Below are 115,343 nucleotides of genomic sequence, written 5' to 3' on the forward strand. Positions count from 1 at the left end.
CGCCAGCAGCAGGGCGGTCGGGTCGTCGCGGCGCAGGCCGTAGCCGTGCATGATGAGGGTGATCAGCGGCAGCGCCACGCCCAGCGGCACCAGGATGATGTGGGAGGCCAGGGTGAAGGCCATGAGCGATCTGGCCGGCAGCGTCTGCGGCGGCGCGTCCACCAACAGCTGCATCGTGGGGTGCATGCGTGCCTCTCCCGGGAGCCGACGCGGGTGAGCGGGGTCAGTTCTCGGCGGCGGATCCGGGAAGCAGGACCACGCCCTCGGGTGCGATCTCGGGGGAGCTCACGACGTACCGCCTCCTCGACTGCCGGCGCCGCTCCGCCGGGCCGGGGCCCGGGAGCGTTACCGGCGTCACACAATCACCACGGGCTCGGTGCGGCGATGAGGGGCGGTCCGGCGTTACGCCGCCTGGTCCAGGAACTTCGCTCTGTCGGACGTCGCCCGGTCGGACTGCGGCCGACGCTTCGCCTGGTCGGACGTCGGTCGACGCTTCGCCCGGTCGGACTTCGGTCGACGCTTCGCAGGGTCGGACCTCGGTCGACGTGAGTCGGCGGTGTCGGCGCGGCCGGTGTGGTCCGCGACCTCAGCGCAGCCGGTCCAGCAGGTGGTCGCCGACGCGCAGGGCGTTCGCGATGGCTGTCAGGGACGGGTTGACCGCCCCGATGCTCGGGAAGAAGCTCGTGTCGACCACGTACAGGTTGTCGAGGTCGTGCGCCTTGCAGTTGACGTCCAGGGCCGAGGAGGCCGGATCGTCGCCGAACCGCACGGTGCCGGCCTGGTGGGCCGTGGCGCCGATCGGCATGCCCTTGTGCAGGTAGATGCTGTGGGGCAGCAGATGGTGCTCGTGCATGCCCAGATGGCCCAGCATGCGCTGGAGCCTGTGCCGCAGGCGCTCCAGCCCCGCGATGTTGTTGGACTCGTCGAGGGCCAGGTGGACGCGACCGTCGTCGTCCAGGGTGACGCGGTTGTCGGGGAGCGGCAGGTCCTCCCCGCACAGCCAGAAGTCGACGGCGTGGTGGGCCAGGACCTCGAAGGGCATGTCCGGGGTCACCGCTCCGGCCCAGCGCGGGGCCTCACCGTGGATCTGCTCGGCGTCCGACTTGCCGAGCATCTGGATCCCGCCGAGCGGGTAGTCCCAGTCGTCGGCGCCGAGGTACCAGTCGTGCAGGGCGAGGGTCTTCTGGAACCTGGTGTCGTTGGGCTCCTTCGAAACGGCCATCAGGGCCAGGTTGTTGTGGCGCATGTAGAACCGACCGACCACGTCCGAGCTGTTCGCCAGGCCCCGGGGATGGTGCTCGTTCGCCGAGGCGAGGAGGAGGACGGCCGAGTTGACCGCGCCGCAGGCGACGACCACGATGTCGGCCGCGTACCGGGCCTCCTCGTCCCCCGCGAGCCGGGCCACGACCGTGCTGACGCCGCGGCCCGCCGGATCGGTCTCGAGCCTGGTCACCCGGGCGTTCGTGATCATCTCCACGTTGGGGTGCCGCAGCGCCGGTTCCACGCAGATCACCTGGGCGTCGGACTTGCCGCGCACCAGACAGGGGAAGCCGTCCACCCGGTCGCAGCGGATGCAGACGCTTGAGTGGGTCGCCCGGCCCTCGCCGTCCTGGGTCAGATCGACCCCGATGGGCAGGTGGAAGGGGTGCAGGCCCCGCTTCTCCAGGTCGTCGCTCAACTGCTGGATGCGCGACTCGTGTTCCACCGGCGGGTACGCGTACTGCTCGCCGGCCGGGCCCTCCCAGGGATCCTCGCCGTGCCGGCCGTGCACCCGGTACAGGTGTTCCGCCTGGGTGTAGTACGGCTCCAGATCCTCGTACCGGATCGGCCAGGCGGGGGAGACCCCGTCGTGGTGCGTCAGTTCGCCGAAGTCCTCGGGCCGCAGTCGGAACAGGGCGGCCCCATAGAACTTGGTGTTGCCGCCGACGTAGTAGTTGACCTCGGGCGGGAACTCCTTGCCGTGCTTGTCGAACCAGAACTCCGGGGCCCGGTACCTGCCCTTGACGAACACGGCGGTGGAATCCCAGTTGTCCCGCTCGCGCGGGAGGTAGTCGCCGCGTTCGAGGATCAGCACCCGTTTCCCGGAAGGCGCCAGCCGGTGCGCGAGCGTCCCTCCGCCCGCTCCGGTACCGATGATGATGACGTCGTAGTGGGGGGCGTCGCCCACGGCGACCACCGTCCTCGGGTTCGCGGTCCCGCGTCCCCGCCGGGACCTGTCAGGCCGGTCTCCCCCCTTCGAACATAGACGCCCCGCGCCGGAGCGGCACCCGGGAGAGAGAGCCCCCTGCCGCCCCGCTCAGAGCACGGCGACGGGATTCACCGGAGAGCCGGTGGCCGCCGGCAGCCGCAACGGCGCGACCACGCACAGGAAGTGCCAGCGGCCCAGCTGTTCGCACGCCGGCGCCAGTTCCTCGAAGTCCAGGTAGTCCAGGAGATGGAGACCCATGGCGTGCATCGCCAGCACGTGGACGGGAAACGCGACCTCCGCCACCAGGCTCGGAGCCGTGTCGTTGTTGCCGTCCGAGCCCAGCACGGCGACGCGCCGCTCGGCGAGGAATCCCAACGCCGCCGGATGGATGCCGGCCCGGGCCCGCGCCACCTCCCAGGCACCGGTCTCCCGACGCCGACGGCGGTGTCCGACGCGCACGAACAGCAGGTCTCCCGGCCCGGCCCGGACCCCCTGAGCGGCCTCCGCGGCCGTGAGGTCGTCGGCCGTCACATGGTCGCCGGGTTCGAGCCAGGGGACCCCGCGCAGCCGCGGGATGTCCAGCAGTACGCCGCGGCCGACGATCCCGTCGCGCACCACGTCGACCGTGAGCGCACGGGCGCCGTCCGGCGTCACCGTGCTCGCCGGTACGCCGCCATAGAGCTCGCCGTCGAAGACGACGTGGCACAACGCGTCGAGATGGGTGTGCGCGTCACCGTGCACGTTCATGGCGAACCGGTCGAGCGCGAAGTGCAACCCGGGCGCTTCGGGGTCCTGGTGGACCGTCCCCGTCATCCGGTGCGTCGCGGGCTCCGGGTCGTCCGGCCCCGGCCGGGTCTCGATGGGCGCGGCCAGCGACACGGTCCGCCCACACCGCACCCCCGCGGCGGCCGCCACCACACGCTCGGGGGTCAGATGGACCAGGGCTCCACGGCGCAGGTCTCCCTCGCCCCGCCCGCTCCGAGCCTGGTCACACAGCCGCCGGTACAGAGACCGAAAGTCCTCCTCGGACAGGGGCGGCTCCGCCGCCTGACGCTGCGCCGACGGCCGCGGGCGCGACATCACGACCCCCACCCGCCCACGCCCGCCCCGCCGCCCACACCTGCTCCGCCCCGCTCGACCGGTCCGCGGTGCTCACCCGCTCCGCCCCGGTCCGCCGGTGCGCGGTGCTCACCCGCTCCGCCCCGGTCCGCCGGTCCGCGGTGCTCACCCGGTCTGACCCGGTCCGCCGGTCCGCCGTGCTCACCCGGTCTGACCGGCGCCGCCGGTCCGGCTCCGCTCGTACGCTCCGTCACGCCGGCGTCCTCCTCGTCCGCCGAAGGGCACTGGCACCAGTCTCCGCTGGCACGGTTTGGCACGCATTCCGGGTGTCGGGCCCCGCGCGCAATCCGCGCCATGCCACCGCGCTGATCGAAGGCCGCCTTCTCCGGCCACGGCCGCACGGCCGGCCTGGCACGCGGCTGCCGACGGGACGGCCGCGCGGGCTCGCCCAGCCGCTGCTTCGACCGCGCCCCACGAGCTTCCTTACTGATCAGTGGCTCAATCCGCTCCTTATGCGGTGAGGCGGACCGATGGCCTATAGCGTGAGGTGACGACCAAGTCGAGGAATGCGAGTCGGTGGACGTTCATACCGATACCATCCAGCCCGGCGAGACGTCCTCTTCAGTGCAGACCGCAGCCGACACCACCGAGGGCTCGTTTACGCCGAAGAAGACCACAGTGTCGATCACCGGGGTCGTTCGTACACCGCAGTAAGTGCGGAGCCGGCTGTGCAGCCGGACTGCTACCGGACTGGGCCGGCCAGCGTCTCGATCGGGCCCAGGCCCCATGGATTGGGCTTGCGGGTGAGGCTCGCCAGTTCCTCGGGTGGTTCACTCCCGTCCCTGACGATCGTCACGTAGGTCTTGGCCTGCTGCAGGCTCATCCGTGGGGCCTGCTTGCGCAGGTGCCGCATGGCGGCGGCGGTCCCGACGGAGTCCGCGAGGTGGCGGATGTCCGCGGCGAGGGGGTCGGGCATCTTGATGCCCTTGACCTGCCGGAGGTAGTCCTCCTCCCAGTCATCGGTCCAGTCGGTGCCGGGAACGAAGTGGATGCTCCCGTCCTCCCGGTCGACCAGGTAGGGGCCGCCGAGGAGGTTCCCGCGCAGATCGGGGTTGCGGGCGCCGTTCGCCGACGTCCAGTAGACGAGCCACCCGACCGAACGCTCCTCGACGGCGTAGACAGCCAGCTTCGGGATCAGCCTCGCCCATGCCCAGGTCGGCCGCTCCCGCTCCAGCAAGGACTCGACCAGCTCGATCGCTCGTTCCTGGGAAATCATGCTTCCCATCCTTCACTCCGGGCCAACCGGACTTCAGCGCACCCCGTCATCGATCCGGTGCCGTCCGGCGCGCGGTGCAGGGAAGCCACCATCGCTGCCGAGACTGAGGAGTGCGCAGCGGCCCTCGACGCCCCGCCGGCCGAGTATTGGAGAACTCGCGGCCTTGGTGGAGACGCTGCAAGCGGTAGCCCGCGGCTGGTATCCCGACCTTGTGCCTCGCGCCCCACCTTGTCGCCCGCGCGGAAGCACTCACCGGTATTTCGCCCACCCATCCCGGTGCACTCCGAGGTCCGCCGCCGCGGCCGCCCAGAGGCCGGGAAAACAGAAAAACCCCAGATCAACTGGGGTTCCTGCTGGTGTCCGAGGGGGGCTTGAACTCTCCTCTCGGGCACCAGCTCATTAGTTAGCTGACCTGCAAGAACGTAGCCCTTGAGGCTCCTTGGAGCCTATCGGGGTTGGTCATGCTCACCTGCTGTTTCTGCCCGTTCCTGGCCGCTGTTGGTCATGCGTTGGTCACGTGGCCGAACCCCGTCAGCCCTGATCAGCTCTTCGCAGACTTGGCTACTCGTCGGCCGGTCGGCGGGATCCGGGTTGAGCATGGCGTTGATGAGGGTGCCCAGTACCCCGGGCACCTTCACCGGCCGGTGTGGTCCGTCTACGATGGCTTGACGTTGATCCTTGCGGCTCGCGTCATCGGGGTAGGCGACGTGGCGTAGTCCGGTAGCGCTGATGAAGAGCGAGGCTCCGAGGGCGTAGACGTCCGCTGCCATGCTCGGGGCTGCCGTACCGGTCTCCAGCACGCTGCGCGAGATTTCCGGACTCTCGTAGTGGACGAGACAGCCCCGATAGCTGAAGTCGTATCTGGCGGGCACGCTTCCGCCGTGCGCCAAAGCGAGATCGATAAGCGCTGTTCCCTTGGGGCTGGTGATCAGGTGCGCAGGCTGGACGTCTCCATGTGTCCAACCCATTGAGTGCAAAGAGGCTACGGCTTCCGCGCAGGACAGCGCTTCACCTAGGTCAGGTACGGATGAGGCCCCTTCAGCGCGGTGGGGCTGCCAGAGGTCGTACAGGCTGTCGCCCTGGTGCCAGGGCTGGACGTTCCAGGTGCCGTGTTCCCAGTCGCCATAGCTCACGTCGTCCCTGTTGAGGCGGCGCAAGATCGCGCCTTCGCGCGCGGGGGCCAGGGCCGTCCAGGCGTGCGTTGTGGTCGGGTAGCCGACCTTGACGGCGTAGGTTCTGTGGGCCGAGCGGACTTTCCAAAGCGTGGTTCCGCGCCGGTTCATCACTAACCGCTGAGACAGCGGGTTGAGGGCTTCCAACGCCGAATCGGGCAAGCCGTAGGGCCCGGTGTGAATCATTCTTCTACCTTCCAAACGGTGAAGCCGACCCCCAGGCTGGGAGCCGGCTTCGCTCACGTCGCGGGCGGAGAGTACCGCTGATCAGTCAGCGGCGTTGCGGTAGTCGCGGCCACAGTCCGAATCGCACTGTGCAGCCGAGGCGCCGTCCACGGTCCATAGGTCGTCCAAGACCATGAAGCCCTTCGCTTTCATCGCGTGTGCGGTCGCCGTGACCTCCTCCAGGATCCGGCCGCCCCCGCCTGGACGGGGGTTGTGCTCCAGGAAGCGACCCGCGTACTTCTCGCAGAACTGGCGGTAGTCGGCCGTGTGGAGGATGAACGCGTGAAGCGCGCCGTCCACGTCGTCCGACGGCACCATCTTGACCGTGGCCGTGCCGACGGTCGCTAGGAAGGCGAGCGCCTGATCCGTGGCGCGCTCCGCCTTCTCGCGGTCGTACCCGAAGTGAATCGTGGTGAACTCCGCGACACTATCGAACAGTTCGGAGTCGACCAGGGAACGGCCGACCTTGAGGTCGTTCGCTACTGCTGTCATTGTGTATTCCCTCCCAGTAGGAGCAGTGCACGGCACTTGCTGACCCGCCCCAGCCCTGAGCCACAGGGGCGGAACGGGGTACTGGACCTGCCTGATTGGAGTTCCTCGCCTTGACCTCCAGGCGGGCCATTTGATGACCCGCCCCTACCGGTGTCGCCTTCGGGGGATGACTGGCACGCGGTAGGGGCGGGCGCGGGACCTGGTCCCCGCCGAGTTAGCCGAGGACAGCGGGGCCAGGAGTCTTCTAAGGCCCGAAGATCGAGGCAGGTGGAGACGCCAGGGCGGTCATGTTCAGCCCTGCCGCGAGCCGGGATGGGCCCTCAACAGGCCACTCTCTTTCGTGGGCTGGCGGAAGCCGGCTGTGTCCCAGGGCGTGCCCTTGCCGTTCGGCGGATACAGGGTCACCCGTACCTGCTGAGGGCCCTCCCAGCCCATCATCAGACCCACCTTGCCGGTCACCGTGTCCATCACCGGATCACCGATCATGGGCATGGGGGTGATCGGCGCCGAACGGGAGTCACGGCTCTCGGCCACGTTGATGGCCATGAGCAGCCCCTCAACAAGCCTTTCAGCGAGGAACCGCAGTTCTTCCACCGTCACCTTCGGCTGCTTGAGCAAGTCACGGGCGTGCCCCAGGAGCTGGCTGCACATGAACACGCTCTCGTCTTCCGCCACGCTGTCGATCGCGTCGGTCATGCGGCTGAGTAGGCCGTCCGGGTCGTCAGAGCTCACGATGCCCGTCCGGCCGTGTTCGTCGGGGGGAAGCTGTCGGAGAGTCACCACGACACCTCCGTGGACTCGCAGCCCGCGCACTCGTTGGACCAGAGCCTGCCCCGGCCGCCCACGCGTTCACTGGTCAGCACGTAGGGGCGGACCAAGGCAACGTCTTCTCCGTGGACCATCCACTTCTGCCACACGACGCGCGGGAGGGTGGTCTCGCTGGCCGGGATCTTCGGCGCCTCGTAGGCCGGGGCCATGGCGGGGTGGCGTCGTCGCACCGATGTGCACAGCCTCCCCAGCGCCAATTCGAAGATCAGCACGGTACGTTTGTTCACGTCATCAACTCCGGTTAGTTGGTGGCCACGCCCCCGGACGTTGGCCCGTCGCGGGGGTCTTCACGTGCATGGCCTGAGCTGGGGGCGCCCCACCTTTGGCCTGAACCTGCCGCTGCCCCCCCCCGTGTGGAGCACCACCGGATGGGCATCACGACACTGGGAATCGAACATGGCGTCAGCTTCGGTGACCGGCTGGGCGGTTCCGATGACCAGTATCTGCCCGTAGCTCTACGCTCAACCCCGCCAGGGACTTGATGGATCACAGAGTCAAATGGGGGATACAACCATGCCAGCCCCGAAACCGATTGCCCCACACCAGTCCCGCGCGGCCGAGCTCGGAGCGGCAATCCGCAAGTACCGGGCCGCGAAGAGGTGGACTCAGGCCGAGCTCGGCAAAGCGGTGGCGTTATCGAACACGGCCATCTCAAAGTTCGAAAGCGCCGTCAACATCCCCTGCCGTGACACCGCTCGACGCATGGACGATGCCCTTGGCGCGAACGGACATGTTCGCAGACTCCGCGACCACCTCGATGACAACCCTGACGCAAAGTGGGTCCAGAAGTTCCTTCACGAGCACCTGAACGCTGCGGAGACCCGGCAGATCAGCGGGTTCACGCCCCTTCTGCTTGAGACAGAGGAACACACTCGGCTCGCACTGCAAGCAGGACTGCCGCTGTACGGCGGAAACCTAGATGACAAGGTCATCTATCGAGCGAAGCTGCGCCAGGCGCTACTTCGCCCCGATCCTCCGATGTTCCGCGTGGTACTGGAAGAGGCTGCGTTACACATTGTCACTGGCGGCAAAAGGGTCATGCGGAGCCAGTTGCTCCACCTGATCGAGCGTTCACATGAACCGAAAGTCGACCTTAGGGTGTTGCCGTTCGAAGGCCACGGCGTCTTCAACGAGGTCGGCGACGTGACCATCTGGGATCGGCCGAGCAGACCTCCCGTGGCATTCCGGCCTTCCGGGCGTTCTGGAAAATTCATCACGAAGCGGGAAGCTGTTGCAGATCTCGTGGGCCTCTATGATCACCTCTACCGCATAGCGCTAGACCAAGAGGCATCAAGAAACCTTATTCAGAAGGCTGCTGAGGAGTTGTACCCGTGCGCACGACCCGAATCGACCTGTCCATAGCTGACTGGCGCAAGAGCACCTACAGCACGGGAGGGAACGGCTGCATTGAGATCACTGAGCAGTTTCCCGGAGTCGTTCCTGTCCGTGACAGCAAGAACCCCGAGGGCCCTGCCCTGTTCTTCCCTGAAACTGCGTGGGGCTCGTTCATCAAGGGTGTGAAGGCGGGAGAGTTCCCGATCACCTGACCCTCAAGCAATAAATGCCCCGACCAAATCTGGCCGGGGCATTTTTGTGTTGGTTCGTTAGAGGGATACGAGTCCAGGAACGCGAGTTTCCTACCGTGACTGCCTTCGGGACGCCCCGCTGTGGACCGTCTATGCCACGACCGGGGTACGGCGCAGTGAAGCGCTGGGCATGAAGTGGTCCCTCATTCGATGGGACGAGAGAGCCATTGAGCTGGGCTGGGTCGTGGTGGAGGAGGGCAACGCCCATCGCCTCCGGAAGCTCACCAAGGATGGAGATGCCAACGCTCGCATCTATGTCGATCGGTCCGTGATGAACGTCCGGCGGGCCACAGGACCCGGAGAAGGTGTCGGCGCGGTGGCGCACCCGGCTTCACCTGCCTGAGGACTTCCGTATCCATGACTGGCGACACAGCAAGGTCACGAACGACCTGGAGGCCGGGGAGAACCCCGTAGAGGTCTCTGCGAACGTCCGGCATCACTCGCCGGGCTACACCATGGCCCGGTACGGCCACTCACGTAAGGACGGGGCGCGGAAGCTCGCCGCCTCCGGTGCGGGCCGACTCGGCCTGTCCGCCCTGGTCTAAGGGCAAGATCGCTGGGCCGTTGGTCACGTGGTTGGTCACGCCACTGCCCAGAAAAGCAGAAAACCCCACGTGAAGTGGGGTCTCAGCTGGTGTCCGAGGGGGGACTTGAACCCCCACGCCCGATAAAGGGCACTAGCACCTCAAGCTAGCGCGTCTGCCATTCCGCCACCCGGACCGGTGTCTGTCGTGCGGCCCCTGGCCGCTCCGACGTGGAAAACAATAGCAAACATCCGGGCGTGCTCGATCACGCCGGGGAGGGGGCCGGGACGGGGTGGATGTGGCGGGCGGATGACGGCGGTATTGCCGCCTTGGGCTGGGCGGGCGGGGGAGGGAGGATGGGGGCGGATCCCGCCGCCAGCGGCGCTGACAAGGGGGTCGCGCGGTGGCAGCGAACGACGAGGAGGCAGTGTGAGCGAGTCGATGTCGACCGCGACTGGGAGCGGTGCCGTCAGCGGTGAGGACGAGGTCGTCGATCTCTGCCGTGAGCTGATCCGGATCGACACCAGCAACTACGGGGACCACTCCGGGCCCGGGGAGCGCGCCGCCGCCGAGTACGTGGCCGAGAAGCTGGCCGAGGTGGGGCTGGAGCCGCGGATCTTCGAGTCGCACAAGGGGCGGGCGTCGACGGTGGCGCGGATCGCGGGCGAGGACCCGTCGCGGCCCGCGCTGCTGATCCACGGGCATCTGGACGTGGTGCCGGCGAACGCCCACGACTGGACGCACCACCCGTTCGCCGGGGAGATCGCCGACGACTGCGTCTGGGGGCGTGGCGCGGTCGACATGAAGGACATGGACGCGATGACGCTGGCGGTCGTGCGGGACCGCCTGCGCAGCGGGCGCAGGCCGCCGCGGGACATCGTGCTGGCCTTCCTGGCGGACGAGGAGGCGGGCGGGGTCTACGGGGCGCGGCACCTCGTCGACCGGCACCCCGATCTCTTCGAGGGGGTGACCGAGGCCATCGGCGAGGTCGGCGGTTTCTCGTTCACGGTGAACGAGAAGCTGCGGCTGTATCTGGTGGAAACCGCCCAGAAGGGAATGCACTGGATGCGGCTGACGGTGGACGGCACCGCCGGCCACGGCTCGATGACCAACAAGGACAACGCGATCACCGAGCTGAGCGAGGCGGTCGCGCGGGTGGGCCGGCACAGGTTCCCGGTGCGGGTGACCAAGACCGTGCGGTCCTTCCTCGATGAGCTCTCCGACGCCCTCGGGACCCCGCTGGACCCGGAGAACATGGACGAGACGCTCGCCAAGCTCGGCGGCATCGCGAAGATCATCGGGGCCACGCTGCAGAACACCGCCCAGCCGACCATGCTCGGCGCCGGGTACAAGGTCAACGTCATCCCCGGGCAGGCCACGGCGCACGTGGACGGCAGGTTCCTGCCCGGCTACGAGGAGGAGTTCCTGGCCGACCTGGACCGGCTGCTCGGGCCGCGGGTGCGGCGCGAGGACGTGCACGCGGACAAGGCGCTGGAGACCAGCTTCGACGGGGCGCTGGTGGAGGCCATGCAGACGGCCCTGAAGGCCGAGGACCCGATCGCTCGGGCCGTCCCCTACTGCCTCTCCGGTGGCACCGACGCCAAGTCCTTCGACGACCTCGGCATCCGTTGCTTCGGCTTCGCCCCGCTCAAGCTGCCGCCGGAGCTGGACTTCGCCGGCATGTTCCACGGCGTGGACGAGCGGGTGCCGGTGGAGGGACTCAAGTTCGGAGTACGGGTGCTCGACCGCTTCCTCGATCACTGCTGAGGCCGGAAAGCGGCGCTGAGCCCTGAGAACGAGATCTTCGGCGAATTCACTCTCCGGTTGCCGCATTGCGGCCGGTTCATCGGAAAGAGTGAAGCCCGCGGAGGATTCGTAGCTTGATTACATCGTCCTCGTTATCGGCAGTGCGGCCCGAGGCTGGGCCGCATTGTCAATGAGGAGGAACGATGATCAAGAAGGTTGTCGCCGTCGCGGCCGCCACCGGTGGTCTGGTGATGGCAGGTGCGGGTCTGGCTGCCGCCGACGCGGGCGCCCAGGGCGCCGCGCTGCAGTCCCCCGGTGTCGTTTCCGGCAACGTGATCCAGGCTCCGGTGAACACGCCGGCGAATGTCTGTGGCAACACGATCAACGTGGTCGGGCTGCTGAACCCCGCCATGGGAAACACCTGCATCAACAAGTGACGTTGCGTCACCCTTCTTAGCCGCCACTCAGGGCGGCGTCATCTCGCGCGGTCCCGGAGTGCGCGTCAGCGCCCCGGGGCCGCGCGGCATAGCGCACACGGGCGATCCTGCCCGTGTGGGTTTTCGGCACGACGCAATGCAAGGAATCGCATGCGACAGGTTGCGAAGAAAAGTCTGATGACGGTTGCCGCGGCGGGCAGCGTGCTCGCCGCCAGCGCCGGTTACGCATACGCCACGGGCCCGGGCGGCGCCCATGGCCATGGCGCCGCGGCGAATTCGCCGGGTGTGGCCTCCGGCAATTCCATTCAGGTGCCGGTGAACGCGCCGGTGAACGCCTGTGGCAACACCGTCAATGTGGTCGGTGCGCTCAACCCCGCGTCCGGCAACACCTGTGTCAACCACAGCGGCGGCGGAAGTCACCACGGCGGCTCGCACCAGGGTGGCGGCAGCTCGGCGAAGGGCGGCGCGCACCGCTCTCCCGGAGTCGGCTCCGGCAACCAGGTGCAGGTGCCGGTGAACGCCCCGGTGAACGTCTGTGGCAACACCGTCAACGCCCCAGGGATCGGGAACCCGGCGGCCGGCAACGGCTGCGTCAACAGCGGCGGGCACGGCCATGGGCCGCAGCAGCCGGGCGGACACACCCCGGGCAAGCCGGGGCCGCATTCCCCCGGCAAGCCGGGCCACCCGCGGCCGGAGGAGCCCGGCAAGCCGGGTGAGCCGGGTGAGCCGGGCAAGCCGGGTGAGCCGGGCAAGCCCGGCGGTGACCAGCCGGGCGGCGAGAAGCCCGGTCCCCAGGAGCCGGGCCAGGAGAAGCCGGGGCCGGAGAAGCCGGGTGAGGACAAGCCGGGCGAGGACAAGCCGGGTGAGGACAACCCGGGTCCCGAGGAGAAGCCCGAGGGCCAGAAGCCCGAGGGTCACAAGCCCCCGACGACCGAGGTGAAGGGCGGCGGCCACATCGGCACGCCGGTGGACGACTCGTCCGTCTTCGGCGCGGCCGCCGGCCCCGCCGCGCACATCGCGGGCAAGGACCAGCTGGCGTCCACCGGTGCCGGCCCGCTGGAGATGGTGATCCCGGCAAGCGCGGGGATGCTGCTCGCGGGCGCCGTGCTCTACCGCCGGTCTCGCGCCGGGCAGCACTGAGGGAACGGCCGGCCCGGTCACAATCGAACCGGCCGGCCCGATCCACCGGCCGTCGCCATGAGCGATCGGCCTGATGAGGCGTACGTGGCCTGATTCGTACCGAGCGGGCTCCATACGGGGCCCGCTCTGTACGTGCGCTCTGTGCGCTCTGTGAGCTCTGCGCGGCGCTCTCTGCGCTCTGCGCGCTCTCTGAAGCTCTGCGCGCCAGGTGTGGAAACGCGCGCTCCCGTGGTTCGCGGTGGCGCGGAAGGACACCTCGGCGCGTCGAACGGTGGCGGCGCCCGTCGTACGTCCGGCGGTGCCCGGTCCGTCCGGCACCCGCCGGTCCCGCCGTACGTCGGGTGCCCTCGGCTCTCTGGGCTCCGGCCCGTGACCGCTTATCGGGAGCCGTCGCTCACCAGGTGGCGCGGATCTGGCGGATGATGCGGCGGCGCAGCCGCACTCTGCGGCTCCCGTCGGGATTCAGTCGTAGTCGGTCCAACTCCCAGTGTCCGTACTCGGCATGGTCGGTCAGCAGACGGGTCGTGGCCTTGCGGGAGACTCCCCGCGGCACATACACATCACAGAATTCGTATTCCGGCATCGCAATCTATTGTGCGGGAACTGCCCTGATACGGATAGCGTCTGCACTATGTCTGATGCTGCGCAGCCATCCGCTGCCGAGGTACGCGCCGCCGCTGAGGCCGTGAAAGCCGCTCTGGACCGCCACCTCGACGCCGTCGAACGCCGGTCGGGCGAGGACGACGCGGCCGTCTACGCGGCGTTCAACGACCTGGCGGCGGCAGCCGAGGCGTACGACGAACTGCTCTACGACACCTACGACGAGGTCACCCCGTTCGAGATCCCGGCCGAAGAGGGCATGCCCGCCTACGCCGGACCGGAGGAGCCGACCGCCCTGAGCCTGTTGATCCGCCGGGACTACGCGGTCGTCGAGCCGCAGCGCCTGCTCTCCCAGGCGCGCCGGGTCACCGACCTGGACCCGGACTCCGCGCCTGGGAACGGAACGAACCGCACCGCCGCGGGCGGTGCCGGCGACAGCGTCCATGCCGCTCTCGGAGTGCTCTTCGGCGAGTACGAACCGGATGAGATCGCCACCCGACACAAGGAGTTCGGCCTGGCGGAGGGCGACTCCACCCTGTGGGTGACCGCCGCCGACGAGCTCGCGGAGCCGGGGGAGTGGCTGGAGGCCCCCTTCGACCAGGCCGACCCGCAGCGGCTCGTCTGCCGCTTCGACGTCAGCGAGGTCTTCGACCAGGACCTCGACGATGACGACATCCGAGTCGGCGGGGTCGATGCCGATGTCGAAGACGACGAGGGCGAGGGCGAGGCCGACGACGTCGACGAGGCCGACGGGGACGAGCTGGAAATGCTCCGCCCCGAGAACTGACCCGGCGGCCCGTGGGCCGGACACGCCGCGGGCCGCATCGGCCGGACACGCCTCGGACACAGGCCCGAACCGCACCCTCGCCGGCCGCCCCGGCCTGCTCTGGTCCGTGAGAGGGCGGGTGGTGTGGCGCCGAGGGTCGGGTGGCGTAGCGGTGGTCCGCCGGGAGTGGGCTGTCGTGGGGCGGTCTGGTGGGAGCGGGTCGTGCCGGCGTTGGCCGTCGGGGTCCGGCCCCGGGTGGCTGCGGTTGTGTGGCGCCGCGGGTGGTGCATCCGCTGGCCCGGCCGCCGTTGTGTGGCGTAGCGGTGGCCCGCCGGCGGTGGGCTGTGGTGGGGCGGTCTGGTGGGAGCGGTCGTGCCGGCGTTCGCTGTCGGGGTCCGGCCCTGGGTGGCTGCGGGTGGTGTGGCGCCGCGGGTGGTGCACCCGCTGGCCCGGCCGCCGTTGTGTGGCGTAGCGGTGGCCCGTCGGCAGCGGGCCGTGGTGGGGCGGGGAGTCAGGGCAGTACCGGCGTTCGCCGTCGGGCCCGGTCCGCGCCCCAGGAGGGGCGCGGCGCGGGCCGATCGCCGCACGGCGGAGGGTTGGCAGCGGCCCGAGGTGGGCCGAGGCCGGGTGCTGCCCGGGCCGCCGGGGGGCAGGCCGCATGGGTCCGTCGGCCGTGGCCTGGCTATGTGGGGGGCGAACTGACCGCCGCGGGACGGACGACGCGTCCCGCGGCGGCGCGGGTCAGTCGGCGGTCGGCGCCGCCTGCGCCTCCAGCAACGACCGCAGTCGGGTGGTCCGCTCCTTGGCGGGGATGCGCGCCACCGCGTTCGGCAGCGCGTCGTCCGCGCCGTGCACCACCGACAGATGGCGCTCGCCGCGGCCGAAGGCGGTGTAGACCCAGGCCCGGGTGAGCGCCGCAGTGGCGTCGCCCGGCAGCACGACGACCACGGCCGGCCAGCGCGATCCGGCCGCCTGGTGCGCGGTGACGGCCCACCCGTGCCGCACGGTCTCGGCGACCTGCTCGCGCGGGATGACGACCGCCGCCCCCGCGCAGTCCAGATGGAGACCTTGCGTGTCCGCCGAGGTCACGGTGGCGAGCACCATCCGGCCGGGCGCCGGTACATAGGCCACCCGATCGCCCGGGTCGAAGCCGCCGAACCGGCCCGGGCCCGGGTTCAACCGCTCCTTGAGCGCCGCGTTCAACGCGCGTGTCCCGGCGGCGCCGCCATGGCCGGGGGTGATCACCTGCACCTGCTCCGCCGGCACCCCGATCACCCGCGGCACGGAGTCCGCGACCAACTGCACGGTGCGGTGCACGGCCTCCCCGGCGTCGCGCACCGGCACGATCACGACCTCCTTGTGGGGGGCCTCGACCTGGTTCAGCTCGCCGATGCCGATGCCGGAGACCAGCTCGCCGATCGGGCCGGGGTCCGGGGTGCGGGAGACGACCTGCGGGCAGCAGCGGGCGGCCAGCAGATCGGCGAAGACCCGGCCGGGGCCGGCCGACCACAGCACCCCAGGGTCACCGCTGAGCACCAGGCGGGCGCCGTCCGGCAGCGACTCGACCAGCATCGCCGCCGTCTCGACATCGAGCTGCGGGGCGTCCAACACCACCAGCAGGTCGAGGGCGAGCGCGCCCTCCTCGTCCCGGCCCGGGCCCTCGTGACCCGAGAGCAGCCCGGCGACGGTGACCGCCGCCGTTCCGCTGTCGGCGTCCGGGCCCTCGGGGTCCGCGCCGCCCGCCTCGCCGAGGCCCGCGGCACGCGTGTCGGCCGCACCGGTGGAGCCCGCCGGCCCGGCCGCTGACGGTGCCGCCAGCCGGCGCCGCCCGTCCTCGCTGTGTGTCGCCGCGTACGCCCGAAGGCCCAGCGCCCGCGCGGCGCCGACCAGCGCGGCGGGCTCGGCCCGCGCTGCCTCGCCGCCGCTGTGGGCGACCAGCCCATGGCCGGCCACGGCACGGATCAGCTCGGCGGCCGAGGGGGAGGGCGCCGCGGCGGCGGCGCCTTCCCAGTCCGGCCTCGCCGCAACGTCGCCCCGCGGCTCCGCCGCCGCGCCGTCCTGCTGGTCCGTCGCGCCGACGGCCTGCTCAAAGGTGTTGATCAGCCGGGCGAGACCGTCGGCGAGGCTCTCCTCCGCCAGCGCGTACCGATCCAGGCCGAGCAGGATCCGCACCGGCGGCTCGCTCTCGTCGCCCTCACCGTCCTCGCCCTCACCACGACCGGTGGCCGCCGCGCCCGGCCGGCCGCCGCCGGGCGTCTCCAGCGCGTCCTGGAAGACGAGCACGGCGCCGTCCCCGATCGCCGTGCGCAGCGCCTCCTCCGGGTCCGGCACGGTCTGCCGGGCCAACGCCTCGCGCACGGCGGTGGCCGTCAGCGCGGTGTACCCTTCCAGCGCCGCCCGCTCCAGCAGCCAGGTGATCAGGGCCTGGGAGCGCCGCGCGTCGCCCGGACCGCAGGCGGATCCGAGCAGCGCCCGCGCGAAGCCGTCGGCCTGCTCCGGTCGCATCCCGGGGACGCCCAGGAGCAGCCACGGATCGGCCCGAAGGGCGTCCGCCGCCTGCTCGCCGAGCGCCTCGACCACCGGTCCGGCCAGCTGCGCCGGGGCGCCGCCCGCGGCCAACACCTCGCGTACCCCGGCGGTGTCGGCGAGCGCGGCCGCGGGACGGGACGCGCCCGGCGCCACACCGCCGACGGCCGGGCGGGCCGGGCCGGCGGTGACATCCCGCCGCGCCGCGGCGGGAACGGGTCCGGCGGCGACTCCAGAAGGCGCCTCCTGCCTCGCCTGCGGCGCCCGCGGCGTCGCGGAGGGGGCGGGGGCCGACGCCCGCTCCGTGAAGAACGAAGCCGCCGAGCGCTCGCCGCTCTCCACCGCCCGTACGGCGGCCGCCAACGCCTCCGCGGCGGCGCTCCGCTTCCGGCCGCTCCCGGCCTGCGCCCCTGTGTCCGTGCTCGGCCGTTCCGCCTCACGCGCGGCCCCCGGCGCGCCCGCGACCGGCCGGGCCTCTTCTCCGGCGCCTTCCGCGCGCGCGGCCCCAGTTCCGGTTACGGTCTCGGTCCCGGTCTCCGTGTCAGGCTGCCCCGGCTCCCCTGCGGCGTCCGCGCGAGCCGGCCCCGAGGCGTCCGCGCGCGCGTCCTCGGCGGGCTTCGTGGTGCTGGCGTCGGAGGGCGTGTCGTCGGACTCGGGAGCGGCTTCCGCGCCAGGCGCGCCGGACTCCCCGCCCGCATCCGAGTGAGCCGTTCCCGCGACATCCGCGTCGGCGTACCCCGCGGCCTCCGCGTCGACTTCCCCCGCCCCGGAAGAGCCGGGGGTCCCGGCGGTCTCCCCGCGAGGCTCCGCTTCCCCGGAGGCTCCCGCCGGGGCGGCCGTGGGTGCCTTCCCTGCGGCGTCCGCGGCGGAGTCCCCGGGGGTGTCCGAACCGGCGGGGTGGTCCGCGGGGACGCCGGCCTCGCGGGTGGGTACCCCCTCGGGTGCCTCCTCGGGCGCGGTGGCGGCGTCGCCGGCGAGGCGGTCGGTGCTCACAGGGTGCTCCAGTCCTGATCGGGGTAGCGGTGCACGGGCGCGGAGACGTCGTCGAGCGCCCGGCAGATCTCCTGGGGAAGACTAAGCGCCTCCGCTGACAACGCCGCTCTGAGCTGCTGCGCGTTGCGGGCGCCGACGATGGGCGCGGTGACCCCGGGGCGGTCGCGCACCCAGGCGAGGGCCACCTGGAGCGGGGTGGTGGCGAGGCCGTCGGCCGCGGTGGTCACCGCGTCGACGATGCGGCCGGCCTCCTCGTCCAGATAGGGGGCGACGAAGGCGGCCAGCTGCTCGGAGGCACCGCGCGAGTCGGCCGGTGTCGCGTGCCGGTACTTGCCGGTCAGGACGCCGCGGCCCAGCGGCGAGGAGGGCAGCAGCCCCAGGCCCAGGTCGAGCACGGCGGGGAGCACCTCCCGCTCGATGCCGCGCTGGAGCAGCGAGTACTCCATCTGTGTGCTGGCGAGCCGGGTCTGCGCGCCGGGCGAGGCCAGCTGCCAGGTGGCGGCCTTCGCCAGCTGCCAGCCGGAGAAGTTGGACACGCCGACATAGCGGGCCCGGCCGCTGCTGACCGCGATGTCCAGGGCCTGCAGGGTCTCTTCCAGCGGGGTGGCGGGGTCGAAGGCGTGCAGCTGCCAGAGGTCGACGTGGTCGGTGCCCAGCCGCTCCAACGAGGCGTCGAGGGCTTCCAGCAGGTGGCCGCGCGACGTGTCGAAGCGGCGGTCCGGGTCCGGGACGCTGCCCGCCTTGGTGGCGATCACCAGGTCCCGGCGCGGCACCAGGCCCTCCAGGAGCTGACCCAGCAGGTACTCCGCGGCTCCGTCCGCGTAGACGTCCGCGGTGTCGACCAGCGTGCCTCCCGCCTCCCAGAAGGCCTTGAGCTGCTCGGCCGCGTCGTGTTCGTCCGTGTCCCGCCCCCAGGTGAGGGTGCCGAGCCCGAGCCGGGATACGCGCAGGCCCGTCCGGCCGAGGTGCCTTAGCTCCATGACCGTTGAGGTTACTGGGCGCTCGCACAGCCGTGGTGGCCTGTGGATAACCCGGCGAGACACCCAGTGGGACCCCTGGTGAGACCGGGTGCGACCGGCCCGGTGCCCGGCCTGCGACCGGCCCGGTGCCCGGCCCGCGGTCGGCCTCCGCGGACTGCGGGTGGGCGACCCCTGCCGGATCCGCATGGCGCGCGCTAGAGTCCCGGAAACGGGACGTTACTGATCGGTAAATCGCTGAAGCGGTGAGAGGGAGCGGCATGAAGCTCGGAATCAACCTCGGGTACTGGGGCGCGGGAATGGACGCGGACAACCTCGCGGTCGCCCAGGAGGCGGACCGGCTCGGCTACGACGTCTGCTGGGCCGCCGAGGCCTACGGTTCCGACGCGCCCACGGTGCTGTCCTGGGTGGCCGCCAAGACCGAGCGGATCGACGTCGGCTCCGCGATCTTCCAGATCCCGGCCCGTACGCCCGCGATGACCGCCATGACCGCCGCCACCCTGGACACGCTCTCCGGAGGCCGCTTCCGTCTCGGCCTCGGCGTCTCCGGCCCGCAGGTCTCCGAGGGCTGGTACGGGGTCAAGTTCGACAAGCCGCTGGCCCGCACCCGCGAGTACGTGGAGATCGTCCGCAAGGCGATGTCGCGCGAGCGGCTGACCCACGAGGGCGCGCACTGGACCCTTCCGCTGCCCGACGGCCCGGGCAAGGCGCTCAAGCTCACCGTGCACCCGGTGCGCGAGCACATCCCGCTGTACATCGCCGCCATCGGGCCGAAGAACCTGGAGCAGACCGGCGAGATCGCCGACGGCGCCCTGGTCATCTTCTTCGCCCCCGAGCACGCGGAGGAGACCACGCTCGGCTCGCTCCGCGCGGGCCGCGCCAAGGCCGGGAAGACCCTCGAGGGCTTCGACCTGGTCCCCACCGTGCCGCTGGCCATCGGTGACGACGTGCACGCGCTGGCCGACCACTTCCGCCCGTACACCGCGCTGTACGTGGGCGGCATGGGCAGCGCCAAGCAGAACTTCTACAACAGGCTGGCGCAGCGCATGGGGTACGAGAAGGAGGCGGCCGAGATCCAGGAGAAGTACCTCTCGGGTGACAAGGCCGGGGCCGCCGCCGCCATCCCGCACCAGCTGATCGACTCGACCACGCTGCTCGGCTCGGTCGAGCGGGTCGCCGACCGGATGCAGGCGTACGCCGAGGCCGGTGTCACCACCCTGTCCCTGACGCCGGCCGGCTTCACGCTCGACGAGCGGATCGCGGGCCTGCGCGCGGGCGTGGCGGCGCTGGAGCGCGCCGGGCTGGCGTAACGGCTCACGACCGTACGGACCGCGCACGCGGCGGGCCGCACACGCGCCAGCACATGTGGGGTGCCGGACCCAGGGTGGTCAGGCACCCCACACGCCATGCCGCGGACCTCGCGGCCGTGGTGAGGGCTCGGGGGCCTCCCCGCCACGGCCGTCACGGAGCACAACGCCCCGGACGCCCCGCGGTTACGCCCCCGCACAACCCTCGCCACCTCTCCCGCCGACCGCGCGCCCCATGGGTGTCATTCGTTCGGTCTACTCACGGCACCCACCTGTTGCCCCTTGAGATATCCGGCATTTGACTATTTCTTTGCGGATGTCGTGCACGGAGGTGGCAGCATGTTCTCGGCGAAAAGCCTGTTCCAGGAGATCCTCGACAACGACGAGGCATTCCAGCTCTTCTGTTCCATAGCCGCCAGCGGGGAAGCGCAGGGCGGCTGGGAGAACGGCCGGATCGCGGCGCTGGTACCGGAGAGCCAGCGCGACCTGGCGCCCAAGATCACTCGGCATGGCGCCGACGAGGACAAGCACGGCCGCATCTTCAACGCGCTGCTGCGCAAGCGCGAGCTGGAGCCGGTCGAGGTACCGCGCGAGACCGACTACACCATGCTGCTGGAGACCCACGGCATCGGGCTGGCCCATGACAAGCTGCGCCGCGACGAGCCGCTGACCGAGCGGGACATCGTCACGTACCTCTCGCACAGCCGGGTCACCGAGCAGCGCGCCGCCGACCAGATGGTGATGTTGCGGAAGTCCTTCGGCGACCACCCCGACGTGGGTCGCGCGATCAACATGATCGCCGGCGACGAGGACAACCACCTCGCCTACTGCCACGAGGAGCTGCTGCGGCTGGCGGCCGCCGGACACGGCCGGCTCATCCAGGCCACGCTCCGGGAGACCGCGCTGGCGGAGATCGTGATCTACCGGGACGTCAGCCTCGCCGTGATGGGGCACATGGCCGCCATCCTGCGCTGGCCACGGGCGAAGTCCGCGGTGCTCATGGCGGCCATCCACGCGATGCACCTGGCCGAGCGGGCCGGCGGCTGGCGGCGGATGGTCACCCTCCGGATGCCCGAACGGCGCAACGCGCTGGGCGGCCCGGCGACGACCGCGCCCGAGTACGCCTAGGCCGTGTTTTAGATCGGGGTTCCGGTCCACGCCTCGCGCCGTGATGATCATGGTGTGGGGCGTGGGGATCTTTCTGATGAGCAGTGGTCGGTGCTGGAGTCGTTGCTGCCTGCGGCAGGCGTGAGCCGCAGGTCCGGGAACCGGCGGCGGTTGATGAACGGAATTCGGTGGCGGGTTCGGACGGGTGTTCCGTGGCGTGATCTGCCGCGCGAGTACGGGCCTTGGCAGACCGTGTACGGGCTCTTTCGCCGGTGGCAGCGTGAGGGTGTGTGGGCCCGGATTCTTACCTTGCTGCAGGCGAGGGCTGACGCGGCCGGGCTGATCACGTGGGAGGTGAACGTCGACTCCACGGTCTGCCGGGCCCATCAGCACGCGGCTGGTGCCCGCCGGGACGGGGCCGGGCAGAAGGAGCCCCCGGGAGGGGTCGGGACCGAGCCGGAGGATCACGGGCTGGGCCGGTCGCGGGGCGGGTTCTCCACGAAGATCCATCTGGCCTGCGAGCAGGGGCAGAAGCCGATGTCATTGCTGGTCACGGCAGGTCAGCGGGGTGACAGTCCGCAGTTCGAGCCGGTCCTCGAAGCGATCGCCGTGCCCAAGGTCGGCGGTGGCCGTCCACGGCGCAGGCCGCTGCGGGTGCGTGGTGACAAGGCGTACTCCTCGCGCGCCAACCGTGCTTACCTGCGCAGACGCGGGATCCGCTGCACCATCGCCGAGCCGGCCGACCAGGTCCGCAAGCGCCGCGGCCGGGCCGGTGGCCGAGCGCCGGCCTTCGACCGGGAGGACTACAAGGCCCGCCACGCGGTCGAGTGCGGAATCAGCCGCCTCAAGCAGCACCGGGCTGTCGCGACCCGGTATGACAAGCTCGCCGTCCGGTTCGAGGCGGCCGTCCAGATCGCGGCGATCCACCAGTGGCTGTGAATCAGCGGATGCCCGCACGGCCGTGCCATGCTGATCACGGCCTTGGGCAGCACATCTTCGGGGAGGGCTTCGGTGGCCGCCAGGTACTACTGCGCCGACAGCGAGAACGGCGACCACGTCGACGACCCGTCCGAGGACGCCCTGTTCATGCTGATCGGCGACCTAAACGACTCGGACAACACGTTCATCGTGATCCAGCCCGAACAGGACGACCCTGCCTGGTTTGCCTCTGTCGCCGTCCTGGACGAGGGCGGATACGAGGTCGTCCGCCGCGACACCGCCCGCCGCGAACACGACGTGACCGTCGAGACCAGCACCGACCGTATCGCGGGCGACCTCACCAAGTGGCTGGCCGTCCGCGCTTCCTAAAACACGGCCTAGTCGGCGAGTCCCCGGGAGTGCCCGCGAGCCCTCGGGACGACGGGAGCCTCCAGGACGGACGCGAGCCCCGGGACCACGGGAGCCCCCGGACCACGGGAGCCCTCGGGAGGCCCGGGGTCCTTCTCCGGGCTCTCGGGCTCTCGGGTCCCGAGCTCACGCAGCCTCGCAGCCCGCGGCCCCGTGCGGGGCCGGGAGCACCGTCGAGCGATGGGAGACGGTCGCCCCGGAGCGGGGCGGGCCGGCTACAGCCAGCCGCGCCGCTTGAAGAACCGGTACAGCAGGGCGACGATCGCGACCATGATCAGAACGACCGCCGGATAGCCCCAGGACTCCGTCAACTCGGGCATGTGCTTGAAGTTCATGCCGTAGATCCCGGCGATCATCGTCGGAACCGCGATCATGGCCGCCCAGGCGGAGATCTTCCGCACGTCGTCGTTCTGTCGCACGCCCATCTGGGCGAGGTGGGCGGCGAGGATGTCCGACAGCAGCCGGTCCAGCCCCTCCACATGCTCGTTGGCGCGGGTCAGATGATCGTTGACGTCGCGGAAGAACGGCCGCGAGCCCGTGTGGACGAAGGGCACCCCGGCGCCCGCGAGCCGCGCCATCGGGTCGGTCAGCGGGCCCGCCGCCCGGCGGAACTCGAGCACTTGGCGCTTGAAGGAGTAGATCCGCCCGGCCGTGCGACGGGTGCTGCCGGTCTCCGGGGCGAAGACCTCCGCCTCCAGCTCGTCCAGGTCGATGTGGAGGTCGTCGGCGACCTCCAGATAGTGGTCCACCACCGCGTCCGACACGGCGTACATCACGGCCGTCGGGCCGTGCTTCAGCACCTCGGGGCTGCGCTCCAGCCGCGCCCGCACCGCGCTCAGCGGGTTGGCCTCGCCGTGCCGGACACTCACCACGAAGGAGTCGCCGACGAAGAGCATCAGCTCACCGGCCGTGACCGCGCTGTACCGCTCCTCGTACAGCAGCGGCTTGAGCACGAGGAACAGCGAGTCGTCATAGATCTCCAGCTTGGGCCGCTGGTGGGCGGAGAGCGCGTCCTCCACGGCCAGCGGATGCAGCCCGAACTCGCTGGTGACCCGCGCGAACTCCTCCTCGGTCGGCTCGTACAGGCCGATCCACAGGAAGGCGTTGCCGGCCGCGCGGGCCCGCTCCAGCGCGTCGGAGAAGTCCTCCGGACCCTCGGTGCGGCGCCCGTCCTGATAGATGGCGCAGTCCACGATCACGTCGCGCATTCTTCTCTTCCTGGGGCCGGAGCGCATGGCGAAGGCTCCGTGAGCCCCCGGTCGCCGCGCGGGCGGCCGCTCGTCGCGCCGCGTCCCCGCGCGGAACCCCGGTTGTTGTCGGTGCTGCCTCGCGCGGGCTCGGGCGTCGTCAGCGGTACGCCGCGCGTGCGGTCGTCGCGACCCGTCGCCCCGCGCGGACGGCCGGTCGTCCCCGTCGCGCCCCGCGCGGGGCGCGGTCGTCGCTTGTCGCCCGGCGCGGAGGGTCGGCCGTCCCGGGCCGGTCGACGCGGCCGGTCGCGGGTCTCCCATGCCGCCCCTTCGCGGTACTCCGGCTGGCCGTAGGCTGGCAGGCATGCCCACGCTGATCCTCCTCAGGCACGGCCGGTCCACCGCCAACACCGCGGGGGTGCTCGCGGGATGGACGCCCGGCGTCTCGCTCGACGAGCGCGGCGCGGCCCAGGCGGCGACGCTGCCCGGCCGGCTCGCGGACATCCCGCTGGCGGCCGTCGTCACCAGCCCGCTCCAGCGCTGCCGCGAGACCCTGGTGCCGCTGCTCGCCGCCCGGCCCGAGGTGCCGCTGCACACGGACGAGCGGATCGGGGAGTGCCACTACGGCGACTGGTCGGGCCGCAAGCTCAAGGAACTGGCCGACGACCCGTTGATGGACGTCGTGCAGCGGTACCCGTCCGGCGCCGCGTTCCCGGGCGGCGAGTCGCTCCGGGCCATGCAGGACCGCGCGGTGGCGGCCGTACGGGACTGGAACGCGCGGGTGGAGGCCGAGCACGGCGCCGACGCCGTCTATCTGATGTGCTCGCACGGCGACATCATCAAGTCCTTGGTGGCCGACGCGCTCGGGCTGCACCTCGACCTCTTCCAACGCATCGCCGTCGACCCCTGCTCGATCACCGCGATCCGTTACACGGCGCTGCGACCGTTCCTGGTGCGGCTGGGCGACACCGGCGACCTCGGCGGACTGGCGCCGAGCGCGGCCACGCTGGAGGGGCGGCAGGGTCGCCCGGGGCAGGAGGGACAGGCGACGGTGGGAGGTGGCGCGGGAGCGCCGTGATCTCCCTGCGCAGTAGGGTGGTCGAACACCACGAAACAACGAACACCACCAACCCATCGAACACCACGAACCAAATGGAGCAGGACGTTGTCCCGTCAGGTGTTCCTCTATGACCCGCCGGACCGCTTCGTCGCCGGTACGGTCGGGCTGCCTGGCCGCCGTACCTTTTTCCTGCAGGCGTCCGCGGGTGGCCGGACCACCAGCGTCGCATTGGAGAAGACCCAGGTCGCGGCGCTCGCCGAGCGCATCGACGAGCTGCTGGACGAGGTCCTGCGGCGCACCGGCGGCAATGCCGCCGTCCCCGCCGTCGCGCCGGTCGAATTCACCGACACCGCCCCGCTGGACCTCCCCGTGGAGGAGGAGTTCCGGGTCGGCACCATGGCGCTCGCCTGGGACGGCGAGGAACAGCGCATGATCGTGGAGGCGCAGGCCCTGGTCGAGCTGGAGGCCGAGACCGAGGAAGACCTCGCCGCGGCCGAGGAGCGGCTGCTCCAGGACGAGGTGAACGGGCCCCCTATGCTGCGGGTGCGGCTCACCGGAGTGCAGGCCCGCGCGTTCGCCAAGCGCGCCCTGGAGATCGTCAACGCCGGTCGGCCGCCCTGCCCGCTGTGCAGCCTGCCGCTCGACCCGGAGGGACACGTATGTCCGCGCCAGAACGGATACCGCCGCGGCGCCTGACCGCCCCGGACGATCCACCCGGCGCACCCACCCCGCGCGAGCTGCTCGCGCGGGGCGAGCTGACCGTGCGCGGCCGGGTGACGGACGCCTCCAACGCGGTGCTGTACTGCACGGTCGAGTACCAGGGGCACAGCGCCGCCTGCGTCTACAAGCCGATCGCCGGCGAGCGACCACTGTGGGACTTCCCCGACGGCACCCTCGCTCAGCGCGAGGTCGCGGCCTACGAGATCTCCGAGGCCACCGGCTGGGGCCTGGTGCCGCCGACCGTGCTGCGCGACGGCCCGTACGGGCGGGGCATGTGCCAGCTGTGGATCGAGCCCACCGCCGAGGACGCCACGCCCCCGCTGCTTGCCCTGGTGGAGGGCGAGGAGCCGGACCCGGGGTGGAAGGCCGTCGGCCTCGCCGAGGTGGGAGGAGGCCGCACCGCGCTGCTGGTCCACGCCGACGACGTGCGGCTGCGCAGGCTCGCCGTCCTGGACGCGGTGATCAACAACGGTGACCGCAAGGGCGGCCATCTGCTGCCGGCGGCCGACGGGCAGGTCTACGCGATCGACCACGGGGTCACCTTCAACGCCGACGACAAGCTGCGCACCCTGCTGTGGGGCTGGGCCGGCGAGCCACTGCCGGAGGAGGCGCTGGAGGTGCTGCGGCGGCTCGCCGCGCAACTGGCGGAGGGCGCCGCGCTGGCCCTCCGGCTGGCCGAGCTGATCACGGAGGCGGAGATCGAGGCGCTACGCGCGCGAGTCGCGGAGCTGTTGCGCAGCGGCCTGCACCCGGAGCCGAGCGGCCAGTGGCCGCCCATACCGTGGCCGCCGGTGTGAGAGCGCGCTGAGCGCCCCCTGGAGGCGTCTGAGCGGTGTCGCCACCCCACCGTGCTGGCATATGCACAGCGACCCCGTGTTCCGCAAGACCGCCTCTTCGGCCAACTGCGGCCATCCGGTTCGTATCCGGAACAGGCGTCCGGTTACGCTCATGACATGTATGCCTGGCCCGCTTCTGAGGTTCCCGCCCTGCCCGGCAGTGGCCGCGACCTGAGGATCCACGACACCGCGACCGGAGAGACGATCACCCTCGCCCCCGGTCCCGTCGCCCGTATCTACGTCTGCGGAATCACCCCGTACGACGCCACCCACATGGGGCACGCGGCGACCTACAACGCGTTCGACCTCGTTCAGCGCGTGTGGCTCGACACCAAGCGGCAGGTGCACTACGTCCAGAACGTCACCGACATCGACGACCCGCTGCTGGAGCGGGCCGCGGCCAACGACGACGACTGGACCGCGCTCGCCGAGCGCGAGACCGCCCTGTTCCGCGAGGACATGACCGCGCTGCGGATGCTCCCGCCCCGGCACTACATCGGCGCCGTCGAGGCGATTCCCGGGATCGTCCCGCTGGTGGAGCGACTGCGCGACCTGGGCGCCGCCTACGAGCTCGAAGGCGACACCTACTTCTCGGTCGAGTCCGACCCCGCCTTCGGCGGAGTGTCGCGGCTGGACGCCGCGGCCATGCGGTTGCTCTCCGCCGAGCGCGGTGGCGACCCCGACCGGCCCGGCAAGAAGAACCCGCTCGACCCGATGCTGTGGATGGCCGCCCGACCGGGCGAGCCGAGCTGGGACGGCGCCTCCCTCGGCCCCGGCCGCCCCGGCTGGCACATCGAGTGCGTGGCCATCGCCCTCGACCACCTCGGCATGGGCTTCGACGTCCAGGGCGGTGGCTCGGACCTGGCCTTCCCGCACCACGAGATGGGCGCCTCGCACGCCCAGGTGCTCACCGGCGAACACCCCTTCGCCAAGGCGTACGTACACGCCGGGATGGTCGCCCTCGACGGCGAGAAGATGTCCAAGTCCAAGGGCAACCTCGTCTTCGTCTCCGCGCTGCGCCGCCAGGGCGTGGACCCGGTGGCGATACGGCTCGCGCTGCTCGCCCACCACTACCGCTCCGACTGGGAGTGGACGGACGACGTGCTGACGGAGGCCCAGGCCCGCCTGGACCGCTGGCGCGCCGCCGTGTCGCGGCCCGACGGGCCGTCGGCCGACGCGCTCGTCGAGGAGATCCGCGAGGCGCTCGCCGACGACCTGAACGCCCCAGCCGCGCTCGCCGCGGTCGACCGCTGGGCCGAGACGCAGCGGACCACCGGCGGCACGGACATCGGCGCGCCCGGCCTGGTGTCGCGCGCCGTCGACGCGCTGCTGGGCGTCGCGCTGTAGGCCACACCACCTCCGTACGACATAGGGGGCGCTCCCGCGCGGGGGCGCCCCCTACGCATGCGTGGGTGGGGGCGCCTCAGGGGCCGCTCGGGCGGGTCCCCCTGGGCCGGGCGACCGGGACCGGTCGCCCCGGACCGGTCGGCCGGGGCAGCCGGCTCGGACGGCCTGGGCGGCCTGGGGCCCGTCCGGTGAGTCCGGGCAAACTGCCCGGTGGGTCTGAGCAGCTTCCCCGGTGCGCTTGGGCGGCTCGCCCAGTGGGTCTGGGCGGCCGCCCCGGGGGTCTGGGCGAGAGGCGCGGCCCGCCCGACCTCGCGCCGGCGGGCCGGCCTCCCGGCTCCGTATCCGTGGCCACGGGCCGCCGTCCGCCGGGCCCCATGTCACTCGGATGGCCGCGGCCGTGCCGCGCGGGGCGCGGCCGCTGTGGTGAGCTGGACGGTGCCCCAAGCTGATGCCTGTGCCTGACGACCCGTTCGTCCGCTCGTCGGAAGGAAGCGTCATGGATGACTCCCCGATACGACCGGAACGCCGGCCCGCGCGGTCGCGAGGTGCCCGCGCGGAGTCGGATGGCTCGCCCGCACGGGCGGAGCGTTTCCGAGCGGAGCCCGAGGGGGCGCCCGCGCGGTCGGGACGTTCCCCGGCGGAGCCCGACGGTTCGCCCGCGCGGTCGGGACGTTCCCTCGCCCGCCGTTCGCTGCTCGGCGCCGGGGCGGCCGTGAGCGGGGCCGCGCTCCTCGGGCTGACCAACGGCGTCGAGGGCCGGCGGACCGGTCCCGCCGCGGGGCGGCCGACCGACCTGGCCGATGGGCGATCGCCCCGCACGGAGGAGGAGGCGTGGCCCACCACGCTCCAACTGCCGGACGGCTTCCGGCCGGAGGGGATCGCCATCGGGGGCGGGCCATGGGCCTACTTCGGTTCCATCGGGGACGGCTCGATCTACCGCGTCGACCTCCGCTCGGGAGCCGGCGCCATCATCTCCCAGGGGCCCGGCACCGCCTCGCTCGGCCTCAAACTGGACGGCTGGGGACGGCTGTTCGTCGCCGGACAGCGGACCGGCGAGGCCCGGGTGGTCGACAGCCGCTCCGGCGCCCTGCTGGCCACCTACCGCCTCACCGAGGGCACCAGTTTCGTCAACGACGTCGTCCTCACCCCGAGCGCCGCCTGGTTCACCGACTCCTACCAGCCGGTGCTGTACGGGCTGCCGCTCGGCCGGGACGGTCGGCTGCCCGATCCGGCCGACGTGGTGCGACTGCCCCTGGCAGGGGAGTGGCAGCAGGTGCCCGGGGAAGTGATCAATGCCAACGGGATCGCGCCGACTCCGGACGGCCGCGCGTTGCTGGTCGTCCAGTCCGGTGTCGGGCTGCTCCATCGCGTGAACCCGACGGACGGCGTCGCCGCGCGGGTCGACCTGGGCGCGGCCGCCCCGCTGACCAACGGCGACGGGCTCCTGCTGGAGGGCCGTACGCTCTACGTGGTGCAGAACCGGCAGAACGCCGTCGACGTCTTCCGGCTGGACGCGACCGGCGGGCGGGGCGAGTTCCTCACGCGGATCACCGACCCCCGGTTCGACGTGCCCACGACCGCGGCCGCCTACGGGGACCGGATCTACCTGCCCAACGCGCGCTTCACCACACCGCCCACGCCACAGACGACGTACACCGCGGTCGCCGTCGAGCGCGTGCGCTGAACGCGCACGGGCCGGGCGACATGTGTGCCGCCCGGCCCGCGCGCGAGCGCCGCGCGCTCGATCATGATCTTCCGCTCAGCCCTATCCGCGCCGAGCGGCCCGCTGAGCGGCTTCTGCGCTGTGCGGTCGCCCCGTCGGGCGCCCGCACCCCGCGGCTATGTGCGTCCGCGCGATCAGCCCTTCCCGCCGCCGGCGCCCTCGCCGCCCTCGCCGGAGGAGCCGGTGGAATCCGCGCTGCCGGTAGGGTCCGCGCCGCCGGTGGATCCCGCGGAATCGCCGGAGTCCCCGGCACCGGATCCTTCGGCACCGGAGTCCCCGGAACCCGAGTCACCCGTCGGGCCGGAATCCGTGTCCTCCGCGCGGTCGGCGGAATCCGCCGCACCGCCGGCGGGGGCCGCTCCGCCCGTCTCCTCCGAGGACTCGTCCCGCGCGGACGCCTTCGGCGGCCGGGTGCGCCCGCCGGTGGAGTCGCGCAGATACGGGGCCCCGTCCCGGCCGTCCGCCACGCCGCCCGTCTCGGTGGCGTGGCCGCCCGGCCCGGGCTGGCCGTCCCGGCGCCGCAGATAGCGCTCGAACTCGCGGGCGATGGCCTCGCCCGACGCCTCCGGGAGGTCGGCGGTGTCCCGCGCCTCCTCCAGCGACTGCACGTACTCCGCGACCTCGCTGTCCTCGGCCGCGAGCTGGTCGACGCCGAGCTGCCAGGCCCGGGCGTCCTCCGACAGCTCGCCGAGCGGGATGCGGATGCCGATCAGGTCCTCCAGGCGGTTCAGCAGCGCCAGGGTGGCCTTCGGGTTCGGCGGCTGCGAGACGTAGTGCGGCACGGCCGCCCACAGGCTCACCGCCGGAACGCCGGCGTGCGTGCACGCTTCCTGGAGGATGCCGACGATCCCGGTCGGGCCCTCGTAGCGGGTCTCCTCCAGGTCGAGGCTGCGGGCCAGGTCCGGGTCGGAGGTGACGCCGCTGACGGGCACCGGGCGGGTGTGCGGGGTGTCACCCAGCAGCGCTCCGAGCACCACCACCATCTCCACGCCCAACTCGTGGGCGAAGCCCAGGATCTCGTTGCAGAACGAGCGCCAGCGCATGCTCGGCTCGATGCCCCGGACCAGAACCAGGTCCCGCGGCTTGTCGCCGGTGCCGGCGCGCACCACCGACAACCGGGTCGTCGGCCAGGTGATCTTGCGTACCCCGCCGTCCAGCCACACCGTGGGCCGGTTGACCTGGAAGTCGTAGTAGTCCTCGGCGTCGAGCGCGGCGAAGACCTCGCCCTTCCATTCCCGGTCCAGGTGCCCGACCGCGGTGGAGGCGGCGTCTCCGGCGTCGTTCCAGCCCTCGAAGGCACAGATCATGACCGGGTCGATCAGCTCGGGAACCCCCTCAAGCTCGATCACCCAGCGCCTCCTTCCGGCCGGGGCGTACGCGTGTGTACCACCGCCGGCTGCAGTTCCGTTGCGTGCGACTCAAGCCTACGGCTTCCACCACCCCCCACCGCAGCCCCCGTACAGGAACGGTCACAGATTCATCCGACCTGTCTTCGGCAGAAAACGCGCACACATCGGGGCGTTGCCGCCATCATGGGTCCAGACATCGGATCATCAAGAAAGGTCCGATGTCCTGGCGCCGGGCTCACCCCCGTACCGTCTCGGCACGGCCGCCGGCGTTCGACCGGAGAGGCCATCCCCGAGGATCCACCGCTCAGTTGGAGTGATCGGTCAGGGTGCGTGGCTGTGGGATTCTCACCGGACTCCGGCATGGTCATGCGGCCACGGCGGCGGGCGGCGCCCCGCGGACGTCGTACGGCCCGGCGCGTGCGGGCGCGCGGGCCTCGGGAGCGGTGTCCTGGACCTCGTGGAGCGGTGCCGGCGCACGCCTCGTGGAGCGGGCTGTGGTTGCGGGGCCCGCCGTACGCCGCTGCCGCGAGGCGCGCACGTCGAGCCGCCGGGAGCCGCATGGCGTCGTCGAAGGCCGCGTGACGCCGTCGGGGCCCGCGCGGTGAGCCGTCGGCCCGCCCTGCGAGCCGTCGCCCGCGCGGCGAGTCGTCGGCGCTCACGCGTCAGAGCGTGGCGCGCAGCCACTGTTCGTGGCTGTTGATGTGCACCGTGGCCCAGGACCGCGCGGCCTCCGCGTCCCGGTCCCGTAGCGCGTCCAGGATCGCGCGGTGCTCGCGCAGGGTGCGATCGACCGCGTCCTCGCGCGTCAGTCCGCGCCACACCCGTGCTCGACCGGCCGGCCCCGACAGCCCGTCCAGCAGCGCGCACAGCACGCCGTTGCCGGACGCCCGGACGATGCCGCGATGGAACCGGAGGTCGCAGGCGACCAGCCCGTCCACCGACGGGTCCGGACCGAGCTCCTCCAACTGGGCTTCCAGCGCGTCCAGTTCGGCGTCGCTGATACGGGGACAGGCCAGGGCGGTGGCCGCGGGCTCCAGGATCCTCCGTACGGCCAGGAACTCCAGCGCCGTGTCGTCGCGGTGGAAGTCCACCACGAAGCCCAGCGCCTCCAGCAGTAACTGCGGGTCCAGGCTGGTGACGTAGGTGCCGTCGCCCTGCCGCACATCGAGGATGCGGATCAGCGACAGCGCCCGGACCGCCTCACGCAGCGAGTTGCGGGACAGGCCGAGCTCCGCGGCGAGCTCGCTCTCCTTGGGGAGTCGGTCACCCGGCCGCAGCGCACCGGAGACGATCATGCCCTTGATCTTCTCGATCGCCTCGTCGGTGACCGCCATGGTGGACCTCCCGGCTCAGACATCGGATGTCTGAGCTCATTATGACGCGCCTTCCCCGCGGTAACCCTGCCGCTACGTCGCCAAGTCCCGCTCCCTGGACGCGAGCTGAGCGCCCCGCGCCGCGCGATGTCCTTCTTGGCCGAAAAAACCTCGCCGGACCCCCGCACACCGGTCCGCCCCGATGCGCTCCCCGACGCCCGGCGCCCGGCGCCCGGCGCCCGGCGCCCGACGCCCGGCGCTCAGCGCCGGATGCCGCCGCCGGTCGCGCGGAGTTCGCGGATGAGTGCCCGCACCGCGCGGGTGCGCGCCAGCGCGGGGGTGGTCACATAGCCGACGTCGCGGGTGGGTGGCCGCGGTCCCAGGTCCACCACCTCGATCCCGGCCGGGGCACCCGCCAGCGTCAGCGCGGGGACGATCGCCATACCCATGCCCTGGGCCACCATGGAGAGGACGACGCTGTCGTCCTCGGCGGTGATGGTCGCCGCCGGCAGCCAGTCCTGCTCGGACCACCAGCGGCGGGTGTACGAACCGCAGTTCTCGTCCCAGTCGATCAGCGGCAGTCCGCGCGGTGCCGGGTGTCCCGCCGGATGGGCCAGTGCGTAGCTCTCCTCGAAGAGCGTGCTCACCACCACCCCGGCGGGTGGCTCCACCGTGGCGGAGAGGGTGGCTATCCCGAGGTCCGCGCGACCGTCCGCGACCTCTCCGGCCGTGCCCCGCCCCAGCTCCCGTACGATCCGCAGCTCCGGCGTCAGCCGTGGATGTCGCGCGGTGAGCCGCTCCAGCGCGGGAGGCAGCAGCTGGGCCGCGGCACTGCGGAAGGCCGCGATCCGCAGCGGGCCGCTGAGCTCCGTCTCCTCGGAGCCCGCGGCGGCGGCCCGGGCCTCGGCGCCCATCGCCTCGAACAGCCGCAGGATCTGCCGGGCGTGCGCGACCGCCCGTTCGCCGGCCGGCGTGGGGCGCGCTCCGTGCCGGCCGCGCTCGAAGAGCACCGCACCGATCTTGCGCTCGCAGCCGCGGACGGTGTGGGAGACCGCGGACTGGGTCAGGCCCAGGCTGGCGGCGGCGGCCGAGAAGCCGCGCTCACGGTCGACGGCGACCAGCACGCGCAGCTCCTGGGGAGCGAGATCGGTCATCCCGGCAACTTATCGCGGCCTCGCGCGAGCGCCATCGCGTCCTCGCGCGAGCGTCGTAGCGGCTCCGTACGAGCGCCGTAGTGGCTCCGCGCGAGCACCGTCGCGGGTGCTCGCACGACCTTCCATGAAGAACGCTCATGGAATCGGGCCTTCCATCAACGCGCGCCACTGCCCGAGGCCCCTCCCGGACCCTACGGTGATCGACATGTCCAGCAGAGCACGCGCCGTGCACCAGATCAGCAGGCCCCAGGGCTTCCCCACCGCCGCCGACTTCGCCTTCGTCGACGAGGCACTCCCCACCCCCGAGGAGGGGACCGCGCTGGTGGAGAACCTCTACCTGTCCGTCGACCCCTACCACCGCGAGGCGATGGACGGCCACTGGGAGCTGCACGCGCCCCTGGAAGGTCGCAGCATCGGCCGTGTCCTCGCCTCGCGCGCCGCCGGGCTCTCCGCCGGCGACATCGTCTTCCACCGCGAGGGGTGGCGTACCCACGCGCTCATACGCCCCGACGAGGCGCGCGTGATGCGCCCGGCCCCCGGAGTGCCGCTCAGCGCCTACCTGGGCGTGCTCGGCGGCACCGGTCTGAGCGCCTACGTCGGCCTCGTGGAGATCGCCCGGGTGCGCCCCGGCGACACCGTCTTCATCTCGGCCGCGGCCGGCGGAGTGGGCTCCGCGGCCGGACAGCTCGCCCGGCTGCTGGGCGCCGGCCGGGTCATCGGCAGCGCCGGCTCGGCCGCCAAGGTCAAGCACCTCACCGAAGACCTCGGCTTCGACGCCGCCTTCGACTACCACGACGGCCCCGTCGGCGAACTCCTGCGCCGCGCCGCCCCCGAGGGCATCGACGTCTACCTGGACAACGTCGGCGGCGACCATCTCGAAGGGGCGATCGCCGCCATGCGCGACCACGGGCGCATCGCCTGGTGCGGCGCGGTCGCCCAGTACAACAGCGCCGAACCGCCGCCCGCGCCGCGCAACCTCTTCGACGTGGTCGAGAAGAGCATCCGGCTGCAGGGCTTCCTGGTCCGCGACTACCCCCACCTGCGCGACGAGTTGGAGGCGTTCCTGGTGCCGCACCTCCAGGCCGGACGGGCCGTGCCGGACGAGACGGTGGTGGAGGGCTTCGACAACGTGGTGGACGCGTTCCTGGGGATGCTGCGCGGCGCCAACACCGGCAAGATGATCGTCAAGCTCGGCGAGGTCTGAGCCCGCCCCGCGGCCCGTCCACCGGATGGGCCGGGAGCGGCGGTCCGCCGGGGTGTCAAGCCCCTCGGCGGACCTGTGGAGACGCCCGGATCCCGCCTGTGGATAACGAACCGCCGTTCGGCGGCGTCCGGTACGGTGGCGAGCGTGAGTCAGGAATCACGCCAGGCATCACGACAGGAACTGCACGCCGTCGAGTGGGCCGACGACGGCCTGCTGCTCATCGACCAGACCCTGCTGCCCGACCGCCTGGAGCGGTTGCGGGTCACCGACGTGGACACCCTCGTCGACGCCATCCGGCGCCTGGTGGTGCGCGGCGCGCCGGCGATCGGTGTGGCCGGCGCCTACGGGGTGGCGCTGGCGCTCCGGCAGGCGGAGCGCGCCGGCTGGGACCGCACGGCGCTGCTCGCCGCCATCGCGCGGATCCGCGAGGCCCGACCGACCGCCGTGAACCTGGCGGTCTGCGTCGACCGCGTGCTGCCCCTCCTCGACCAGGGCCCGGACGCGGTGCTGGCGGAGGCGCACGCCGTGCTGCGCGAGGACGAGCAGGCCAACCGCACCATGGCCGGGCACGGCGCGGACTGGCTGGTCAAGCGGGTCGGCGCGCTGCGCCCGCTGCGCCTGCTCACCCACTGCAACACCGGCGCCCTGGCCACGGCCGGCTGGGGCACCGCGCTCGGCGTCATCCGCGAGCTGCACGCGCGCGACCTGGTGGAGGTCGTGTACGCGGACGAGACCCGCCCGCTGCTCCAAGGCTCTCGGCTCACCGCCTGGGAGCTGGCGCACGACGGCATACCGCACTACGTCCAGGCCGACGGCGCCGCCGCGGGCACCATCCTGCGCGGAGAGGTCGACGCGGCCGTCGTCGGCGCCGACCGCGTGGCCGCCAACGGTGACACCGCCAACAAGGTCGGCACCGTCGCCGTCGCCCTGGCCTGCGCCGAGGCGGGCATACCCTTCCTCGTCGCCGCGCCCACCACCACCGTCGACCTGGCCACCGCGAGCGGCGAGGGCATCCATATCGAGCTGCGCGGTGAGGACGAGGTGCTGGAGTGGGGCGGCCTGCGCACCGCCCCCGCCGTCTCGCGCGGCCACAACCCGGCCTTCGACGTCACCCCGGGCCGCCTGGTCACCGCCCTGGTCACCGAGCGCGGGGTGCTGGAGGTGGCGGCAGGCCAGCTCCCCGCCGACCACCTGCACGGGCCGTGACCATCCTGTGCGTGCCGTGACCGGCCGAGGGCACGGATAAGGGGCACCCCCGAGAGGAGCGCCCCTTACCTCTGCTCAGACAGCCGGCGTCAGTTCTTCTTCTCCAGCATGTCCTTGACCTTGGCGCGGACGTCCTCGGTGTCCAGGCCGCGGATGGTCAGCGTGGTGCGGCGGCGCAGCACGTCGTCGACGGTCTCGGCCCACTCGTGGTCCCGGGCGTAGGCGACCTGGGCCCAGATCTCCGGGGCGTCGGGGTGGATCCGCTCGGCGAGCGCCGCGTCCTCGTTGGCCAGCCGGGCGATGTCGAAGGAGAGCGAGCCGTAGTGCGTCGCCAGGTGGCGGGCGGTGTCGGCGGACATCCGCGGACCCGGGGTGCCGCCGTCCATGACCAGGCGGTGCGCCACGGCGTGCGGGTTGGCCAGGCCCGGCAGCGGGGCGTGCTTCGGCAGCTGGGACATCGGCTCCATGTCGTCCACGAGCGGCCGGCCGGGCAGCTGGGCCAGCTTGTTCATGACGGTGCGACCGATGTGGCGGAAGGTGGTCCACTTGCCGCCGGCTATGGAGAGCATCCCGGCCTTGCCCTCGGTGACGACCGTCTCGCGCTTGGCCTTGGCGGTGTCGCCGGGGCCGCCCGGCAGCACCCGGAGGCCGGCGAAGGAGTAGGTGATCAGGTCGCGGGAGAGCTGCTGGTCGCGGATGGAGAACGCGGCCTCGTCGAGGATCTGGGATATGTCCTTGTCGTTGACCGTCAGGTCCGCCGGGTCGCCCTCGTACTCCTCGTCGGTGGTGCCGAGCAGGAGCATGTCCTCCCACGGCAGGGCGAAGGTGATGCGGTACTTGTCGATCGGGGTGGCCAGCGCCGCCTTCCAGGGGGAGGTGCGCTTGAGGACCAGGTGCGCGCCCTTGGAGAGCCGGATGGACGGCGCCGCGTTCGGGTCCTCCATCTTGCGCAGGTGGTCCACCCACGGGCCGGTGGCGTTGAGCACCAGACGGGCGTCGACGCCGAACTCGGTGCCGTCGACGCGGTCCTTGAGCTCCGCGCCGGTGACCCGGCCCTCGGTGAAGCGCAGCCCGGTGACCTCGGCGTGGTTGAGGACGGTGGCGCCGGCCTCGGCCGCCGCGCGGACCGTCATCAGCGCCATGCGGCTGTCGTTCATCTGGCCGTCGCCGTAGACCGCGACCGCCTTGAGGTTGTCGGTGCGCAGCTCCGGCACGTCACGCGCGGCCTTCTCGGGGCTGATGACGTGGCCGACACCGTCGCGGAAGGCGGACAGCGCGGAGTAGGCGAAGACGCCGGCGCCGAGCTTGGTCGCGCCGTGCGGGCCGCCCTTGTAGACCGGCAGGTAGAAGGTGAGCGGGCTGGCCAGGTGCGGGGCCACGTCACGGGAGACCGCGCGGCGCTCGAAGTGGTTCTCGGCGACCAGCTTGACCGCGCCGGTCTGGAGGTAGCGCAGGCCGCCGTGGAGCAGCTTGGAGGAGGCGGAGGAGGTGGCGCCGGCGAAGTCGCCGGCGTCCACCAGAGCGACCCGCAGGCCCGACTGCGCGGCATGCCAGGCGGTGGAGATGCCCAGGATGCCACCGCCGATCACCAGGAGGTCGTACGTCGCGTTGGACAGCCGGTCCCGGGTTTCGGCACGGCCCGGGTTCGAACCGGCAGTCGGGTGCGCTCCGATGGACGGAACGCTCTGCAGGGTGCTCATGAATAACTCCTCGTCAGCTCTCGTCGTCGATCCAGCCCATGGTCCGCTCGACGGCCTTGAGCCAGTTCTTGTACTCGCGGTCGCGGAGGTCCGCGTCCATACGGGGGGTCCACTCGGCTGCCCGGCGCCAGTTGGCGCGCAGCGCGTCGGTGTCCGGCCAGAAGCCGACGGCCAGGCCGGCGGCGTAGGCGGCGCCGAGGCAGGTGGTCTCGGCGACCATCGGGCGCACCACCGGGGCGTCCAGGAAGTCCGAGAGCGTCTGCATCAGCAGGTTGTTGGAGGTCATGCCGCCGTCGACCTTGAGCGCGGTCAGCTCGACGCCGGAGTCCTTGGTCATGGCGTCGGTGATCTCGCGGGTCTGCCAGGCGGTGGCCTCGAGCACGGCGCGCGCGATGTGCGCCTTGGTGACGTACCGGGTCAGACCGGCGATCACACCGCGGGCGTCGGAGCGCCAGTACGGGGCGAACAGACCGGAGAAGGCCGGCACGAAGTACGCGCCTCCGTTGTCCTCGACGGAGGAGGCCAGGGTCTCGATCTCGGCGGCGCTCTTGATGAGGCCCATCTGGTCGCGCATCCACTGCACCAGCGAACCGGTGACGGCGATCGAGCCCTCCAGGGCGTAGACCGGCTTCTCGTCGCCGATCTGGTAGCCGACGGTGGTCAGCAGGCCGCTGTAGGAGTTGATGACCTTCTCGCCGGTGTTCATCAGCATGAAGGTGCCGGTGCCGTAGGTGGACTTGGCCTCGCCCTCGGAGAAGCAGGTCTGGCCGAACAGGGCCGCCTGCTGGTCGCCGAGCGCGGAGGCGACCGCGACGCCGTCCAGGACGCCGCCCTTGACGGTGCCGTACACCTCGGCGGAGGACCGGATCTCCGGCAGCACGGCCGCCGGGATCTCCATCGATTCGAGGATCCGCTCGTCCCACTGCATGGAGTGCAGGTTCATGAGCATGGTGCGGGAGGCGTTGGTGACGTCGGTGACGTGGTGGCCGCCCTCGGCACCGCCGGTGAGGTTCCAGATGACCCAGGAGTCCATGGTGCCGAAGAGGATGTCGCCGGCCTCGGCGCGCTCGCGCAGGCCCTCGACGTTGTCCAGCAGCCAGCGGACCTTGGGGCCGGAGAAGTACGAGGCGAGCGGGAGCCCGGTCTCGCGGCGGAAGCGGTCCTGACCGACGTTGCGGCCCAGCTCCTTGCAGAGCGCGTCGGTGCGGGTGTCCTGCCAGACGATGGCGTTGTGCACCGGCTCGCCGGTGTTCTTGTCCCACAGCAGCGTGGTCTCACGCTGGTTGGTGATGCCGATCGCCTTGACGTCGGCGGAGGTGATGCCGGCCTTCTCGATGGCGCCGGCGACGACCTCCTGGACGTTCTCCCAGATCTCGGTGGCGTTGTGCTCCACCCAGCCCGGCTTCGGGAAGATCTGCTCGTGCTCCTTCTGGTCGACGGAGACGATGCGGCCGTCGCGGTCGAAGACGATGCAGCGGCTGGAGGTGGTGCCCTGGTCGATCGCCGCGATGAACGGGCCGGTGGTGTGCGTGTCGGTCATGGTCTGCTGCTCTCCTGCGGAAGTCTCGGGAAGGGGGCCGGGGGGTTACGCGAACGCCAGCTTGTACAGACCGCCGGCGATGGCGCCGCCGATCAGCGGGCCGACGACGGGGATCCAGGCGTAGCCCCAGTCCGAGCCGCCCTTGTTGGGCAGCGGCAGGAGGGCGTGGACGATGCGCGGGCCCAGGTCACGGGCGGGGTTGATGGCGTACCCGGTGGGGCCGCCCAGGGACAGGCCGATGCCGACCACGGTGAAGGCGACGATCAGGATGCCGGTGCCGGAGAGGGCGAGGCCCTCGGTCAGACCGCTGGTGAGGATCAGCAGGACCAGCACGGCGGTGCCGATGATCTCGGTGGCGAGGTTCTGCACCACGTTGCGGATCTCGGGGCCGGTGGAGAACACGCCGAGCACGGGGCCGGCGGCGGGCTCGGTCTTCCGGTCGACCAGACCGGCGTGGTCGGCCTGCTCCTTGACCAGCTCCGGGTCGGTGAGGTGGGCCTGGAAGTGGCCGTAGTAGGCGAGCCAGGCCAGGGCGGCACCGATCATCGCGCCGAGCATCTGGCCGGCGAAGTAGACGGGGACATCGCCCCACTCGCCCGACTTGATGGCGACGCCGACCGTGACGGCGGGGTTGAGGTGCGCGCCGGAGAGAGGCGCGGAGATGTACGCACCGATGAGTACGGCGAAGCCCCACCCGAAGGTGATGGCGAGCCAGCCGGCCTCGAACGCCTTGGATCGCTTGAGCACGACGGCGGCGACGACGCCTGCGCCGAGCAGGATGAGAACGGCGGTACCGATGGTCTCGCCGATGAAGATGTCGGAGCTGGACACCCGCGACTCCTTTGTCCTTCGTCCAGGGGAAGGCGAACCCCGGCTCGTCCGGAGGTCCGCGCCCTCTCGGTGAGGGCGTTGGTCGGCCCGCGGCGAGTCCACCATAGCGAATATTGTCGTCAGGTGTTCGACAATGCCGACCGATGAACGGCAGTTTTCTTCACCGTGAAGGACGCGTCAAGGGTTCTGGGGCCCAAAACTTCCGAGGAATCCGGGGGTCTAACCCGTGAGTAACCAAGGGGTCTGGAAGCGATAACGAAAGGGCTTCGGAAGGGTCCCGAAAGCGGGTCGCGGACCCGGTCGCGGACCCGGTCGAGGACGGTGCGGGGGAGAGGTCCGGTGGGTGGCCCGGAGCCCTGCGAGACCCGTTCGCCGGGACGGCCCGTCCGGCCGGGCGGCCCGTGCCCTGGGGTGGTTCGTTCGGCGGGGCGGCCGTTCGCCCAGACGGCTCGTTCGGCGGAGCGACTCGTTCGGCGGGACGGCCCGTTCGCCGGGGCGACTCGTTCGGCGGAGCCCGCTCGGTGGAGCGATGGCGTGGCGCGCCGGGAAACGGCGGCGGGGCGGCTTGTCGAGAGGGGGGCCGCTGGGGGCGGCGAGTCGGGGGCGGAGCCGGGATGGCTGGTGGCGCGGGCCCGGGGAGCGCCGGCGGGTCGGCCCCCGCCGCCCGGCGGCCTCAGCGGTGGCCGGCGCCTTCGGCCAGCCTGACAAGCGGCCGGCGCCTTCGGCCAGCCTGAGGAGCGGCCGGCGCCTTCGGCCAGTCTGAGACGCGGTCGGCGCCTTCGGCGCGTCTCAGAAGCGGCTGGCGCCCAGGTCGCGGGAGACCGCGCGGGCGCAGTCGCGCACCGCCGCCACGAGGTCGGAGCGGAGCTCGCCGCCGTCGCAGACCCGCTCCACCGCGCCGGTGATGCCGACCGCGCCGACCGGCATGCGGCGCCGGTCGTGGATGGGGGCGGCGACGGAGGCCACGCCCTCCCAGGTCTCCTCCACGTCCGCGGCCCAGCCGCGGGCACGGGTGAGGTCCAGCAGCTGCTCGAACTCGCGAAGCGCGGTGACGGTGCGCGGGGTGAACGCCTTGCGCTCGACCTCGGCCGCCTCGCTGTGCGCCACCGGGTCGTACGCGGAGAGCACCTTGCCCAGCGCGGTGCTGTGCAGCGGCTGCATCGCGCCGACCTCCAGCACCTGGCGGCTGTCGTCGGGGCGGAAGACGTGGTGCACGATGAGGACGCCCTGCTGGTGCAGGACACCCAGGTAGACGCTCTCCCCGCTGGAGCGGGCGAGGTCGTCCGCCCACACCAGGGCGCGGGCCCGCAGCTCGTGCACGTCGAGGTAGCTGTTGCCCAGTCGCAGCAGCTCGGCGCCGAGCTGGTAGCGGCCCGAGACGGCGTCCTGCTCGACGAAACCCTCCTGCTGCAGGGTGCGCAGGATGCCGTGCGCGGTGCCCTTGGCGAGCCCGAGGGCGGAGGCGATATCGGACAGGCCGAGGCGCCGCTCGCCGCCGGCCAGCAGGCGCAGCATGGCGGCCGCTCGCTCCAGCGACTGGATGGTCCGTGCCATCGCGAAACCTCCCCAAGTGCGGTTCGACAATGCTGAACACTATCGGTCGATGCCGACCTAGGGATACTTGGTGGCGATCAACGGACAGCAGTAAAGGATCATGATCCGGCCACTGCGAGCCGTGTCCGGTCGTCCCTCCGCGACCCTGTCCGCGACGGGTCCCGGTCCGTCCCCGACGCGCCCGGAACCGGTCTTTCCGCGCCTCCGGGGCGGTCGACGGCCACCCTCGGGGCGCCCCCTCGGGCCTCCGTCAGGGGCCTCCGGCCGATTCTTCCGGATGTCCGGTAAACGCCCCTGACCGGGGGGCTGCTCGAACGCCCGTCCGGACGCGGCGCCGGAGCCCCTCAGGTCCGCGCGAGCTCCGCGACGTGCTCTGAAGCCCCCTTGTTGAGCTCCGCGACGTGCCCCGAAGCCCCCTCATCGAGCTCCGCGACGGGGCACGCCGGGCCTCCGCTCGCGCACCCCGACGGACCCACCGGGCGTCCGCGGCGGGCGCCCCGTCCGCCCCATGGGCGCGCATCAGCCATCCCGCGTGCTGGAACGCTCGGGACTGACGCCCCCTTGGCGGCTACTCTGGCCAGGTGCGCCTTCCCGCGGGAAGCCGCAAAGCCGACAGCCGTCGCACTCCAGGGAGCATGCCCATGGCCTCGCATACGCCACCGTCCCCCGCCCGCACCAGCCGCGCCGCCGCACTCCGCGAGGCGCTCGCCACCCGAGTGGTGGTGGCAGACGGAGCGATGGGCACGATGCTCCAGGCCCAGGATCCGAGCCTCGACGACTTCCAGCAGCTCGAAGGCTGCAACGAGATCCTCAACGTCACCCGACCCGACATCGTCCGCTCCGTCCACGAGGCGTACTTCGCCGTCGGTGTCGACTGCGTGGAGACCAACACCTTCGGCGCCAACCTCGCGGCGCTGGGGGAGTACGACATCCCCGAGCGCGTCTACGAGCTCTCCGAGGCCGGCGCGCGCATCGCCCGCGAGGTCGCGGACGAGTACTCCGTCGACGGACAGCAGCGCTGGGTGCTGGGCTCCATCGGCCCCGGCACCAAGCTGCCCACCCTCGGCCACGCGCCCTACGTCGCGCTGCGCGACGCGTACCAGCAGAACGCCGAGGGCATGATCGCCGGCGGCGCCGACGCCCTGCTGGTGGAGACCACCCAGGACCTGCTCCAGACCAAGGCCGCCATCCTCGGCGCCCGCCGCGCCCTGGACGCCCTCGGCGCCGACCTGCCGCTGATCTGCTCGGTGACCGTCGAGACCACCGGCACCATGCTGCTCGGCTCCGAGATCGGCGCGGCGCTGACCGCCCTGGAGCCGCTCGGCATCGACATGATCGGGCTGAACTGCGCCACCGGCCCCGCGGAGATGAGCGAGCACCTGCGCTATCTGGCCCGCCACTCGCGCATCCCGCTGTCCTGCATGCCCAACGCCGGTCTGCCGGTCCTCGGCAAGGACGGCGCGCACTACCCGCTCAGCGCCGGCGAGCTCGCCGACGCCCAGGAGACCTTCGTCCGGGAGTACGGCCTGTCGCTGGTCGGCGGCTGCTGCGGTACGACGCCGGAGCACCTGCGCCAGGTGGTGGAGCGGGTCCGCGACCTGACCCCGACGAAGCGGGAGCCGCGCCCCGAGCCGGGTGCCGCCTCGCTGTACCAGACGATGCCGTTCCGTCAGGACACCGCCTACATGGCGATCGGTGAGCGGACCAACGCCAACGGCTCGAAGAAGTTCCGCGAGGCCATGCTGGAAGGTCGCTGGGACGACTGTGTGGAGATGGCCCGGGACCAGATCCGCGAGGGCGCCCACATGCTCGACCTCTGCGTCGACTACGTCGGCCGGGACGGCGTGGCGGACATGGAGGAGCTCGCCGGGCGCTTCGCCACCGCCTCCACCCTGCCCATCGTGCTGGACTCCACCGAGGTGGACGTCATCCAGGCCGGCCTGGAGAAGCTCGGCGGCCGGGCCGTCATCAACTCCGTCAACTACGAGGACGGCGACGGCCCCGACTCCCGCTTCGCCAAGGTCACCCGGCTGGCCGTCGAGCACGGCGCGGCCCTGATCGCGCTCACCATCGACGAGGACGGCCAGGCCCGCACCGTCGAGCACAAGGTCGCCATCGCCGAGCGGCTCATCACGGACCTCACCACCAACTGGGGCATCCACGAGTCCGACATCCTCATCGACACCCTGACCTTCACCATCTGCACCGGCCAGGAGGAGTCCCGCAAGGACGGCGTCGCCACCATCGAGGCCATCCGCGAGCTCAAGCGCCGCCACCCGGACGTGCAGACCACCCTGGGCCTGTCCAACATCTCCTTCGGCCTCAACCCGGCCGCCCGCATCCTGCTCAACTCCGTCTTCCTCGACGAGTGCGTCAAGGCCGGGCTCGACTCGGCGATCGTGCACGCCTCCAAGATCCTGCCGATCGCCCGCTTCGACGAGGAGCAGGTCACCACCGCCCTCGACCTGATCTACGACCGGCGCTCCGAGGGCTACGACCCGCTGCAGAAGCTGATGGCGCTGTTCGAGGGCGTCAACACCAAGTCACTCAAGGCGTCCAAGGCGGAGGAGCTGCTCGCCCTGCCGCTGGAGGAGCGGCTCAAGCGGCGCATCATCGACGGCGAGCGCAACGGCCTGGAGGCCGACCTCGACGAGGCCCTGGCCTCCCGCCCGGCGCTGGACATCGTCAACGAGACCCTGCTGGACGGCATGAAGGTGGTCGGCGACCTCTTCGGATCCGGCCAGATGCAGCTGCCCTTCGTGCTCCAGTCCGCCGAGGTGATGAAGGCCGCGGTGGCCCATCTGGAGCCGCACATGGAGAAGAGCGCCGACGGCGAAGGAGGGGCGGGCAAGGGCACCATCGTGCTGGCCACCGTCCGCGGCGACGTCCACGACATCGGTAAGAACCTCGTCGACATCATCCTGTCCAACAACGGCTACAACGTGGTCAACCTGGGCATCAAGCAGCCGGTTTCGGCCATTCTGGAGGCGGCGCAGGAGCACCGGGCCGATGTGATCGGCATGTCCGGGCTGCTGGTGAAGTCCACGGTGATCATGAAGGAGAACCTGGAGGAGCTGAACCAGCGCAAGATGGCCGCCGACTACCCGGTCATCCTCGGCGGCGCGGCGCTCACCCGCGCCTACGTCGAGCAGGACCTCCACGAGATCTACGAGGGCGAGGTGCGGTACGCGCGGGACGCCTTCGAGGGGCTGCGGTTGATGGACGCCCTGATCGCGGTGAAACGCGGGGTCCCCGGCGCCACGCTCCCCGAGCTCAAGCAGCGCCGCGTCCCCACGCGGGCGGCGGTCCAGGTGAGCGAGCCGCAGCCGGAGCAGGGGCAGGTGCGTTCCGACGTCGCCGTCGACAACCCGGTGCCCACCCCGCCGTTCTGGGGCACCCGCGTCGTCAAGGGCATCCAGCAGGCCGCCTACGCCTCGTGGCTCGACGAGGGCGCCCTGTTCAAGGGCCAGTGGGGCCTGAAGGAGGCCCGCGCCGGCGACGGCCCGACGTACGCGGAGCTGGTGGAGACCGAGGGCCGGCCGCGGCTCCGCGGCTGGCTGGACAAGCTGCACACCGAGAACCTGCTGGAGGCGGCCGTCGTCTACGGCTACTTCCCCTGCGTGTCCAAGGGCGACGACCTCGTGCTGCTGCACGAGGACGGCAGCGAGCGGACCCGGTTCACCTTCCCGCGGCAGCGCCGCGGTCGCCGGCTCTGCCTGGCCGACTTCTTCCGGCCCGAGGAGTCCGGCGAGACCGACGTGGTGGGGCTCCAGGTGGTCACCGTGGGCTCCCGGATCGGCGAGGCGACCGCCGAGCTGTTCGGCGCCAACGCCTACCGCGACTACCTGGAGCTGCACGGTCTCTCGGTGCAGCTGGCGGAGGCGCTCGCCGAGTACTGGCACGCGCGGGTCCGCGCGGAGCTCGGATTCGGTGGCGAGGACCCCGCCGACGTGACGGACATGTTCGACCTGAAGTACCGCGGCGCCCGCTTCTCCCTGGGTTACGGGGCCTGCCCCGACCTGGAGGACCGGGCGAAGATCGCCGACCTGCTGCAGCCCGAGCGGATCGGCGTGAAGCTCTCGGAGGAGTTCCAGCTGCACCCGGAGCAGTCCACCGACGCGATCGTCATCCACCACCCGGAGGCGAAGTACTTCAACGCGCGGTAGGCGCCGCCGGGGCCGTGGGAAGGCGGGCCGGCGCGTTCCCACGGCAGGCCGGGCGCCGCTCCGGACGGCGCCCCGGACACCGGCCGCACGAGCCGCCTTGGCGGCCTGAGGCGGCGCCGGCGTGGCCCCTCCCCGGCCCCCTGGAAATGCACAGGCATGTCGGGCGGGACCGTCGTAGACTGGACGATCCGGTAGAGGCCGGTCGCCCTCCGTACCTGGGAGGGCGGCCGGCCTTCGCGTCCCTTCGGGACCCGCCCCTCGGGCGCGTCCCCCTACGGAGGTGCATGGTGACCAGCAGCATCCCGGCAGTCGATCGGTACACGGCAGAGAGCTCCGCGCTCCAGGCCGTGCTGTTGGACATGGACGGCACCCTGGTCGACACCGAGGGGATCTGGTGGGACGCGGAGGTCGCGATCTTCGCCGAGCTCGGGCATGACCTGGCCGACGAGCACCGCGAGGTCGTCGTCGGTGGACCGATGACGCGCAGCGCCGCGTATCTGATCGAGGCCACCGGCGCCGACGTCACCCTCGCCGAGCTGACCCACCTGCTGAACACCCGCTTCACCGAGCTGATCGGCGGCACCGTGCCGCTGTTGCCCGGGGCCCGTCGGCTGCTCGGCGAGCTGGTCCGGCACGGCGTGCCGACCGCGCTGGTCTCGGCCTCGCACCGCCGCGTCATCGACCGCATCCTGGCCTCCCTCGGTCCTGAGCACTTCACCCTGACGGTGGCGGGGGACGAGATCCCGCGGACCAAGCCGCACCCGGACCCCTATCTGCTGGCCGCCGCCCGGTTGGGCGCGGACCCCGCGCGGTGCGTGGTCATCGAGGACACCGTGACCGGAGTGGCGGCCGCGGAGGCGGCCGGCTGCCCGGTGGTCGCGGTGCCGTCGGTGGTGGCCATCGAGCCGACCGTCGGGCGCACCGTGGTCAGCTCGCTCGAAGAAGTCGACCTTGCTTTTCTGAGTGGCTTGGTCACGGCAATGCACTGATCGTGTACTGAGCGTGCCATCGGGAATTCGCGGAGTCGAATAGGCCCCGTAATTCCCCGGTTCCGCCTAACCGCGCAAGGTGAGTGATCTTTATCACGGTGTCACCTATCGACACCCCTGCATGATTATGCTGCGCGCCCGTTCTGTGGGGGTTTGGGAAAACCCATGTGTCCGGGTTGGTAATCCCTCGTACGAAACGCTCCGGTGTCCGGATATCGGTCACCAGGCAGTCGTTATCGGGGCGTGATATCGCGCCAACTTCGTTGTGTTCCAGCATGGCTGGCACCGCCGACTAATGTCGTCGCGAGCACGTTGAACGACCCCGCAGGGAGACCCCCGACAATGAAGCGCAAGACGATGGTGCTGCCTGCCGTTGCGGGCCTGCTGGCCTCCGTGCTGACCGCTTGCGCCGGTTCCGACGACGGTGGCTCGGGCGGTGGGACCATCGTGGTGGGGACCACCGACCGCATCGAGGCGACCGCGGACGGCCCGGCTCCGCTGGACCCGGCACAGGCGTACGACGTCGGCTCCTGGGCCGTCATGCACAACGCCTTCCAGACGCTGATGCGGCTGCCCCGCTCCGGCACCGACCCGGTCCCGGACGCCGCCGAGCGCTGCGGCTTCGTCGACCGCCGCAGCGAGCAGTACCGCTGCACGCTGCGCGCCGGGCTGAAGTTCGCCAACGGCCACGAGCTGACCTCCGCCGACGTCAAGTTCTCCCTGGACCGGGTGCGGGCCATCCACCACGAGAACGGCCCGGTGGAGCTGCTCTCCTCCATCGACAAGGTGGAGGCGCCCAGTCCGCGTGAGGTGGTCATCCACCTGTCCACCCCGGACGCCACCTTCCCCTCGAAGCTCACCACCCCGGCCGCCGCCATCGTCGACAGCGAGACCTACGGGAAGAAGTCCCTCTACAAGGGCTTCGCCAGCGCCGGCTCCGGTCCCTACACCATGGAGGCCGAGGACAGCGGCGACCGGGTCACCAAGCTGGTGTTCGAGAAGAACCCGAACTACCAGGGCAAGCTGAACCCGCAGACCGACAAGATCGAGATGCGGTACTTCGACGACGCGGCCGAGATGGAGAAGGCGCTGGCGGACGGCGACATCGATGTCGTCAACCGCGAGTTCGCGCCGGAGCAGATCGAGAAGCTGGAGGCGGGCGAGGTCGACGGCGTCAGGGTCTTCGAATCGTCCGGCCAGGCCATCCGCTACCTCGTCTTCAACACCGAGGCCCCGGCCGTCAAGGAGAAGGCGGTCCGTCAGGCCATCGCGCACGTCGTGAACCGTCAGGCGCTGATGCGCGACGTCTACAAGCGCACCGGCGAGCCGCTCTACTCCCTCATCCCGACCGGCACGACCGCCCACATCAACTCCTTCCACAACGCCTACGGCGACCCGGACGTGGAGAAGGCCGCCCAGATCCTGCGCGCGGCGGGCATCCAGGGCAAGGTGAAGCTCCCGCTCACCTACAGCACCGAGAAGTACGGTCCGGAGACCGCCAAGGAGTTCACGGCGCTCAGCAAGCAGCTCAACGCCAGCGGGCTCTTCACGACCACTCTCAAGGACGTCAAGTGGTCCGACTTCCGCCCGGCCGCCGCCCGGGGTGAGTTCGTGGTCTACGGGATGGGCTGGTTCCCCGACTTCCCGGACCCGGACAACTACATCGCGCCGTTCATCGGCGACAACAACTTCCTCAAGTCGCCGTACCGCAACGCGACGATCGAGGACCGGCTGATCCCCAGCACCCGTCAGGTCGGCCAGCGCGCCATGGCCACCCGCGACTTCCAGCGCATCCAGGACATCATCGCCGACGATGTGCCGGTGCTGCCGCTGTGGCAGGCCAAGCAGTACGTGGCCGCCCGCGAGGACATCACCGGGACCGAATACGCGGTCGACTCCTCGGCCATGCTCCAGCTCTGGGAGCTCGGCCGGGGCACCAAGGACTGACCCGAGGACCACACATCCGACGGGGGCCCCAATGAACCGACATGACTGACATCGAACTGTGAGGAACGTACGCGTGAGAAAGCGTGATCCATGGCTGGCTGCCCCGCTTGGTGCGGGTCTGGCCGCGGCCCTGCTCACCGGTTGCGGAGCCGAGGGATCGGACTCCGCCGGGGGCGGCGACCGCGTCGTCATGGGAATGTCGGATGACGTTCAGGCGACCGACCCGGCGTCCGGTTACGACCCGGGCTCCTGGTTGCTGTTCAACAACGTCTTCCAGTCGCTGATGAGCTTCCCCAAGGGTGGCTCCTCGCCGCAGCCGGAGGCCGCCGAGAAGTGCGGCTTCGGCAGCAACGACAGCACCGTTTACACGTGCACGCTCAGAGACGGCCTGAAGTTCTCCAACGGCAACCCGCTGACCTCGAAGGACGTCAAGTTCTCCTTCGAGCGGACGCTGCGCATCAACGACGAGAACGGCCCGGCGGTGATGCTCGCGGGCATCAAGTCCATCGAGACCCCGGACGAGAAGACCGTCACCTTCAAGCTCCGCACCCCGGACGCCACCTTCCCGCAGAAGATCGCCTCCGGTGCCGGCTCCATCGTCGACCACACCGAGTACGCGGCCGACAAGCTGCGCACCGACAACAAGGCCGTCGGCTCCGGCCCCTACAAGCTGGACTCGTTCGACGAGGACGAGGCGACGTTCTCCGTCAACGGCGACTACCAGGGCCCGGCCGGGGAGGCGCAGAACTCCGGCGTCACGCTGAAGTTCTTCCACGGCAAGCAGGCCGAGCTCAAGTCCGCGGTGACCGACGGCGACGTGGACGTGGCCTACCGTGGTCTGGCGATGAAGGACCTCGCCGAGATCCAGAACGCCAGCGCCGGCAGCAGCAGCTCCGAGGTCAAGGTCGTCGAGGGCAACGGCGCCGAGGTCCAGCACCTGGTCTTCAACCTGAAGCACCCGGTGGCCGGCAAGCTCGGCGTGCGCCAGGCCATCGCCCACCTCGTCGACCGCGGCTCCCTGGTCCGCGACGCCTACAACCGGACCGTCGAGCCGCTGTACTCGATCGTCCCGGCCGGCATCACCGGCCACAACACCGCCTTCTACGACAAGTACGGCGACCAGCCGAACCGTGAGAAGGCGAAGGCGGCGCTGGACTCCGCGGGCATCAACGGCAAGGTCAAGCTGACCCTGTGGGGCACCCCCACCCGTTACGGCCCCGGCGCCCTGACCGGCCTGAAGCTGATAGCCAAGCAGCTCAACTCCAGCGGGCTCTTCGAGGTCGACGTGCGCAGCGCCGACCTGGAGGCCTACGCCAAGGGCATGGAGAAGGGCACCTACGGCGTCTACCTCGTCGGCTGGGTTCCCGACTACCCGGACCCGGACAACTTCGTGCTGCCCTTCTTCGGCAAGGAGAACGTGCTGAAGAACCACTTCTCGTCGGCGGCGATCGACCGGCTCATCCCGGCCACGGCGGCGCAGCCCAGCCGCACCGCCACGATCACCGACTTCGAGAAGATCCAGAACGTGGTCGCCGAGCAGGTGCCGATGCTGCCGCTGTGGCAGGGCAAGCAGTACGCCGTCGCCAGCTCCGAGGTCAACGGCCTCCAGTGGACCCTCGACGCCTCCACGGTCTTCCGTTTCTGGGAGGTCAAGAAGGGCAGCTGACGGACCGGCGAGGACGGCCGGTCCGGCGACGACCGACAGACCGGAAGGGCCGGCGGGGACCATGTCCCGCCGGCCCTTCCGGCTCGACCGCCTCGGTGGGCTACTGCGCGCCGGGGCGCACCAGTCCGCTCTCGTAGGCGTAGACGGCGGCCTGCACCCGGTCGCGCAGCCCCAGCTTGGTCAGCACATGCCCGACGTGCGTCTTCACCGTGGTCTCGCTGACGAAGAGATCCGCGGCGATCTCCGCGTTCGACAGCCCCCGGGCCACCAGCTTGAGCACCTCGACCTCGCGGTCGGTGAGGGTGTGCAGGGTGTCCGGCACCGGCTCCTCGCCGGACGGCAGATGGCCGGCGTACTTGTCCAGCAGCCGCCGGGTGATGCTGGGCGCCAGCATCGCCTCGCCGCCCGCCACCACCCGGATGGCCTGCACCAGCTCATGGGCCGGCGCGTCCTTCAGCAGGAAGCCGCTGGCCCCCGCGCGCAGCGCCTCCACCACGTACTCGTCCAGGTCGAAGGTGGTCAGCACCAGCACCTTGGCCGGGCCGTCGCGCCCCGGGCCGGTGATCTGCCGGGTGGCCTCCACGCCGTCCATCCGCGGCATCCGGATGTCCATCAGCACCACGTCCGGCTGCAGCGCCCGCACCTGGTCCAGGGCCTGCAGCCCGTCCCCGGCCTCGCCGACCACCGCGAGGTCGTGCTCGGCCTCCAGGATCATCCGGAAGCCGGTGCGCAGCAACGGCTGGTCGTCGACAAGCAGGACACGGATCGCCACGGGATCTCTCCTTCGCTAGACCTGCCTCATTCTGCCCGACCCGCCTTCCGGCACCGCCTGCGGCCGACGTCCGTCGGCCTCCCGTCCCGAGCCGAGGCCCGGACCACGGCGGCTGGGGCGGCGCTCAGTCCCGGGCGCGAGCCGGGGCCGGGATGATCGGGAGCGGATACGGCGGGGGAGTGCCGCCGAATTCCGGACAGTGCGCCTGGTGGTCGCACCAGCCGCAGAGCCGGGTCGGCCGCGGACGCCAGTCACCGGTCGTCGTCGCCAGCCGGATCGCCTCCCACAGGGCCAGCAGCTTGCGCTCCACGCCACGCAGATCCGCCTCCCGCGGGTCGTACGTGAGCACGTCACCGCTGCCCAGGTAGACCAGCTGGAGCCGGCGCGGGACCGTGCCGCGCAGCCGCCACAGCACCAGCGCGTAGAACTTCATCTGGAACAGCGCGTCCGAGGCGTACTGCGGCGCGGGAGCCTTGCCCGTCTTGTAGTCGACGATCCGGACCTCGCCCGTCGGGGCGACGTCGACCCGGTCGATGATGCCGCGCAGCCTCAGACCGGACTCCAGCTCGGTCTCGACGAAGAGCTCGCGCTCGGCCGGCTCCAGCCGCGTCGGGTCCTCCAGCGTGAACCACCGCTCGACCAGCCGCTCCGCGTCGGCCAGCCAGCCGGCCAGCCGCTCCGCGTCCTGGCCGCCGGTCTCGTCCGCGAACAGCTCGGCGAGCTCCGGCTTGGCCGCCAGCAGCCGCTCCCACTCGCCGGGGACCAGCGCGCGGGCGCGCGGGGCGGTGCGCTCCGCCGCCGGCGCGTCGAACAGCCGCTCCAGCACCGCATGGACCACCGTCCCCCGGGTGGCGGCCGCGCTCGGCTGCTCCGGAAGCCGGTCGATCACACGGAAGCGGTACAGCAGCGGGCACCGCATGAAGTCCGCGGCCCGCGAGGGCGAGAGCGACGAGGGCGCCTCGGGCCGCTCGGCGGCGGCGCTGGCTGCTGATTCCTGCCCGGCGGCGGGCACGGACGGCGACGCGGAGGGCTCTTCCGCGCTCCCGGTGACGGTTCCCATGCACAAGACCCTACGGCGCCCCACCGACAGTCAGGCGCATACCATCGACGGCAGAGGCGCTCGCACTGCATGATCGTGGGACCGTACCAAAAGGGTGCGAGGGACGTATGGGACGAGGGGACACCGTGGACAACAGCGGGCAGGGGCAGTCCGGCAGCGGGGGCGCCGACCGCACGACCGGGCCCGATGGCGAGCGGCCACAGCGCCCCCGCGAGGCGGGCGGCGGCTTCCTGATGGGTCGCCCGTTCGGCGTCCCGGTCTACGTCGCGCCCAGCTGGTTCCTCGTCGCCGCCCTGATCACCTGGGTCTTCGGCGCCCAGCTGGACCGGGTGCTGCCCGAGCTCGGCGGCGCCCGCTACCTCGTCTCGCTGTTCTTCGCGGTCGCCTTCTACGCCTCCGTGCTGGTCCACGAGCTGGCCCACACCGTCGCCGCGCTGCGCTTCAAGCTGCCGGTGCGCCGCATCCAGCTCCAGTTCTTCGGCGGTGTCTCGGAGATCGAGAAGGAGTCCGAGACGCCCGGCCGGGAGTTCGTGCTCGCCTTCGTCGGCCCGCTGCTCTCCCTGGTCCTCGCCGGGGTCTTCTACGCCGGCATGCAGCTGGTCGAGCCCGACACGGTCCCCGGGGTGCTGCTCGCCGGGCTCATGATCTCCAACCTGATCGTGGCCGCCTTCAACCTGCTGCCCGGGCTGCCGCTGGACGGCGGCCGCATGCTGCGCGCCGTCGTCTGGAAGATCAGCGGCCGGCCGATGACCGGCACCGTCGCCGCCGCGTGGACGGGCCGCGCGCTGGCGGTGGCGGTCCTGGTGGGCCTGCCGCTGCTCAGCCAGGCGGGCGGTCTCGACGAGGAGTCCTCCGGCTTCGGCAGCTTCGACTCGCTCACCGACGCGCTGCTGGCCGCCATCCTCGCCGCGATCATCTGGACCGGCGCCGGCAACAGCCTCCGGATGGCCCGCCTCCGGGAGCGCCTCCCGGACCTGAGGGCCCGCACCCTGACCCGCCGCGCGGTCCCCGTCGCCGCCGACACCCCGCTCTCCGAGGCGCTGCGCCGGGCCAACGAGGCCGGGGCGCGCGCCCTGGTGGTGGTGGACGGACACGGCGTGCCCACCGCCGTGGTGCGCGAGGCCGCCATCGTCGGCATCCCGGAGCACCGCCGCCCCTGGGTCGCGGTCAGCGGCCTCGCCCAGGACCTCAAGGAGGGCATGAAGGTCTCCGCGGAGCTGACCGGCGAGGAGCTCCTGGACACCCTGCGCGCGACCCCCGCCACCGAGTACCTGGTCGTGGAGGAGACCGGCGAGATCTTCGGTGTGCTCTCCACGGCGGACGTGGAGCGGGCCTTCGTCGCGGCGATGGCAAGGCCCCAGCCCGGCACGTGAGCCGCGGGCGCGGCCGGCCGCGTCGGTGGATGGCTGGGTAGCTGCGTGGGTGGCTGCGTGGGCGGGGGGCTGCGTGGGTGGGTGGCTGGGTGGGTGGCTGGCCGGGTGGGTGGGTGGCTGCGTGGGTGGGTCGGGGTCGGTCCGGGGTGCCTTCGGGGCAGCATGATTTACGGGCCTTACCCGTATCGCCGTAGAGCTCCCTCTTCGCCCGCAAATCACGCGTAAGCGCCCCGAAGAACCCCTCCCCGCCCCCTTCCGCCGTCAGCGTCCCCGCCCCCGCCGCGAACCTCCTGGTCCGGCCCCGTGGGGCCCGCCTCACGGCCCCGCGCGTCCTCCGGCCCTGTACGGGCTGGCGAGTGAGCCGAAGGGCGCCGGAACGAGGGGTCGAGTACGGCGGCCCCCTGCCTCACGGCTGCGGACGTACTTCGGCCCCGTACGCACCGGCGAGTGAGCCGAAGGGCGCGCGGCTGCCGAAAGGGAGAGCGCGCGGAGGCCGCGAGGAACGAGCGGTCGAGCACGGTCGACTGTCGGCAGTCGCTTACAGCGCCCGGAGGCGAACCGAGCCTCAAAAAAGAGCGTGAACCGAGCCCCCGCAAAAAGCAGCTAGGCTGTTCACATGTCCGAACCGACCGGTGCCGCCCGCCGTCGCGGGCCCTTTCAGGTCGGGGACCAGGTCCAGCTCACCGACCCCAAGGGACGCCACTACACCTTCACGCTCGAGGCCGGGAAGAATTTCCACACCCACAAGGGTTCCTTCCCCCATGACGAGCTGATCGGTGCTCCCGAGGGCACCGTCGTGCGTACCACGGGAAACGTCGCGTACCTCGCGCTGCGCCCCCTGCTCCCCGACTACGTCCTGTCCATGCCGCGCGGCGCAGCCGTGGTCTACCCCAAGGACGCGGGGCAGATCCTGGCGATGGCCGACATCTTCCCCGGCGCGCGTGTCGTCGAGGCGGGCGTCGGCTCCGGCTCGCTCAGCACCTTCCTGCTGCGCGCCATCGGCGACCAGGGCATGCTGCACTCCTATGAGCGCCGCGCCGACTTCGCCGAGATCGCCAAGGCCAATGTGGAGCGTTACTTCGGCTCTCCGCACCCGGCCTGGCAGCTCACCGTGGGTGACCTTCAGGACAACCTGTCGGACACCGAGGTCGACCGGGTGATCCTGGACATGCTGGCGCCCTGGGAGTGCCTGGAGGTCGTCTCCAAGGCGCTGGTGCCCGGCGGCATCCTGTGCGCCTATGTGGCCACCACGACCCAGATGGCCCGCACCGTCGAGGCGATCCGGGAGCACGGCACCTTCAACGAGCCGAGCGCCTGGGAGACCATGGTGCGCACCTGGCACGTGGAGGGCCTGGCGGTCCGCCCCGACCACCGCATGATCGGCCACACGGGCTTCCTGCTCACCGCCCGCCGGCTCGCGGACGGCGTGGAGCCGCCGCTGCGCCGCCGTCGCCCGGCCAAGGGCGCCTACGGCGAGGACTACGCCGGATGGGGCGCGGGCAAGGACGGCGCGTCCGAGGGGCGTGCCGGGTCCGCCGAGCGCGGCTGACCGACGCACCCGCTTCCAACACGACGACGCGGCCACCGACTTCCCCCGGGGGAGGCGGTGGCCGCGTCCTTTGGCGTGTCCGCGCGGGGTAGCCGAGGTGTCCGCGCGGGGCGGCCGGCGTCTCCGCGTAGGGCGGCCGAAAACCCGTACCCGGTGGTTCCCGCCCGATGTGACATGTGGCACGATGCTGGGCGCCCCCCGACGCCACAGCTCTCACAGGAGTCACCTCGCGTGCAGCCTCTGGCAGGCGCTGATTCGCTCCCGGACCGTCCGGACCTCGCGCACCGCCACTCCCGGCCGGTGCACTGGCTCGCGACCGCGGCCGCCCTGGGCGCCGTGATCGCCGGTGTCGCGGCCCTCCAGCCCTCCGACGCCACCGCGTCCCCCGGTGTGGTCCGTACGGCCTCTCGGCCGGTCCCGGCTCCCGACGCCCGCGCGGCCGCCTATCCGGTGGACTGCGGCCCCGCGCGGCTGGACGTCGTCGACCACGCCTCGGCCGATCTGGACGGCGACGGGCGGCCGGAGACGGTGGCGCTGGTGCGCTGCCACTCCGAGATGGGCACCCCGCCGAGCGGCATCTATGTGCTGGCGCCCGCCGCGGGCGGCGGCAAGGCCGCCAAGCCGCGGGTCGTGGCCACCTTCCTCGATCCCAAGGAGCGGATGAGCGCCGACGACTTCGCGCTCCGGGGCGCCACGGTCTCCGCGACGCTGCGCGGCTACTCCTCGGACCAGGTGCCGCGGTGCTGTCCGGATCTGGAGCGTGGGGTCAACTGGCGCTGGCAGGACGGGCAGTTCGTCCTCAAGCCGCTGCGGGTCGCGGGGAGCGCCTGATCGGTCACCCCCCGTACCCGCTCGGCAACCCTTCGTAACGCGTTCGCTAGTCCACGTCGGGCCCGTAGACCTCGACCTTGTCCGAAACCCGACGCACGTGGATGCAGTCGCCCGGGCACTCCTTGGCGGAGTCGACCACCTCGGTCAGCAGCGGCAGCGGCACCGGCGTCGTGGCACCCTTCTCTTGAAGGAGCTCGTCTTCGGCGCTCTTGACATAGGCGAGTCCGTCGATGTCCAGCTCAAAGACCTCGGGTGCGTACTGCGCGCAGATCCCGTCGCCGGTGCACAGGTCCTGGTCGATCCAGACCTCCAGGGCAGCGCCGTCCCCGAGATCTTCCCCTTGCGCGGTCATGTCGCCTGCCGTTCCCTGCGGACGTGATGTGGACGTGTTTCAACATTGACTAAATGGAGCCAGCCCTGACGGGTGTTGACCGTCCCGACGATACAACCGGTCGCTTTCCGATGTTGTTGGGTGGGTATCCACCTGGCGGGAGGACGTGCGCAAGGGTGAAGATCGGACACACTGCGACCGGGTTTGTGATCTAGGGGTTTCAACCCGCACCGGCCCAGGTAGGGTCTGGAAGCGTCCAGCTCCCAATGGAGGAGGTGAGGACCGTGGCAGCCCACGACGACGACATCAACCGCGGCATCCGGCCGGGGCGGGGGTCTGACGACCCAGCCGGCCAGGTTGCCTACCTAGAGCAGGAAATCGCCGTCCTGCGACGCAAGCTCGCCGACTCTCCGCGTCACACGAGGATTCTCGAAGAGCGGATCGTCGAGCTGCAGACCAACCTGGCGGGCGTGTCCGCACAGAACGAGCGGCTCGCCAACACCCTCCGTGAGGCCCGGGACCAGATCGTGGCCCTCAAGGAGGAGGTCGACCGGCTCGCGCAGCCGCCGGCCGGCTTCGGGGTGTTTCTGCAGGCCAACGAGGACGGCACGGCGGACATCTTCACCGGAGGCCGGAAGCTCCGGGTCAACGTCAGTCCCAGCGTCGAGCTCGACGAGCTCCGGCGTGGCCAGGAGGTCATGCTCAACGAGGCGCTCAACGTGGTCCAGGCCATGGCCTTCGAGCGCGCCGGGGACATCGTCACCCTCAAGGAGATCCTGGAGGACGGCGAGCGGGCCCTGGTGATCGGGCACACCGACGAGGAGCGCGTGGTGCGGCTCGCCGAGCCGCTGCTGGACATCACCGTCCGCCCTGGTGACGCCCTGCTGCTGGAACCCCGCTCCGGTTACGTCTACGAGGTCGTGCCGAAGAGCGAGGTCGAGGAGCTCGTCCTCGAAGAGGTCCCGGACATCGACTACACGAAGATCGGCGGCCTGGGGAACCAGATCGAGCTGATCCGGGACGCGGTCGAGCTTCCGTACCTCTACCCCGACCTCTTCAAGGAGCACGAACTGCGGCCGCCCAAGGGCGTGCTGCTGTACGGTCCGCCCGGCTGCGGCAAGACGCTCATCGCCAAGGCCGTCGCCAACTCCCTTGCCAAGAAGGTCGCCGAGGTGACCGGGAAGCCCGCGGGGAAGAGCTTCTTCCTCAACATCAAGGGCCCCGAGCTGCTCAACAAGTACGTCGGCGAGACCGAGCGGCACATCCGACTGGTCTTCCAGCGGGCCCGGGAGAAGGCCAGCGAGGGCACCCCGGTCATCGTCTTCTTCGACGAGATGGACTCCCTCTTCCGCACCCGTGGCTCCGGCGTCAGCTCGGACGTGGAGAACACCATCGTCCCGCAGCTGCTCTCCGAGATCGACGGCGTGGAGGGCCTGGAGAACGTCATCGTGATCGGCGCCTCCAACCGCGAGGACATGATCGACCCGGCGATCCTGCGCCCCGGCCGCCTCGACGTGAAGATCAAGATCGAGCGCCCGGACGCCGAGGCCGCCAAGGACATCTTCTCCAAGTACCTGACCGAGACCCTCCCGATCCACTCCGACGACCTCGCCGAGCACGGCGGCTCGTCCAGGGCGGCGGTCGCGGGCATGATCCAGTCGGTCGTGGAGCAGATGTACGCGGAGTCGGAGGAGAACCGCTTCCTCGAGGTGACGTACGCCAACGGCGACAAGGAAGTCCTCTACTTCAAGGACTTCAACTCCGGAGCGATGATCCAGAACATCGTCGACCGGGCCAAGAAGATGGCGATCAAGGCGTTCCTCGACCACAACCAGAAGGGTCTGCGCGTCTCCCACCTGCTCGCCGCCTGTGTGGACGAGTTCAAGGAGAACGAGGACCTGCCCAACACCACCAACCCGGACGACTGGGCGCGCATCTCCGGAAAGAAGGGCGAGCGGATCGTCTTCATCCGCACCCTGGTCACCGGAAAGCAGGGCGCGGACACCGGGCGCTCCATCGACACGGTGGCCAACACCGGTCAGTACCTGTAACACCGTGGTCCGGCTGCGGATGTCCTGGACGGGGCATCCGCAGCCGGATGCGCTTTTGTCAGCACAAACCAGCCGACCGGAGCAAATGACTGAAATGATCTCCCCAGGGTCGCGACGCCGTTCTAGGCTCTTCGGTACCGCCGCGACGCGCTGCGGGGGATCACGGACCGCACTCGGACCGGATGCGCAGCGGGACTTGAGCGCTGGCCCCAGCCGGGGTCGCCGCCGGGCAAGGAGGGCCGCATGACCGTACGGCGCGTAATGGGCATCGAGACGGAGTACGGGATCTCCGTCCCCGGCCACCCGAATGCCAATGCCATGCTCACCTCATCCCAGGTCGTCAACGCGTACGCGGCGGCGATGCACCGGGCGCGCCGCGCCCGCTGGGACTTCGAGGAGGAGAACCCCCTGCGGGACGCCCGCGGCTTCGACCTCGCGCGCGAGTCCGCGGACGCCAGCCAGCTCACCGACGAGGACATCGGCCTGGCCAACGTCATCCTCACCAATGGCGCGCGGCTCTACGTGGACCACGCGCACCCCGAGTACAGCGCCCCCGAGGTGACCAATCCGCGAGACGCCGTGCTGTGGGACAAGGCCGGCGAGCGCATCATGGCCGAGGCGGCCCAGCGCGCCTCCCAGCTCCCGGGCGCCCAGCCCATCCACCTGTACAAGAACAACACCGACAACAAGGGCGCCTCCTACGGCACGCACGAGAACTACCTGATGAAGCGGGAGACGCCGTTCTCCGACATCGTGCGCCATCTGACGCCCTTCTTCGTCTCGCGACAGGTGGTGACCGGGGCGGGACGCGTCGGAATCGGCCAGGACGGCCACGAGCACGGCTTCCAGATCAGTCAGCGCGCGGACTACTTCGAGGTCGAGGTGGGTCTGGAGACCACCCTCAAGCGCCCGATCATCAACACCCGCGACGAGCCGCACGCGGACGCCGAGAAGTACCGCAGACTTCACGTCATCATCGGTGACGCCAACCTCTCCGAGATCTCGACCTACCTCAAGCTGGGCACCACCGCGCTGGTGCTGTCGATGATCGAGGACGGCTTCATCGCCGCCGACCTGGCCGTGGACCAGCCCGTGCGCACCCTGCACCAGATCTCCCACGACCCGTCGCTGCGGCATCTGGTCTCGCTGCGCAGCGGTCGCACGCTCACCGCGGTCCAACTGCAGATGGAGTACTTCGAGCTGGCCCGCAAGTACGTCGAGGACCGCTTCGGCGCGGACGCCGACGAGCAGACCCGCGATGTGCTGGCCCGCTGGGAGGACGTGCTGAACCGGCTGGAGAACGATCCGATGAGCCTGGCCGGCGAGCTGGACTGGATCGCCAAGCGCGAGGTGCTCGAGGGCTACCGGCGCCGCGACGGGCTGGACTGGGACGCCGCGCGGCTCCACCTGGTGGACCTCCAGTACGCCGATGTGCGCTCCGAGAAGGGCCTGTACAACCGTCTGGTTGCGCGCGGCAGGATGAAGCGGCTGCTGGACGAGGGGGACGTGGAGCGGGCCCGGAGTAAGCCGCCGGAGGACACCCGGGCGTACTTCCGGGGCCGCTGCCTGGAGCAGTACGCCGACGACGTGGCGGCGGCCTCCTGGGACTCGGTGATCTTCGATCTGCCCGGCCGTGACTCTCTGCAACGAGTCCCCACCCTGGAGCCACTGCGCGGGACGCGCAACCACGTCAAGGAGCTCCTGGACCGCTGCCGCACCGCGGAGGACCTGGTGCGGGTCCTCTCGGGCGGCTGAGCGGGTCTGAGAAGGTTCCGATCCGGGAATCATGGAGGTGGTTCTCGGACGTTGAGACAAGTGCGGGGCCGATGTCGGGCCCGGCTTGTAGGGTCTGATCTTGTACGTCGAACCGAGCGGGGTGAGGTAGATGGCGACCAAGGACACCGGCGGCGGACAGCAGAAGGCGACGCGCTCCACCGAGGAGGTGGAGGAGCAGTCGCAGGACGCACAGGCGGCGGCTGATCTCAAGGAGCGGCAGGAGAAGCTGTCGGACGACGTGGACTCCGTGCTGGACGAGATCGACGACGTCCTGGAGGAGAACGCCGAGGACTTCGTGCGCTCCTTCGTGCAAAAGGGCGGCGAGTAGGACGATCCGGGCATCCGTCCCGCGCCCGGCCCCCTCGGGTCCGGCGCGGGACGGATGACACCGGCGCCCACGGGTAAGGTCCGTGCAGTGTTACAAGATCAGCCCGACGCCACGCGGCGGGCGGCCACCTACCTGGAAGGATTGGTGTGGAAGCCAACACCCGTAGCACAGGGCGTCTGCCAGCGGCCTTCCTGACGCCCGGCTCGTCCTCGTTCATGGACTTCCTCGGCTCGCACGCGCCGGAGCTGCTGCCGGGCAACCGGCCGCTGCCGCCGGTGCAGGGCGTCATCGAGGCCCCGCACGGGACCACGATCGTCGCCGCGAGCTTCCCCGGCGGTGTGGTGCTCGCCGGTGACCGGCGCGCCACGATGGGCAACGTCATCGCGCAGCGCGACATCGAGAAGGTCTTCCCCGCGGACGAGTACTCGGCCGTCGGCATCGCCGGCACCGCGGGCCTCGCCGTGGAGATGGTCAAGCTCTTCCAGTTGGAGCTGGAGCACTTCGAGAAGGTGGAGGGCGTCCAGCTCTCCCTGGAGGGCAAGGCGAACCGGCTCTCCACGATGATCCGCGGCAACCTCGGCATGGCCATGCAGGGGCTCGCCGTGGTGCCGCTCTTCGCGGGCTGGGACGTCGACCGGGAGAAGGGGCGGATCTTCTCGTACGACGTCACCGGCGGCCGCTCCGAGGAACACGGCTACGCGGCCACCGGCTCCGGCTCGATCTTCGCGCGCGGCGCCCTGAAGAAGCTCTACCGCGAAGACCTGACGGAGAATCAGGCGGCCACCGCCGTCGTGCAGGCGCTCTACGACGCCGCCGACGACGACTCGGCGACCGGCGGGCCGGACCTGGCCCGACGGATCTACCCGATCGTCACGGTGATCAGCGAAGAGGGCTTCAAGCGGCTCACCGAGGCCGAGGTGTCCGAGATCGCCCGCGCCGTCCACGAGCAGCGGCTCGAACAGCCGGACGGCCCGCGCGCGGCGCTCCTCTGAGAGACGGGGGCCCGGGAATGTACGCGCCTTCGACACCTTCGACCGTGACAGAAAGGGACGGATAGCCGGTGACGACGCCGTTCTATGTATCACCTCAGCAGGCCATGGCCGACCGCGCCGAGTACGCCCGCAAGGGCATCGCGCGCGGCCGCAGCGTGGTCGTGCTGCAGTACGCCGACGGCATCGTGTTCGTCGCGGAGAACCCGTCCCGCGCACTGCACAAGGTCAGCGAGATCTACGACCGCATCGCCTTCGCCGCAGTCGGCAAGTACAACGAGTTCGAGAACCTGCGCATCGGCGGAGTCCGCTACGCCGACCTGCGCGGATACACCTACGACCGCGATGACGTGACGGCCCGTGGCCTGGCCAACGTCTACGCGCAGACGCTGGGCACCATCTTCTCCAGCGCCGCCGAGAAGCCGTACGAGGTGGAGCTGATCGTCGCCGAGGTCGGGGACGGCCCCGAGGACGACCAGATCTACCGGCTGCCGCACGACGGCTCCATCGTCGACGAGCACGGTTCGGTCGCGGTCGGTGGCAACGCCGACCAGATCAGCAACTACCTCGGCCAGCGCCACCGGGAGGGCATGACCCTCGCCGAGGCGCTCAAGCTGGCCGTGGAGTCCCTGACCCGCGACGCCAACGGCAGCGAGCGCAGCCTCACCGCCGAGCAGCTGGAGGTGGCGGTCCTGGACCGTACCCGCCCCCAGCAGCGCAAGTTCAAGCGCATCCTCGGCCGCCAGCTCTCCCGCCTCATCGAGCCGGAGACCGCCTCCGAGGCCGCCGAGGAGCAGGCGGACACCGCTGAGGACGCCGCGGACGCCGAGGAGTAGGTCGCACGACCACACCACCCCTCCCACACACCTCACCGCCCCGGCGGGCCCCGGCCCACGGGGCGGTGAGGTGTGTCGGGGGCGGTCTGCCGAGCACGGTGCCGTGAGCCGGGCCGGGAGCCGGCGGTCTTGAGCCCGTGCGCCCCCGGCCGCGTCGGGCGTGCCCATGTGCTGGCGGTGGGCGGCGGCGGGCGTCGTCATCGGCCGCGGGCTCGGCTGTGTGATCGAGGACGCCGCGCATCGGGACAGGCGCGCACCGACCCTCCGGTTGTGGAAGGGCCGGAGGGCCGGGCCGGCAGCGGGCAGAGCCTACCCGCGAGGCGCTCCGGTGGAGCCGCGGACGATCAGCTCCACGGGCAGTTCGGCGCCGTCGGCGGGGTGGCCTTCGAGGAGGGCCAGCAGGGCGGACATGCCGTGGGCGCCGACCTCGACGGCGGGGAGGCGGACGGTGGTGAGCTCGGGCTCCAGGGCCGAGGCGAGGGCCAGGTCGTCGAAGCCGGTGATCGAGATGTCGTCCGGGATCCGCAGTCCCAGCCGGTGCGCCGCCTTGCAGGCGCCCGCGGCGAGGATGTCGTCGTCGCAGACGAGCGCGGTGGGGCGGTGCTCCGGATCCCTCAGGGCGCGCTCGGCGGCCCGCCGCCCCTCGTCCACGCTCAGCGCGGCGGAAACGGTCCGTACGACCGTGTCCGGTGCGGCGTCGAAGGTCTCCGCCAGCGCCCGGGCGCGGACCCGGAACGTCCAGGAGTCCACGTCGGCCGCGAGGTGCGTGACGCGACGGTGGCCGAGGGCGAGCAGGTGCTGGGCCATCCGGCGCATGCCGCCCGCGATGTCCGGGTTGACGGTCGCGGCCGCCGCCGCGTCGGCCGGGTCGCTGTCCAGCATCACCAGCGGCAGTCCGCCGCCGCGCACGGCGGCCAGTGCGTCGGCCGCCATCGAGGAGGCGATCACGCCGTCGAGCGAGGCCCGTGCGGAGTCGAACGGGTCGCGGGCGGGGCCGATGCCCTCGGGGGACGGATAGAGCACCACGCCGAAGCCGTGCTCGGCCGCCACCCGCGCGGCGCCCGTGTAGACGCGGGCGTAGAACTCGGTGGTGAGCGCCGGGACGACCAGCAGCGCCGTCCTGGTGCGCCCCAGCCGCAGGCTGCGCGCGGCCAGGTTCGGCCGGTAGCCGAGCTGCCGCGCCGCCTCGCGCACCGCCTCGGCCCTGCGCTCCGAGACCCTGCCGCGCCACTTGTCGCCCAGGACCAGGGACACCGTCGCCTGCGAAACACCCGCGACGCGCGCCACGTCGCGGCTCGTGACCCGCGACCCCGCCCCGGCGCCAGCCCCCGTAGGGTTGCCGCCCGCTGCGTCGGCCGCCGTCGGGCGGGCGCCCGCTGGGCTGTTTTCCGCCGGGTCGGTTCCTGCCGGTCCGGCGCCGGCTCCCGCTGGATCGGCTCCCGTGGAGTCGGCGCCGGATACGTCGGCCCCCGTCGGGTTGGCGCCGGCTGTGTCGGCCGCCGTCGGGTTGGCACCCGCCGGGTCGGTTCCCCCTGACTGGCCGCGGGACGCTGCCGTATCAGCTCCCGTCGGGCTGGCGCCGGCTGTGTCGGCCCCCGTCGGGCGTGCGTCCGCTACGTCGGCTCGCGTCGGGCGGGCGTCCGCCGGGTCGCTTTCCGCCGGATCGGCTCCCGGCGGGTGGGCGCCGGCCGCGTCGGCCCCCACCGGGGTGGTGCCCGCTGCGTCGGCTTCGGTCGAATTGGTGCCCGCTGCGTCGGCCGCCGTCGGGCTGGCGCCCGTCGAGCCGTTCTCCGCCGGGTTGGTTCCCCCTGATTCGGCGCCGGACGCTGCCGTATCAGCTCCCGACGGGCTGACGCCCGCCGCGTCGGCCCCCGGCGGATTGGTGCCCGCTGCGTCGGCTTCCGTGGGGTTGCCGCCCGTTGCCTCGGCTTCCGTCGGGCTGACGCCCGCTACATCGGCGGCCGTCGGGCGGACCCCCGCCGCGCCGCTCTCCGCCGGGTCGGCTCCCGCCGAACCAGCGCCGGCCCCCGCCGAACCGGCTACGGCGTCCCCCGCATCGGCACCCGCCGCCGCGGCCCGCCCCCCTGTGGCACCCGCCCCTGCGACACCCGCCGCCGCGGCCCGCGCCCCCGCGTCCCCCGCAGCCGGGGTGACGTCGGCGGGCACCGCGCCGGGAGGGGCCGCGGCGGTGCCGCGCGTGGCTGGGGCCTCGCCCGCCTGTGTGGAGCCCACGAGGTCCGCCGGAGGGGCCACGGCCGGGACGTCGGTGGACGGCGCCGGCTCGGTGCCGCCCAGTCTGGGGACGCCGGTGGCCGGCACCGGCTGGGTGTCGCCCGGCCTGGGGACGGCGCTCGCCGCGGCGCTCCCCGAGGCGTCCGCCCCGGCGCGCGTCGCCGGCCGTACCGGGTTCCGCGGTGCGCCCGCGGGCGCGTGGGCCCGCGCCCTCGCCGTGCCGGAGGTCCCCTCGTCCACGCCCGTCACTGCCGCCTCCGCCCTTTGGTTCCACTGCTCTGCGCGCCGGTCGCCGCGTCGTATTCCAGTGGACCCGCGCTGCGCTTCATGGTACGTATAACGGAGCTAGTTATACGTAAAACGTCACTGCGTGTGGGGGAGAGGGACCGACGATGGCAACGGGTTACGGAGAGCTGTTGCGGACGCGCCATGCGGCGCGGCTGCTGAGCGGGACGCTCATCGGGCGACTGCCGAACGCGACGGCCCCGCTGGCCGTGGTGCTGTTCGTGCGCGCCGAGGGCGGCAGTTACGCGCTCGCCGGCGCGCTGTCGGCGGTGTACGGGGTGGGCAACGCCGTGGGCCAGCCGCTGCTGGGACGCGCGGTGGACCGCTACGGGCAGCCGCGGGTGATGCTGCCCGCCGCCGTGCTCTCCGCGCTCGGCATGGTGCTCTTCGCCCTCGTCGGTCTCGAACCGCTGCCGGTGGCGTACGCGGCCGTGCTGGTCGCCGGGTTCTTCACCCCGCCGTTGGAGGGCGGGCTGCGGGCGCTCTGGCCCGACGTGCTCAAGCGCGACGACCGGGTGCACGCCGCCTACGCGCTGGACGCCGTCGCCCAGGAGGTGATGTTCGCCGTCGGCCCGCTGATGGTCACCCTGCTGGTGGCGGCCTGGTCGGAGGCGGGCGCGCTGCTCGTCATCAACGCCATCGGGGTGCTGGGCGCCCTGTCGGTGGTGGTCTCGCCGCCTTCGCGGCAGTGGCGTCCCGCGCCGCGCGAGGCGCACTGGCTCGGCGCGCTGCGCTCGCCCGGACTCCTGGTGCTCCTCGGCTCGTTCCTCTTCATAGGCATCGCGCTGGGTGCCATCGCGGTCGCCTCGGTCGCCTACGCCGACGAGCACGGCGGCGGGATGGTCTCCAGCTATCTGCTCTCCGCGCTCAGCGCCGGCGCGCTGATCGGCGGGGTGGCCTACGGTGCCCGCGAGTGGCCCGGCGCCTCGGAGCGACGGCTGCAGCTGCTGGTGGCGGTGCTCGCGGTCGGCTATCTGCCGCTGATGCTGGTCCCCGGGGTGCCCGCGATGACCGCGCTCGCCCTGGTCGCCGGTGTCTTCCTCGCCCCGGCCCTCGCCTGCGCCTTCGTCGTCATCGACCAGCACGCCCCCTCCGGCACCGTCACCGAGGCGTTCTCGTGGCTGGTGACCACCTTCGTGGTCGGCAACGCGGTCGGCACCGCGATCGCGGGCCCGGTGATCGAGGAGAGCGGCATCAGCGCCGGATTCGCCGTCCCGGGCGCGGCGGGAGCGGTGGCGCTGGTGGTGCTGATGGCCGCCCGCCGCTTCCTCGTCCCGGCCGTCCGGCCCGCCGGGCGCGTGGTCGCCGACTCCGCCGGCGGTGGCACCGCGGGTGAAGCCGAGGCGGAAAATGATCGAAACGGTGCCGTCGAACCCGGTTTCAGCGCAGGCCGTCAGGCGTAATGTTCAGTCATGGACCGCCGCATTTTCGGGCTGGAGAACGAGTACGGCGTCACATGCACGTTCCGGGGACAGCGCCGACTGTCTCCCGACGAAGTGGCGCGCTACCTCTTCCGCCGTGTCGTTTCCTGGGGCCGCAGCAGCAATGTCTTCCTGCGCAACGGCGCTCGCCTCTATCTCGACGTGGGATCGCACCCGGAATACGCAACTCCCGAGTGCGACAACGTGACCGAGCTGGTCACCCACGACAAGGCAGGCGAGCGCATCCTCGAGGGCCTGTTGGTGGACGCGGAAAAGCGCCTGCACGAGGAGGGGATCGCAGGCGACGTCTACCTGTTCAAGAACAACACCGACTCCGCCGGCAACTCCTACGGCTGCCATGAGAACTACCTGGTGGCCCGTCACGGAGAGTTCTCCCGCCTCGCGGACATCCTGATTCCGTTCCTGGTGACCCGCCAGCTGGTGTGCGGTGCGGGGAAGGTGCTGCAGACCCCGCGCGGCGCGGTCTACTGCGTCAGCCAGCGCGCGGAGCACATCTGGGAGGGCGTCAGCTCGGCCACCACCCGCTCCCGACCGATCATCAACACCCGTGACGAGCCGCACGCCGACGCCGAGCGCTACCGCCGGCTGCACGTCATCGTGGGCGACTCCAACATGTCCGAGACCACGATGCTGCTCAAGGTCGGTGCCACCGACCTGGTGCTGCGCATGATCGAGGCGGGCACCGTCATGCGCGACCTGACCCTGGAGAACCCGATCCGGGCCATCCGCGAGGTCAGCCACGACATCACCGGACAGCGAAAGGTGCGGCTGGCCAGCGGCCGCGAGGCGTCGGCGCTGGAAGTCCAGCAGGAGTACTACGAAAAGGCCGTCGATTTCTGCGAGCGCCGCGGAATCCGCACCGGCACCGTGGAGCGCGTCCTGGAACTCTGGGGCCGCACGCTGGAAGCCGTCCGCACCCAGGACCTCGACCTCATCGACACCGAGATCGACTGGGTGATGAAATACCGGCTCATCGAGAGATACCGGGCCAAGAACAACATCACGATGTCCCACCCCCGGATCGCCCAGATAGACCTCGCATACCACGACATTCACCGTCGCCGGGGGCTGTATTACCTGCTGGAGAAGCGCGGACAAGCGGCTCGCATCTGCAACGACTTGAAGATCTTCGAAGGCAAGTCGGTGCCGCCGCAGACGACCCGGGCCCGGCTGCGCGGCGATTTCATCCGCCGGGCGCAGGAGCAGCGCCGCGACTTCACCGTGGACTGGGTCCACCTCAAGCTCAACGACCAGGCGCAGCGCACCGTGCTGTGCAAGGACCCGTTCCGCTCCGTGGACGACCGGGTGGAGAAGCTGATCGCCGGCATGTGACCGGTGGCGGCCGGCGGCCTCGCCGCCGGCCGCCGGGCAACGCCGACCGGCCGGGGCCGGGGCCGCAGACGCGCCCCGGCCCCGGCCGTACGCATGTCCCGCGGCCGCCGCCCCCACGCACGTGCATCCCCGGCTGCCGCCCCAGGCCGGCCTCCGCGCCCTGCGCGTCGGCCGTGCGTCGACTGTGGGCCGCCTGTGTGGCGGGTGTGCGGGGGCTGTGAGTGCCCGCCGCCGGAACGCCGACGGGCCCCTCCGCGTTCCTCGTACGGGCCCTGTACTACGACGTAGAGTGGCCGCCAATGCCCCCGCAGGATCTATCGAACGAGGACTCTCCGTGCGCCGTCGCTCCCTCCTTCTCGCCGTGCCCGCCGGTCTGCTCACCCTCGCGGGGTGCGGCGACGACAAATCCGGATCCGACAAGGGGAGCAAGGCATCCCCCGCGCCCGACGGCCAGAGCCCCGCGCCCACCGGCAAGGTCGTGAACGGCCCGCTGCCCGAGGTGACCTCCGGCACGAAGTTCGGCGAGAAGCCGAAGATCGCCAAGGGGAGCGGCAAGCCCTCCGCCGACCTCGCCGTCAAGGCGTTGATCTCCGGCGACGGCACCACGGTGGCCAAGGGTGACTACCTCCAGGTGAACTACCTGGGCCAGATCTGGGACAGCGCCAAGGTCTTCGACAACTCCTACGACCGGGGCAAGCCCGCCGTCTTCCAGATCGGCACCGGCCAGGTCATCCCCGGCTGGGACCAGGCGCTGGTGGGCAAGAAGGTCGACAGTCGGGTGGAGATGGCCATCCCGCCGAAGCTGGGCTACGGCGACCAGGGCAACCCGCAGGCCGGGATCAAGGGCACCGACACCATGGTGTTCGTCGTGGACATCGTGAACACCTTCGGCCCGACCAGCTCCGCCCAGGGCAAGAAGGTCCCGCAGAACGACGCTGACGTGCCGAAGGTCTCGGACAACACCGACGGCAAGGCGCCGACCATCACCGTTCCCAAGGGCGACGCGCCGAAGAAGCTGATCTCGGAGTACGTCATCGAGGGCGACGGCCCGAAGGTGAAGGCCAGCGACGGCGTCCTGGTGCAGTACAAGGGCGTGCTGTGGGACGGCGGTAAGGAGTTCGACTCCTCGTACGCCGGCAAGCAGCTGGCCCAGTTCTCGCTCCAGCAGGTCGTGCCCGGCTGGGCCCAGGGCCTGACCGGCAAGAAGGTCGGCAGCCGAGTCATGATCGTGATTCCGCCGGAGCTGGCCTACAAGGACAAGAAGTCCGACACCATCCCGGCCAACTCGACGCTGGTCTTCTCGGTGGACATCCTCGCGGTTCTGTAAGACTGTGCGGGTTGCCCACAACGTAACAAGGAGCAATTTTCGTGAGCATCGACAAGCCTGAGGTCGACTTCCCGGGTGGCGAGCCGCCGGCCGACCTTGAGATCAAGGACATCTGGGAGGGCGACGGGCCGGTCGCCAAGGCCGGGGACTTCGTCTCCGTGCACTACGTCGGCGTCTCCTTCAGCACCGGCGAGGAGTTCGACGCCAGCTGGAACCGCGGCACCCCGCTGCAGTTCCAGCTCGGCGCCGGCCAGGTCATCGCGGGCTGGGACAAGGGCGTGCAGGGCATGAAGGTGGGCGGCCGCCGCCAGCTGGTCATCCCGCCGCACCTGGCCTACGGCGACCGTGGCGCCGGCGGCAAGATCGCGCCGGGCGAGACGCTGATCTTCGTCTGCGACCTGGTCTCCGTCTGAGGCGGACAGCAGCACACGAGGGCTCGTGCCGGCCGGCACGAGCCCTCGGCTTTTACCTTCGGACCCGCTAGCGGTACGGTCACGATCGATAGGTGTGATGAGAGGGGCGAAGGGCGTCGATGGCGATTGCCAAGGCCGAGCGGCTGATGAATCTGGCCCTGTGCCTGCTGGGAACCCGGCGTCCGCTCACCAAGCGGGAGCTCCGGACGTCGATCGAGGCGTACCTGCAGGCCGGCGCGGAGACCGCCGGAGCGGGCGCGGTGGACAGCGCTGCGAAGGACGAAGCCTTCAACCGGATGTTCGAGCGCGACAAGGACGATCTGCGCGAACTCGGCCTGGTCATCGAGACCGTGGAGAGCTTCGACGGCGAAATAGGCTATCTGGCCCGGCGGGACAGTAACCGACTGCCACCGATCACCTTCGACGCCGAGGAGGCCGCGGCGCTCGGTGTCGCCGCCAAGGTCTGGCAGCAGGCCCGGCTCGCCGGCGCGGCCAGCGGGGCGCTGCAGAAGCTGCGCGCCGCCGGGATGCCGGTGGCTGACGACCCGTACGACAGCGAGGCGCCCGCGCCGCACAGCGCGCTGGAGCCGCGCATCCCCACCCACGAGGCCGCCTTCGAGCCGCTGATGCTGGCCTGCCGCGACCGCCGCCCCGTGGTCTTCGAGTACCGAAAGGTCAGCGCCGCGCGCCCCGAGCAGCGGCATGTCGAGCCCTGGATCCTGGAGTGCTGGCGCGGCCACTGGTACCTGGCCGGCTGGGACCGGGACCGCGGCGCCGAGCGGGTCTTCCGGCTCTCCCGGATCACCGGCCGGGTGCGCTCCCGGGCCGGCGCCTTCACCGCCGAGGTCCCCGACCACGTCACCGTGCGCGAATCCGTCGAGGTCTGGGCGGGGGAGACCGCCACCGGCACCGCCCGGATCAGGCTGCGCTCCGGCCACGGCTATCCGCTCCGCGCCAAGGCGCTGACCACTCGCCCGCTCGGCGACGGCTGGGACGAGCTGGAGATCCCCTACGGACACGGGCTGGACGCCTGGCTGGTGGAGTTCGGCCCGGACGTGGTGGTGCTGGCCCCCGCCGAGCTGCGGACCGACGTGATCGAGCGGCTGCGCGCCGTGGCCAAGGGCTGAGAGGGACAGGACCGACTTCCATGGCTGGCAACGCCATCGACCAGACCCGCCGGATGCTGTCGCTGGTGACGTACCTGAGGGAGCGCCCCGGCGCCCGCGTCAGCGACGTCGCCCGCGCCTTCGGCATCACCGAGGACGAGCTCATCGCCGACCTCGACGTGCTGCCGATGTGCGGCACCAGCTTCCGCGGCGGCGACCTGCTCGACATCGACACCGACGGCGACCGCATCTGGTGGCACAACCCGGACGCCACCGGAACCAGCGCCGGGGAGCCGCTGCGGCTCGCCGCCGACGAGGCCACCGCGCTGCTGGTGGCCGCCCGGGCCGTGTCCACCCTTCCCGGGCTGCGCGAGGGCGACCGCCGCGCGCTGCTGCGCGCCACCGCCAAGCTGGAGGCCGCGGCCGGCGAGGCCGCCGGCGCCAGCTCCCGGCTCTCGGTGACCTTCGAGTCCGAGGGCGGGGTCTTCGCCGACGTCGACCGGGCCATCGCCGAGCGGCGCCGGGTGTGGATGCGCTACTACTCGCCCGCCCGGGACGAGCTCACCGAGCGCGAGATCGACCCGATCCGGCTCTTCGCCGTCGGCCACACCTATGTCGAGGCGTGGTGCCGGCTGACGGAGGCCCGGCGCACCTTCCGGCTCGACCGTGTCGCCGAGATCAGGCTGCTGGACGAGGCGTCCGACCCGCCGCCGATCGAGCTGCGCGACCTCTCCGAGGCCCTGGTGCAGCCCGCCGCCGAGGATCCCGAAGTGGTCGTGGAGGTGGGCCCCGGCGGGCGCTGGGTCGCCGAGTACTACCCGCACGACAGCGCCGAGGAGCTGCCCGACGGCGGCCTGCGGATCACCCTGCGCACCCCCGACCCCGGCTCGCTGCGTCGGCTGGCGCTGCGGCTCGGCGGCGACGGCCGCATCGTGGCGCCCGCGGAGCTGGCGACCAGCGCCCGGGACGCGGCGCGGCGGGCGCTGGCGGCGTACGGCGAGTGACGCGCGGCGCCGCGGAGACGCCCGTACCCGTGGGCTGGAGACACGTAGGGTGACGTATGGGAGGCACAACGTGACCGCCGAGGCGAACGCCGTCCGTGCCGGCTCCGCGGCCGGCGCCGTGGTCTTCAAGGCCGGCTGCCCGCAGTGTCGCGCCCGGTTCGAACTGGGAGCGGACGCGCTGCGGTTGGCCATCGGCGCCAGCGCCCGCACCACCTTCTACTCCTTCACCTGTCCGGACTGCGGCAGCGCGGTGCGCAAGCCGGCCGGCGAGCGGATCGTGGAGCTGCTCACCGGGGGTGGAGTGAGCACCCTGCGGCTCCACTCGACGGCGTGACGCGGGCGCTTCGCGCCCCCGGTAGGCTCCCCCCATGCTCTGGCCGATGCTTGCTATCGCTCTCGCCTTCTGTGGAATCGCCGTGCTCGCCGTGCTCGCCGCGCGGGTCTTCGTCGAGGTGCGGCGGCTGTCCCGGCAGGTGGGGGAGAGTTCGCGCCAGATCTCGCGCGCCGTGGAGGACCTGGAGCGGGCCGCGACCCCGCTGGCGGCCCACGTCGACGCGCTGCGACGGGACTGAACGACCCACCGCGCGGGCCGCGCCGCACGGACCCCTGGCCGTCATCCCGCTGGACGCCGTGCCGCGGAGACCGATGAACCACCGCGCGACGGAACGCCCCGCCCGCGCGGACCGCACCCGGACCCGCCGTCCTCCACCCTCCCGCGCGACACCCCTTATCGAGCGGTCGAACGCGAGGCAAGCCTCGCGCACTGGCGAAGGGTGGCGCTCTGGGGCGCGCTCTCTTGTGGCGCGCCCCCGAGCGGTAGGCTGCTGGTCGCAGCACTGACAGCGATGACCAGCGGGGTCGATGGCTGGTCCGCAACCGGGCGTATGCACAGGGATTGCCCTGTATTTACCCGTGCGGGTTACGATCGCTGCCAGCACTAGCACGCCAGTCCGATCCCCACGGCCGGCAGAAGGTAACGCCGCCCCGGCGAGAAGGTAGTAGCACATGAACCTGAGGCCCACTGAGATCATCCTGATCCTCGTCGTGATCCTGCTGCTCTTCGGCGCCAAGAAGCTTCCCGACATGGCCCGGTCGCTCGGCAAGTCGGCCCGCATCCTCAAGAGCGAGGCCAAGGCCATGAAGCGGGACGACGAGGCGGAGGGCACCAAGCCCACCGACGCCGCCGCCCAGCAGCAGGCCGCCGCGCCGAAGACGATCCAGGCAGCCCCCGGTGATGTGACCAGCTCCCGCCCGGTCGGCGAGCCCGCGGACCGCACCACCCAGAGCTGACGCCGGCAGAGAGAGCCCGCCGCGCTGGCGCCCCTTCGGACGTGACGCACGTCCGGAGGGTTGAGCCGGTGACGGCCTTCGCACGAGACGAGGATGTGGGTTGCTCAAGCCTGCCCGCAAGCAGAAGCCGAACCCCGAGGGGCGCATGCCCCTCACCGAGCATCTGCGTGAGCTGCGTAACCGCCTGCTGAAGTCGGTCATCGCGATCGTCGTGGTCACGATCGTCGCGCTGATCTACTACAAGCAGATCGCGGAGTTCATCACCGACCCGGTGATCGACAAGGTCGGGTGCCCCCCGGGGCAGACCGTCGCCGAAGACGGCGATTCCTGCGCCCGGATCACCGCCAACGGTCTGCTGGCCCCCTTCACGATCATGCTGAAGGTCTCGCTGGCGACCGGTGTGGTCGTCTCCAGCCCGATCTGGCTCTACCAGCTGTGGGCGTTCCTCGCGCCCGGACTGCACGGCCACGAGAAGAAGTACGCGCTGAGCTTCGTCGCCGCCGGCGTCCCGCTCTTCCTGGGCGGTGCCTACCTCGCGTACGCGATCCTGCCGACCTCGTCCGCCGCGCTCGTCGGCCTCACCCCCGACGGCTGGGACAACCTCTTCCCGGCCGACGAGTTCCTCGACATCGTCACCCGGCTGGTCATCGTCTTCGGGCTCGCCTTCGAACTGCCGTTGCTGCTGGTGCTGCTCAACCTCGGCGGGGTCCTCACCGGACAGCGGATGCTGAGCTGGTGGCGGTTCATGGTGGTGGGCATCACCGTCTTCGCCGCCGTCGCCACCCCGACCGGCGACCCGCTGACCATGTCGGTCCTGGCGGCGCCCATCGTGGTGCTGTACTTCGCCGCCACCGGGTTCTGTCTGCTCAACGACCGCCGCCGGCGACGCGCCAACCCCGACGCGGGGCTGAGCGACGACGAGGCGTCCGAGCTCGACCTCACCCCGGAGGACGTCGGCGACGTCGAGCCGGTGTCCGCCTCCCGCTCGCGCTCCGACCAAGTGGACGGCAACGATCCGGCCAAGCGACACGGCTACGACGACATCACCTGACCGCGATCGTCCGCGCGGACCCGGTAGGGTCCGCGCGTGACCTGCGACATCACTCTCTTCGTCAATCCCACGGCGGGCCGCGGACGCGGCGCGCACGCCACTCAGCCGGCCGCCCGCGCACTGCGGGAGGCCGGCTTCGGCGTTCGTACGGTGCTGGGCCTGGACGCCGAGGACGCGCTGCGCCGGGCGCGCGAGGCCGTGGCGGCCGGTACCGGGGCGTTGATAGCCGTCGGCGGGGACGGCATGACCTCGCTCGCCCTCCAGGCCGTGGCCGGGACCGACACCCCGCTCGGAGTGGTCGCGGTCGGCACCGGCAACGACTTCGCCCAGGCCACCGGGCTGCCGGTGCGGGACCCGGTCGCCGCGGCGCACCGGATCGCCGCCTCACTCAAGGAGGACGGCGGGCGCCCCGTCGACCTCGGGCGGGTGGGGGACACCTGGTTCGGCACCGTGCTCGCCTCCGGTTTCGACTCCCGCGTCAACGACCGCGGCAACCGCATGCGGTGGCCGACCGGCCGGTTCCGCTACGACGTCGCGATGGTCGCCGAGCTGGCGGCACTGCGGCCCATCCCGTACCGGATCCGCCTCGACGACGGCCCGGAGCGGGAGGTCGAGGCCACCCTGATCGCGGTCGGCAACGGCAGCTCGTACGGCGGCGGGATGCGCATCTGCGGGGACGCCCGGCTGGACGACGGGCTCTTCGACATCACCGTGGTCGGCCCGTGCAGCCGCGCGACGCTGCTGCGGGTCTTCCCACGCGTCTACCGGGGCACGCATCTGAGCCACCCGAAGGTCACCACGCACCGCGTCGCGAGCGTCACGCTGAGCGCCGAGGGGCTGACCGGATACGCGGACGGGGAGCCGCTCGGTCCGCTGCCGCTCACCGCGCGTACGGTGCCGGGCGCCGTTCGTGTCCTGGGCGTACGTTGACCGAACGCGCCACCGGCGGACCGGCGCTCGCGCCGCGCGGGCGAGGCGCGGCCGCGCCCCGGGGTCGTGCGTGGCTCCCCGCCCTCCGGGCCCCGAAAAAGATCGCGTGCGCTGTCAGAGGTGGCCGGTAGGCTCGTACGTACGATGACCGACGAGCAGCTGACTCCCGCCGAGCGCTATGCCGCGGCCCGCCGCCGGGCGGCCGAGCAGGCCACCGCGCTGGCCCCCTTCCGCGAGATGTACGACTTCGAGCTGGACCCGTTCCAGATCGAGGCGTGCAAGGCCCTCGAGGCCGGCAAGGGTGTTCTGGTGGCCGCGCCCACCGGCTCCGGCAAGACCATTGTGGGCGAGTTCGCCGTCCACCTGGCCCTCGCGCAGGGCCGCAAATGCTTCTACACCACGCCGATCAAGGCGCTGTCGAACCAGAAGTACACCGACCTGGTCAAGCGCCACGGCGCCGACCGCGTCGGCCTGCTGACCGGCGACAACAGCATCAACTCCGAGGCGCCGGTGGTCGTGATGACCACCGAGGTGCTGCGGAACATGCTGTACGCGGGCTCGCAGTCCCTCTCCGGCCTCGGCTATGTGGTGATGGACGAGGTGCACTACCTCTCCGACCGCTTCCGCGGCGCCGTCTGGGAGGAGGTCATCATCCACCTCCCGGCCTCGGTGACCCTGATCTCGCTCTCGGCCACGGTCTCCAACGCCGAGGAGTTCGGCGACTGGCTGGACACGGTCCGCGGCGACACCGAGGTGATCGTCTCCGAGCACCGCCCGGTGCCGCTGTGGCAGCACGTGCTCGCCGGGCGCCGGATGTACGACCTCTTCGAGGAGAAGAGCCAGCGCGACGGCGGCCAGGGCACCGGCCGCCGCGAGGTCAACCCCGACCTGGTGCGGCTGGCCCGGATGGAGAACAGCCGACCCACCTTCGGCCGCGACAAGCGCCGAGGGCGCAACGGCATGCGGGAGGCGGACCGCGAGCGCGAGCGCCGCCAGCGCAGCCGGCTCTGGACGCCCGGCCGGCCCGAGGTCATCGACCGGCTCGACGCCGAGGGGCTGCTGCCCGCCATCACCTTCATCTTCAGCCGCGCCGGCTGCGAGGCCGCCGTCCAGCAGTGCCTGTACGCCGGGCTGCGGCTCAACGACGACGCGGCGCGCGCCAAGGTGCGGGCCATCGTCGAGGAGCGCACGGCCGGGATCCCTGACGAAGACCTCCATGTGCTGGGCTACTTCGAGTGGCTGGAGGGCCTTGAGCGGGGCATAGCCGCGCACCACGCCGGCATGCTGCCGACCTTCAAGGAGGTCGTGGAGGAGCTGTTCGTCCAGGGCCTGGTCAAGGCGGTGTTCGCCACCGAGACGCTGGCCCTCGGCATCAACATGCCGGCCCGCTCGGTGGTGTTGGAGAAGCTCGTCAAGTGGAACGGCGAGCAGCACGCCGACATCACCCCCGGTGAGTACACCCAGCTCACCGGCCGCGCCGGGCGGCGCGGCATCGACGTCGAGGGTCATGCGGTGGTGCTGTGGCAGCGCGCCATGGACCCGGCCGCGCTGGCCGGCCTGGCCGGCACCCGCACCTATCCGCTGCGCTCCTCCTTCAAGCCCTCGTACAACATGGCGGTCAACCTGGTCTCGCAGTTCGGGCGGCACCGCTCGCGCGAGCTGCTGGAGACCTCCTTCGCCCAGTTCCAGGCCGACAAGGCGGTCGTGGGCATCTCCCGGCAGGTGCAGCGCAACGAGGAGGGCCTCAGCGGCTACCGCGAGGCCATGACCTGCCACCTGGGCGACTTCGAGGAGTACGCGCGGCTGCGCCGCGAGCTGAAGGACCGCGAGACCGAGCTGGCCCGGCAGGGCGTGACGCAGCGCCGCGCGGCCGCCGCGGCGGCGCTGGAGAAGCTCCGGCCCGGCGACGTCATCCACGTGCCCACCGGCAAGTACGCGGGCCTGGCGCTGGTGCTGGACCCGGGCGTCCCCGGCCGGGCCGGCGGGCACCGCGGCTTCGAGCACCACGACGGGCCACGCCCGCTGGTCCTCACCGCCGAACGGCAGGTCAAGCGGCTGGCCTCGATCGACTTCCCGATTCCGGTGGAGCCGCTGGAGCGGATGCGGGTCCCCAAGTCCTTCAACCCGCGCAGCCCGCAGTCCCGCCGCGACCTGGCCTCCGCGCTGCGCACCAAGGCCGGCCACCTCGACGTACGACGGCACCGCAAGGACCGCTCCGCCGCGGCCGACGACTCCGAGATCCTGCGGCTGCGGTCCGCGATCCGGGCACACCCCTGCCACGGCTGCGACGAGCGCGAGGACCACGCCCGCTGGGCCGAGCGCTACCAGCGGCTGGCGCGCGACACCCGGCAGCTGGAGCGGCGCATCGAGGGCCGCACCAACACCATCGCCCGGACCTTCGACCGGATCTGCGCGCTGCTGAGCGAGCTGGGCTACCTCCACGGCGACGAGGTCACCGAGGACGGGCAGCGGCTGGCCCGGCTCTACGGAGAGCTGGACCTGCTGGCCAGCGAGTGTCTCCGCGACGGCGTGTGGGAGGGGCTGACCGCGCCCGAGCTGGCGGCCTGCGCCTCGGCGCTGGTCTTCGAGGCGCGGCAGGCGGACGACGCGGTGCCGCCCAAGCTCCCCACCGGCAACGCCAAGCAGGCACTGGGCGAGATGGTCCGCATCTGGGGCCGACTGGACGCCCTGGAGGAGAACCACAAGATCAACCAGGCGGAGGGGGTCGGGCAGCGCGAGCCCGACCTGGGCTTCGCCTGGGTCGCCTACCGCTGGGCCTCCGGTCATGGCCTCGACGAGGTGCTGCGCGAAGTCGACATGCCCGCCGGCGACTTCGTGCGCTGGTGCAAGCAACTCATCGATGTGCTCGGCCAGATCGCCCAGGCGGCCCCGCCCGGCGGCACGGTGGCGCGCAACGCCCGCCGCGCGGTGGACGGATTGCTGCGCGGCGTGGTGGCGTACAGCTCGGTGGGGTGAACCCCGACCCACCTCGTGGAGAGGGGAGACCCCGCCTGACGGGGCCTCCCCAAGGTGAGCATTCGCGGCGCCGGCCCGCGCGGCGCGGAGCACGCCGTGCCTGTGCGCGCTGCGCGCCCGCGGTCGGATGGCCGCGGGTGCGGTGTCGGGGTGCGCGGGTGCGTGTGATGGCCGGGCGTGCGGGCCCCGCATGCGCGGGTGTGCGGGACCCATGCCCGGGTGTGCGGGACGGTAGCCGGGGTGGGCGTACCCGTACACACGGCGGCCCCCGCGCGTCCGCGTGTTGCGCGGGGGTTGGGGTTGGGCTGCGGCCCGTGCGTCCGCGTGATGCGCCGGGGTTGGGCTGCGGCCCGTGCGTCCCGCGCGATGCGCGTGCGTGAGGCCGCGGCCCGTCTGTCCACGCGGTGCGCGGGGGTTACGCCGCGGTCCGTGCGTCGACGCGATGTGCGTGCGTCAGGCCGCGGTCCGTCTGTGCGAGACGATGCGCGTGCGTGCGGCCGCGGCCCGTCTGTCCACGCGGTGCGCGGGGGTTACGCCGCGGTCCGTGCGTCCGCGCGACGTGCGTGCGTCAGGCCGCGGTCCGTGCGTCGACGCGATGTGCGTGCGTCAGGCCGCGGTCCGTCTGTGCGAGACGATGCGCGTGCGTGAGGCCGCGGCCCGTCTGTCCACGCGGTGCGCGGGGGTTACGCCGCGGTCCGTGCGTCCGCGCGACGTGCGTGCGTCAGGCCGCGGTCCGTGCGTCGGCGCGACGTGCGTGTGCCAGGCCGCGGTCCGTCTGTGCGAGACGATGCGCGTGCGTGAGGCCGCGGTCCGTGCGTCGGCGCGATGCGCGTACGCCAGGCCGCGGCCCACGTGTCCGCGTGATGCGCGGAAGTTACGCCGCGGTCCGCGCGTCCGCCGTGCCGCCCTCCTGCTCGGCTTCCACCTGCGCGTTCCACGTGGGCTTGGACGCCTGCCAGCCGTCCTCGTCGTGACCGCGCCGCCAGTAGCCGGAGATCGACAGCCACTCGCGCGGGACCTCCCGCTCGATCCGCAGATGACGGCGGAGCTCCTTGACGAAGCCGGCCTCGCCGTGGACGAAGACATGTGCCTGGCCCGGCAGGAACTCCAGATTCCGCACCGCCTCGACCAGCGCCTCGCCGACCGGCGCGGCGCCGCGGTGCAGCCACACGACCTCCGCCCCGTCCGGCACGGTGAGCTTCTGCTCCTCCTCCGGGCCGGCGACCTCGATGAAGGCCCGCACCGGCACGCCGGAGGGGGCCCGCTCCAGGGAGGCGGCGATCGCGGGCAGCGCGCTCTCGTCGCCCACGAGCAGATGCCAGTCGGCCTCCTCGCTGGGCAGGTACGCCCCGCCGGGGCCGAGCAGGCTGATCTCCTGTCCCGGGGTGGCGCGCAGCGCCCACGGCCCCGCCAGCCCCTCGTCGCCGTGGACCACGAAGTCCACGGTCAGCTCGCGCGCGGCCGGGTCCCAGGCGCGCACGGTGTACGTGCGGGTCCGGGGCCACTGGTCGCGCGGGAACTCCTCGCGGATGCGGGCGATGTCGAACGGCTCCGGGTAGCTGACGCCCTCCACCGGGAAGAGCAGCTTGACGTAGTGGTCGCTGCACTCGCCCGCGACGAACGCGCCGAGACCCTCGCCGCCCAGCACGACACGGACCATGTGCGGCGTCAGGCGCTCCGTGCGCACCACCCGGGCGCGGTGGACCTGAGGCTTCTTGCGTGCCGGACGGTCAGCCACGGCTACCTCCCCGTTCCAGGAAATAAGTTAGGTTTACCTAACCTAACAGGTCACCCCTGGAGCGTGTCGAGCAACCGCTGCAGTGACCCGCCCAACCCCCACCGATGGGCGAGCACGTCCAGCGCCTCGGGGTGGCGCGGGACGCGCGGCAGCGTCGGGTCCGCGGCGGGCAGGGCGACATCGGAGGCCACCCGCACCACCCGCGGCGCGACCGCGAGGTACGGCCGCGCCTCGTCCAGCCGCCGGCGCTGCGCGGGAGTCAGCTTCGACGCCGGATCGTCGACCGCGGCCATGATCCCGGCCAGGTCGCCATAGCCGGCCAGCAGCTTGGCGGCGGTCTTCTCGCCGATGCCGGGCACGCCCGGCAGGCCGTCGCTGGGGTCGCCGCGGAGCAGCGCCAGATCCGCGTACCCCGGGCCGTCGACGCCGTACTTCTCCCGCAGCACCGCCTCGTCCACCGCCTGGAGCGTGCCCACGCCCTTGACCGGATACAGCACCCGCACCCCACGTCGGTCGTCCACCAGCTGGTACAGGTCGCGGTCGCCGGTGACGATGTCCACCGGGCCGGACGCCCGCGCGGTGAGCGTCCCGATCACGTCGTCCGCCTCGTAGCCGGCCGCGCCCACCCGGGCGATGCCGACGGCGTCCAGCACCTCGTCGATCACCGGCACCTGCGGGGCGAGGGTGTCCGGCACCTCCTCCTCGTCCGGCACGCCGCTCGGCGTCTCCTCGGCGACCCGGTGCGCCTTGTAGGAGGGGATGAGGTCGACCCGCCACTGCGGACGCCAGTCGAAGTCCATGCACGCGACCAGGTCGTCCGGGTGGTGGTCCTGGACCAGCCGGGCGACGAAGTCGAGCAGCCCGCGCACGGCGTTGACCGGGGTGCCGTCCGGGGCCCGGACCGAGTCGGGCACCCCGAAGTAGGCCCGGAAGTACAGGGAGGCGGTGTCGAGGAGCATCAGGCGTCGCGTCACGCCTCGATCATGCCGCATGCCACGGACGGTCACCGGACATCCGCCGGGCCCGCACGCCGCCGGGGGTTCGACAGCGTGGGAAGTGCGAGGTGCATCCCTGGGTGGCGTTCACGACACGGCTGTGAAGCGGGTCACGGCGGCGTTTACCCCGAATGATCCCGGGCAGGCGCGCCCGCGGAGCGGACCCGTTTCGGCCAGATTTCTGGCGCCACGACGGGCCACGCGGGCCGATGCCGTGCCGCTCCACGACCTGCCGGCGGGGGCGGCAGGTCGTTTTTCTGCGACCGAAGAGGTGTATGTGTCCAGGCTGCGAGCCGAGCGGTTGTACAAGGTGTTCGGCAGACGACCGGAAGAGGCGGTGAGACGGCTCCAGGACGGGGCCGACCGCGACCAGCTGCGCAACGACGGGACGACCGCAGCCGTGATCGACGCGTCGTTCGCCGTCGAGGCCGGCCAGATCTTCGTCGTGATGGGGCTGTCCGGCTCCGGGAAGTCGACCCTGCTGCGCATGCTCAACGGGCTGCTGGAGCCGACCTCCGGACGTGTGCTCTTCGACGGCCAGGACCTGACCGCGCTCACCCCGCGCGAGCTGCGCCGGGTGCGCTCGCAGAAGATCAGCATGGTCTTCCAGCACTTCGCGCTCTTCCCCCACCGCAGCGTGTTGGAGAACGCCGGATACGGCCTGGAGGTGCAGGGCGTCCCGCGCGCCGAGCGGGAGCGCCGGGCGGCCGAGGCGCTCGCCCTGGTCGGCCTCGCCGGCTGGGAGAAGTCCTGGCCCGACGAGCTCTCCGGCGGCATGCAGCAGCGGGTGGGGCTGGCCCGCGCGCTGGCCACCGACGCCGACCTGCTGCTGATGGACGAGTCCTTCAGCGCCCTGGACCCGCTGATCCGGCGTGACATGCAGGACCAGCTGCTGGAGCTCCAGAAGCGGCTCAAGAAGACCATCGTCTTCATCACCCACGACCTGAACGAGGCCATGCGGCTGGGCGACCAGATCGCGGTGATGCGGGACGGCCGGATCGTCCAGACCGGCTCCGCCGAGGACATCCTCACCACCCCGGCCAACGACTACGTCGCCTCGTTCATCCAGGACGTGGACCGCAGCCGGGTGCTCACCGCTGGAGCGATCATGGCCCCGGTGGGGACGGTGCTGGGCACCGCGGCCGACGACGGCACGGAGCTCCGTACGGCCGCCGACGTGCTGGCCGCGACGCCGGCCCGGGTCGCCGCCGACACCCCGGTCATCGAGCTGTTCACCCCCTGCTCGCGCAGCGCCGTCGCCGTCGCCGTGACGGACGAGGACGGCACCCTCGTCGGAGTGGTCACCCGCGAGCGGCTGTTCGCGGCGCTGGGCGAGCCGGAACCGGCCGGCGACTCCGAGGCCGAGCCGGCCCCCGCGTCGACCGTTCCCGCCGCGAGGGAGCCGGAGCGTACGGAGGACACGGAAACGAAGGGCACCGAAACGAAGGCCACGGAAGCGAACGGCACGGAAGCGCGGTTCGCGGCGGCGAAGGGCACGGAAGCCGCCGGGAGCGCCGGCGACGACGAGGGCAAGGTGATCGCCGGTGCCTAGGCTCGAACTCGGACGCTGGGTCGAGGACGGCGTGACCTGGCTGCAGGAGCACCTCAGCTGGCTCTTCGACGTCATCAACTCCGTCCTCACCGGCATGTACGACGGCGTCGACTCGGCCCTCGGCGCGCCCGAACCGCTGCTGATGGCCGGCATCTTCACGATCGTCGCGCTCTGGCTGCGCGGCCCGGCCGCCGCCGTGCTCGCCTTCGCGGGCTTCGCCCTGGTCGACTCCTTCACGCTCTGGGACGAGGCGATGGCCACGCTGTCGCTGGTGCTCGTGGCGAGCGTCATCACCATCGCCCTGGCGGTGCCGCTGGGCATCTGGGCGGCCCGCAGCCGCGCGGTCAGCGGACTGCTGCGGCCGGTGCTCGACGTGATGCAGACGATGCCCGCCTTCGTCTATCTGCTGCCCGGCGTGATGTTCTTCGGCATCGGCATCACCCCCGGCCTGATCGCCACCATCGTCTTCGCGATGCCGCCCGGCGTGCGCATGACCGAGCTCGGCATCCGCCAGGTCGACGGCGAGCTGGTGGAGGCGGCGCAGGCGTTCGGCACCAGCCCGCGCGACACCCTGCTCCGGGTCCAGTTGCCGCTCGCCCTGCCCACGATCATGGCCGGAATCAACCAGGTCATCATGCTCGCGCTGTCCATGGTGGTCATCGCCGGCATGTCGGGCGCCGAGGGCCTCGGCGGGACCGTCTACGCCGCCGTCACCCAGGTCGACGTCGGCGCCGGCGTGGAGAGCGGCCTGGCCGTGGTGGTCCTGGCCATCTACCTGGACCGCACCACCGGCGCGCTGAACCAGCGGGTCTCCCCGCTCGGCCGCCGAGCCATGGCCAAGGCGGCCGCCTCGATGCGCGGCGCGCGACTCTGGAACTACCGCCCCGGTACCGCGGTCGCCACGGTCGGCGTGGTCGTCCTCGCGCTCATCGCCGGTGGCATGAACCTCGCCAACTCCGGCGACACCGAGGACGCGGCGGCGAGCGGCGACGTCGGCCACGGCCGGCAGCTCGACATCGGCTACATCCCGTGGGACGAGGGCATCGCCTCCACCTACCTCTGGAAGGAGCTGCTGGAGCAGCGCGGCTACCAGCCGTCCCTCAAGCAGCTCGACGCCGGCCCGCTCTACTCCGGTCTCGCCCGCGGCGACGTCGACTTCCAGACGGACGCCTGGCTGCCGACCACCCACCAGAACTACTGGGACAAGTACGGCGACAAGCTGGAGGACCTGGGCTCGTGGTACGGCCCGACGTCGCTGGAGCTGTCGGTGCCCTCGTATGTGAAGGGGATCGACTCCCTGGAGGACCTGAAGGGGAAGGGGTCCACCTTCAAGGGGAAGATCATCGGCATTGAGGCCAGCGCCGGGATGATGGGCATCCTGAACGACAAGGTGCTCAAGGAGTACGGGCTGGACGGCGAATACAAGGTGGTGGCGTCGAGCACCTCGTCGATGCTGGCGGAGCTGGACCGGTCGATCAAGAAGAAGGAGCCGGTCGTCGTCACCCTGTGGTCCCCGCACTGGGCCTACAGCAAGTACGACCTGAAGAAGCTCGGTGACCCCAAGGGCGCCTGGGGCAAGGGCGACCGGGTGCACACCATCGCCTCTGACGGCTTCGCCGCCAAGGAGCCGACGGTCGCACGCTGGCTGCGCGACTTCCGGATGTCCGAGGCGCAGCTCACCGGCCTGGAACAGCGGATCCAGGACGCCGGCAAGGGCAGGGAGCAGCAGGCCGTCCGCGCCTGGTTGAAGGAGCACCCCGGCGCCGTGGACAGATGGGCCCCGGTGCCCGGCGGCGCCAAGAAGCAGGGGCGTGACGCGGGCAAGAAGGTGGACCTCGGCTACTTCCCGTGGGACGAGGCCGTGGCCGCCACCTACCTGTGGCAGAACGTCCTGGAGGACCGCGGCTACAAGCCCTCGGTCAAGCAGCTCGATCCCGGACCGCTCTACACCGCCCTGGCGCAGGGCCAGATGGACGTCCAGTTCGACTCCTGGCTGCCCACCACCCACAAGCAGTACATGGACAAGTACGGCGACCGCCTCGCCGACCTCGGCTCGTGGTACGGCCCGACGTCGCTGGAGCTGTCGGTGCCCTCGTATGTGAAGGGGATCGACTCCCTGGAGGACCTGAAGGGCAAGGGGTCCACCTTCAAGGGGAAGATCATCGGCATCGAGGCCAGCGCCGGGATGATGGGGACCCTGAACGACAAGGTGCTCAAGGAGTACGGGCTGGACGGCGAGTACAAGGTGGTCGCCTCCAGCACCTCGTCGATGCTGGCGGAGCTGGACCGGTCGATCAAGAAGAAGGAGCCGGTCGTGGTCACCCTGTGGTCCCCGCACTGGGCCTACAGCACGTACGACCTCAAGAAGCTCGGTGACCCCAAGGGCGCCTGGGGCCAGGGCGAGAAGATCCACACCGTGGCCAAGAAGGACTTCGCCGAGGACTTCCCCGAGTTCCACCGTTGGCTGAAGGACTTCAAGCTGAGCGAGGAGCAGCTCGCCTCCCTGGAGGCAGAGATCCAGAAGGGCGGCAAGGGCAAGGAGAAGGAGTCCGCCCGCCGCTGGATGGACGCCCACCCGGGCATGGTCGACACCCTGGCGCCGGTGGCGTCCTGACACCCCGCCGGGCCGTCCGCCGGACCGCGCGCCGTCCCGTACGGCGGACCCTCCGGCGGGCCGCGTCGGCCCCGTACGAGAGCCCCGCCCCCGGCCCCACGCCGGGGGCGGGGCTCCGCGCGTCACCGGCCTGATGGGCCGCGGCCGCCGGAAGGGGAAAACCGGATGACGGCTGACGCCGCCACCCCGTACCGTCGTATCCGTGAACGCACCTCCCGGTGCGAAGACGACGGTTACTTCGGCTCTTTTAGGTTCGAATCCTGAGCCGCCCCGCCGCGTGCGGGGCGGAAACGTACCGTCGTCGACTCTTGATCTCGGGAGGCGCGCACGGCACCGGAGCGCCCGGTGCGCCGGCGGCGGTTACTTCTTCCCGAAGCCCTGTCCGCCGCCTACCGAGACCTCGGGCGCTCCGGTGTGCCGACGTCGCCTCCCCGCTGCACGGCCCCGCAGGGGGCGATTCGGGGGAGAAATGAGCAAGTTCAACCGCGGCCGCGCGAAGACGCCCGGCGCGAGCACCGTCACCTACGAGGGCGGCGCCGCCGTCACCCGCGACCGCCGCTCCGAGCTGGTGCTGCTCGCCGTGGTCAACATGGTCGGCGAGCAGACCTTCTACGAGACGGCCGACGAGCGCGACGACCGCTTCCGCACCCTGGTGCACGAGGTCGCCGTCGAGGACGGCGACTGGACCGCCCGCTTCGTCGGCTGGCTGCGCGGCGAGGCCCAGATGCGCTCCGCGTCGCTGGTCGCCGCCGCCGAGGCCGTGTTCGCACGCGTGGCGGCCGGGCTGCACGGCGACAACCGCCGCATCATCGACGCCGCGTGCCAGCGCGCCGACGAGCCCGGCGAACTGCTCGCCTACTGGATCGGCCGGCACGGCCGTGCGGTGCCCAAGCCCGTCAAGCGCGGCCTCGCCGACGCCGTCCGCCGGCTCTACACCGAGCGGTCGCTGCTGAAGTACGACACCGCCAGCCACGGCTTCCGCTTCGCCGACGTCCTGGAGCTGGTGCACGCCGCGCCCCACCCGGACAAGCCATGGCAGGGCGAGCTGTTCCGGCACGCTCTGGATCGGCGGCACGGACGGGACACGACCCCGCCGGAGCCGCTGCGCACCCTGCGCGCCCGCGCGGAGCTCATGGCCCTGCCGGTGGCGGAGCGGCGCCCGGTACTGGAGCGGCCGGACGCCACCGAGCGGCTGGCGCGCGCCGGCATGACCTGGGAGGCGCTGGCGGGTTGGCTCCAGGGGCCGATGGACGCCACCGCCTGGCAGGCCGTGCTCCCCTCCATGGGCTACATGGCGGCCCTCCGCAACCTGCGCAACCTGGACGAGGCCGGGGTGCCGGACGCGGTCGCCGAGCGGCTCGCCGCGCGCCTGGCCGACCCGGACGAGGTCGCCCGGTCCCGGCAGTTCCCGTACCGCTTCCTCTCCGCCTACCGGGCCGCGCCGTCGCAGCGCTGGGGCCACGCCCTGGACCGCGCGCTGACGGCGGCCACCGGCCACATCCCGGAGCTGCCGGGCAGGACCCTGGTCCTGGTCGACACCTCCGGCTCCATGACGTGCCGAGTCTCCGCGCGATCGGAGATGCGCCACGTGGACGTCGGCGCCCTCTTCGGGGTCGCTCTCGCCCACCGCGGCTGCGCCGTCGACCTGGTGGGCTTCGCCTCCAAGCACTTCACCCACCGGCTGAAGCCGCGGGGAGGCTCGGTGCTGCGCGACATCGAGGCGTTCTGCGCGCGGATCGGCGAGGTCGGACATGGCACCGAGACCGTCGCCGCGCTGCGCGCCGCCTACGACGGGCACGACCGGGTCGTCATCGTCTCCGACATGCAGGCGTTCACCGACTGGAGCGGTGGGCGCTCCCACGCGGTCTCGGACGCGATCCCGGCCCACGTCCCGATGTTCGGCGTCAACACCACGGGCTACGCGCCCGCGTCGATCGACACCACGCGGTCCCATCGCTACGAGATCGGCGGCTTCAGCGACAAGCTGTTCACCATGGTGGGGATGTTGTCGGAGGGTGGCGGCCGGGCCGCCTGGCCGTGGGAGGAGCCGCCCGCCGGGGCCACTGTCGCCCCGTAGCCGAGGGGCCGGGGGCCCGATGTGCCGACGGCACGCGGCGCCGTACGGTGGGGCGATGACCGGTCACACTCCCGTACGGCGCGTGGTGTCCCTCGTCCCCTCGCTCACTGAGGCCGTGGCGGCCAGCGCGCCGGAGGCGTTGGTCGGGGTGACCGACTGGTGCAGTCATCCGGCCGAGCTCCGCGCGGAGCGCATCGGCGGGACCAAGAACCCCGACACCGCGCGGATCGCCGAGCTCGCGCCCGACCTCGTCATCGCCAACGAGGAGGAGAACCGCGAGCCCGACCTGGCGGCGCTCCGCGCGGCCGGGCTCGAGGTGCTCGTCACCGAGGTCCGCACCCTGGAGCAGGCGTTCCAGGAGCTGGAGCGGGTGCTGGTGCGCGGCTGCGGGCTGCCCCGCCCCGACTGGCTGGACGCCGCGCGGGCGGCGTGGCGCGAGGTGCGGCCTGGCGCCGCGCCCGCGCGGAGCGCCGTCGTGCCGGTGTGGCGCCGGCCCTGGATGGTGCTCGGCCGGGACACCTTCGCCGGCGATCTGCTGGCTCGTCTCGGCGTGGAGCACCTCTACCGTGACCACGCCGAGCGCTATCCGCGTGTCCCGCTCGACGAGCTGAACGCGGCCGGGGCCGATCTGGTGGTGCTCCCCGACGAGCCGTACCGGTTCACCGCCGACGACGGCCCGGAGGCGTTCCCCGGAGTACCCGCCGCCCTCGTCAGCGGCCGCCATCTCACCTGGTACGGGCCGTCGTTGGTGGAGGCGCCGCGTGTCCTCGGCGCGGCCCTGGCAGCGGCGCGCTGAGCACGCCGGCCGAGGCGGACGCGCCGGCCGCGGGGGACGCGGTGGCCGCGACCGGCGCGGTGGACGCGGGGGCGGGGGCGGATGCGGAGGACCGGGCGGGTGCGGGATCGTGCTCGTGGTCGGGCGCGGCGCCCCGCGCGGGGGCTGTGTTCAGCCTCGGGTGCGGGCGGCGCCCACGGGCTCGGGTCGGGGAGCCCCGGCGGCGGGCCCGGGCGGAGTCGTCGTGGCCCTGGCAGCGGCGCGCTGAGCACGCCGGCCGAGGCGGACGCGCCGGCCGCGGGGGACGCGCTGGCCGCGGCGGGCGCGGTGGACGCGGGGGCGGGGGCGGGGGCGGATGCGGAGGACCGGGCGGGTGCGGGATCGTGCTCGTGGTCGGGCGCGGCGTCCCGCGCGGGGGCTGTGTTCAGCCTCGGGTGTGGGCGGCGCCCACGGGCTCGGGTCGGGGAGCCCCGGCGGCGGGCCCGGGCGGAATCGTCGCGGCCGCGGGGTCGGGCTGCGGCGCCGCAGAGCCCGCCCCGGGCTCGGCCTCCACAGTGGTGTCCCCGCGCTCTGGCGGAGTCGTCGCGGCGCCGGGGGCGCCTCCCGGAGCGAGCAGCGTGCCGCGAGCGAGCCCGAGCCCCGTACGGACGGCCACCATCGCCCAGGCGGCCAGCAGCAGGCCGTAGAGCCCCACGGCCAGCCAGCCCACCGCGTGCACTCCGGTGTGCCGGGCGAGGCCCGCCGCGCCGGTCACGCAGGTGCCGACCGGGAAGGTGAAGCCCCACCAGGTCATCGCGAACGGCATCCCGCGCCGCACGGCCCGCACCACCAGCGCACCGGCCAGCGCCAGCCACAGCAGCGCGAAGCCCAGCACGGGCGCGCCGTACGCCACCGAGGCGTAGGCGGCGTACGAGCCGAAGGGCGTGCCGTGTACAGCGTCGGCCAGTTGGGCGCCGGCCGTGGTGGACTGCCCGAGCGGCCCCAGGACGAGGAACAGGGCGGGGGAGAGGACCAGGGGCAGCGGGCCGCGGTGCACCAGGCGCGCGAAGACGGCGGGCAGGATCAGCAGCGTCGCCAGCAGGCTCATCCCGAACATCGCGCAGCAGCCCAGCAACAGCGCCGAACGCCCCTGTCCCGGCGGGAGGTGCGCCGCCAGCGCGGGGCCGGTCGCGGCCGCCACCATGGGCGCCACGACGGGCAGCAGCCACACCGGAGAGGCGTCGCCGGGAGCGATCCGGTGCCGGGCGATCATCAGATACGGAACGCCGACCGCCGCCACCAGGCCGGTCAGCGACCCGGCCGACCAGAGCACCGCACCGGCCGTGACGGCCGCCGAGGGGCCGAGGACGTCCCCGCCCACGGCGAGCGCACCCGCGCCGACCGCGAGCAGCGCCATCGGCGGGCACCCGTAGAAGGGCGCGATCGTCGGATCGAGCAGATGGGCCCGCGCCTGGTCGCGATGGCGCAGCCAGTGCGCCGCCCGCGCGGCGAGCAGCACCAGCAGCGCGAGCGCGGAGAGCGCCCAGACGGCGACGAACACCGGCTCCGCGCGGGGCACGCGGACCGGCAGCGCCCCCCCGGCGTTCGCCACGATCGCCGTGCCCATGACCACCGCGTACCAGTTCGGCCCGAGATGGCGTACGGACGCCCGCGGGCGGTGCCGGCGGGCGGGGGCGGTGCGGGTGGTGCGGGGCAGGGCGCCTGGAGGCGCGAGGACGCTCATGCTCCCACCCTGCTCGGCGCCCGCCCCCGCCACCAGGGACGACGGTTCTATGGGCACATAAACTGGGTTTATGACCGCTCATCCCGTGGCGCACCGCGTCCCCGACCTGGGGGCGCTGGAGCTGCTGCTCGCCGTCGCCCGGCTGGGCAGCCTGGGGCGGGCCGCCCGGGAGCTGGGCATCACCCAGCCCGCCGCGAGCAGCCGCATCCGCTCCATGGAGCGCCAGCTCGGCCTGGCCCTCGTCGAACGCTCACCGCGCGGCTCGCGGCTCACCGAGGCCGGCGCCCTGGTCACCGACTGGGCGCGGCCGATCGTGGAGGCGGCCGAGGCGTTCGACGCGGGCGTACACGCCCTGCGCGACCGCCGTGACTCCCGGCTGCGGGTCGCGGCCAGCATGACGATCGCCGAGTATCTGCTGCCCGGTTGGCTGATCGCGCTGCGCGAGCTCCGCCCCGGCACCGCGGTCTCGCTGCTCACCGGGAACTCGGCCGCGGTCGCGGAACGGCTGCTCGACGGCGCGGCCGACCTGGGGTTCGTGGAGGGGCTCGATGTGCCGCGGGGACTGGACGGCGCGGTGATCGGGCATGATCGGCTCGCCGTGGTCACCGCCCCCACCCACCCGTGGGCGCGCCGCCGCGGTGACCTCGCCCCGGGTGAACTCGCCGCCACCCCGCTGGTGCTCCGCGAGCGGGGATCCGGCACCCGCCAGGTCCTCGACGCCGCCCTCGCGGCCCACGGCGGCCTCGCCGACCCGCTGCTCGAACTCGCCTCCACCACCGCCGTCAAGGCCGCCGCGATCAGCGGCGCCGGACCCGCCGTGCTGAGCCGTCTCGCCATCCGGGAGGAGCTGGCGGCCCGGCGCCTGACCGAGATCCCCGTGGCCGGCGTCCACCTGAGCCGCGACCTCCGCGCCGTGTGGCCCGCCGGACAACGCCCGACGGGCCCGGCCCGCGATCTGCTGGGGCTGACGCGCGGCTGAACCCGCGAGGACCGGGGGCGCCGGCGTTCCGGGAGCCCGGCGGTGCCCCCGGGCTCCCGGCCCGGGGGCTACCCCGCCCGTCAGCCCTCCAGGTCGCAGCACGTGTCGCGGCGCAGCCTGCGCCCCACCTCCAGCCAGCGCTCCCGCTCCTCCCGCTCCCCGAGGGCCTCCGCGCGAGGCGTGCGGGGACCGAGGGGCGGCGGCGTGCCCTTCACGGAGGCGGGGAACGCGCCGACCAGATCGCGCCGCGCGTACGGCACCCCGCCGCGCAACACCGACACCGTCCGCACCAGCGAGTCGAAGTCGGTGAACGGGTCCCCGTCCACGACCGTCACATCCGCGACCTTGCCCACCTCCAGGCTGCCCAGGTCGCGTTCGGCACCGAAGACCCGCGCGGGGAGCACGGTGGCGGTGCGCAGCGCCTCGACCGCCGAGAAGCCGTAGCGGTGCAGCGCCCGCAGCGCCAGATGGAGATGGAGCCCGACCGGCACCAGGGGCGCGTCGGTGCCCAGGGCGACGAGCCCGCCCCCGTCCAGGGCGTTTCGGTAGATCCCGATCTCGGTGCGCAGCGTGGCCAGTTGGGCGTCGGTCGGTGGCGTCCCGGCGAGCTGACTCACCTGAGCGGTGTCCCAGGGCGGCATCAGCCGGGTGACCCGCGCGTCCTCGGCCAGGGCGGGGTCGGCGCCGATGAGCGGCAGGGCGGTGAACGGCGTGGCGATGAGCCGGAAGCCCGCCCCGGTGTAGATCTCCGTGAGGTCCTGGTACGCACGACCGGACGCGCTGGTCGCATGCCCGTACTCCAGCCGCTGGGTCGCCTGGAGGTGGGTGGTCAGGTCCTGGCCGAGCTGCACGCCGGGCGAGCACAGATGGCTTCCGGTGCGCACTCCGAGCCGCTCGTGCGCGAAACGCGCCGCCTCCTCCATCACCCAGCCGGGCGCGCGGACGTAGGTCTTGACGAAGTCCCAGTCCAGCGCCGCGCCCCGCTCCAGCGAGCGGCGCAGCCCCGCGCGGGTGCGGTGCGCCCGCCCCATGCTGTACGCGACGCGCGGCCCGTCCAGCAGCTCGCCGCAGGTCAGCAGCCGGGGACCGGCCAGCACTCCGGCCGCCACCGCCTCCCGGAGCCGTGCCTGCTCATAGGAGAACCCGCCCAGGGAGACCGCCGTGGTGATGCCGTAGGCGAGCTGGAGCGCCGACTGCCGGCCGCCGTAGGTGTACTGCCAGGGATGCGTATGGGCGTCCCACAGGCCCGGGAGCACCGTGTGGGCCGAGGCGTCCAGGCGGCGCCCCGCCGCGCGCCCGGCCCGGTGCGGCTCGACGGCGGCCACCCGCCCGCCCCGCACCACGACGTCGACGTCCTCGCGGACCGTGTTCCCGGTGCCGTCCCAGAACCTTCCGGCGTGGACGACGGTGTCGGCGGGCCGGGGCCGGCGGTGATCGAAGGGGACGCGCACGGTACGGGCCGTGCCCGTGGCCACGTCCATCAGCCGCAGCCGGCCCGCGGACAGGTAGAGCAGCCGTCGGCCATCTCCCGACCAGGAGGGATGGTCGGCGGCCTCGTCGGTGAGCCGGCGCGGCTCCCCCTCGGGCGTACCGTCCGGCCTCACCGGCAGGACCCAGAGCGCGGACTCGGCGATCAGCGCGAACCGCCGCCCGTCGGGCGACCAGACGGGCCCGGAGTCATAGCGGTCGGAGATCGAGACGTGCGGGGCGAGGGCGTGCAGCCGGGAGGCGCCGGTGTCGGCGTCGACGATCCGGATGAGGTTGTAGCCCTCGCGAAACCGCTGGTTCAGGCGGTTTCGATCGCAGAGCGCGACGTACCTGCCGTCGGGTGACCAGCTGGGGCGTCCCGGCAGCCCGCCGCCGCCGAGCGGCGCGGCCAGCACCCGCTCCGTACCGTCGGCCAGCTCGCGGACGACCAGGTTGCCGGACATGTCGATCGCGGCGAGCCGAGCGCCGTCGGGGGAGAGCGCCGGGTGCACCCGGCCTCCGTCCGCGAGCACGGCCTCCGAGCCGTCGGCCAGCTCCCTACGGCGCACGGCGAGCAGCCCGTCCCGGTCGTCCACGTACAGCAGCGCCCTGCCGTCCCGGGTCCAGGAGGGGCCGAGCACATAGCGGGTCGGATCGGCCCGCACGACGCGCCGCGGAGCGCGACCGCCGGCCACGTCCGCGACCCACAGCGAGTTGAGCGCGGCGAACGCCACCTGGCGCCCGTCAGGGGAGAGCGCGGGCAGGTGCAGCGCCTGGACCGGCCGTACCCCGCCGCCCTCCACGTCGTACCGCTTGACCCGGTAGCGGGGCCGGTCGACGGGGAGGGTGGCCGTGAACGGGATGGTCTCGACGATGATCGGCGCGGCGGCGCGCGCGGTCCCGGTGACCGTCCTGCGGGCTTCCGCCTCGGCGCTCCTGCGGGCTTCCGGTGTCGCGTCGGCGGGAAACGCGGCGCGGCCCTGGACGTTCCCCTGGGCGTTCGCCTCGGCCCGGGCATCGGCGTGGGCATGGGCTTGGGCACCGCCCCGGGCATCGGCCTGGGCACCGCCCTGGACATGGGTTTGGGTATCGCCCTGGGCATGGGCATCGGCTTGGGCACCGCCCTCGGGTCGAGCCGGTGCGAGCTTCATGATCCGGAACCGTCCGTCGACGGTCAGCAGCAGCTCGTCCGCCGACACCCAGCGCGGCGGCACCGGCTCCACATCGCCCTCCACCGGCACCGTGACCCCGTCGACGACCAGCGAGCAGGAGGCCGCGGGCGCGGGCGTGGTGCGGAGATAGGCCAGCCGCCCGCCGGGGGCCACGGCGGGGAGCAGCACCTGGGTGCCGGCCGTCGTCTCCATGTGCTCGATCCGCACGGGCCCACCGCCGTCGGCCGCCACGGACGCGACCGTACGGGCCTGGAGGGCACCGCCGACCACCTGGCCCCGGACGAAGAGCACCCGCTCGCCGTCGGCCGACCAGACCGGATCGAAGTCCTCCCAGGCGCCGTCCTGGAGGGGACCTTCCTGCCCGGCCACCCCGGTGAGCCGGGTCAGCCGCCCGCCGGCGAGCTCCAGCACCCACACCCGGTAGGGGCTGCCGGCCACCGGGTCGCCGCCGCGCTCGGAGGCGAAGGCGATCCGCGTGCCGTCGGGCGACCAGGCGGGCCCGCGGTCGTCCCAGGGCCCGTCCGTCACCTGGCGCAGACCGCTGCCGTCCGGCCGTATCGTCCAGATGTGGAATCCGCCGCCCCGGTACGCGCAGACGGCGACCAGGGAGCCGTCCGGGGAGAACACCGGGCGGGTGGGCTCCAGATCGGCCGGCGTGAGCGCGGTGGCGGCACCCCCCTTGCGGGGGATCGACCACAGCACGTTCTGCACCTCCGCGATCACCCGGTCGCCTGCGGGCGAGAGCGTCGCGGCCCCGTTGGTGGCCGCGCGGAAGGACAGCGTCCGCACCGTCCCCCGGCGTGCCGCGCCGGTGGTGGCCGAGGCCGTGTCGAGTGGCAGGGCGACCGTCGCGCCGGCCGTGGCGGCGGTCCCGGCGGCGGCCTGCAGGAACCGCCGCCGGGACAGATCGGGCAGATGCATGGACTCCAACGGTCCTCCAGGGGCAGGGGAGTTGCGGGGGAGTTGCGGGGCTTGCGGGCCGGGGGTGATGCCCGGGTCATTCGATCGGTCCATACCACCGAGACCGCCGTTCAACCCCGGACCGCGCGGGCGGGTGGAGCCGGAGCGGCGCCCCGCGCGGCACTCTGACGGCACCGAGGTGGAGTCCGGCTGGGCGACGGCGGGAGTTCGGGGAGGTGGCGTGGGGCAGGGTCCGGGCAGAAGGGGTGCGCTGGCCTGGGCGCGTGGCGGCGGCAAAGGGGGCGTTGGCCTGTGGTTTAGAGCACGTGGATGAGGAGAGTGTGCTTCCGGTATCCCGACCGGGATCCCTTCCCTGCCCCACCCATCGGACTCAGGAGACAACGGCATGTCAGCCACCGACACCGCCTTCCGCACCGACTGCCTGGAGACGCCCGACGGGGTGCGGGTGGCGACGTACACGTGGGCCCCGGGGGTGGCGACGGGACGGGAGGAGCCGGAGCGGGAGCGAACCGGGGCCGCCCGGGCGATCGTGCAGATCGTGCACGGGGCCGCGGAGTACGCCCTGCGCTATGACCGCTTCGCCCGATTACTCGCCTCCGAGGGCTATGTGGTGGTCGCCGCCGACCTGCGCGGCCACGGGGCGACGGCGGAGGCGACCGGCGGCTACGGGGTCGTGGGCGAGGACAGCTGGCGGCTGATGGTCTCCGACCTGCGCGCCCTGAGCGCCCGTGCTCGTGCCGACCACCCGGGCGCCCCGCTGGTCCTCTTCGGGCACAGCCTGGGCTCGATGCTGGCTCGCGACTACGCCCAGCAGCACGGTGACGAACTGGCCGGCCTGATGCTCTCCGGCACCTTCCGGACCCTCCCGGGAGTGGAGATCGACGAGCTCGCCGCCCACATTGAACGCGAGATAGCCGAGCGCGGCCGCACCGCGCTGTCCACCTTCACCCCGACCCTCTTCGCCTTGTTCAACGACCCGTACGAATTCGGCACGGGCTTCGAGTGGCTCTCCCGCGACCCGGAGGCGGTCGAGGCGTACGCCGCCGACGAGCGCTGCGGCTTCCCGTTCAGCGCCGGGCTGTCCCTCGACTGGGTGCGGGCCGTCCGCAAGATCAACAACCCCCGGAACCAGGCGCGCATCCCTCCCACCCTGCCGGTGCACATAGCCGTCGGCACCGAGGACCCCTGCAACCAGCGCATGACGCTCGTCTACGAACTGCTTGAGGACTTCCGCTACATCGGCACCCGCGACCTCACCTGGAAGGGCTACCCCGGCGCCCGCCACGAGATCCTCAACGAGACCAACCGTGCGCAGGTGGAGTCGGACCTGCTGGCATGGCTGGAGACCCGCGTATAGGTGGGTCCTCCCGCCTACGTATTCGAAACTATGTTCGATATTCTGTGTTCTCTTCATGAAGGGGGCGGCCGGGTGATCAGACGTTCCCCGGCTTGAACACGTCCTGCTCGATCAGCAGCTTGTCGATCCGGGCCTTGTCCACCCGGTTGGTCATCTCCTCGACCTCCTGTCGGTCCCGCACGCACTTGGCCAGCGTGAAGCTCGACGTCACGACGAACACGAGCCCCAACGCGAGGAACGCCCGCTCCCAGGTCCCCAAGGGCAGCTTCACGATCCCGTACGCCACGGCCGCCAGCGAGATCCCGAACGAGATCGCCGCCTGAATGAAGAAGGCCGTCGTCGTCGGCCGCTGAATCGATGGAGTCGTCATGCGCGTAGCGTGCTCGCCCCGTGACCGCCGCGCATGAGTACGGCTACTCATCCCGCCCTGAGCCCTGAGCGTCCTCCCCGCCTCGAGGGTGGAGGCGAGCACCCCCTGAAGTGCGGTATTGTTCTCGTGCGCGGTCGGAACGGGGAAAACCCCGGACCGAACAAGCACCGGGACGTGGCGCAGCTTGGTAGCGCACTTGACTGGGGGTCAAGGGGTCGCAGGTTCAAATCCTGTCGTCCCGACGGTGTTATCGCAGGTCAAAGGCCGTTTCCGATCATCGGAAGCGGCCTTTGGCGTACGTGTGTTTGCTCCCAGGTGGGAGCCCTCTGGGAGCGCTCGTGCTCCCATGCTCCCAAGACGTCAACTGTGTCCGTTTTTTCCGTCATCCGATCGGGTCGATGTGTCCGGCTGGTCGCGGTGGTTGGGGGCGGTCGTCAACCGCATGCCGCTGTTGCCGCCCGGTCGTGGCGTGCGGACGCGTGTGCGGGATGGTTCCCGGGAGCCAATTGCCCCTTGTCGTCCGGGCGGGCGCGGTGACGGGTTCACCGTCGATGGTGCTCCCAGGTGAGGCTCCCGGTTCGGTGGTGGGGGAGCGCCCGGTGGTGGGGAGGGCGAGGCATGCGGGCAGCTCGCGGCACTCGAGGGCGGCGGTCTGGGGCTTTCGGCTTGGCCCACGATGAGGTCTTGCCCCTTGTCTACGGCCTTCTTCTGTTGACTCCCCGAGGTGGGAGCGGTGTTGGAGGCTGTTGTGAGCCGGCAGCCGCGGTCATTGGTGTCATGCGATGGGGGATACGACTCGCCCCTGGGGGCGGTGGGCGAAGGGGGTGTGCATCGCAACTGACGCCCTCGCCACGTGGGGCGTGCGTGAGCGGCTGGGGCCAGAAGATCGGCCGCGGTTCCGTTGCGGCGGGCCGTGGGCGGCTCATGGTGCTGGTCTGCGCGCTGAACGCATTGGCGGGCGAGCTGTCGACAGGGCATGGCTTCCGGGTCTTCGACGACCGAGTCTTTGATGGGGACGTGGATGGAGCCGGGAGCTACACAGTTGGCGGTGATGCCGGTGTAGCCGAGCTCAAGGGGCGAGCGCGCGTGTGGGTCCTTCGAGGCCGGCCTTGGCGCTGATGTAACCAGAGAGATCATGGCGGCCCGTGGCGGCGAGCACGGAGCCGATCGTGGTGATCCGTCCCCAGCCACCGGCGGCCATGCCGGGTGTGAGTTCGCGGGTCAGGAGATAGTGAGGTCAGGTTGATGGCCACAGCGTCGTTCCATCGGTCGGGGGTCGTCTCCGCCCACGGCAGGCGGGGTTAGGCCCCGGCGTTGCTGATGAGGACGTCGATCGGTCCGAGCTGCTCGTGGGCGTTTCGGCAAAGGCCGGGCACGGCGTCCGGGTCGCGGAGGTCAGCAGTCACGGGTACGGCATGGCCTCCGGTGTGGGTGATGTGCTCAGCGAGGCTGGTAGCGGCCTGGTGGCCGTCGAGGTGGGCCAGGAGGACGGCGGCGCCGTGCGCCGCGAGGCGTCGGGCGATGGCCGAGCCGATGCCGCCGGTGGCGCCGGTGGCCAGGGCCGTATGCCTGTTCAGGTGGCCGGACATGGCGTCTCCACGACAGAGAAGTAGGTGGTCGGGTCGAAGGGGGGATTGCGACCGTTACCCCACGGATCAACCCGATCACAACGGAGCTGGCGCTGCCATAGTGAACGGGGCAGCGGGCTGCCACAGGTCAGCGGCTCCGACCGAAGCACTAGGTGTATTGCCCTGTGAGGTTGGGGACGCGGCTGGCGGGTGGTTGGCCTTTCAGCGCGGTGTGTCCGCGGTGGTGATTGTAGGTGTGTAGCCATTCGCCGAAGGCTGCGCGTCGTTCCCGCTCTGAGCGGTAAGTGCGGGCGTAGGCCCACTCCTCCAACAGGGTGCGGTTGAAGCGTTCGACCTTGCCGTTGGTCTGCGGCCGGTAGGGCCGGGTGCGCTTGTGGACGATCCCAGCCGTGGCCAGGGCAGCGCGCCAGTGGTGAGAGCGGTAGCAGGAGCCGTTGTCGGTCAGCACCCGCTCGACGGTGATCCCGGCCTGGGCGAAGAAGGCGTGGGCCCGCTGCCAGAAACTGGTGGCGGTCTCTTTCTTCTCGTCCGAGTGGATCTCGCTGTAGGCCAGGCGGGAGTGGTCGTCGACGGCTGTGTGCAGGTAGCTGTAGCCGAGGTTGGGGCGGCCGTGACGGGTGCGGGGCCGTGCGGGGTCGCGGTGTGCGGAGCTGTTGCGACCGCCCTGGGCTCTGCCGTGGACCTTGTGTCCGCCGCCGTCGGGGATGTTGCCCAGCTTCTTGATGTCGACGTGGACCAGTTCTCCAGGCCGGTCGCGCTCGTAGCGCCGCACCACGCGGCCCGTGGCCCGGTCCAGGTGGGCCAGGCGGGCCAGGTGATAGCGGGTGAGGACGCGGTGGACGGTGGAGGGCACCAGGTGCAGGAAGTGCGCGATGCGGGCCGGTCCCCACCGGCGCAGCAAACGGACCTTGATGATCCGTCGCTCGGTGCGGGTGGGAGTGCGGCGGGGGCTGTGGTGGGGCCGGCTGGAGCGGTCCGCCAGGCCGGCTTCGCCCAGTCGGCGGTAGCGGTCGGCCCACCGCTGGGCTGTGGTCGGCGAGACCTGGAAGCGCTCGGCGGCCCGTCGAAGCGGCCAGCCGTCCTCGACCACACAGCGGGCAAGACGCAGGCGTCCGGTCTCGGTCAGGGTGCATTACGGTGGGGCACGAGGGCCTTTCGGTCGGTGTAGACGTCGCAATCCACACCGAACCCGGAAGGCCCTCACCCATTCAAGATCCCTCAGCCGAGACCTGGGTCACCTGTCCACAACCTCCCCGGACAGAACAGCTAGCTGGTCGCGGTGATCTCAAGGGGGCCGAGAGAAAGCCCTCGGTCGGGACAAGATCAGAGGATGAGCTGTCAGCGGCTGTATCCGGCCGTCTCCTCAAGCGGCTCGGCCATCTGCTCCTCGTACAGATCGGAGAATGACTCCTCTGACTCTTCTGGCTCCTCGTAGGAACCGGAGAGCGACTCCCGGTCCGGCACCGGCGCACCGCGCTGGATGCGCTCGATGGCCTGGTAGACATACTCCCAGTCAAAGTACGGCTGCTTGCGAAGGTAACCGGGGTCCCAGCCGCCGCGCTTGTCGTGCCGCGTCAGCGGGGTGAGGTCCTCGTGGCCGAGCAACCGGGGGCTGCGCCACCAGCGCTCACTCGCGGGCCAGCCGTTGCGCGTCGCGATATCGAAGGCCAGGAGTGCGACGGTGTCGTGCTGTGCCCGGGTGAATCGCAACCCTGGACGTAGCGGTTCGTCGGCGGAGACATGCTTGCCGGCGCAGCTGTAGACGCAGGGAACGCACTCCACGTGCACGTAACAGGCATTGGCCGAACGCCTTCCCGACGGCTGGGACTCCGGCAGCAGCGCGAGCGAGTGCGGGTAACCCGGCCATCGGGCGCGCCAGCGCCTCACCAGGTCCGGCGGGAGATCGGCCTCGAAGCGGTCGAGGTCGATCGAGCGGCTCTGGTCGGCTGCTGGATTCGGGTTGCTGATGCCCACACCCTTGGCCTGCTCACGCTCGTTCGCGACCTGAAGCAGATCACCGCCGGCCGCCCCCTTCCATCCATTGACGTAGTGGGTGCCGTGCGTACGGGTGTAATAGCCGACGGCCTGAACGGTGTGGTAGCGGCCAGCCGTATGCGCGGCGCAGGGTAGTCCCCCGCCCGTGGTGTGCACTACGAGCCCGTAGACCCGGCCTTGCCATCGTTTCGGCCGGTCACGGGCGTCCCACAGCTTGGCCGCCCTGATCGCCAGGGGGGAGAAACCCGACGGCAGTGGGGCCGCGTCTCCCCTCTCCCGATCCTCTTCGGTCTCTCCGGTCTCTTCGGCATCGCCTTCGGTCTCGGTCGGCTCGACGGGCAGTGACTCGGTCCACCAGTGCGAGGCAGAGATTGGGGGACCCGTCGGCCCTTCCTCGGCGGCGCTCCACGCCGGAGCCTCGGGGTCGAAGGGCGTCAGCAACCCATCGCTGCTGGCCGCCGCGGACCACCCGGCCGTCATGGCCGCTCACCGCGCTGACCGTTGCCGCTCGCCGGGCCGACAGCAGCCTGGAACGGTTCGGGGCTCAGGCTTGGACTTGAAACCGTCGGACCCGGATCCGCCCCAGGCAGCCGCAGCGGCTGAGCACTGGTCTGCTGCCGCCCGCCCACGACCACCGCCGGCCGCTCCTTGACCCTGTCTCCCGTGGCGGACTGCCAGAGATCGATGATGCGGTTCACGTCCGCACGCAGCTGTGCATTTCCGGCCGTCGGGAGGAAAAGCAAGCGTGCCAGGGTGCCGGTGTCGAACATCCCAAGCTCGATGGAGCGCAGGAAGGCAGACATCAGATCGGCAAGGTCGAACAGTTCGCGCGCGCGTGGCGCCGGAGTCATTCCGATCCGCTGGGCGATCCGGGCGAGCCGGTCGGACGGGTGCGACCCTTGGCACTTCAAGTCCCTGACGATCGGAGTGTCCTGCTCCAGGGTGAGGTGAAACCAACTCATCGTCGTGACATGCACGAACTCTTCGCGTGCCAACCTTCCGCCGAGTCGGCGCATGGTCAGCATGTCCTTGATGGCCTTGCACAAAAAGCCCACGTATTCGCTGTCGGTGGGGTTCGGCCCGATGCCGTTGTTCTGGTTCTCAACCCCGAGCCATATCTGGCGTAGCAGTTCGGACCATTTGTCTCTGAACCCGACATTGACTCCGTCTCCGATATCAACCTTCCACGGGGCCGCACCCACACCACCCGGCATGGCCCAACGCGGAGGGACCGGATGCGGCAGATCGAATCCGAACATGAGCCAGTACGCCCGTCGGGTCTCGACCCTGATGTCCGGACGGAATCGGCTGTGTATCCCTCCGATCGTGAACAATGGGGGATCGCGGAAGAAGAGCTCCTCGGTCGCGCGGGCCCATTGGAGGCCCTCCGGGGAGACGGTGTTCAGGGATTCGCCAAGTGCCAGTCTGCGCACTACCTCAGACAGAACCTCATATGCGCCCGTGGCCTCGATGAGGTAGGCGTAGATCAACTGATGGGCAATCAGTGGTTTGGGGATGAACACCCGATCGTTGAAGAGATCCGGGTTGGCGAGGTTGATCCCTGAGGGCAGCGGTGGCCGAACCCCCGCCGTCGGATCGGGAAGAGCCAGGTCCGCGATGACGGTGTTGCTACCGAGGAAGGGGGACTGGCCGGGCGACGTGGACCCAAGAACGGGGGCTCTCGCTGGGGCCGTCCACGCCTCGTCGAGCCAGCGGCTGAGTTGCAGCGGGTGGACAAGGAACACCTGATCTTGCCTGCCCGGTCCAAACTGCTTGGCGAGTGAACGGAACACGGCGCGCCTCCTCAGGGCTTGCGAGGAATTCCAGGGGGAGGTGGTGGCGCGGGGGACAATCGCCGGCCCAGTCCGACAGGAACGCCATCCCTCCTTTGAAGTTCGACACGGATCAGTGACTTCTTCTTTGACACCTTGGTCAGCTGCGCTCGATTCTCCTTGATTCTGACAGTTTCAGATTTGCCTCCCTCCGAGGTGGCCGCGACTTTCACCGCTCCCGCCGGGACGCCTTCTGGGAATTCGATCGCGTTGTCGTGAGTCCGCTTCATGGCCACCAGCGCGACGCGCTTCCCTTCCAGTTCCAGGAGCCCGGTGAGGACGCCGTAGTCGAGGATGACGCGGGCCTGTTCGGCTGACGGCTTGCGTTCATCGATCACCGCCTGGTTCGAGACGGTGTCGGTCAGACCCTTGAGCGCGTCGAGGATCTGCTGCGTGGTCACAGCACTGGATGCCTTCTTCGTCTTAGCCATGGTCCCTCCTTTCTCCAGTTACGCCCCAGCCTGATCGAGCCGACTGCCCGGCGCCCAGGGTGACGAGCCAGTCCTGCAGTCGGCGCCGACAGGCAGCTGCGGCGGATGGGTCAAGGACCGCACGGGTGACCAGCGCCGCAAGAATCCGGACGGATTCGCGGCGGGCCAGGTACTGCGAAGTCAGCAGCGAGGGTCCGGCCCGCTCGGCGAGTTCGGCGAGCGCCTTCGGCGATGCCAGCAGTGGATTGGCCAGCGCACACAGCGGGCGTCCACCGAACGCTTCCATCGGACGGCGGGTGCACGCCTCGACAATGTCCCCCAGCGCGCCGATGCTGGCTCTCGCGATCCAGTGCGCGCCATCGGATCCCGTCGGCGGGTGCCTTTCGCACCACGTTCTGGCGAGCGTGGTCCAGGGGCCGCTACGGCCGAACCACCCCTGGCAGAGAGCTGTGTTGAGCAACACTCTGATCACGGGGAACGGGTGAGGATCCCCCGGAGGCATGCGGTACACGGCGGTCGAAGTGCCGTCCACCACATGAGCCAATGCGGGAACCGGTGCCCAGCCGGCCAAAGCGAACGCGTGGACATCGCCTACGACTTCACCGGCCCAGGAGCGCCAAACCTCCGCCAGCTCGCGTGAGCGACGGACAAGAAGATTCCACAGGGTATCGGCGAGTTCAGCCGACCAACCGGTCACATGGCCGACCTGATGGCCCGTCTCATGGAAAATTGCCGTAGGGTGCCCGAGGTTATGGCGTGTCAGTTTGATTGCCGCGATCGGCGAGGGATGGCTGTCGTTGAAGAGTCCTATCCCGGCGCGCATGATCGCCGCACCCATTCCCTTGTCCACGTACACGAGAACCGGCGGCGGTTGTATGCCAAGTGGGCGCAGCACGTTGTCCATGCTGTCGGCTGCCACGGTATCGAGCCCGCGCAACAATGCCGAAAGTCTGGAGCTGGTACGGGAGGTGACGGCATCGCCGAAGAAATCGATCAAGGTCTCCGCCTGAACGTACCGCTCCCGTAGGCGAAGCAGTCGGCGACGCAGTTCGGCGGGATCTCCCTCGGCGGCCAGCGCGGCGTGCAGATCGGATGCCTCGCCCCGCAGCGCGCCGACGACGGCGAGCAGCCGGTCGCGCAGTCGGAGCCGGGTGTAGCTCTCCAACCCGGCCCATGCGTCCGCGCTCGCCACTACCTCGAGGTCGGCGAGCGCGTCCGCTGCCTGCCGCCAGTGGGCGATTTCCAAGGCGAGCTGGTCGCGGACCGCGGTCTCAGTCACTGCGGTACCCGGGCCTGATCGTGAGCGTCGGCGCCGCCTCCGGCATCCCGGACATCAGGCTGCCCTTGTCGGCGAAGGAGAACGTGAACGACAGGGTGAGGCCGGATGCCGGGTCCTGTGCGGCCGTACGCACCGTCGCCGCCGCTTTCGGCAGCTCTTTGGCGAGTGTGCTGAGGATCGCCTCGCTGATGTGCTCGGCCAGCGCGCCGGCGCGCTCAGCGGGGAAAGCCCCGCCGGGCAGCCGCTCCGACCCCTTGGCGAGACGGCGGGCGAGGCCGCGCCGGGCTGCGGGGCTCAGGGCCGCGCGTATGCATACGACCACCTGTCTCATGGCCGCCCCGGCCAGATGGCCGGTGAGCTCATGGGCCTCTCGCTCACCGAGCCGGAAGTGCACCCGCAGCAATGGCTTGGCAGCCGTCGGATCGATGCGCACGACGAATCGCGAGGTCCGCCTGCGACGCCGGGGAGCTCCTGGTACGACAAGGCGGAACAGCCGCCTCGGCGGCCCGCCGCCGGGCTGCCACGTCGGCACCCGACGGCCCATGCCCGGCCGCCCCACGAGCAGCGCGGCGGCCTCCGGGGTGAACTCCTCGAAGTCCTCGGCCGACGCTCCGTCTTCGAAGGCCGCGAGGTGCCCGGCGTGGGTGCCAGGGAGTGTCTCGTACAGGTGGAGGTCCGCTTCGACCGGCCAGCTCCGTACCCCGGCGTCGAGCAGGTGCCCCTCCAAGGTCTCACCGGTCCGCAACAGGACCTCGCCCGCCTGTATGCGGCTGATCGACAGCGGCAGCACTCGGCTCAGCTTCTTGTACCGAAAGCAAGGCCGGGTCGCCCTCGGCATGAACAGCCAGACGGCACCGTCTTGGGCCTCGGCCCTCGCGCCGGAGGGGAGATCGGCCCGCAACACCTCGCGCGGCAGGTGGCGGGCGGCGGCCTCGGCGAACGCCTCCTGCAGCTCCGCTTCGACTCGCAGCGGTTCGTCCAGCGACTCCTGCGGTAGGGAGAGCACATGTCGTACGGTGTCCTCCAGCGTGGCGACCATCGCCTCGGCACCGAGCAGTTCCGCCGACTCGGCCTCCAGCCGCAGCGCTCGCATGCCGACATCCACGATCGGCCTGGCGAGTGCCTTCGCAGCGGCCGGCCCCACATAGCCTGAGATGAGCTTCGCCAGCCCTGCCTCCAGGAACCTGGCCACTCGCTCGCGCCCGCCGATCAGGCCCACACCGGCCCGTACCATGGGCATCGCGGCCATGACCGCGGGCACGAACTGCTGCAACTGGGCGGCCGGCGGCTCACCGGACGCCGCCTCCGCGAGCTGGCCGACGAGGCGGGCGCGTGCCTCGTCCAGCTCCTGGACCGGGTCATGCTCGCTCCATTCGGTCTCCTGTACGGCATCCGCCACGGTCTGCTCGGCGGCGCTGTCGCTCGGCGCCAGCACGACCTCCGCGAGCTGGGTGTCGAACCGGTGTGACGCCTCTCCGACCGAGTCGAGATCGGTACGGTGGCCCTGCGCCCCATCACCTGGCGCGGATTCACGCAGCACTCGCTTGGCCAGCGCTGAAGCGGCCGGGCGCAGACTCACCGGCAACCGGTTGGTGGCCTTGCGCAGGACCCATCGCAGCAGCGGATCGAGGAGCTTTCGCAACGCCGCGAGGATCACGCCGGTTGGCAGTACCTTCCCGACCGCGGCCAGTCCGGCCTTGGCGATGCCCTTGCCGATGCCGGCCACCTTGCGGACCAGGCTGCCGAACAGTTGCTGCATCGCCGGGTACTCGAGGTCCCGCTGCTCGAGCAGCTCTTGAGTGGCAGTATCCACCTCTTCGACGGACAGCGAGTCCGCCGGGCGATCGGCGAACCGCTCACCGAGCCGACCGAGTACATCGTCGGCCTCGGAGAGCCGCCTGGCCAGCCACCCCTCGAACTCCGACGCGGGTAGCACGGGCGCCGAGGCATCGGGCGACCACGGGGTGGCTGCGCGCAGATGTGCGGCCGCGACTTCGCCGACCAGTGCCTGCAGGGCCTCCTCGAAACGTTCATCGCCGAGCTCGGAGAGGAGGGCCGCCGTCGTCAAGGCATCCCTGTCCGCCTCCTCCGCACTGACGAATCCGTCGGAGAACGGAGAGGAGAGTGATGCCATGGGGACTGTGGCGCCAACCGCGTCGCTCCGCGCGGCCTCCACGCTCACATGTGCCGCCGCGAAGGGAGCAGCTGTCGTATCGCCCTCATACGCGTCATTCGGGAGCGTACTCACCCTGGTCACCTCACTTCCCCGGGAGACATTGATCCGGGGCCGTAACCGAGAACGGGCGTACTGCCGGTAACTCGATGCTCCAGCCCCTTGGGGAGCAACGCAACTCGAACGGACTAGGCAGTGTCTGATGGCTCTTTGATGAGATCGCGGAGCCAGATGACGATGGCTGCGGTGGCCAGGGTTCCTTGGAACACGTAGTCGCGTTTGTCGTACCTGGTCGCCACTGCCCGGTGTTGTTTCAGCTTGCCGACGCAGCGTTCGACCGTGTTCCGGTGGCGGTACTGTTCGTGTTCGAAGGCCGGTGGCCGGCCTCCCGCCCGGCCCCGCCGTCTGCGGTTTGCACGCTGGTCCTCCGGTTGCGCGATGGTCGCCTTGATGTGGCGTTGTCGCAGGTAGGCGCGGCTGGAGTACGCCTTGTCACCGCGGGCCCGGTCCGGCCGGGTGCGCGGGTCCCGGGCGGGCGACCGCAAGGGCCTGCATGAGCGGGATGAACATCGGGCTGTCCCTGCGCTGGCCGGGGGAAGTCAGCCAGACCAGGGGTCGGCACCGGTCGTCGGCCAGCAGATGGACCTTGCTGGTCAGCCCGCCCCGGGAGTGTCCCAGGGCCTCACGTCCCTCCGGGTCCTCACGGGTCCCGCCCCTTTTTGCGGGTGGTCGACCGGGGGCCGGTGCCGGGCTCCGGCGGCGTGCTGGTGGGCCCGGCAGGTGGTGGAGTCGGCGTTGACCGCCCAGGAGCCGTCTGCGTCCCGGGCACTGGCGTCGGCGCCGGTCTGCAACGCGCGCAGGATCCTCGCCCACGTGCCGTCGGCCGACCAGCGCCGGTGTCGTTCGTACACGGTCTGCCAGGGGCCGTAGCGTTCGGGCAGGTCACGCCAGGGAATCCCGGTCCGGGTCCGGAACAGGACCCCATTGACCACCCTCCGGTGGTCCGCCCACCGCCCGCCCGGCCCACCGGTCTCCGGCAGCAGCGGAGCGATACGTTCCCACTGAGCGTTCGTCAGTTCATGGCGACGCACCATGACAGGCTCCTGCCCGGCACGGCAACAGATCCACCATCCCGGCCAAGAGCCATCAGACACTGCCTAGTGACCTGAGTCGGAGATTCGTCGTTGGTTTGGTATGAGTCGTCCGGGTCCGAAGATTCCGCCGTTGTCGGTGACCGATGCCCAGCGGGTTGTGCTGGAAGGCTGGGTGCGTCGCCGCACGACGGCTCAAGCGCTGGCCCAGCGGTCGCGGATCGTGCTGGAGTGCGCCGAAGGGCACTCGATCATGGAGGTCTCCCGTCGACTGCAGGTCACTCCGGACACGGTCCGCACCTGGCGGCGACGCTTCCTCGAACGTGGCCTGGATGGACTGTCCGACGAGCCCCGGCCTGGTGTCCCACGGAAGATCACCGACGCGGACGTCGAGCGGGTCATCGTCAAAACGCTGGAAGAGACACCGAAGAACGCCACCCACTGGTCGACCAGGTCCATGGCGGCGGCCACAGGGATGTCGCAGTCGGCGATCTCGCGGATCTGGCGCGCATTCGCGCTGGCGCCTCACCGGTCGCAGACGTTCAAGCTCTCCACAGATCCCCTGTTCATCGACAAGGTCCGCGATGTCGTGGGCCTCTACCTCGATCCGCCGGAGAAGGCCCTGGTTCTGTGCGTGGACGAGAAGTCGCAGATCCAGGCCCTGGACCGGTCTCAGCCCGTTCTGCCGATGGTGCCCGGAGTCCCTGAGCGCCGCAGTCACGACTACGTCCGCGCCGGCACCACCACCCTGTTCGCCGCTCTTGAGGTCGCCACCGGCAAGGTGATCGGCTCTCTCCACCGCCGGCACAGGGCCGTTGAGTTCAAGAAGTTCCTGGCCAAGCTCGACAAGGAGGTGCCCGCGGACCTCGAGGTCCATCTCATCCTGGACAACTACGTCACCCACAAGACACCCGCGGTCAAGAAGTGGCTGCTGGCCCACCCGCGCTTCCACCTGCACTTCACGCCCACCAGTTCCTCGTGGCTGAACCTGGTGGAGCGGTGGTTCGCCGAGCTCACGCAGAAGAAGCTCAAGCGGGGCGTCCACCGCTCCGTCCAGGCACTGGAACGCGACATCCGGGCCTGGCTCGCCGACTGGAACGACCACCCACGGCCGTTCGTCTGGACCAAGACCGCCGACGAGATCCTCGACAAAGTCGCCGCCTACTGCCGAAGAGTCTCTGACTCAGGTCACTAGTACTGCAACGGTGTTTGCTGTGAGGGTTTGGCAGTTTCTGGTGGTGTGTGGCCGCGTCGTTTGTAGTGGCTGATGCGGGTTTGGTGTTGTCGTCTGCGTCGCCAGTGTGACCAGTGCAGTACGTGGTCGACGGGTGCTGGGTGGCGGTGGGTGAGGCGGTGGATCAGGCGTCTGAGCTCGGGAAGGCTGGGGGGGACGAGGTCGGAGGATCCGTTTCTGCTTTCCCGGTGTCGAGTTCGCGGGCCCGCAGGACGGTGAGGCAGGCGTGGGCGGCCATGGCCAGTGTCATGTGGCGGTGCCAGCCGTCGTAGCGACGGACCTGGTAGTCGTCCAGGCCGCACTCCTGCTTTGCGCTTTGGAAGCATTCCTCCACTGCCCACCGGCTGCCGGCGACACGGATGAGCTCGCCGAGTGTGGTCTCGGCGGGGCAGTAGGCGATGTAGTAGGAGATCTCCTGCGACCGGCTCACGCTGCGGCGGGCGATCACCCAATGCCGGCGGTCTTCGCGGTGCCAGGGACGGACCTCCACCCTGGCCCAGTCGTAGACCCGTGGCCCGTGGGCGCCGTCGCCGCAGGAACGGCGCTTCCACTTCTGCCTCGGGAGACCGGGAAACAGGTCGTGGACGGGGTGGTCCATGGCCCAGCGGGTGACGACGGTGTCGTGCCGGGTCGTGGCCATGACGTGGAAGACATCGGCCCGCTCCAGCTCGGTCCGCCAACCTTTGGAGAAGCCGTAGGCGGCGTCCGCGGTCACCCACCGGAACGGGATCTTCTCCGCGATGGCCCGGCGGACCATCGCCCTTGCGGTGACGACCTTCGTCTCGAAGGCGACCGTGTCCTCGATGCCGGCGGCCCGGCAGCGTTCACGGTCATCCGTCCAGGAGGTGGGCAGATACAGGCGGCGGTCGATCAAGGTGCGGCCACGGCCGCCGGCATAGGCGAGGAACACCCCGATCTGGGAGTTCTCCGTCCGGCCGGCGGTTCCGGAGTACTGCCGCTGGACCCCAGCCGAGCGGACTCCCTTCTTCAGGAATCCCGTGTCGTCCACGATCAGCACCGCTTCCGGGTCGCCGAGATGCTCGACGACATAGTCCCGCACGTCGTCGAGGACCTCATCGGCGTTCCAGTCGATTCGGTTCAGCAGCCGGTGGATCCGGTCCGGACCCGCATGCCCGGCCTCCTCGGCAAGCGTCCATCCGTTCTTCCGCTCCAGCGGAGCTATCAGCCCCTGCATATAGGCAAGAGCCGACTCCCGCGGCTCTGACCTGGAGAAACGGTGCACGAACCGCTCATGCAAGGCCCTCAGTTCACCAGCCCACGACCGGGCATCAGCAAGTTCCCCACCCATGACGCAACCAACGACCAAACTGGCCAGCAGTCACGGCAAGCACCGTTGCAGTACTAGTGACCTGAGTCGAAGATTCATCGTTAGTTGTCTGGAAGAAACCCCGAAGAACGCCACCCACTGGTCGACCAGGTCCGTGGCCGCGGCCACGGGAATGTCGCAGTCGGCTATCTCGCGGATCTGGCGTGCGTTCGCCCTGGCCCCGCACCGCACGCAGACATTCAAACTGTCCACGGACCCGCTGTCATCGACAAGGTCCGCGACGTGGTCGGCCTCTACCTGGTTCCGCCGGAAAAGGCCCTGGTCCTGTGCGTGGACGAGAAGTCGCAGATCCAGGCCCTGGACCGGTCCCAGCCCGTGCTACCGATGATGCCCGGCGTCCCCGAACGCCGCAGTCACGACTACGTCCGCGCCGGCACCACCACCTTGTTCGCCGCCCTGGAGGTGGCGAGTGGGAAAGTCATCGGCTCTCTGCACCGGCGGCACCGGGCCGTGGAGTTCAAGAAGTTCCTGGCCAGGCTCGACAAGGAGGTTTCGGCCGGCCTGGGAGTGCATCTGATTCTCGACAACTACGCGACCCACAAGACGCCCGCGGTCAAGAAGTGGCTGCTGGCTCACCCACGCTTCCACCTGCACTTCACGCCCACGAGCTCGTCGTGGCTGAACCTGGTCGAGCGGTGGTTCGCCGAGCTCACGCAGAAGATGCTCAAGCGCGGCGTCCACCGCTCGGTCCAGGCACTCGAACGCGACCTCCGGGCATGGTCGGCCGACTGGAACGAGGACCCGCAACCGTTCGTCTGGACGAGAACAGCTGACGAGATCCTCGACAAACTCGCCGCGTACTGCCACCGAATCTCTGACTCAGGTCACTAGGCAGTGTCTGATGGCTCTTGGCCGGGATGGTGGATCTGTTGCCGTGCCGGGCAGGAGCCTGTCATGGTGCGTCGCCATGAACTGACGAACGCTCAGTGGGAACGTATCGCTCCGCTGCTGCCGGAGACCGGTGGGCCGGGCGGGCGGTGGGCGGACCACCGGAGGGTGGTCAATGGGGTCCTGTTCCGGACCCGGACCGGGATTCCCTGGCGTGACCTGCCCGAACGCTACGGCCCCTGGCAGACCGTGTACGAACGACACCGGCGCTGGTCGGCCGACGGCACGTGGGCGAGGATCCTGCGCGCGTTGCAGACCGGCGCCGACGCCAGTGCCCGGGACGCAGACGGCTCCTGGGCGGTCAACGCCGACTCCACCACCTGCCGGGCCCACCAGCACGCCGCCGGAGCCCGGCACCGGCCCCCGGTCGACCACCCGCAAAAAGGGGCGGGACCCGTGAGGACCCGGAGGGACGTGAGGCCCTGGGACACTCCCGGGGCGGGCTGACCAGCAAGGTCCATCTGCTGGCCGACGACCGGTGCCGACCCCTGGTCTGGCTGACTTCCCCCGGCCAGCGCAGGGACAGCCCGATGTTCATCCCGCTCATGCAGGCCCTTGCGGTCGCCCGCCCGGGACCCGCGCACCCGGCCGGACCGGGCCCGCGGTGACAAGGCGTACTCCAGCCGCGCCAACCGCGCCTACCTGCGACAACGCCACATCAAGGCGACCATCGCGCAACCGGAGGACCAGCGTGCAAACCGCAGACGGCGGGGCCGGGCGGGAGGCCGGCCACCGGCCTTCGAACACGAGCAGTACCGCCACCGGAACACGGTCGAACGCTGCGTCGGCAAGCTGAAACAACACCGGGCAGTGGCGACCAGGTACGACAAACGCGACTACGTGTTCCAAGGAACCCTGGCCACCGCAGCCATCGTCATCTGGCTCCGCGATCTCATCAAAGAGCCATCAGACACTGCCTAGTAGTGCTTTGTTAGGTGGTGTCATAGGGCTGCCAGGGTGTGGGTTGGCGGCAGGTCGGGCAGGTGCCGGTCCAGGTGGCGAGTAGGTGTTGTAGCTGGTCCAGGGCTTGGTAGAGGTCAGGCCCAGGGGCTTTTGGGGCGGTCCGTTGTTCGGTCAGGAACAGATGCGCCGCGGTGACGAGGGTGACGTGGCGGTGCCAGCCGGCGAATGAGCCTCCCTCGAAGTGGTCGAGACCAAGAGAGGTCTTCAGCTCGCGGTGGTCATGCTCGATGCGCCAGCGCAGTTTCGCCAGCCGCACCAGGTCCGCAACCGGGATGTCGGTGGGCAGGTTCGAGATCCAGTACTTGACGTGCTCGCCCTGACCTTGGGGCCACTGGGCGACCATCCAGCTGAGCGGGATAGTGCCATCGGGTGCGGGATTGGGCCGACGACCCTTGATGTCGAGTCCAGCCGTGTCACTCCGAATGCTCTGTGCGCCAAAGGGAAAGTAGCGGGAGAGGATTGGTCGTTCGCACGACTTCACCGCACCCGAGGGCACGGCCGGGTCACGCCCCGGCAGGCTCGCGAGCTGCCCCGGCCCGAAGGTGGCCCAGTCATCTCACAGGGAATTGGCCTGTGCGATGAGGCAACTGCGCATTACCGTAGGCGCAATGAGAACAAGATCCGCTTCGGCCGACCAGCGCATGTCCGTGGACTTGGCCGAGGCGCCGATGCGTCAGGCCCGTAACTCCGCTGCTTTTTGGACCGCGAAGGGCCGATGCCGGGGGAATGAGGTCATCCGGCGCCGCGGATTCGTTGCGGTCGACGGCGACGAGCGCGCTGGCCTGCGGATCCTGATCCAGGAATCCCACCTCGAGCCGGGCGAACTGGCCGAGTTGAGCGAGCTGGCTGGCCGAGCCGCAGGTCCGGTGAACGCCGAGGATCCGTTCAGCTCGACCGACCTGAGCCACCTGGGCATGCGCAGCTGGCAGATGCCGATCATGCTGCGCCCGCCCGGTCCCGTCGGCGAACCGGTGCTGGACGTGATCCGGGTACGGCGGCCCGAGGACCTCCAGGCGGCCGAGCGGATCGTGATCGAGGGCTTCGAGCTGGCCGGATTCACGCCCTACCGCCCCGGCGAGCTGTTCCCGATGGCGCTGATTGAGCAGCCGGGCGTGGACGTGTTTGTCGCCTCGCACGACGGCGTGCCCGCGGGAGCCTGCGTCACGGTCGTGGACGACGGCGTCGGCAGCCATTATTGGGTCGGCACATCGTCGGCAGTCCGGTCGCGTGGCGTGGGGCGGGCCGTCATGCTCGGCTCCCTCGCCCACCTGGCGGACCTGCCGGTCACGCTCACCGCTTCGAAGCTGGGCAGGCCGCTGTACGAGTCGCTGGGGTACACCGCCGCAGCGCCCTCGACCTGGTGGGCCTCAGTGCTCTGACACCGCCGCGGTAAAGCCCCTGGCTCGCTGGTCCCCCGCACGGTCCCATACGCGAATGGCGCGTGAGCCCGGAAAGGTCTGGACAACACAAGAGCCCCAGGTCGATGACCTGGGGCTTTGCCCAAGAGCGAATGACGGGAATCGAACCCGCGCTACAAGCTTGGGAATCACCGCAGCCCCAGACCGGTCATTTAGTGTCTGACCTGGGAAAACGTCCTCTAGTGTGGCGGCCCCTGCGGGCGATGGGACACCCGTGTTGACCGCTGTTCGCCGCTCCGAAGGGCGCGTGCGCGCGCTCTGGCGTTGTGGAGCATGGCCTGCTCCCGGAAGGTCAGCCGGTCAGACCTGACCAGTCCGTTTCTCCGCATGGGTGAGGCCGAGGTCGGGGGAGCCACACCAGATCTCCTGCCTGGCCTGCCAGGTCAGCGCGGTTGCCCGAAGGCGCCGGTTTCCTGCCGCCTCTGCGCAGGCGGTGCCGAACTGTAGGAGACGGCGAGCGTCGTCGTGCTCGTAGGCGTCGAATGCGGAGGCTCCCATGACCGTGGCGAGCCGGCCGACGGCGGCGAACAGCTCCGTCTCCAGCTCGGCCGGGCACCTGGCCTTCAGCAGGCCGGTCGCCCAGTTCAGCTGCCCGATCGAGGCTTCCTTCACGAACCCCCCCGCCACCGTAGAGGTTGGCCCAGCTGGCGAGCGTGGCGGAGGCGGTGTGCACCTGCTCGACGTCCACAGAGCGGACGACTCCAGGAAGAGGGGAGCGGCCGAGTGGTGGAACCAGCTCAGCCAGCGACCCGGCAGTGAGCGCGGCTAAGCCGCCGGTGGCAAGCAACGAACGACGTTCCACGGCGGTCAGGCTCCGATCCACGAGCGCGGGCGGGTCCATGGGGAGCATGCCCACCGTTCCGTGACCAGAGGCGGGCTCCCGCGTGTGGCCATGGGGCTTGTCGGCATCAGGGTGCCTCCCGCCCTGGCCCTTGTGGACGCGATGCCAGAGCCTGCCCAGGGCTCCGCCGGCCTGCAGAGCGTCGTCCAGCTCACCTACGAGGTGATGCGGGCAAGGCCGCTCAGCTTTCTCGATCTTGCCGATGAATGCGCCGCTGACGTGGACCTTCTTGCCTAGGTACCGCCTTGATGACGGCGTCGGCCTCCTCCCGGTCCACCCGTCACTCCGGCACTTCGGGCGGCGCCGGACGCAGGCCCATGGCCGTCCACGCCCGAGGAGAACTCGACACGGTCGCCGAGAAGACGGACATCGTCCGTTGCCGATGATGCGGGCGTGGCCCGAGGGATTCCCGGGGTCGTGATGCTGCCGAGAACCCTTGCCAACTGATGCCATGTCAGTTGCAAACCCTCAACTGCGTTTGTTCGGAATCTTCTTGACTGAGCATCAAGTAGCCACACATCATGACCACGCGTCATCGATGTTGATCGTCTGAAACTCCGCCACGGGGGAACTGAAGGGGGAACAGTGATGCGGACTCTGAACGTGGTTCTGATCGGTAAGGGTGGTGTCCTCGCTCGCTGCGGTGAGGCGCTGCTGTCGGCAGGGCACCGGATCCGGGCGGTGGTGACCGGCGACGCCATGGTCCGCGCCTGGGCCGTCAAATCGGGAATCGGCCACCACGACCTCGATGACGCGCTTCTCGACCCGGCCCGGCTGTCGTGCGACGTGCTTCTCAGCATCGGGAACGACGCCCTGATCTCCGAGGCACTGCTGGCATGCGCGCATCGGACGAGCGTCAACTACCACTACGGTCCGCTGCCCGAGTACGCCGGTCTGAACGCACCCTCCTGGGCCGTCGCCAACCGTGAGAGCGACTACGCCATCACGTGGCACCGGATCGGCGAGCTGGTCGACGGGGGCGACATTCTCAAGCGGATACCGGTGCCGGTCGAGCCCGACGAGACCGCGCTGTCGCTGGGCGTGAAGTGCGACGAGGCTGCTGTCGCGAGCGTGGCCGATCTGATCGGCGACATCGCCGAAGGCAGTGAGACCGCCGTCCCTCAGGACCTGGCCGCGCGTCGCTACTTCTCCCGGCACACGCAGTTCTCCGCCGAGGGCCTCATCGACTGGGCCCGCGAGGCCGAGGACATCGTCGCCATGGTCCGGGCGACCGACCACGGGCTGTTCGGCTGCCCGCTCGTGTGGCCCAAGGTGAACGTCAACGGGCGCATTCTCGCCGTCCGCGAGGCCCGCGTCGGCGTGGCGTCCCCCGGTGCCGCACCCGGCGAGGTGCTCACTTGCGACGCGGACGGCCTGAACGTGGCCACGGCCACCGGTGCCGTTCGCCTGATCCGGCTGAGCACGCTGGAGGGCGAGCCGGTCGACACGGACAGCCTCCGGACGGAGAACGCGGTCCGGGCCGGCCTGATCCTCCTGGCTCCCGGCGACGCCCTCCGGGACGGCATCACCGAGACCGGCACCCGGGCGTCGAAGGCCGCCGCCCACTGGCGCAAGCGTCTTGGCGCCGACGCCCACCCGTTCCGCCTGCCCTTCACGCCGCAGGCCTCCGGCACCGAGCAGGACGCCACGCAGGACACCGAGCAGGACGCCGCTCCCGTCGTCGCGCGCTGCGCCGCTCCCGGCGGAGTGTCCGCCCTGGCCGGCATGGTGAGCACGTACCTGAGCCGGGCGGCCGCGACGAACGACGTCACTCTCGCCGTCGCCGCGCCCCGCGACGGGATCGACCCCGACTACCGGGACCTGTTCGCCGCCTGGCTGCCGCTGCGCGCCACGGTCGACCCCGGCCGGACGATCGCCGACAACCTCCGGGCGGTCGCCGAGGAGTTCCGTCTCGGGCAGGAGAAGGGATGGCTGCGCCGTGACCAGATCGGACGGGACGAGACGCTGCGCCGGCTGTGGGACGCCGGCGACCTGACGCCCGACGTGATGATCTCGTGGGCCGATGCGGCGGAGCCCGCTGACGGCCGGCGCCCGGCACTGAACCTGGTCGTCCGACCCGACGGCGAGACGGTCGAGTTCCACTTCGACGCCCGGCGTCTGGCCCGCGGCGACGTCGCCCGCCTCGCCGCCCAGCTCGGCGACTGGTGCGACCGCTTACCCGGGCTGGCCGACGAGACCCTGGAGTCCGTCGACATCCTCTCCGCGTCGGATCGGGCGTCGTTGACCGACGCCTTCAACGCCACCGACGACAACACCATCCTCGGCCACCGCCTGCACACGCTCTTCGAGCAGGCCGCCGAGCGCCACGCCGACAACGTCGCACTGATCTGCGCCGACACGCGGCTGACCTATGGTGAGCTGAACAGCCGGGCGAACCGTGTCGCGCACACGCTGATCGAGCGCGGCATCGGCCGCGGCGACCTGGTCGGCATAGGGCTGGACCGCTCGCCCGACGTCGTCGTGGCCGTGCTGGCGGCGCTGAAGACGGGTGCCGCCTATGTGCCGGTCGACCCGGCGTTCCCGGCGGAACGTATCCGCCAGATGATCGACGACGCCGACCCCCGGATCGTCCTCACCCCGACCGCGGCACCCGCCAACCTCGCCGAGTGGTCGACGCGCTGCCTGAGCATCACGGATGCCGCCGGTGAGCGTGCCGACGGCGACGCCGCCAACCCGGACGTCGAGGTCCAGGCCGACGACCTCGCCTACGTCATCTACACCTCCGGCACCTCCGGCACGCCCAAGGGCGTGGAGATCAGCCATGGCGCGCTGTGCAACCTGCTGGAGTCCATGCGCCGGGAGCCCGGCTGCGCCGAGACCGACCGGCTGCTGGCGGTCACCACCATCTCCTTCGACATCGCGGTCCTGGAACTGTTCCTGCCGCTGCTCAGCGGGGCCGCCACGGTCATCGCCCAGGCCCACGAGACGGTCGACGCGAAGGCGCTGATCGGCCTGATGGGGCGTCACGGGATCACGATGATGCAGGGCACGCCGGCGACCTGGCAGCTGCTGCTGGACGCGGGCTGGCAGGGCGACCCGCGCCTGGGCAAGATCCTGTGCGGGGGTGAGGCCCTGCCGCGCGCACTGGCCGACCGTCTGCTCGGCTGCGGCGACGCCGTCTGGAACATGTACGGGCCCACCGAGACCACCGTCTGGTCCAGCATCTGGCGGGTGGAGCCGGAGGGCGAGGTCGTCATCGGCCGGCCGGTGGCCAACACCCGGCTCTACGTCCTGGACGAGAACCTCGTGCCGGTGCCGCCCGGCTTCTCCGGAGAACTGTGCATCGGTGGCGCCGGAGTGGCACGTGGCTACCACGCCGCCCCCGAGCAGACCCGGGCCCGCTTCGTCCCCGACCCGTTCCGCGCCGGCGACACGCTGTACCGCACCGGCGACCTGGCCCGGTTCGTCGCACCCGGCGCGCTGCGCGT

At 71.3% G+C, this 115,343-nt stretch carries 89 protein-coding genes, 2 tRNA genes and 6 pseudogenes (2 of these 97 only partly in view); 56 read left to right on the plus strand and 41 right to left on the minus strand.

Features of this window, described 5'->3' with window-relative positions:
* The 8 genes from LRS74_RS27580 to LRS74_RS27615 all read right to left on the minus strand — a co-directional run.
* A protein-coding gene (locus LRS74_RS27580; protein ID WP_277743523.1) for a cytochrome ubiquinol oxidase subunit I crosses the window boundary here: on the minus strand, nucleotides 1–186 show its beginning. 1,302 nt of this gene lie to the left of the window's left edge; 186 of the gene's 1,488 nt are visible here — the first part of the coding sequence; its start codon is at nucleotides 184–186; the stop codon falls past the left edge of the window.
* Nucleotides 187–586: 400 nt separating this feature from the next.
* On the minus strand, nucleotides 587–2,167 hold the full coding sequence (locus tag LRS74_RS27585; RefSeq protein ID WP_277743524.1) for a GMC family oxidoreductase: 1,581 nt from the start codon (nucleotides 2,165–2,167) through the stop codon (nucleotides 587–589).
* A gap of 129 nt (nucleotides 2,168–2,296) precedes the next feature.
* Nucleotides 2,297–3,268, minus strand: a complete 972-nt coding sequence (locus tag LRS74_RS27590; protein ID WP_277743525.1) for a cyclase family protein — start codon at nucleotides 3,266–3,268, stop codon at nucleotides 2,297–2,299.
* Between the two features lie 721 nt (nucleotides 3,269–3,989).
* Entirely contained in the window at nucleotides 3,990–4,523 is a 534-nt protein-coding gene (locus LRS74_RS27595; protein WP_277743526.1) for a YrhB domain-containing protein, read from the minus strand.
* A gap of 446 nt (nucleotides 4,524–4,969) precedes the next feature.
* Nucleotides 4,970–5,881 (minus strand): protein kinase, encoded by a 912-nt coding sequence (locus tag LRS74_RS27600; protein ID WP_277743527.1) that lies wholly within the window; start codon nucleotides 5,879–5,881, stop codon nucleotides 4,970–4,972.
* 81 nt (nucleotides 5,882–5,962) lie between these two features.
* Complete coding sequence (locus LRS74_RS27605; protein ID WP_277743528.1) at nucleotides 5,963–6,412, minus strand: hypothetical protein; 450 nt, start codon at nucleotides 6,410–6,412, stop codon at nucleotides 5,963–5,965.
* 291 nt (nucleotides 6,413–6,703) lie between these two features.
* Entirely contained in the window at nucleotides 6,704–7,108 is a 405-nt protein-coding gene (locus tag LRS74_RS27610) for a hypothetical protein (protein ID WP_277743529.1), read from the minus strand.
* 80 nt (nucleotides 7,109–7,188) lie between these two features.
* Nucleotides 7,189–7,467 carry a hypothetical protein gene (locus tag LRS74_RS27615; protein WP_277743530.1) on the minus strand — a complete coding sequence of 93 codons (279 nt, stop codon included), beginning with the start codon at nucleotides 7,465–7,467 and terminating at the stop codon, nucleotides 7,189–7,191.
* 286 nt (nucleotides 7,468–7,753) lie between these two features.
* Between LRS74_RS27615 and LRS74_RS27620 the strand changes: the two genes are divergently transcribed.
* The 3 genes from LRS74_RS27620 (at nucleotide 7,754) to LRS74_RS27630 (ending at nucleotide 9,371) form a co-directional block, all read left to right on the plus strand.
* Nucleotides 7,754–8,602, plus strand: coding sequence for a helix-turn-helix transcriptional regulator (locus tag LRS74_RS27620; RefSeq protein WP_277743531.1), 849 nt, complete (start codon nucleotides 7,754–7,756; stop codon nucleotides 8,600–8,602).
* Nucleotides 8,572–8,787, plus strand: a complete 216-nt coding sequence (locus LRS74_RS27625) for a DUF397 domain-containing protein (RefSeq protein ID WP_277743532.1) — start codon at nucleotides 8,572–8,574, stop codon at nucleotides 8,785–8,787. The genes LRS74_RS27620 and LRS74_RS27625 overlap by 31 nt, the downstream gene beginning before the upstream one ends.
* 344 nt (nucleotides 8,788–9,131) lie before the next feature.
* A complete protein-coding gene (locus LRS74_RS27630; RefSeq protein ID WP_277743533.1) occupies nucleotides 9,132–9,371 on the plus strand; it encodes a hypothetical protein in 240 nt (79 codons plus the stop codon).
* 87 nt (nucleotides 9,372–9,458) lie between these two features.
* On the opposite strand, the gene LRS74_RS27635 is transcribed toward LRS74_RS27630, so the two are convergent.
* A tRNA-Leu gene (locus LRS74_RS27635) sits at nucleotides 9,459–9,546 on the minus strand.
* A gap of 245 nt (nucleotides 9,547–9,791) precedes the next feature.
* Here LRS74_RS27635 and LRS74_RS27640 point away from each other — a divergent pair.
* The 3 genes from LRS74_RS27640 (at nucleotide 9,792) to LRS74_RS27650 (ending at nucleotide 12,673) form a co-directional block, all read left to right on the plus strand.
* Nucleotides 9,792–11,117 carry a M20/M25/M40 family metallo-hydrolase gene (locus tag LRS74_RS27640; RefSeq protein WP_144385073.1) on the plus strand — a complete coding sequence of 442 codons (1,326 nt, stop codon included), beginning with the start codon at nucleotides 9,792–9,794 and terminating at the stop codon, nucleotides 11,115–11,117.
* Nucleotides 11,118–11,299: 182 nt separating this feature from the next.
* On the plus strand, nucleotides 11,300–11,533 hold the full coding sequence (locus LRS74_RS27645; protein WP_277743534.1) for a chaplin: 234 nt from the start codon (nucleotides 11,300–11,302) through the stop codon (nucleotides 11,531–11,533).
* A gap of 177 nt (nucleotides 11,534–11,710) precedes the next feature.
* A complete protein-coding gene (locus LRS74_RS27650) occupies nucleotides 11,711–12,673 on the plus strand; it encodes a chaplin family protein (RefSeq protein WP_347178164.1) in 963 nt (320 codons plus the stop codon).
* A gap of 394 nt (nucleotides 12,674–13,067) precedes the next feature.
* Here the strand turns inward: LRS74_RS27650 and LRS74_RS27655 are convergent, their stop codons facing one another.
* Nucleotides 13,068–13,256, minus strand: coding sequence for a DUF5703 family protein (locus LRS74_RS27655; RefSeq protein ID WP_144384931.1), 189 nt, complete (start codon nucleotides 13,254–13,256; stop codon nucleotides 13,068–13,070).
* A 48-nt stretch (nucleotides 13,257–13,304) separates the two neighbouring features.
* On the opposite strand from LRS74_RS27655, the gene LRS74_RS27660 reads away from it, so the two are divergent.
* Nucleotides 13,305–14,060, plus strand: coding sequence for a hypothetical protein (locus tag LRS74_RS27660; RefSeq protein ID WP_277743536.1), 756 nt, complete (start codon nucleotides 13,305–13,307; stop codon nucleotides 14,058–14,060).
* Between the two features lie 720 nt (nucleotides 14,061–14,780).
* On the opposite strand, the gene LRS74_RS27665 is transcribed toward LRS74_RS27660, so the two are convergent.
* Nucleotides 14,781–17,558, minus strand: coding sequence for a helix-hairpin-helix domain-containing protein (locus LRS74_RS27665; RefSeq protein ID WP_277743537.1), 2,778 nt, complete (start codon nucleotides 17,556–17,558; stop codon nucleotides 14,781–14,783).
* Entirely contained in the window at nucleotides 17,555–18,538 is a 984-nt protein-coding gene (locus LRS74_RS27670) for an aldo/keto reductase (protein ID WP_277743538.1), read from the minus strand. Before LRS74_RS27670 ends, LRS74_RS27665 begins: the two co-directional genes overlap by 4 nt.
* Nucleotides 18,539–18,795: 257 nt before the next feature.
* Between LRS74_RS27670 and LRS74_RS27675 the strand changes: the two genes are divergently transcribed.
* The 4 genes from LRS74_RS27675 to LRS74_RS27690 all read left to right on the plus strand — a co-directional run bounded on the left by LRS74_RS27675 (nucleotide 18,796) and on the right by LRS74_RS27690 (nucleotide 22,257).
* Nucleotides 18,796–19,845, plus strand: a complete 1,050-nt coding sequence (locus LRS74_RS27675) for an LLM class F420-dependent oxidoreductase (protein ID WP_144384927.1) — start codon at nucleotides 18,796–18,798, stop codon at nucleotides 19,843–19,845.
* A 336-nt stretch (nucleotides 19,846–20,181) separates the two neighbouring features.
* A complete protein-coding gene (locus LRS74_RS27680; protein WP_277743539.1) occupies nucleotides 20,182–20,970 on the plus strand; it encodes a ferritin-like domain-containing protein in 789 nt (262 codons plus the stop codon).
* Nucleotides 20,971–21,024: 54 nt separating this feature from the next.
* On the plus strand, nucleotides 21,025–21,888 hold the full coding sequence (locus LRS74_RS27685) for an IS5 family transposase (protein ID WP_277743540.1): 864 nt from the start codon (nucleotides 21,025–21,027) through the stop codon (nucleotides 21,886–21,888).
* Between the two features lie 30 nt (nucleotides 21,889–21,918).
* Entirely contained in the window at nucleotides 21,919–22,257 is a 339-nt protein-coding gene (locus LRS74_RS27690) for a hypothetical protein (RefSeq protein WP_277744972.1), read from the plus strand.
* A gap of 254 nt (nucleotides 22,258–22,511) precedes the next feature.
* On the opposite strand, the gene corA is transcribed toward LRS74_RS27690, so the two are convergent.
* A complete protein-coding gene (gene corA, locus LRS74_RS27695) occupies nucleotides 22,512–23,504 on the minus strand; it encodes a magnesium/cobalt transporter CorA (protein ID WP_277743541.1) in 993 nt (330 codons plus the stop codon).
* Between the two features lie 343 nt (nucleotides 23,505–23,847).
* Between corA and LRS74_RS27700 the strand changes: the two genes are divergently transcribed.
* The 5 genes from LRS74_RS27700 (at nucleotide 23,848) to LRS74_RS27720 (ending at nucleotide 29,130) form a co-directional block, all read left to right on the plus strand.
* Nucleotides 23,848–24,561, plus strand: a complete 714-nt coding sequence (locus LRS74_RS27700; RefSeq protein WP_277743542.1) for a histidine phosphatase family protein — start codon at nucleotides 23,848–23,850, stop codon at nucleotides 24,559–24,561.
* An 87-nt stretch (nucleotides 24,562–24,648) separates the two neighbouring features.
* Nucleotides 24,649–25,239, plus strand: coding sequence for a DUF3090 domain-containing protein (locus tag LRS74_RS27705; RefSeq protein ID WP_277743543.1), 591 nt, complete (start codon nucleotides 24,649–24,651; stop codon nucleotides 25,237–25,239).
* Nucleotides 25,203–26,060 (plus strand): SCO1664 family protein, encoded by an 858-nt coding sequence (locus LRS74_RS27710; protein WP_277743544.1) that lies wholly within the window; start codon nucleotides 25,203–25,205, stop codon nucleotides 26,058–26,060. The genes LRS74_RS27705 and LRS74_RS27710 overlap by 37 nt, the downstream gene beginning before the upstream one ends.
* Nucleotides 26,061–26,216: 156 nt before the next feature.
* The gene (mshC, locus tag LRS74_RS27715; protein ID WP_277743545.1) at nucleotides 26,217–27,446 is read left to right on the plus strand and encodes a cysteine--1-D-myo-inosityl 2-amino-2-deoxy-alpha-D-glucopyranoside ligase; all 1,230 of its coding nucleotides are present in this window, start codon (nucleotides 26,217–26,219) and stop codon (nucleotides 27,444–27,446) included.
* 712 nt (nucleotides 27,447–28,158) lie between these two features.
* Nucleotides 28,159–29,130: a superoxide dismutase gene (locus tag LRS74_RS27720; protein ID WP_277743546.1), complete on the plus strand. Its 972-nt coding sequence runs from the start codon at nucleotides 28,159–28,161 to the stop codon at nucleotides 29,128–29,130.
* A gap of 173 nt (nucleotides 29,131–29,303) precedes the next feature.
* Here LRS74_RS27720 and LRS74_RS27725 read toward each other — a convergent pair whose 3' ends face one another.
* From LRS74_RS27725 to LRS74_RS27735, 3 genes are all read right to left on the minus strand, one after another.
* Nucleotides 29,304–30,518, minus strand: a complete 1,215-nt coding sequence (locus LRS74_RS27725; protein ID WP_277743547.1) for a PAC2 family protein — start codon at nucleotides 30,516–30,518, stop codon at nucleotides 29,304–29,306.
* Between the two features lie 662 nt (nucleotides 30,519–31,180).
* A complete protein-coding gene (locus LRS74_RS27730; RefSeq protein WP_277743548.1) occupies nucleotides 31,181–31,852 on the minus strand; it encodes a FadR/GntR family transcriptional regulator in 672 nt (223 codons plus the stop codon).
* A 239-nt stretch (nucleotides 31,853–32,091) separates the two neighbouring features.
* Nucleotides 32,092–32,985, minus strand: a complete 894-nt coding sequence (locus tag LRS74_RS27735; RefSeq protein ID WP_277743549.1) for a LysR family transcriptional regulator — start codon at nucleotides 32,983–32,985, stop codon at nucleotides 32,092–32,094.
* Nucleotides 32,986–33,190: 205 nt separating this feature from the next.
* On the opposite strand from LRS74_RS27735, the gene LRS74_RS27740 reads away from it, so the two are divergent.
* Nucleotides 33,191–34,189 (plus strand): NADP-dependent oxidoreductase, encoded by a 999-nt coding sequence (locus LRS74_RS27740; protein WP_277743550.1) that lies wholly within the window; start codon nucleotides 33,191–33,193, stop codon nucleotides 34,187–34,189.
* Between the two features lie 144 nt (nucleotides 34,190–34,333).
* On the plus strand, nucleotides 34,334–35,395 hold the full coding sequence (mtnA, locus tag LRS74_RS27745; protein WP_277743551.1) for an S-methyl-5-thioribose-1-phosphate isomerase: 1,062 nt from the start codon (nucleotides 34,334–34,336) through the stop codon (nucleotides 35,393–35,395).
* 89 nt (nucleotides 35,396–35,484) lie between these two features.
* Here the strand turns inward: mtnA and LRS74_RS27750 are convergent, their stop codons facing one another.
* The 4 genes from LRS74_RS27750 to LRS74_RS27765 form a co-directional block, all read right to left on the minus strand.
* Complete coding sequence (locus tag LRS74_RS27750) at nucleotides 35,485–37,095, minus strand: glycerol-3-phosphate dehydrogenase/oxidase (protein ID WP_277743552.1); 1,611 nt, start codon at nucleotides 37,093–37,095, stop codon at nucleotides 35,485–35,487.
* Nucleotides 37,096–37,108: 13 nt separating this feature from the next.
* On the minus strand, nucleotides 37,109–38,635 hold the full coding sequence (gene glpK, locus LRS74_RS27755) for a glycerol kinase GlpK (RefSeq protein ID WP_277743553.1): 1,527 nt from the start codon (nucleotides 38,633–38,635) through the stop codon (nucleotides 37,109–37,111).
* A 45-nt stretch (nucleotides 38,636–38,680) separates the two neighbouring features.
* On the minus strand, nucleotides 38,681–39,466 hold the full coding sequence (locus tag LRS74_RS27760; protein WP_277743554.1) for an MIP/aquaporin family protein: 786 nt from the start codon (nucleotides 39,464–39,466) through the stop codon (nucleotides 38,681–38,683).
* Nucleotides 39,467–40,255: 789 nt separating this feature from the next.
* A complete protein-coding gene (locus tag LRS74_RS27765; RefSeq protein WP_277743555.1) occupies nucleotides 40,256–41,020 on the minus strand; it encodes an IclR family transcriptional regulator in 765 nt (254 codons plus the stop codon).
* A 641-nt stretch (nucleotides 41,021–41,661) separates the two neighbouring features.
* On the opposite strand from LRS74_RS27765, the gene metH reads away from it, so the two are divergent.
* The 4 genes from metH to LRS74_RS27785 all read left to right on the plus strand — a co-directional run bounded on the left by metH (nucleotide 41,662) and on the right by LRS74_RS27785 (nucleotide 49,788).
* Nucleotides 41,662–45,186, plus strand: coding sequence for a methionine synthase (gene metH / locus LRS74_RS27770; protein ID WP_277743556.1), 3,525 nt, complete (start codon nucleotides 41,662–41,664; stop codon nucleotides 45,184–45,186).
* Nucleotides 45,187–45,473: 287 nt separating this feature from the next.
* Nucleotides 45,474–46,175 (plus strand): HAD family phosphatase, encoded by a 702-nt coding sequence (locus LRS74_RS27775; RefSeq protein ID WP_277744973.1) that lies wholly within the window; start codon nucleotides 45,474–45,476, stop codon nucleotides 46,173–46,175.
* A 342-nt stretch (nucleotides 46,176–46,517) separates the two neighbouring features.
* Nucleotides 46,518–48,122 carry an ABC transporter substrate-binding protein gene (locus tag LRS74_RS27780; protein ID WP_277743557.1) on the plus strand — a complete coding sequence of 535 codons (1,605 nt, stop codon included), beginning with the start codon at nucleotides 46,518–46,520 and terminating at the stop codon, nucleotides 48,120–48,122.
* Between the two features lie 73 nt (nucleotides 48,123–48,195).
* The gene (locus LRS74_RS27785) at nucleotides 48,196–49,788 is read left to right on the plus strand and encodes an ABC transporter substrate-binding protein (protein WP_277743558.1); all 1,593 of its coding nucleotides are present in this window, start codon (nucleotides 48,196–48,198) and stop codon (nucleotides 49,786–49,788) included.
* Between the two features lie 100 nt (nucleotides 49,789–49,888).
* Here LRS74_RS27785 and LRS74_RS27790 read toward each other — a convergent pair whose 3' ends face one another.
* Nucleotides 49,889–50,560 (minus strand): response regulator transcription factor, encoded by a 672-nt coding sequence (locus LRS74_RS27790; protein ID WP_144384907.1) that lies wholly within the window; start codon nucleotides 50,558–50,560, stop codon nucleotides 49,889–49,891.
* A 124-nt stretch (nucleotides 50,561–50,684) separates the two neighbouring features.
* On the minus strand, nucleotides 50,685–51,620 hold the full coding sequence (locus LRS74_RS27795; RefSeq protein ID WP_277743559.1) for a PD-(D/E)XK nuclease family protein: 936 nt from the start codon (nucleotides 51,618–51,620) through the stop codon (nucleotides 50,685–50,687).
* A gap of 107 nt (nucleotides 51,621–51,727) precedes the next feature.
* On the opposite strand from LRS74_RS27795, the gene LRS74_RS27800 reads away from it, so the two are divergent.
* The 3 genes from LRS74_RS27800 (at nucleotide 51,728) to LRS74_RS27810 (ending at nucleotide 55,373) form a co-directional block, all read left to right on the plus strand.
* Nucleotides 51,728–52,993 carry a site-2 protease family protein gene (locus LRS74_RS27800; protein ID WP_277743560.1) on the plus strand — a complete coding sequence of 422 codons (1,266 nt, stop codon included), beginning with the start codon at nucleotides 51,728–51,730 and terminating at the stop codon, nucleotides 52,991–52,993.
* Nucleotides 52,994–53,609: 616 nt separating this feature from the next.
* Nucleotides 53,610–54,542, plus strand: a complete 933-nt coding sequence (locus tag LRS74_RS27805; RefSeq protein WP_277743561.1) for a tRNA (adenine-N1)-methyltransferase — start codon at nucleotides 53,610–53,612, stop codon at nucleotides 54,540–54,542.
* 231 nt (nucleotides 54,543–54,773) lie between these two features.
* Nucleotides 54,774–55,373 carry a hypothetical protein gene (locus tag LRS74_RS27810; RefSeq protein WP_277743562.1) on the plus strand — a complete coding sequence of 200 codons (600 nt, stop codon included), beginning with the start codon at nucleotides 54,774–54,776 and terminating at the stop codon, nucleotides 55,371–55,373.
* Nucleotides 55,374–55,419: 46 nt separating this feature from the next.
* Here the strand turns inward: LRS74_RS27810 and LRS74_RS27815 are convergent, their stop codons facing one another.
* Nucleotides 55,420–55,725: a ferredoxin gene (locus tag LRS74_RS27815; RefSeq protein WP_277743563.1), complete on the minus strand. Its 306-nt coding sequence runs from the start codon at nucleotides 55,723–55,725 to the stop codon at nucleotides 55,420–55,422.
* Nucleotides 55,726–55,988: 263 nt separating this feature from the next.
* On the opposite strand from LRS74_RS27815, the gene arc reads away from it, so the two are divergent.
* The 6 genes and pseudogenes from arc (at nucleotide 55,989) to prcA (ending at nucleotide 61,684) form a co-directional block, all read left to right on the plus strand.
* Nucleotides 55,989–57,755 (plus strand): proteasome ATPase, encoded by a 1,767-nt coding sequence (gene arc / locus LRS74_RS27820; protein ID WP_277743564.1) that lies wholly within the window; start codon nucleotides 55,989–55,991, stop codon nucleotides 57,753–57,755.
* Between the two features lie 243 nt (nucleotides 57,756–57,998).
* Nucleotides 57,999–59,510 carry a depupylase/deamidase Dop gene (dop, locus tag LRS74_RS27825; RefSeq protein WP_347178165.1) on the plus strand — a complete coding sequence of 504 codons (1,512 nt, stop codon included), beginning with the start codon at nucleotides 57,999–58,001 and terminating at the stop codon, nucleotides 59,508–59,510.
* Between the two features lie 130 nt (nucleotides 59,511–59,640).
* The gene (locus LRS74_RS27830) at nucleotides 59,641–59,859 is read left to right on the plus strand and encodes a ubiquitin-like protein Pup (protein WP_144384900.1); all 219 of its coding nucleotides are present in this window, start codon (nucleotides 59,641–59,643) and stop codon (nucleotides 59,857–59,859) included.
* Nucleotides 59,860–59,955: 96 nt separating this feature from the next.
* A pseudogene (locus LRS74_RS27835) lies at nucleotides 59,956–60,054 on the plus strand (recombination endonuclease VII); the annotation flags it as partial.
* Entirely contained in the window at nucleotides 60,036–60,851 is an 816-nt protein-coding gene (gene prcB, locus LRS74_RS27840; protein ID WP_277744975.1) for a proteasome subunit beta, read from the plus strand. The pseudogene LRS74_RS27835 and the gene prcB, both read left to right, overlap by 19 nt.
* A 68-nt stretch (nucleotides 60,852–60,919) precedes the next feature.
* Nucleotides 60,920–61,684 carry a proteasome subunit alpha gene (gene prcA, locus LRS74_RS27845; RefSeq protein WP_277743565.1) on the plus strand — a complete coding sequence of 255 codons (765 nt, stop codon included), beginning with the start codon at nucleotides 60,920–60,922 and terminating at the stop codon, nucleotides 61,682–61,684.
* 309 nt (nucleotides 61,685–61,993) lie between these two features.
* Here prcA and LRS74_RS27850 read toward each other — a convergent pair whose 3' ends face one another.
* Nucleotides 61,994–62,971, minus strand: a complete 978-nt coding sequence (locus LRS74_RS27850) for a LacI family DNA-binding transcriptional regulator (protein WP_277743566.1) — start codon at nucleotides 62,969–62,971, stop codon at nucleotides 61,994–61,996.
* Nucleotides 62,972–64,308: 1,337 nt separating this feature from the next.
* Between LRS74_RS27850 and LRS74_RS27855 the strand changes: the two genes are divergently transcribed.
* The 12 genes from LRS74_RS27855 (at nucleotide 64,309) to LRS74_RS27910 (ending at nucleotide 77,072) form a co-directional block, all read left to right on the plus strand.
* Nucleotides 64,309–65,604, plus strand: a complete 1,296-nt coding sequence (locus LRS74_RS27855; protein WP_277743567.1) for an MFS transporter — start codon at nucleotides 64,309–64,311, stop codon at nucleotides 65,602–65,604.
* A gap of 9 nt (nucleotides 65,605–65,613) precedes the next feature.
* The gene (gene pafA, locus LRS74_RS27860) at nucleotides 65,614–66,975 is read left to right on the plus strand and encodes a Pup--protein ligase (RefSeq protein ID WP_144384895.1); all 1,362 of its coding nucleotides are present in this window, start codon (nucleotides 65,614–65,616) and stop codon (nucleotides 66,973–66,975) included.
* 334 nt (nucleotides 66,976–67,309) lie between these two features.
* Nucleotides 67,310–68,302: an FKBP-type peptidyl-prolyl cis-trans isomerase gene (locus LRS74_RS27865; protein ID WP_277743568.1), complete on the plus strand. Its 993-nt coding sequence runs from the start codon at nucleotides 67,310–67,312 to the stop codon at nucleotides 68,300–68,302.
* A gap of 41 nt (nucleotides 68,303–68,343) precedes the next feature.
* A complete protein-coding gene (locus LRS74_RS27870) occupies nucleotides 68,344–68,715 on the plus strand; it encodes an FKBP-type peptidyl-prolyl cis-trans isomerase (RefSeq protein WP_144384893.1) in 372 nt (123 codons plus the stop codon).
* A 119-nt stretch (nucleotides 68,716–68,834) separates the two neighbouring features.
* Nucleotides 68,835–69,842 carry a WYL domain-containing protein gene (locus LRS74_RS27875; RefSeq protein WP_277743569.1) on the plus strand — a complete coding sequence of 336 codons (1,008 nt, stop codon included), beginning with the start codon at nucleotides 68,835–68,837 and terminating at the stop codon, nucleotides 69,840–69,842.
* A 20-nt stretch (nucleotides 69,843–69,862) separates the two neighbouring features.
* Nucleotides 69,863–70,825, plus strand: a complete 963-nt coding sequence (locus tag LRS74_RS27880; protein WP_277743570.1) for a WYL domain-containing protein — start codon at nucleotides 69,863–69,865, stop codon at nucleotides 70,823–70,825.
* Between the two features lie 70 nt (nucleotides 70,826–70,895).
* Nucleotides 70,896–71,159 (plus strand): hypothetical protein, encoded by a 264-nt coding sequence (locus LRS74_RS27885; protein ID WP_144384890.1) that lies wholly within the window; start codon nucleotides 70,896–70,898, stop codon nucleotides 71,157–71,159.
* A 34-nt stretch (nucleotides 71,160–71,193) separates the two neighbouring features.
* Nucleotides 71,194–71,397, plus strand: a complete 204-nt coding sequence (locus tag LRS74_RS27890; RefSeq protein WP_144384889.1) for a hypothetical protein — start codon at nucleotides 71,194–71,196, stop codon at nucleotides 71,395–71,397.
* Between the two features lie 433 nt (nucleotides 71,398–71,830).
* Nucleotides 71,831–72,115, plus strand: a complete 285-nt coding sequence (gene tatA, locus LRS74_RS27895; RefSeq protein ID WP_277743571.1) for a Sec-independent protein translocase subunit TatA — start codon at nucleotides 71,831–71,833, stop codon at nucleotides 72,113–72,115.
* Nucleotides 72,116–72,215: 100 nt separating this feature from the next.
* Nucleotides 72,216–73,166, plus strand: coding sequence for a twin-arginine translocase subunit TatC (gene tatC / locus LRS74_RS27900; RefSeq protein ID WP_277743572.1), 951 nt, complete (start codon nucleotides 72,216–72,218; stop codon nucleotides 73,164–73,166).
* Between the two features lie 36 nt (nucleotides 73,167–73,202).
* Entirely contained in the window at nucleotides 73,203–74,096 is an 894-nt protein-coding gene (locus tag LRS74_RS27905; protein ID WP_277743573.1) for a diacylglycerol kinase, read from the plus strand.
* Between the two features lie 144 nt (nucleotides 74,097–74,240).
* Nucleotides 74,241–77,072 carry a DEAD/DEAH box helicase gene (locus tag LRS74_RS27910; protein WP_277743574.1) on the plus strand — a complete coding sequence of 944 codons (2,832 nt, stop codon included), beginning with the start codon at nucleotides 74,241–74,243 and terminating at the stop codon, nucleotides 77,070–77,072.
* Nucleotides 77,073–77,946: 874 nt separating this feature from the next.
* On the opposite strand, the gene LRS74_RS27915 is transcribed toward LRS74_RS27910, so the two are convergent.
* Nucleotides 77,947–78,810 carry a siderophore-interacting protein gene (locus LRS74_RS27915; RefSeq protein ID WP_277743575.1) on the minus strand — a complete coding sequence of 288 codons (864 nt, stop codon included), beginning with the start codon at nucleotides 78,808–78,810 and terminating at the stop codon, nucleotides 77,947–77,949.
* Between the two features lie 50 nt (nucleotides 78,811–78,860).
* Complete coding sequence (locus tag LRS74_RS27920; RefSeq protein WP_277744976.1) at nucleotides 78,861–79,769, minus strand: 5'-3' exonuclease; 909 nt, start codon at nucleotides 79,767–79,769, stop codon at nucleotides 78,861–78,863.
* A 313-nt stretch (nucleotides 79,770–80,082) separates the two neighbouring features.
* Between LRS74_RS27920 and LRS74_RS27925 the strand changes: the two genes are divergently transcribed.
* The 4 genes from LRS74_RS27925 to LRS74_RS27940 all read left to right on the plus strand — a co-directional run bounded on the left by LRS74_RS27925 (nucleotide 80,083) and on the right by LRS74_RS27940 (nucleotide 86,844).
* Nucleotides 80,083–81,357, plus strand: coding sequence for a glycine betaine/L-proline ABC transporter ATP-binding protein (locus LRS74_RS27925; RefSeq protein ID WP_277743576.1), 1,275 nt, complete (start codon nucleotides 80,083–80,085; stop codon nucleotides 81,355–81,357).
* Complete coding sequence (locus tag LRS74_RS27930; protein WP_277743577.1) at nucleotides 81,350–83,971, plus strand: ABC transporter permease/substrate binding protein; 2,622 nt, start codon at nucleotides 81,350–81,352, stop codon at nucleotides 83,969–83,971. Before LRS74_RS27925 ends, LRS74_RS27930 begins: the two co-directional genes overlap by 8 nt.
* Before the next feature lie 469 nt (nucleotides 83,972–84,440).
* Nucleotides 84,441–86,048 (plus strand): TROVE domain-containing protein, encoded by a 1,608-nt coding sequence (locus tag LRS74_RS27935; protein WP_277743578.1) that lies wholly within the window; start codon nucleotides 84,441–84,443, stop codon nucleotides 86,046–86,048.
* 55 nt (nucleotides 86,049–86,103) lie between these two features.
* A complete protein-coding gene (locus LRS74_RS27940; RefSeq protein WP_277743579.1) occupies nucleotides 86,104–86,844 on the plus strand; it encodes a helical backbone metal receptor in 741 nt (246 codons plus the stop codon).
* A gap of 403 nt (nucleotides 86,845–87,247) precedes the next feature.
* On the opposite strand, the gene LRS74_RS27945 is transcribed toward LRS74_RS27940, so the two are convergent.
* On the minus strand, nucleotides 87,248–88,546 hold the full coding sequence (locus LRS74_RS27945; protein ID WP_277743580.1) for a TDT family transporter: 1,299 nt from the start codon (nucleotides 88,544–88,546) through the stop codon (nucleotides 87,248–87,250).
* A 70-nt stretch (nucleotides 88,547–88,616) separates the two neighbouring features.
* Between LRS74_RS27945 and LRS74_RS27950 the strand changes: the two genes are divergently transcribed.
* Nucleotides 88,617–89,525, plus strand: a complete 909-nt coding sequence (locus tag LRS74_RS27950) for a LysR family transcriptional regulator (RefSeq protein ID WP_277743581.1) — start codon at nucleotides 88,617–88,619, stop codon at nucleotides 89,523–89,525.
* An 80-nt stretch (nucleotides 89,526–89,605) separates the two neighbouring features.
* Here LRS74_RS27950 and LRS74_RS27955 read toward each other — a convergent pair whose 3' ends face one another.
* A complete protein-coding gene (locus LRS74_RS27955; RefSeq protein ID WP_277743582.1) occupies nucleotides 89,606–93,085 on the minus strand; it encodes an amidohydrolase family protein in 3,480 nt (1,159 codons plus the stop codon).
* A 385-nt stretch (nucleotides 93,086–93,470) separates the two neighbouring features.
* Between LRS74_RS27955 and LRS74_RS27960 the strand changes: the two genes are divergently transcribed.
* A complete protein-coding gene (locus LRS74_RS27960) occupies nucleotides 93,471–94,442 on the plus strand; it encodes an alpha/beta hydrolase (RefSeq protein WP_277743583.1) in 972 nt (323 codons plus the stop codon).
* 76 nt (nucleotides 94,443–94,518) lie between these two features.
* Here LRS74_RS27960 and LRS74_RS27965 read toward each other — a convergent pair whose 3' ends face one another.
* On the minus strand, nucleotides 94,519–94,812 hold the full coding sequence (locus LRS74_RS27965) for a YiaA/YiaB family inner membrane protein (RefSeq protein WP_277743584.1): 294 nt from the start codon (nucleotides 94,810–94,812) through the stop codon (nucleotides 94,519–94,521).
* 168 nt (nucleotides 94,813–94,980) lie between these two features.
* Here LRS74_RS27965 and LRS74_RS27970 point away from each other — a divergent pair.
* Nucleotides 94,981–95,054: transfer RNA gene (locus LRS74_RS27970), tRNA-Pro, on the plus strand.
* Between the two features lie 827 nt (nucleotides 95,055–95,881).
* On the opposite strand, the gene LRS74_RS27975 is transcribed toward LRS74_RS27970, so the two are convergent.
* The 9 genes and pseudogenes from LRS74_RS27975 to LRS74_RS28015 all read right to left on the minus strand — a co-directional run bounded on the left by LRS74_RS27975 (nucleotide 95,882) and on the right by LRS74_RS28015 (nucleotide 105,205).
* Nucleotides 95,882–96,013 carry a hypothetical protein gene (locus tag LRS74_RS27975; RefSeq protein WP_277743585.1) on the minus strand — a complete coding sequence of 44 codons (132 nt, stop codon included), beginning with the start codon at nucleotides 96,011–96,013 and terminating at the stop codon, nucleotides 95,882–95,884.
* A gap of 100 nt (nucleotides 96,014–96,113) precedes the next feature.
* Entirely contained in the window at nucleotides 96,114–96,401 is a 288-nt protein-coding gene (locus tag LRS74_RS27980) for an SDR family NAD(P)-dependent oxidoreductase (protein ID WP_277743586.1), read from the minus strand.
* A gap of 148 nt (nucleotides 96,402–96,549) precedes the next feature.
* Nucleotides 96,550–97,547: pseudogene (locus tag LRS74_RS27985) on the minus strand (IS481 family transposase).
* Between the two features lie 192 nt (nucleotides 97,548–97,739).
* Complete coding sequence (locus LRS74_RS27990) at nucleotides 97,740–98,876, minus strand: N-acetylmuramoyl-L-alanine amidase (RefSeq protein WP_277743587.1); 1,137 nt, start codon at nucleotides 98,874–98,876, stop codon at nucleotides 97,740–97,742.
* On the minus strand, nucleotides 98,873–100,189 hold the full coding sequence (locus LRS74_RS27995; protein WP_277743588.1) for a hypothetical protein: 1,317 nt from the start codon (nucleotides 100,187–100,189) through the stop codon (nucleotides 98,873–98,875). Before LRS74_RS27995 ends, LRS74_RS27990 begins: the two co-directional genes overlap by 4 nt.
* Nucleotides 100,190–100,200: 11 nt before the next feature.
* On the minus strand, nucleotides 100,201–100,659 hold the full coding sequence (locus LRS74_RS28000) for a hypothetical protein (protein WP_277743589.1): 459 nt from the start codon (nucleotides 100,657–100,659) through the stop codon (nucleotides 100,201–100,203).
* Nucleotides 100,652–101,938: a hypothetical protein gene (locus LRS74_RS28005; RefSeq protein ID WP_277743591.1), complete on the minus strand. Its 1,287-nt coding sequence runs from the start codon at nucleotides 101,936–101,938 to the stop codon at nucleotides 100,652–100,654. The genes LRS74_RS28000 and LRS74_RS28005 overlap by 8 nt, the downstream gene beginning before the upstream one ends.
* Nucleotides 101,931–104,072, minus strand: a complete 2,142-nt coding sequence (locus LRS74_RS28010) for a hypothetical protein (protein ID WP_277743592.1) — start codon at nucleotides 104,070–104,072, stop codon at nucleotides 101,931–101,933. Before LRS74_RS28010 ends, LRS74_RS28005 begins: the two co-directional genes overlap by 8 nt.
* Before the next feature lie 227 nt (nucleotides 104,073–104,299).
* Nucleotides 104,300–105,205: pseudogene (locus LRS74_RS28015) on the minus strand (IS5 family transposase).
* Between the two features lie 100 nt (nucleotides 105,206–105,305).
* Between LRS74_RS28015 and LRS74_RS28020 the strand changes: the two are divergent.
* On the plus strand, nucleotides 105,306–106,397 hold the full coding sequence (locus LRS74_RS28020; protein ID WP_277743593.1) for an IS630 family transposase: 1,092 nt from the start codon (nucleotides 105,306–105,308) through the stop codon (nucleotides 106,395–106,397).
* A 163-nt stretch (nucleotides 106,398–106,560) separates the two neighbouring features.
* On the opposite strand, the gene LRS74_RS28025 is transcribed toward LRS74_RS28020, so the two are convergent.
* Nucleotides 106,561–107,745, minus strand: a complete 1,185-nt coding sequence (locus LRS74_RS28025) for an IS701 family transposase (RefSeq protein ID WP_277743594.1) — start codon at nucleotides 107,743–107,745, stop codon at nucleotides 106,561–106,563.
* Nucleotides 107,746–107,821: 76 nt separating this feature from the next.
* On the opposite strand from LRS74_RS28025, the pseudogene LRS74_RS28030 reads away from it, so the two are divergent.
* Both LRS74_RS28030 and LRS74_RS28035 read left to right on the plus strand, forming a co-directional pair.
* Nucleotides 107,822–108,615, plus strand: a pseudogene (locus LRS74_RS28030) (IS630 family transposase); the annotation flags it as partial.
* A 63-nt stretch (nucleotides 108,616–108,678) separates the two neighbouring features.
* Nucleotides 108,679–109,593: pseudogene (locus LRS74_RS28035) on the plus strand (IS5 family transposase).
* Between the two features lie 127 nt (nucleotides 109,594–109,720).
* Here the strand turns inward: LRS74_RS28035 and LRS74_RS28040 are convergent.
* Nucleotides 109,721–110,062 (minus strand): annotated as a pseudogene (locus LRS74_RS28040) (transposase); the annotation flags it as partial.
* A gap of 181 nt (nucleotides 110,063–110,243) precedes the next feature.
* Between LRS74_RS28040 and LRS74_RS28045 the strand changes: the two are divergent.
* Nucleotides 110,244–111,014 carry a GNAT family N-acetyltransferase gene (locus tag LRS74_RS28045; RefSeq protein WP_277743595.1) on the plus strand — a complete coding sequence of 257 codons (771 nt, stop codon included), beginning with the start codon at nucleotides 110,244–110,246 and terminating at the stop codon, nucleotides 111,012–111,014.
* 339 nt (nucleotides 111,015–111,353) lie between these two features.
* On the opposite strand, the gene LRS74_RS28050 is transcribed toward LRS74_RS28045, so the two are convergent.
* Nucleotides 111,354–111,665: a hypothetical protein gene (locus LRS74_RS28050; RefSeq protein ID WP_277743596.1), complete on the minus strand. Its 312-nt coding sequence runs from the start codon at nucleotides 111,663–111,665 to the stop codon at nucleotides 111,354–111,356.
* Nucleotides 111,666–111,945: 280 nt separating this feature from the next.
* On the opposite strand from LRS74_RS28050, the gene LRS74_RS28055 reads away from it, so the two are divergent.
* Together LRS74_RS28055 and LRS74_RS28060 are read left to right on the plus strand one after the other, a co-directional pair.
* Nucleotides 111,946–112,131 (plus strand): hypothetical protein, encoded by a 186-nt coding sequence (locus tag LRS74_RS28055; RefSeq protein WP_277743597.1) that lies wholly within the window; start codon nucleotides 111,946–111,948, stop codon nucleotides 112,129–112,131.
* 351 nt (nucleotides 112,132–112,482) lie between these two features.
* Nucleotides 112,483–115,343, plus strand: the 5' end (the start) of a protein-coding gene (locus tag LRS74_RS28060; RefSeq protein ID WP_277743598.1) for a polyketide synthase. 9,256 nt of this gene lie beyond the right edge of the window; 2,861 of the gene's 12,117 nt are visible here — the first part of the coding sequence; its start codon is at nucleotides 112,483–112,485; the stop codon falls past the right edge of the window.

This window comes from Streptomyces sp. LX-29, assembly GCF_029541745.1.
Taxonomy (GTDB): domain Bacteria; phylum Actinomycetota; class Actinomycetes; order Streptomycetales; family Streptomycetaceae; genus Streptomyces.

Bases quoted from the DNA above. Each gene is read 5' to 3' on its own strand.
- LRS74_RS27590 (WP_277743525.1), bottom strand. From the start codon at position 3,268: ATGTCGCGCCCGCGGCCGTCGGCGCAGCGTCAGGCGGCGGAGCCGCCC.
- LRS74_RS27595 (WP_277743526.1), bottom strand. From the start codon at position 4,523: ATGATTTCCCAGGAACGAGCGATCGAGCTGGTCGAGTCCTTGCTGGAG.
- LRS74_RS27600 (WP_277743527.1), bottom strand. From the start codon at position 5,881: ATGATTCACACCGGGCCCTACGGCTTGCCCGATTCGGCGTTGGAAGCC.
- LRS74_RS27605 (WP_277743528.1), bottom strand. From the start codon at position 6,412: ATGACAGCAGTAGCGAACGACCTCAAGGTCGGCCGTTCCCTGGTCGAC.
- LRS74_RS27610 (WP_277743529.1), bottom strand. From the start codon at position 7,108: ATGACCGACGCGATCGACAGCGTGGCGGAAGACGAGAGCGTGTTCATG.
- LRS74_RS27620 (WP_277743531.1), top strand. From the start codon at position 7,754: ATGCCAGCCCCGAAACCGATTGCCCCACACCAGTCCCGCGCGGCCGAG.
- LRS74_RS27640 (WP_144385073.1), top strand. From the start codon at position 9,792: ATGTCGACCGCGACTGGGAGCGGTGCCGTCAGCGGTGAGGACGAGGTC.
- LRS74_RS27645 (WP_277743534.1), top strand. From the start codon at position 11,300: ATGATCAAGAAGGTTGTCGCCGTCGCGGCCGCCACCGGTGGTCTGGTG.
- LRS74_RS27650 (WP_347178164.1), top strand. From the start codon at position 11,711: ATGACGGTTGCCGCGGCGGGCAGCGTGCTCGCCGCCAGCGCCGGTTAC.
- LRS74_RS27655 (WP_144384931.1), bottom strand. From the start codon at position 13,256: ATGCCGGAATACGAATTCTGTGATGTGTATGTGCCGCGGGGAGTCTCC.
- LRS74_RS27660 (WP_277743536.1), top strand. From the start codon at position 13,305: ATGTCTGATGCTGCGCAGCCATCCGCTGCCGAGGTACGCGCCGCCGCT.
- LRS74_RS27670 (WP_277743538.1), bottom strand. From the start codon at position 18,538: ATGGAGCTAAGGCACCTCGGCCGGACGGGCCTGCGCGTATCCCGGCTC.
- LRS74_RS27675 (WP_144384927.1), top strand. From the start codon at position 18,796: ATGAAGCTCGGAATCAACCTCGGGTACTGGGGCGCGGGAATGGACGCG.
- LRS74_RS27680 (WP_277743539.1), top strand. From the start codon at position 20,182: ATGTTCTCGGCGAAAAGCCTGTTCCAGGAGATCCTCGACAACGACGAG.
- corA (WP_277743541.1), bottom strand. From the start codon at position 23,504: ATGCGCGACGTGATCGTGGACTGCGCCATCTATCAGGACGGGCGCCGC.
- LRS74_RS27700 (WP_277743542.1), top strand. From the start codon at position 23,848: ATGCCCACGCTGATCCTCCTCAGGCACGGCCGGTCCACCGCCAACACC.
- LRS74_RS27710 (WP_277743544.1), top strand. From the start codon at position 25,203: ATGTCCGCGCCAGAACGGATACCGCCGCGGCGCCTGACCGCCCCGGAC.
- mshC (WP_277743545.1), top strand. From the start codon at position 26,217: ATGTATGCCTGGCCCGCTTCTGAGGTTCCCGCCCTGCCCGGCAGTGGC.
- LRS74_RS27730 (WP_277743548.1), bottom strand. From the start codon at position 31,852: ATGGCGGTCACCGACGAGGCGATCGAGAAGATCAAGGGCATGATCGTC.
- LRS74_RS27735 (WP_277743549.1), bottom strand. From the start codon at position 32,985: ATGACCGATCTCGCTCCCCAGGAGCTGCGCGTGCTGGTCGCCGTCGAC.
- LRS74_RS27740 (WP_277743550.1), top strand. From the start codon at position 33,191: ATGTCCAGCAGAGCACGCGCCGTGCACCAGATCAGCAGGCCCCAGGGC.
- LRS74_RS27750 (WP_277743552.1), bottom strand. From the start codon at position 37,095: ATGAGCACCCTGCAGAGCGTTCCGTCCATCGGAGCGCACCCGACTGCC.
- glpK (WP_277743553.1), bottom strand. From the start codon at position 38,635: ATGACCGACACGCACACCACCGGCCCGTTCATCGCGGCGATCGACCAG.
- LRS74_RS27765 (WP_277743555.1), bottom strand. From the start codon at position 41,020: ATGGCACGGACCATCCAGTCGCTGGAGCGAGCGGCCGCCATGCTGCGC.
- metH (WP_277743556.1), top strand. From the start codon at position 41,662: ATGGCCTCGCATACGCCACCGTCCCCCGCCCGCACCAGCCGCGCCGCC.
- LRS74_RS27780 (WP_277743557.1), top strand. From the start codon at position 46,518: ATGAAGCGCAAGACGATGGTGCTGCCTGCCGTTGCGGGCCTGCTGGCC.
- LRS74_RS27795 (WP_277743559.1), bottom strand. From the start codon at position 51,620: ATGGGAACCGTCACCGGGAGCGCGGAAGAGCCCTCCGCGTCGCCGTCC.
- LRS74_RS27800 (WP_277743560.1), top strand. From the start codon at position 51,728: ATGGGACGAGGGGACACCGTGGACAACAGCGGGCAGGGGCAGTCCGGC.
- LRS74_RS27805 (WP_277743561.1), top strand. From the start codon at position 53,610: ATGTCCGAACCGACCGGTGCCGCCCGCCGTCGCGGGCCCTTTCAGGTC.
- LRS74_RS27815 (WP_277743563.1), bottom strand. From the start codon at position 55,725: ATGACCGCGCAAGGGGAAGATCTCGGGGACGGCGCTGCCCTGGAGGTC.
- dop (WP_347178165.1), top strand. From the start codon at position 57,999: ATGACCGTACGGCGCGTAATGGGCATCGAGACGGAGTACGGGATCTCC.
- LRS74_RS27830 (WP_144384900.1), top strand. From the start codon at position 59,641: ATGGCGACCAAGGACACCGGCGGCGGACAGCAGAAGGCGACGCGCTCC.
- LRS74_RS27855 (WP_277743567.1), top strand. From the start codon at position 64,309: ATGGCAACGGGTTACGGAGAGCTGTTGCGGACGCGCCATGCGGCGCGG.
- pafA (WP_144384895.1), top strand. From the start codon at position 65,614: ATGGACCGCCGCATTTTCGGGCTGGAGAACGAGTACGGCGTCACATGC.
- LRS74_RS27875 (WP_277743569.1), top strand. From the start codon at position 68,835: ATGGCGATTGCCAAGGCCGAGCGGCTGATGAATCTGGCCCTGTGCCTG.
- LRS74_RS27880 (WP_277743570.1), top strand. From the start codon at position 69,863: ATGGCTGGCAACGCCATCGACCAGACCCGCCGGATGCTGTCGCTGGTG.
- LRS74_RS27890 (WP_144384889.1), top strand. From the start codon at position 71,194: ATGCTCTGGCCGATGCTTGCTATCGCTCTCGCCTTCTGTGGAATCGCC.
- tatA (WP_277743571.1), top strand. From the start codon at position 71,831: ATGAACCTGAGGCCCACTGAGATCATCCTGATCCTCGTCGTGATCCTG.
- LRS74_RS27910 (WP_277743574.1), top strand. From the start codon at position 74,241: ATGACCGACGAGCAGCTGACTCCCGCCGAGCGCTATGCCGCGGCCCGC.
- LRS74_RS27920 (WP_277744976.1), bottom strand. From the start codon at position 79,769: ATGCTCCTCGACACCGCCTCCCTGTACTTCCGGGCCTACTTCGGGGTG.
- LRS74_RS27935 (WP_277743578.1), top strand. From the start codon at position 84,441: ATGAGCAAGTTCAACCGCGGCCGCGCGAAGACGCCCGGCGCGAGCACC.
- LRS74_RS27940 (WP_277743579.1), top strand. From the start codon at position 86,104: ATGACCGGTCACACTCCCGTACGGCGCGTGGTGTCCCTCGTCCCCTCG.
- LRS74_RS27945 (WP_277743580.1), bottom strand. From the start codon at position 88,546: ATGAGCGTCCTCGCGCCTCCAGGCGCCCTGCCCCGCACCACCCGCACC.
- LRS74_RS27950 (WP_277743581.1), top strand. From the start codon at position 88,617: ATGACCGCTCATCCCGTGGCGCACCGCGTCCCCGACCTGGGGGCGCTG.
- LRS74_RS27955 (WP_277743582.1), bottom strand. From the start codon at position 93,085: ATGCATCTGCCCGATCTGTCCCGGCGGCGGTTCCTGCAGGCCGCCGCC.
- LRS74_RS27960 (WP_277743583.1), top strand. From the start codon at position 93,471: ATGTCAGCCACCGACACCGCCTTCCGCACCGACTGCCTGGAGACGCCC.
- LRS74_RS27965 (WP_277743584.1), bottom strand. From the start codon at position 94,812: ATGACGACTCCATCGATTCAGCGGCCGACGACGACGGCCTTCTTCATT.
- LRS74_RS27975 (WP_277743585.1), bottom strand. From the start codon at position 96,013: ATGGCCGCCGGTGGCTGGGGACGGATCACCACGATCGGCTCCGTGCTC.
- LRS74_RS27980 (WP_277743586.1), bottom strand. From the start codon at position 96,401: ATGTCCGGCCACCTGAACAGGCATACGGCCCTGGCCACCGGCGCCACC.
- LRS74_RS27990 (WP_277743587.1), bottom strand. From the start codon at position 98,876: ATGACGGCCGGGTGGTCCGCGGCGGCCAGCAGCGATGGGTTGCTGACG.
- LRS74_RS28000 (WP_277743589.1), bottom strand. From the start codon at position 100,659: ATGGCTAAGACGAAGAAGGCATCCAGTGCTGTGACCACGCAGCAGATC.
- LRS74_RS28010 (WP_277743592.1), bottom strand. From the start codon at position 104,072: ATGGCATCACTCTCCTCTCCGTTCTCCGACGGATTCGTCAGTGCGGAG.
- LRS74_RS28020 (WP_277743593.1), top strand. From the start codon at position 105,306: ATGAGTCGTCCGGGTCCGAAGATTCCGCCGTTGTCGGTGACCGATGCC.
- LRS74_RS28025 (WP_277743594.1), bottom strand. From the start codon at position 107,745: ATGGGTGGGGAACTTGCTGATGCCCGGTCGTGGGCTGGTGAACTGAGG.
- LRS74_RS28045 (WP_277743595.1), top strand. From the start codon at position 110,244: ATGAGAACAAGATCCGCTTCGGCCGACCAGCGCATGTCCGTGGACTTG.
- LRS74_RS28055 (WP_277743597.1), top strand. From the start codon at position 111,946: ATGGGGCTTGTCGGCATCAGGGTGCCTCCCGCCCTGGCCCTTGTGGAC.